Genomic DNA, 90,722 nt, shown 5'->3' with positions numbered 1-90,722 from the left:
GAGTCGCTGTCGGAGTCCGAATCGCTGTCCGAATCCGTATCACTATCGGAGTCCGAGTCACTATCAGCATCTGAGTCGCTTTCAGAGACCGAAGAGTGGTGGTCTTTGTTTGAGGTGCCGGCGAACATCGCCGCAATGCCCAGCAAAGCCGCGCCCGCCATGACCCAACCAGCAATACTTTGTCCTGCGCCACCGGTCGCGATGACTTCTGAAAGATCGCTAATCAGCGAGTAGTGTGCTCCATCGGTACCCGCGCCTTCCAACCACCATAATGCGCCGGTCTCATCATCCATAAGAACCAAATCACTGTGCTGCCCATGCTCATCCACAACGAAAAAGTTTTTAATTGTAACGGTGTCACCGTTATGGAGTTTTAGAACAAGATCATTACCTTGGCGGGTATACGAACTTATATCCTCACGTTTAACGTGCAGGAGAACCACTGACTGCGTATTGAGATTAATTTGATTACCATCAACGGTGTATTCAACACCTGTTTCTTTCACTGTCACATTTATATTTTTCATCAGGTTGCACCCTTGAGATGAAGACGCAGTCAGAGGTATGAGACAATTCTTAATTATGCACCTTATTAGATATACCAGTTCCCGGCGTCCCGCAAGGTTAAAGGCAAACAGATGATTTACATTCTGAAATAAATAAAAAACATTAAATTACAACCAGTTAAAATAATAAGCTTACATTTTAAAATGTTAATTAAGGCTATAATTAAAATCGTTACTCACGGTTATTACAATGAAGATAAAATTATGGATAATACATTTCCTATATCACCAAACCTGCTTTCAAGCGCTACCCGAAAAATATCTGTGATATTAGTCATATAAATGACATGAGAAAAAACAATTATTTTTTTAAACTTTAAAATATTTTACAAGGATTCCCCATGTATTTTCTATGGTTTATTTATAAAAAATAAATTATCTGTCGGAGAAGATTTTTCGTAATAAGGGAGATAAAGTCAGGAAGGTGTCCGTTAAACCCACAGAGATAATGTGATTTATTTTTAAATAAAGAAACGTTTCGATGTAGTTTTAATTAAAATTCTGCCCCTAAATAACTTAATTAATATTGATAAACCTAAAACCCCGTCAGGCGGGGTTTTAGGTTTATCGGGCTAGTCCCAATCGAGGGATCTCAATCGCCGGACAGCGATCCATCACCACGTTAAGTCCAGCATCCCGGGCGAGGACAGCCGCCTGTTCGTTGATTACCCCCAGCTGTAGCCACAGCGTTTTCGCACCGATAGCCACCGCCTCCTGGGCAACGCCCCAGGCCGCTTCCGAGTTACGGAAAACATCGACCATATCTACTTTTTCCGGCACGTCAGCAAGCGTGGCATATCCCTTTTGCCCCAGAAGAGTAGTACCTGCCACCTTAGGGGAAACGGGAATAACGTGATATCCCTGATCCAGAAGGTACTTCATCACCCGGTAGCTGGGGCGGTCAGGTTTGTCGCTTGCTCCCACCAGGGCGATAGTCCGCGTCGAGGTCAGAATACCTGCGATATCATTCTCTTTCATCATCATCCTCCTGCTATTTAGCCCAAGTGTATGCTAATCCGGATGAATCAGCATGAGTCCTGACCTACAGATGCGTCAAATTTTTTCATCCTGACGCTTGCAGCAACAATCACTTCCAGTAATCTGTCTACAGGCCAAAATGTGGAATGAAATGATGGAACTAACAACACGTACATTGCCAGCGCGCAAGCATATTGCACTGGTCGCTCACGATCACTGTAAAGATATGCTGATGAAATGGGTCGAGCGCCACCAGCAACTGCTGGCGCAGCACACGTTATCGGCAACAGGAACGACCGGAAATCTGGTGTCACGCGCAACCGGGCTGGAGGTGCAGGCGATGCTGAGTGGTCCCATGGGCGGCGACCAGCAGGTAGGAGCGCTGATTTCAGAAGGTAAAATCGATGTATTGATTTTTTTCTGGGATCCGCTGAATGCCGTGCCGCACGATCCGGATGTGAAAGCGTTATTACGTTTGGCAACGGTATGGAATATTCCCGTCGCCACCAACGTTTCGACCGCCGACTTTATTATCCAGTCCCCGCACTTCAACGACCCTGTTGATATCCTGATCCCTGATTATCAACGCTACCTTGCAGAGCGTCTGAAATAAAACCTGCTGGCGGCCATGCCGCCAGTCATTATGGTTTTCTTGCTACCGGGACACCCAGCGCCTCTAACATTTCAACAAACGGCGAAGGTTGTTCTTTATTAAACAATAACCATACGCGTAGACGTGCGCGGGTGATGGCGACATACAGTAAACGCCTCTCTTCGGCATCGGGAAAATCCTCCGGCTGTGGTAATAGCGCCTGCTCCATAATCGACTCGCGCGCCGGTGCGGGAAACGCGTCATCCCCCTCCTGAAGGCCAAGAATAATGACGTAATCTGCCTGTTGCCCTTTGCTGGCATGAATAGTCATAAAATCGAGATGCAGATGCGGCCAGCGCGTGGCGGCTTTCTCCAGCGCCGCCGGCTTCAAATGATGGTAGCGAGCTAACAACAAAATCCGCTGTTCTCGTTTGACATAACCGCTCATTTTATCAAGCAGATCGTCGAGTTTGTCCTGCGCTAGTAACGTCACCGCTTTTTTGTCCCCTGCGACCAGGCTGTTTAGCGGTTTCGTTAACTGATGCGGATTTTGTTGGATAAACCCGTTGGCGACCTCTCCTATCCGACTATTAAATCGGTACGTCGTATCCAGCGCGCAGCAATCTCCTTCGCCAAAATAGTGATTAAAGGCCGTTGTTAAAGAGAGCTGAGCACCGCTAAAACGGTAGATAGCCTGCCAGTCATCGCCAACGGCAAACAGCGTAGTCTGTGTGTTTTGCCGACGTAACGCGGCGAGTAGGGATGCCCGCTGCGGTGAGATATCCTGAAACTCATCCACCAGAATATGCTTCCACGGGCTGACAAAGCGCCCCTTATCCAGAACATTAATCGCCTGATGAATCAGGCCGGAAAAATCGACGGCATTTTCATCTTTTAACGCCGTTTTCCACGCTTTTAGCAAAGGGGCCATCAGCTTGACGCGCTTGCCAAAAAGATCACGTACCTCTTCAGGCGCTCCGGCAATCATTTCCGCCTGCGAGCCGCCATGCATACGCATCAGGCTAACCCAGCGATCAAGGCGACTGGCGATACGACGCTGCAGCGTTTTATCCTGCCAAAAATCCCCTTCTGGGATCTGCCAGTCCATTTCTTCTTCCAGCCACAGTCGCCAGCCTTTCGCCTGCGCTTTTTTCTCCTGGCACTGCTGCTGCCAGTTCTGAACTAAGAGTTTTTGCCGCGCGGCGCTGTCGTTCTCCAGCTTGCTGATCGTCGGAGCTTTTTTACTGCCCTGCTGAATAATATACAGAGCCAGGGAATGAAAAGTGCGCGTAGAGATCTCTTCAGTACCCAGGCGCTCGCGGATGCGCTCATCCATCTCCTGCGCGGCTTGTCGACCAAATGCCAGGAGCAGAATTTGCTCGGCCGCCGCTTCGCCACGAGTCAATAGCCAGCCAGCGCGCGCCACTAATACGGAAGTTTTACCGCTTCCGGCACCTGCCAGCACTAACAACGAACGCTCGCCGTTCACCACTGCGCGCGCCTGAGCCGGATTCAGTGGCGATGATTCTACCGCGGCAAAAAAGCCGCGGTATTGTTCCAGCATTGATTCAGTAAACGTTTGATTATGCTCGAGCCTGGCTTTTTCGGTATTACTCAACCAACTCTGACATTGCCGCCATAACTCGCGGCAGTTATCGAAAGCGTCAAGACGGGCTGTTGGCACAGGTAATCCGCCAAGCGCATGGCGTATTTTACGCTGGATATCGGTCACCTGCTGACGCGTCAACCACTTCCCCTCTGCGCTGGAACGCGCCACGTCAGCCAGTTGCTGGCGAAGGACATCAGCGGCGATATCGCTCATTTCCTCGCTCCACTGCTGCCAGAGCGTGTTCAAATGATGGTAAAAACGCTGGGTTTCATTCCATTCGGTGCCATGCAAACGCACAACTTTCTCGCCCGGCAGGATAAATTCCAGTTCCCCCCATACCAGACCACGCTTGCAATGAATTGATAATAACTGATTGAAAGGTATAAGATATTCATGACTGTCGCCGGAAACCTTTACTCCGGCATTAAGAAGTTGCACCCTATCATAAGGATGCTGAGCCATGCGCTTGCCCAATGTTGTCGCTCTAAGTTCCATATAATGTCGAATTTCAATCAGGTTGGATGTTTTTAAGTTTAACCGCCAGCGACCGGGTGCTCCAGCGTAAAAAACGCTACAATGGCCAGGCCTTATTATCCACGGAATTAAACAGAGGGTTTATGCGTACCGTTCTGAATATTTTAAACTTTATCCTTGGCGGATTCGCCACCACGCTCGGCTGGCTTCTGGCGACGTTGGTCAGCATCGTGCTGATCTTTACGCTACCTCTCACCCGCTCCTGCTGGGAGATAACAAAACTCTCTCTTCTACCCTATGGTAATGAAGCCGTTCATGTTGATGAACTCGATCCTCAGGGAAAGAATAGCCTGCTAAACGCGGGCGGGACACTATTGAATATTTTATGGTTTATTTTCTTTGGCTGGTGGCTGTGCCTGATGCACATCTTTTGTGGTATCGCACAATGCCTGACCATCATCGGCATTCCGGTTGGCATCGCCAATTTCAAAATCGCCGCTATTGCTTTATGGCCAGTAGGCCGTCGAGTCGTCTCCGTCGAGACCGCTCGTGCTGCGCGTGAAGCCAATGCGCGCCGCCGCTTTCAGTAACTGAATGGAACACAGAAATGCTCACCCCCCTGCTACGCCGCTATACCCGGAACAGCGCCTGGTTATATAACATCAGGATTTTTATCGCCCTCTGCGGCACGACCGCGTTTCCCTGGTGGCTTGGCGAAGTAAAACTCACGATTCCTTTAACGCTTGGGGTCGTGGCAGCGGCGCTGACCGACCTTGATGACCGCCTGACAGGACGTCTGCGTAATCTGGCCATTACCCTCGTGTGCTTTTTTATTGCCTCGGCCTCGGTGGAACTGCTCTTTCCCTGGCCGTGGTTATTCGCAGCAGGATTAACCGTTTCTACCATCGGCTTTATTTTGCTCGGCGGGCTGGGCCAGCGCTATGCCACAATCGCCTTTGGTGCCTTGTTAATCGCCATCTATACCATGCTGGGGGTAACGCTTTATAGCCACTGGTATCTCCAGCCGCTGTTTTTGCTGGCCGGGGCGGTGTGGTACAACTTACTCACCCTCGCAGGGCATCTTATTTTCCCCATCCGTCCCCTTCAGGATAACCTTGCACGCAGCTACGAGCAGTTGGCGCACTATCTTGAACTTAAATCGCGCCTGTTCGATCCGGATATTGAAGATGAAAGCCAGGCTCCTCTGTATGACCTGGCCATAGCCAACGGCCAGCTAGTGGCAACCCTGAATCAGACCAAAGTTTCCCTGCTGACGCGCCTGCGCGGGGATCGCGGGCAGCGCGGAACGCGTCGCACCCTGCAGTATTACTTCGTGGCGCAGGATATCCACGAACGCGCTAGCTCTTCGCATATTCAATACCAAACGCTGCGCGATCGCTTTCGTTACAGCGACGTGATGTTCCGCTTCCAGAGAATGCTGTCCATGCAGGCGCAGGCCTGCCAGAAACTGTCTCGTGCCATCCTGCTGCGCGAACCCTATCTTCACGATACTCACTTTGAGCGCGCTTTTATGCACCTTGACGCCGCGCTCGATCGCGTAAAAGCCAGCGGCGCGCCGGCAGAACAGATTAAGGCGTTAGGGTTTTTGCTTAATAACCTACGCGCAATTGACGCCCAGCTGGCGACAATTGAATCTGTCCAGACCACCGCGCAGTTCAGTAACAACACGGAAAACCTGCTGGCTGACGACCAGCCTGGCGGTTTTGGCGATGTCTGGCTGCGCTTACGCAGTAATATGTCCCCCGAGTCCGCCCTGTTTCGCCATGCGGTTCGTATGTCGTTGGTCCTGTGCGCTGGCTACGCTTTTATCCAGCTGACCGGGCTGAATCATGGTTACTGGATATTGCTGACCAGCCTGTTTGTTTGCCAGCCAAACTATAACGCGACTCGACACCGGCTGGCGTTAAGGATAATCGGTACTCTCATCGGCGTGGCGATAGGTCTCCCGGTGCTGCTTCTCGTTCCGTCCGTTGAAGGCCAGCTGTTTTTAATTGTTTTAACCGGCGTGCTGTTCTTCGCTTTCCGTAATGTGCAGTACGCCCATGCGACAATGTTCATTACCCTCCTGGTTTTACTTTGCTTCAACCTCCTGGGTGAAGGTTTTGAAGTCGCCCTACCGCGCATATTTGATACGCTGATCGGCTGCGCTATCGCCTGGGCCGCTGTCAGCTTTATTTGGCCTGACTGGAAATTCCGCAATCTGCCGCGAGTACTCGAACAAGCAATCAACGCTAACTGCCGGTATTTAGACGCCATACTTGAGCAATATCATCAGGGACGCGACAACCGCCTTGCCTATCGCATTGCGCGAAGAGCCGCGCACAACAGGGACGGTGAATTGGCATCAGTAGTCTCAAACTTATCAACTGAACCAAGAGCGGGCTCGCAAATTCGAGAAACCGCGTTTCGTTTGTTGTGCCTGAACCACACTTTTACCAGCTATATTTCAGCCCTGGGCGCCCATAGGGAAAAGCTGACAACGCCAGATATCCTGGCGCTGCTGGACGATGCCGTTTGTTATGTTGATGACGCGCTGCACCACTCGCCGGCCGATGAGCAGCGGGTACAGCAAGCTCTAGCAAACCTGCAGACCCGGATACAGCATCTCGACCCCCGTGCCGAGAGCAAGGAGCCGCTGGTGCTTCAACAAATCGGACTGCTTCTGGCGCTGCTGCCAGAGATTTGTCGGCTACAGCGACAGGTTGAGATTCAACCTGAATAGGCCTCCCTCTCCTGCATCTGTTCCGCCGCCCACTCCTCAAGCTCCTGACGCTGTTGCGTTGGGAGCGTGGCCGCATGTACGCCGGCAATGGCTCCCTGTAGGCAATAAAGAATATTAACCGTTAGCGCTTTATTCATTTTCCGTAACCTCAGCCAGGCTTCTTTTGCCCCAATCTTACGCAGCGTTAATTCATCGGTGATGCCTGAATTAATCAACTGTAGCTCCATGTGAAAACTGATATTTGGCAAATTTTTCAATCTCCCGGAATGCCGCTGCCGATGTTTTTCATAGCGAGCGCTCTGTAATGACAGCGCTGATAAATGAAAAAGCATATTGCTATCCTGCCAAAGCCCTTCATCAATATGATAATACTTCAGCGCGACCAGACGACCATTCTTCTGCATTTTCAAAAGCGGGTTTTTATGCGCCACGCGGTACTCCGCGCTCTGCTCACAAACCCGAAGATAGATTTCCCCCTCGGCCATCATGGCAAATACGGTGTTGTCTATCGCCAGGCTATAGCCACCAAATAAGGGCCGACAGCTTATTTTTCCTAATGGAGTCAAACATGCCCGAAACTGATGGAACCTAAAACATACAAGTTTCTTCATGATTATTCCTTTGTTAATCATGTAAATAAGACATAAATTTGCTAACGGATCCGTTAATAAAGAAAATAAGTGACTTCTCTTCATGCGGCAACATGAATTATCTCTTTATTTTAATCAGCTTGTTTTTTTGCGAGCGGCTTTCAGAAAATAGCCTGTTGATGAAGTCAAAAGCAGGAAAAGTAAAATGCTTAATTAATATTAATCACATTAGAGCACAAAGTGTCAGGTATCTCTGGTCACTCGTAGACGGTTAACGTCATCATTTGTGAGAAAAATTTATCCAGGTAAAAAGCGCGACAACGATGAATTCACATGATGTACGCGCTGACATCCGACGCTATCGGCGCTTACTTACCCCCTGAGATGTACAAATTTCATCCAGAAACAGAGAAAATAGAGTTGATCTTTCACCCTGTCGCATATACTGTATATGCATACAGTAACCCACAGGCGGGATAGACTATGTTTACATCAGCTCACGCAAATCGTTCACCACTGACTTCTACTTCAGTACGTCGTCGCTCTCATGACGCTGCCGAACAGCCAGCTAACGGGCTGATCAGTGAAATAGTCTATCGCGAAGATCAGCCTATGATGACGCAGCTACTATTGCTTCCTTTATTACAACAGCTTGGTCAGCAGTCCCGCTGGCAGCTCTGGCTGACTCCACAGCAGAAGCTAAGCCGTGAATGGGTGCAGTCATCCGGTTTACCGCTGTCCAAGGTTATGCAGATCAGCCAGCTCTCCCCCGCTAATACCCTGGAATCAATGGTTCGCTCACTGCGCACCGGAAATTATAGCGTCGTTATTGGCTGGCTATCAGAAGAACTGAGCATTGAAGAACATGAACGACTGGTTGCCGCTGCAGAAGAGGGTCACGCGATGGGCTTTATCATGCGCCCGGTAAGAAATACCGATCAGCCAGGCAGACAACTTTCCGGGCTAAAAATTCACTCAAATCTGTATCATTAACCGAGTTTAGGATTAATCCTGGAATTTTTTTTGCCCTGACGTGAGATGGGCTTTCTTGATGGGCATTTTTGTTAAAATGCTTGTCTGATGCGGCTTCGCGACTTTTTTTGCCCCAAACAAGTTCAACCGTATTTGTTAAACATAGCGTACACAACCCTTTTTTTTCATATGCCTGACGGAGTTCACACTTGTAAGTTTCGAACTAAGTTGTAGACTTTACATCGCCAGGGGTGATCGGCTTACGCTGCATGTATCAGCATAGTTAACAACAAGTCACGCCCCGGGTGAAGGATTTAACCGTGAGGTCTTCTGAACCTTCATGGCGAATTTTGGATGATAATGAGGCGCAAAAAATGAAAAAGACAGCTATCGCGATTGCAGTGGCACTGGCTGGCTTCGCTACCGTAGCGCAGGCCGCTCCGAAAGATAACACCTGGTACGCAGGTGCTAAACTGGGCTGGTCCCAGTATCACGATACCGGTTTCTACGGTAACGGTTTCAAAGGTAACAATGGTCCGGTTCGTAACGATCAGCTGGGTGCTGGTGCGTTCGGTGGTTACCAGGTTAACCCGTACCTCGGTTTTGAAATGGGCTACGACTGGCTGGGCCGTATGGCTTATAAAGGCAGCGTTGACAACGGCGCTTTCAAAGCTCAGGGCGTTCAGCTGACTGCTAAACTGGGTTACCCGATCACTGACGATCTGGATATCTATACCCGTCTGGGTGGTATGGTTTGGCGCGCAGACTCCAAAGGTAACTACGCTTCTACCGGCGTTTCCCGTAGCGAACACGACACTGGCGTATCCCCGGTATTCGCGGGCGGCTTAGAGTGGGCTGTTACTCGTGACATCGCAACCCGTCTGGAATACCAGTGGGTTAATAACATCGGCGACGCTGGCACCGTTGGTACCCGTCCTGATAACGGCATGCTGAGCCTGGGCGTTTCCTACCGTTTCGGTCAGGACGATGTTGCTCCGGTTGTAGCTCCGGCTCCGGCTCCGGCTCCAGAAGTGACTACCAAGCACTTCACCCTGAAGTCTGACGTTCTGTTCAACTTCAACAAATCTACTCTGAAACCAGAAGGCCAGCAGGCTCTGGATCAGCTGTACACCCAGCTGAGCAACATGGATCCGAAAGACGGTTCCGCAGTTGTTCTGGGCTACACCGACCGTATCGGTTCTGATGCCTACAACCAGCAGCTGTCTGAGAAACGTGCTCAGTCCGTTGTTGATTACCTGGTATCCAAAGGTATCCCGGCTAGCAAAATCTCCGCTCGCGGTATGGGTGAATCCAACCCGGTTACTGGCAACACCTGTGACAACGTGAAAGCTCGTGCAGCTCTGATTGACTGCCTGGGTCCGGATCGTCGCGTAGAGATCGAAGTTAAAGGCTACAAAGACGTTGTAACTCAGCCGCAGGCTTAAGTTATATCGTCAATAAAAAACCCCGCAATGCGGGGTTTTTTTTGGCTTAAATTCCGCGTTCAAAAAACAGCAGCGGAATCCCGGTGCCTGCATCGCTACTCTTTACCTAACAGCACCTGCAAATCATGCTTCAGGCTGGACATCTTGCTGGCATACTTCTCTTTATGCTCAGCATCCTCAATCAACTGCACGATAGTTTCCGACAGCGTTTTACCCCGTCTTTGCGCCAGACCTGCAAGGCGCTGCCAGACCACGAATTCAAGGTCGATAGACTTTTTACGCGTATGCTGATGCTCCGCGTTGAAGTGACGCTTACGTCGGGCGCGGATAGTCTGCTTCATGCGGTTCACTAGCTCTGGATTCATATGCTGCTCAATCCAGGTATTCACCAGCACGGGTTCATTTTCGAGCGTCAGTAATAAATCGACCGCGGCTTGCGCAGCGCTGGCTTCAATGTAGCGGGTAATAAGCTCACCTTCCCGATGCTTTTTTACCAGATAAGTCCATTTCCAGCCGCTTTCAAGGTTTTCCAGTTGTTGATATTTCATTGCGATCTCAATGTGACCGTGTAACTCATTTCAGGATATCAGTTTTTTCCTGATGTGCTGAGAATAAATCATCTTTCGTGATGTTGGTAGATTCGTTATCACCACGACAATCGCAATCCCCCGTGTGCTCAGACGCTGCATAATGTATAATCGCGCGTTTTACATCTGACTAAAAAACAGCGACTTTGACCATTACGAAACTTACCCGAAACGACCTTGCTCCTGATACGGAAAGTTATCAGGCGCTGTTTGCACAAGCCGACCTGGCTCACGCAGAGGAATCCCTCTCAGGCGAACTGCAACCCCGTCTCTTTTATGCCCTGGAGCAGCTACTGGTCACTCCAGCCATTTCGCCATTTATGCTGGTTAAAATTCCGGAAGAACCGGAGTACCTGCAATGGCTAGCTAATGAAACCCGAACTTTACATCAACCGGCAGCAACGCTCTGTGGCGTTCACTATCAGGTTGATGGCGGAAAAATCTCTCTTACGCCAGCGCAGACTGCTGAAGATAATTTCGCCAGCGTTGCTCCGGTCGAAGCCGCTGACTGGATCGAAGCAGAGCAGCTGTTTGGCTGCGTGCGCCAGTTTAATGGTGAGATCACCTTACAAGCCGGTCTGGTCCATCGCGCCAACGGCGGCGTATTGATTCTCTCCCTGCGCGCCTTACTGGCTCAGCCCCTACTGTGGATGCGGCTAAAAAATATGGTGGCCCGCCAGCGTTTTGACTGGCTGTCATTCGATGAATCTCGCCCTCTTCCGGTGAGCATCCCTTCTATGCCCCTGAGCCTGAAAGTGATCCTCGTCGGCGAGCGGGAATCCCTGGCTGATTTCCAGGAGATGGAACCCGAGCTTTCTGCGCAGGCTATCTACAGCGAATATGAAGATAACCTGCAAATTGCTGATGCAGAGACGCTGAAGCAATGGTGCCAGTGGGTCTGGCAAAATGCTCAACAGCTTGAACTTCCGGGACTGTCCGCTAACGCCTGGCCGCTGCTGATTCAGGAAGGCTCGCGTTATACCGGCGATCAGGAAACTTTGCCGCTGTGCGTTCTCTGGATTGCCCGCCAGCTTCGAGAAGCTGCCGCGTTCTGTGATGGTGAAGAGATTAGCGCCGAAGAGATACAAACCATGCTGGTGCGTCGTCTGTGGCGCGAGGGCTATCTTGCTGAGCGCATCCAGGATGAAATCCTGCAGGAGCAAATCCTGATCGAAACCGAAGGCGAATGCGTAGGACAAATCAACGCACTTTCTGTCATTGAGTTTCCGGGTCACCCTCGCGCGTTTGGCGAGCCTTCGCGTATCAGCTGCGTCGTGCATATTGGCGACGGCGAATTCATCGACGTTGAACGTAAGGCCGAGCTGGGCGGTAACATTCATGCAAAAGGTATGATGATCATGCAGGCGTTTCTGATGTCCGAGCTGGAGCTCGAACAACAGCTTCCCTTCACCGCCTCCCTGACCTTCGAGCAGTCCTACAGCGAAGTGGATGGCGATAGCGCCTCCATGGCCGAACTGTGCGCGCTGATCAGTTCGCTGGCCAATGTACCGATTAATCAGAGCATCGCCGTTACCGGCTCTGTCGATCAGTTTGGTCGCGTACAGCCGGTTGGCGGGCTCAACGAAAAAATTGAGGGCTTCTTCGCTATTTGCCAGCAGCGTGGGCTGACCGGTAAACAGGGCGTCATCATCCCCTCCGCCAACGTTCGTCATCTGAGCCTGGCGCAGGAACTGCAGCAGGCCGTTTCGGATGAACAGTTCTTTATTTGGGCAGTCGATGACGTGTCGGAAGCGCTGCCCATTCTGACCCAGCTGCTCTGGGACGGCGAAGGACAAACTTTACGGCAAACCATTCAGGAACGAATTGCGCAGGCGACACAGCAAGAGAGTCGTCATCGCTTTCCGTGGCCGCTACGCTGGTTAGGCGGTTCAGGTTCGAACTGATCGGACTTGTTCAGCGTACACGTGTTAGCTATCCTGCGTCCCGAACTCAAAATAAGGCTTACTGAAAACATGGTAGATAAACGCGAATCCTATACAAAAGAAGACCTTCTTGCCTCTGGTCGTGGTGAACTATTTGGTGCGAAAGGCCCACAGCTGCCGGCGCCAAGTATGCTGATGATGGACCGCGTCATCAAAATGAGCGAAACCGGTGGTAACTATGACAAGGGTTATGTTGAGGCAGAACTCGATATTAACCCGGACCTGTGGTTCTTCGGTTGCCATTTTATTGGTGACCCGGTAATGCCGGGCTGCCTGGGTCTGGATGCCATGTGGCAGCTGGTTGGCTTCTACCTGGGCTGGTTAGGCGGCGAAGGTAAAGGGCGTGCATTAGGCGTCGGTGAAGTTAAACTCACCGGCCAGATACTGCCAACGGCGAAGAAAGTGACCTACCGTATTCATTTCAAACGCGTGATAAACCGTCGTTTAATTATGGGCCTGGCGGATGGCGAAGTGCTGGTTGACGGGCGTCTGATTTACACCGCGACCGACCTGAAAGTGGGCCTGTTCCAGGACACTTCCGCATTCTGATAAGCAGTGACGCGTTAGAAAAGGCGAAGCCCCCGCGCAGCGGAGGCTTCTTTTTAAAGAGACAGTCAGGCAGTTTGTACCCTGTCCTCCATGGCTTCTCGCCAGCCTCCTAGCCAATAAGACCTTTGGTTTAAGGTCTGGTAAGGACACATTTCCTTCGACCTTCCGGTAATACCGGCCTGGTACCCACGCTGATGTGCCCGTTCCAGGCGATCTCGTTTTTGTCTCTTCATGCCTCGTTTCCCTCATTCTTTGATCTGGTGGAAAAGAAAACAATGGTCACTTAATACGCAACCACGGTTAACGAATACCGCGAATCAGGGATAGCGTCAATGCGCAAAATTCACGCCATTGTCATATTTGTGAGCTACAAGAAAGTTCGTTTGTACAAAAACTGTGAACCAGCACAAGTAACAATCTGATGAGACAAACAAAAAAGCCGCTGCGATTTTCGTTCTCGCAGCGGCTTTTTACTCTTATGAATTTTACTTATGGCAGGCGGTTTAGCTCGCTGGCAATTGCGGTTGCTTCCTGAGTCCAGGCCTGAGCTAAGGTTTTCACCATCGCGTCGTAGCCATCCTCTTGCTGCTTAAGCTCAATATGGAACGGCCGCTTGATCAGCTGCCCCTGATGCTTCAACAGCCACTCGCCGCTGACGATTACCCGGCCATCGTAACGACCGTGAAAACCACTAACGGAGACGTTCAGCGTATCCTGCTCGCTACCCAGCGGTTGAGAAGCGACAACCCATCCCGGTAGCTGGTTGCTAAGGTTCGCCACCAGCGTCGTTCTCAGCTGTTGATCGAGCGGGCTAGCCCACAGATTGTTGTTGGCAATCACATACTGGACATCGGTGGTCTGATAAACCACCCCGTTACCGGCCAGATAATCTGGAATGCTCACCTGCTCGACCCACAGCAAATTTTTGCTTTGGTGGGCGGCGCTTTGCGCGCCTCCCTGCGCCACCGGAAGCTGATAGTAAGTTTTACTGTCGCCGCCGCTGCTGCATGCCGTCAGCGCGCAAACCGCAGCCGCTATTAGCCATTTCTTCATTATTTCGCTCCCTTTGGCTGCGGATCTTTTTTATCCTTCGCCTCAAATACCAGCGCATTGCTCTTATCATTGAGCGTTTTCAGTACCGGCTGCAGTTCACGAAGAACCTGATCGAGACGCTGCATATCCGCAACCATCTTATTGTATGCCGCCGATCCCGGCTGGAAGCCCTGCATACTACGATTAAGTTCACGCAACGTATTCTGCATATCGCCCGGTAGCTGCTGCATCGACTGACTTGACGTTATCTTGTTCAGACTATCCAGCGTCGCCTGTACGTGCTGCATCGTTTTTTCACTTTGCGCCAGCGTACTGGTTGCCTGCTCCAGCAGCGGGTTAATGGGCAGATTATTAATCTTATCCAGCGCGTCCATCAGGCGCTGCTGAATCTGCGCCAGGCCACCGCTCACGGTTGGAATAATCGGATAACCGCCAAACTCCTGGAACTTGCCGCGCGCTGGCGCTTTCGGGTAGAAGTCGAGATCGATATACAGCGCCCCGGTGACCAGGTTACCGGTTTTAAGTGAACCACGCAGTCCACGGTTCATCAGATCATCGATATGCTTACGAATGTCAGGATCGGCGCCTAATTGATTGATCAGGCGTTCAGGCTCAATCCGCACTTCGACCGGAATACGATAGTCGTCGTTTAAGTTCTGCTTCAGGCCAGGGATAAAGAACGGTACTTTACCCACGGTCCCAAGGCGGATACCGCGGAACTCAACCGGCGCGCCGGGCTGCAGACCGCGAATCGAATCTTTAAAGAACATTACGTAGTCAATATGCTGAGTAAACACCGAATCCTGAATGCTGCGCTGATCGTCAAACAGATGATATTCGGTTTTATTCGCCACCGGCTCACCTAGCGGCAGCCCTTCGGGAATATCAAAGCTGACGCCGCCGCCAAACAGGGTCGACAGCGATCCCATTTCAACGCGCATACCCGCAGCGGTTAGATCTACCGCAATACCGCTATCCTTCCAGAAGCGTACGTTATTGGTTACCAGCCGATCGTTAGGCGCGCTGATAAACAGTTGATAAGTAATGTTCCGTTTTTGCGCATCGAAGGTGCTGGTTTCAACTGAACCTACGCGATAGCCGCGGAAAAGCACCGGATCGCCGGGAGAAAGCTGACCCGCTTTACTGCTTTCCAGCAGGATACGAATACCTTTTGCATCAGGGGATGCCAACGGCGGTGAATCCAACAGCGGGTACTGCGCCGGGACAGAACCTTTGGTACCCGGCTGCAGTTCGATATAGGCGCCGGATAGCAACGTCCCCAGACCGCTAATCCCTTCACGACCTACCTGCGGTTTAACCACCCAAAATACCGAATCCTGGTGCAGCAGTTTTTCCATGCCTGAATTCAACCGGGCTTTAACTTCCACGTGGGTCAGGTCATCCGTCAGCGTTGCGCTTTCAATCACGCCGACATCAACGCTGCGGCTTTTGATCCGGGTTTTCCCCCCTTCAATTCCCTCTGCGTTAGTCGTAATCAGGGTCACTTCCGGCCCCTGGTGACTATAGTGATAAAAAAGAATCCAGGCGCCAATGAGCGCCGTTACTATCGGGAAGATCCACACCGGTGACCAGTTTTTCACCTTTTGCACCTTCGCTTCTCCGCTCTTATTTTCCATGCTGCAGTCTTTCCTCACGGCTTGAATCTGGCTCACGATCCCACAATAAACGAGGGTCAAACGTCATGGCCGAAAACATTGTCATTACTACGACCAGCGCAAACATCACTGCTCCTATCGCCGGATAGATATTCATTAATCCACCAATGCGTACCAGAGCGGAGAGGACTGCGATAACAAACACATCAATCATTGACCAGCGGCCAACAAACTCGACGACTTCATAGATCAGATGCATGCGCTCCGAGTCGCGCTCTCCCTTGCCGCTGGCGTTCCAGCATAGCCAGCCAATGGCAATCATCTTTAACGTCGGCACCATAATACTGGCGATAAATATCACCATAGCGACCGGATACGATCCTTCACTCCACAGCAGGATCACCCCCGCCATAATAGTTGAGGGCATTTTATCGCCCAGCAGGTCGGTAATCATGATCGGCAAAATATTGGCGGGCATGTAGAGGATCAACGAAGTCACCAGCAGCGCCAGCGTCCACTGCAGGCTGTTTTTACGCCGGGCGGTTCCCCTGGTACGGCAGCGCGGACAAACGGCCTCATCCATAGGCAATACCGCCGTGCAGCATGAACACGAGCGTAGCCCCTGACGTAGACCGGAAACGCCGACTTTTAGCGGCTGTTTAATCGGCGGCATTGGCGCAATGTCATCCCATAACCAGCGGCGATCCACGCACTGGAACGTCCGCAGCTGTAACAGGCAGAACATACACCAGGGAATAAAACTCAGGCCAATGCCAATATCGCCGTAGGCCATCAGCTTAACGAAGCTGACCAGTACCCCGGCGAGGAAGATCTCCGCCATCCCCCAGGTTTTAAGGTGAAACAGGATCCGCGCCAGGAAGGCTTTCAGCCCGGAAGGCATGCCCACCCGGTTGACCAGCAGCAGTATCGTGACCAGGCAGAAAGCCGGCACCAGCTGTACGAACAGTAAAAAGAAAGTCCCGAGGCTGGCGTAATCCTCGGTAAACAGCACATTTGGAATTTCCAGTAGCTCAATTTCGCTGCTGATCCCCCCAACCTTCATATAGATGAAGGGGAAAAGATTGGCCAGCAGCAGCATGAACAACGCGACCAGCGCATAGGCTGTGGGACGCTGCCGGGGCGCGTCCCATGACGTTGTTAATGTCGTTCCGCAACGCGGACACGTAGCTTTCTGGCGATGCTCCAGCTGCGGCAAAGCCACCAGCAGATCACATTGTCGACACAGGATATGCCGCGCAGCATGATGATGATCGCACATGAAAACTCCTCAGCTTATGCGCCGTTTTTTAATCCTTCGAGATATTCCCAGCGTTCGAAGGCGGTTTCCAGCGCCTGCTCCGCTTCACTCAGCTGCGCAAGCACCTGCTGCGTATGGTCATGCGATTGCCCAAAGAAAGAAGGGTCGGCAACCTGCTCCTGCAACTTCTGCAGCTGGGCTTCCAGCTCTTCCAGTTTCTGCGGCAGCTGCTCCAGCTCGCGCTGCAGGTTATAGCTTAGTTTGCTGGCAGCGCGTTTGACACTTTCTGCTTTCGGTTGAGCAACTTCAACAGACTTTTTAGAAACCGACTGCTTTTTCGCCAGATACTGGGCCTGCTGACCGCGGGCGTCATGATAGCCGCCGACGTATTGACCAATTTGTCCCGCGCCTTCGAAGATCCAACACTCCGTAACCGTGTTATCAACAAACTGACGGTCGTGGCTCACCAGCATCACGGTTCCCTGATAGCCGTCAACCAGCTCTTCCAGCAGTTCCAGGGTTTCGACATCCAGATCGTTTGTCGGTTCATCGAGAATCAACAGGTTGCTGGGCTTAAGGAACAGACGCGCCAGCAGCAGACGGTTACGCTCACCGCCCGACAGCGCGCGCACCGGCGTCATCGCGCGTTTTGGATGGAACATAAAGTCCTGCAGATAGCCCAGGACGTGGCGCGGCTTGCCGTTCACCATAACTTCCTGTTTACCTTCCGCGAGGTTATCCATCACCGTTTTATCCGGATCAAGTTCCGCGCGGTGCTGGTCGAAGTAAGCGACCTCCAGCTTGGTACCCACGTGAATGCGTCCGCTATCCGCCTGCAGCTGACCAAGCATCAGCTTCAGCAGCGTGGTTTTCCCGCAGCCGTTGGGGCCAATCAACGCAATTTTGTCGCCGCGCTGGATTTGGGCAGTGAAATCTTTCACCAGCACCTTGCCATCAACCTGGTAGTTGACGTTCTCCATTTCGAACACGATCTTGCCCGAACGCGCGGCCTCTTCGACCTGCATCTTCGCGCTGCCCATCACTTCACGGCGCTCACCGCGCTCGCGACGCATGGCTTTTAACGCCCGTACGCGCCCTTCGTTACGGGTACGACGCGCTTTGATCCCCTGGCGGATCCACACTTCTTCCTGCGCCAGCTTGCGATCGAACTCCGCGTTCTGCAATTCTTCCACGCGCAGCGCTTCTTCTTTATCCAACAGATACTGATCGTAGTTACCTGGATAGGTCACCAGCTTGCCGCGATCGAGATCGACGATTCGCGTCGCCATATTGCGGATAAAGGAACGGTCGTGCGAAATAAAAATAATGGTGCCTTTGAACATCTTCAGGAAACCTTCCAGCCAGTCGATAGTTTCAATATCGAGGTGGTTGGTCGGTTCATCGAGCAGCAGCACGCGCGGCCCGCTGACCAGCGCGCGGCCAAGGGCCGCTTTACGCAGCCAGCCGCCGGAAAGCGAGGAGAGCTCGGCGTTAGGATCGAGATTGAGCTGTTCCAGCACTTCATTAATGCGACTATCGAGCTGCCACAGGCCTAAATTATCCAGCTGCTCCTGCAGACGCGCCAGTTCGTTCAGATTCTTATCACTCGGATCGGTCATCACCAGCTGCGAAACATCGTGATAACCCTTGAGGTAAGCCGCTTGTTCCGCAATCCCTTCGGCCACAAAGTCGTAAACGGTGCCGGTAACATTACGCGGCGGATCCTGCTGTAAACGTGCCACAACCAGATCCAGTTCATAGATAATGCGCCCGTCATCAAGACCCTGTTCACGATTGAGGATCTTCATCAGGGTCGATTTACCCGCACCGTTGCGTCCAACCAGGCAGACGCGTTCGTTATCTTCGATATGCAGTTCAGCATTATCCAGCAGCGGCGCATCGCTGAAAGAGAGCCAGGCGCCGTGCATACTAATTAAAGACATTCTTTATTCCTTTCAGGCTGCGGTAATCAGCCAGCAGTTGTGAATCTGACGGTTACGGGCAAAATCCTGAGACAGCGTTTTTTGCGTGATCTCCTGCGCCTTCAGGCCCAGCTGCGCCAGCCCGTCATGATCCATACGGAAACCGCGTTTGTTGTTCGAGAACATAATCGTGCCGCCTTTACGCAGCAGACGTTTTAAATCGGTCATCAGACGCAAATGGTCGCGCTGAACGTCAAACGCATCATCCATACGCTTGGAGTTGGAGAAGGTTGGCGGATCGATAAAGATCAGGTCGAACTGTTCGGTCGTCTCACGCAGCCAGCCCAGCACATCGGCCTGCATCAGGCGATGCGCGCGGCCGGTTAAGCCATTGAGGCGCAGGTTACGTTCAGCCCATTCAAGATAGGTACGGGACATATCGACCGTCGTCGTGGAGCGCGCGCCGCCAAGGCCGGCGTGAACGCTGGCGCTGCCGGTGTAGGAGAACAGGTTGAGGAAGTCTTTGCCTTTGCTCATCTGCCCCAGCATGCGGCGAGCGATACGGTGGTCGAGGAACAGGCCGGTATCCAGGTAATCGGTCAGGTTGACCCACAGACGCGCATTATACTCCTGCACCTCAATGAATTCGCCTTTCTCGCCCATTTTCTGATACTGGTTTTTACCTTTCTGCCGCTCGCGGGTTTTCAGCACCAGCTTGTTCGGCGCAATCCCCAGTACCGCAATGGTGGCGGCAATAATATCAAATAAGCGCTGGCGGGCTTTATGCGCGTCAACGGTTTTCGGCGGCGCGTACTCCTGCACCACCACCCAATCGGCGTAGCGGTCGATGGCGACGTTATACTCCGGGAGGTCGGCATCATACAGGCGATAGCATTCAATACCTTCCTGACGCGCCCACTTCTCGTATTTTTTCAGGTTCTTGCGCAGGCGGTTGGCGAAATCTTCCGCCAGCATCGCGGTTTTGCCGCCTTCGTTTTCTGCAAGATGGTAGTTCTTCTGGACGCAGTCGAGCGGGCCGTTTTTCGCTTTAAACTGTTTATCAGCACGAAGCTGCAGGCAGCTCAGCAGATCCGGCGAGGCGCTAAACAGCGACAGGTTCCAGCCGCCAAACTGGTTCTTCATAATCCGCCCCAGCAGGCTATGCAGGGCAATCAGCGCCGGTTCACTCTCCAGACGCTCGCCGTACGGCGGGTTGCTTATAACCGTGCCGTAAGGGCCCTTCGGCAGCGGATTGCTCAACTGGGCAACATCTTTCACTTCGAAGGTAATCAGTTCGCCAATACCGGCGCGGCGGGCGTTACGCTGCGCGCGTTCGATAACGCGGGCGTCAACGTCGGAACCGTAAAAGCGCGACTCATACGCCGCCAGTCCCTGACGGGCGCGGGTTTGCGCTTCGGCTTTCACTTCTTTCCAGATAGCATCGTCATGCTGCGCCCAGCCGCCAAAACCCCAATGACCGCGGTGTAAACCCGGCGCACGATCGGTGGCCAGCATCGCCGCTTCAATCAGCAGCGTACCGGATCCGCACATCGGATCGAGCAGCGGCGTACCCGTGGCCCAGCCGGAACGCATCACTATCGCCGCGGCCAGGTTTTCTTTGATTGGCGCCATGCCGGTCCCGTCGCGGTAGCCGCGCAGGTGCAGGCCCTCGCCGCTGAGATCCAGGGAAATATGCGCGGTCTCTTTATTTAGCCAGACGTTAATACGCAGATCGGGGTTTTCGCGATCGACGTTGGGACGCGGCAGGTTCTTACGCGTAAAGCTGTCGACGATGGCGTCTTTAACCTTCAACGCCCCGTACTGGCTGTTACGAATCTCTTCGTTCAGCCCGCTAAAGTGCACGGCAAAAGTGGCATCCTGGCTGAAAATCTCGGTCCATGGAATAGCCTGTACGCCAAGATACAGATCCAGGTCGCTGTAGACGCTGCACTGCCCCAGCGGCAGCATAATCCGCGAAGCCAGCCGGCTCCACATCAGGCTTTGATACAGCAACCGCGTATCTCCCTGAAAATGGACCCCGCCCTGGACCAACTGGCAGTCCATCGCGCCCAGTCCTTCCAGTTCAGTTTTTAACAGCTCTTCCAGCCCACGAGCCGTACTGGCAAACAGAGAATTCATATCGTCACTTTTACTAAAAGAAAATTGGTGCGCATTATAGCCAATATGCGCCCCATGTCATAAAGTTAAAGGCTTATTTTTAAAGCCAGGGGCAGCGTATGGTCACCCTTTCGCGTCTTTTTATTCATCCCGTCAAATCAATGCGGGGAATTGGCCTGAGCCACGCTTATGCAGACATCAGCGGGCTGGCCTTCGATCGTATATTTATGGTGACGGAAACCGATGGCACCTTCATCACCGCCCGTCAGTTTCCGCAAATGGTCAAGTTTATTCCGGCGCCGCTCCATGATGGTCTGCATCTGACCGCGCCGGACGGCAGCAGCGCGGTGGTCCGCTTCAGCGATTTCTCGACGCAGCAGGAGCCTACCGAAGTCTGGGGCAACCACTTTACCGCCCTGATTGCCCCGTCCGCGGTCAACCAGTGGCTAAGCGGGTTCTTTAACCGCAACGTTCAGCTCCGCTGGCTGGGGCCGCAGCTTAGCCGCAGGGTGCAACGCCACGATGCCGTTCCCCTCTCCTTCGCCGACGGTTTTCCCTATCTGCTGGCCAATGAGGCTTCACTACGCGATTTGCAAAAACGTTGTCCGGCCAGCGTAAGCATAGAACAGTTTCGCCCGAATCTTCTGGTAACTGGCGCAGCCGCCTGGGAGGAGGATACGTGGAAAGTGGTACGCATTGGCGAGGTCGTTTTTGATGTCGCTAAACCGTGCAGCCGCTGCGTATTGACCACCGTCAGCCCGGAGCGCGGGCAAAAGCATCCTGCCGGCGAGCCCTTAAGCACGCTGCAGCGTTTCCGCACGGCGCTGGACAACGGCGATGTCGATTTCGGCCAGAACCTGATCGCGCGAAACAGCGGCGTAATCCGCGTTGGCGATGAGTTAGAAGTACTGGCCCGCGGCCCGGCGAAGGCCTACGGCGCAGGCGATAGTGATGATACGCCGGCACCTGAAGCACAGCAGAACGCGACGGTGGAAATAGCGTGGCAGGGAGTGAGTTTTACCGGTAATAATCAGCAAATCCTGCTGGAGCAGCTGGAACAACAGGGAATTCGCATTCCTTACTCCTGTCGGGCAGGAATCTGCGGCAGCTGCCGCATCCGGCTGGAAGAAGGGGAAGTCAGCGCGCTGAAGAAAAACGCGGTAGCCGCCGATGGCACTATTCTGTGCTGTAGCTGCGTACCGAAAACCGCGGTGAGGCTGGCGCCTTAAACCGCCTGGCCCAGGCTGTAGCTGGCGACGCCTGGCGCTGGCTGCAGTCTGTCATTCATAATTTTAATCACGTCGCCCAGCTGCATCACGCGGCCGGCAAGCGTCAATCCGGGCTGCGCTAACAGGCATAGCGCGGCGTTTTCGCCGGGTTCAACCACCAGCAGATTGACCTGCTGGCCGGTATCGCTGAGCCATGCGCTGGCGGCATCGCCAACGCCGGGCTGCCAGCTTTCTTCATGAGTATTGAAGTGCCAGCTTTTCGGCATTTGCGGTTTGAGAAAACGAATGGCGACCAGCGCATTAAGTACTAATTCTGCGCGCTGTTCTTTTGTTAATTCGAGGTCGCGGCATTTTTCTTCAAATGAGAAATAGAGCGCAGCGTCATCAACGCAAAATCCGGAAGGCGCGAAGGCGTCGGGCGTCAACATCCGTCGGGCAAAACGCGACCTGAATAACATGCCATTGGCCAGATCGAGCATCATACGGTCATGCTCTTCATCGTAATACCAGCGCCAGTTATCGTCAGGTTTGATCCGCATTTCTACCCCCGTCCTCTTCCACTTCCATCTGTAATAAACAGGTAAACTGCTACAGAATATTTCCAAAATTAAGAAAAGACTAAAATGTTTAAATAAGCAACAATGAAGGAATATAAAACAACCAGGGCTATAAATAAAGCCCTGGTGAAGTATCAGAAGGGGAAAAGATTAGATATGGGTAACAATTTCTTTAATCAGCGGCGGACCTTTAAAAATAAATCCGGAATAAATCTGCACCAGCGTCGCTCCGGCGGCTATCTTTTCCCGGGCGGCAATCACCGAGTCAATACCGCCGACTCCGATAATGGGCAGACGGCCATTTAATTCCGCAGACAGCATACGGATAATTTCCGTACTCTTTAGCTGCAACGGACGTCCGCTAAGCCCACCGGTTTCATCACAATGTTTCATCCCCTGTACCAGCGATCGATCCAAAGTTGTATTGGTGGCAATCACGCCATCTATATTATGCCGGACTAAACTGTCCGCCACCTGGATCAATTCTTCGACGGAAAGATCCGGGGCGATCTTCACGGCCACAGGAACATATTTCTGATGCTTCTCTTGTAGCTCACGTTGCTTATTTTTAATACCAGAGAGCAAATCATCCAGCGCGTCTCCGTATTGTAAAGTACGCAAGCCTGGGGTATTCGGCGAAGAGATATTAATGGCGATATAGCCGGCATAAGCATAGATTTTTTCCATACAAATCAAATAATCATCTTTGCCTTGTTCTACCGGGGTATCTTTATTCTTGCCAATATTAATCCCCAGAATGCCGTCAAAATGCGCCTTTTTTACGTTCTCAACGAGGTTATCAACACCGTGGTTATTAAAGCCCATGCGGTTGATCAACCCTTCAGCATCGACCAGGCGGAAGATCCTTGGCTTATCGTTGCCCGGCTGCGGGCGTGGGGTCACGGTGCCAATTTCAATGGAACCAAAACCCATCGCGCCGAGCGCATCAATGCACTCGCCGTTTTTATCCAGCCCGGCGGCCAGGCCCAGCGGGTTCTTAAATGTGAGTCCCATACAGGTCACCGGTTTTGTCGGCACCTTCTGGCGAACCAACATTTCCAGTGGGGTACCCGAAACACGGCGTAATTGTTGAAAAGTGACTTCATGAGCGCGCTCAGGATCGAGCTGAAAAAGGGCTTTACGAACGAAGGGGTAGTACATGAACTCTCCTGGATTCCCGGTGTGCAAACCGGGGGCGTATTATGTGCGATCCACCCCGGAAAGGGAATTGACCTACGACAAAAAATCTTACCTCCGACGCAAACGTTTACTTTCGCCCCTTCCGTTATGCACTTTCTGACAATCCAACGCCGGATAAATCATTTAGGGAAATAAAAGCGCTCTGTCACACTGCAGCTAAATGTTATCAATTATAGATAAATGCGAATATTTAGTTATAAGGAGTGAGTATGCGAGTCATCACACTTGCGGGCAGCCCGCGTTACCCTTCCCGCTCCAGCGCGCTTCTGGAATACGCCAGAGAGACGCTCTCCGCGGCGGATATTGAAGTCTGTCACTGGCACCTGCAGAATTTTGCCCCGGAAGACCTGCTTTACGCTCGCTTTGATAACCCCGCCCTCCATGCGCTGAATGAACAGCTTGCCGGCGCCGATGGGCTGATCATCGCGACCCCCGTCTATAAAGCCTCTTTTTCCGGTGCGTTAAAGACGCTTCTGGACCTGCTGCCGGAACGCGCGCTGGAGGGAAAAATCGTTCTGCCGCTGGCTACCGGCGGAACCATCGCCCATATGCTGGCGGTGGATTACGCCTTAAAACCGGTACTCAACGCGCTGAAAGCCCAGGAGATCCTGCACGGCGTTTTTGCTGATGATAGTCAGGTCACGGATTATCAGCATAAACCGCAATTTACCCCGAATCTGCAGGGTCGCCTCGACCAGGCGCTGGAAACCTTCTGGCAAGCTCTGCATCGTCCCAGCAGCCGCGCGCCGGCGCTGAAAAATTTACAGCGGGTTGCGCATGTTTAAAAACCCGCGTTGATGCCCCTATCCAGGCAAAACGGTCAAGAATAAAGGAACACTTTATGGCGACGCTTTCGCAAAAATTCCTGATCCGCGTAGCCCCCTGGCTTTTGCCGGTCGGCAGCGTGATCGTCTGGCAATTCGCCTCCTCCGTCGGTTGGCTATCGACCCGTATTTTACCGTCGCCGGAAGGAGTGCTAAAAGCCTTCTGGACGCTCTCCGCCAGCGGCGAGCTCTGGCAGCATCTGGCTATCAGCTCATGGCGGGCGCTTATTGGTTTTAGCATCGGCGGTTCTATTGGCCTGGTTCTCGGGCTGATTAGCGGCCTGTCGCGCTGGGGCGAACGCCTGCTGGATACCTCCATTCAGATGCTGCGCAACGTGCCGCACCTCGCGCTGATTCCGCTGGTGATTTTATGGTTCGGCATCGATGAGAGCGCCAAAATCTTCCTCGTGGCGCTGGGAACCATGTTCCCGATTTATATCAACACCTGGCACGGTATTCGAAATATTGACCGGGGACTGGTCGAGATGGCCCGCAGCTACGGCTTATCGGGTTTTGCTCTCTTCCGCCACGTGATCCTGCCCGGCGCCCTGCCCTCCATTATGGTCGGCATCCGTTTTGCGCTCGGCCTGATGTGGTTAACGCTCATCGTGGCCGAAACCATCTCGGCTAACGCCGGTATCGGCTATCTGGCGATGAACGCCCGCGAATTTCTGCAGACCGATGTCGTGGTCGTCGCCATTATTCTTTACGCTATTCTCGGCAAACTGGCCGACTTCAGCGCCCAGCTGCTTGAACGCGTCTGGCTGCGCTGGAATCCGGCCTATCACCTTCAGGAGGCCAACGCATGACCACCGCGCGTCTTAATCCGGGGATCCCGCTGCTGCTTAACGGCGTAAGCAAACGTTACGGCAGCAAGACGATTCTGAATGAACTCGATCTTCATATTCCCACCGGGCAATTCGTCGCGGTGGTCGGGCGCAGCGGCGGCGGTAAAAGCACCCTGCTGCGTCTGCTGGCCGGGCTGGAAAAACCCAATGCCGGACAGCTGCTGGCGGGTTCGACCCCGCTGGCGCAAATCCAGGACGATACCCGGATGATGTTTCAGGATTCCCGCCTGCTGCCGTGGAAAACGGTGATCGATAATGTCGGCCTCGGGCTGAAAGGCCAGTGGCGCGAGGCCGCGCTCAGGGCGCTGGCGAGCGTCGGCCTTGAAGACCGCGCCGGTGAATGGCCCGCAGCGCTTTCCGGCGGGCAAAAGCAGCGCGTGGCGCTGGCTCGCGCGTTAATTCATCGCCCCGGATTATTACTGCTTGATGAACCGCTGGGCGCGCTGGACGCGCTCACTCGCCTCGAGATGCAGGATCTGATTGTCTCGCTGTGGCAGGAACATGGATTTACCGTCCTGCTGGTCACCCACGACGTCAGCGAGGCGGTGGCAATGGCCGATCGCGTTTTGCTGATTGAAGAGGGGAAGATAGGGCTGGATCTGCTGGTGGACATTCCACGTCCGCGGCGCACGGGTTCGGCGAAGCTGGGCGAACTGGAAGCGGAAGTTTTGAATCGGGTAATGCAGCGCGGCCAGAACGAGTCTGCGCCGCGCTTAGCCAGACACGGCTGAACCGCCGTCGTTTTTATAACATCCGGCCACAGCGCAGCTGCGCCGTGGCCGGAAATCACATCACTGTTACGCCAGCGCTTTGCTGATTTTCTCGAACAGATCCCCGGAAAGATTCTCCAGACCTTTCAGCTGCTCCAGCGCCCCGCGCATCAGCGCCTGACGCTTCTCGTCGTAGCGCTTCAGGCGAATCAGCGGTTCAATGAGACGCGAAGCAACCTGCGGGTTGCGGCTGTTCAGTTCAGTCAGCATCTCGACCAGGAACTGATAACCGCTACCGTCTTCGGCGTGGAACGCCGCCGGGTTGCTGCCGGCAAAGGCGCCGATCAGGGAACGGACGCGGTTCGGGTTACCCATGCTGAACGAGCGATGATTCAACAGGCCGCGAACCGTCTCCAGGGCGTTATCCGCCGGGCTGGTGGACTGCAGGATAAACCATTTATCCATGACCAGACCGTCCTGGTGCCATTTGTCGTCATACTCCTGCATCAGCGCATCACGGCACGGCAGCTGGGCCGCTACGGCCGCCGTCAGCGCCGCCAGCGAGTCGGTCATATTGTCCGCTTGATGATACTGCGCGCTAACCAGTTTATCCGCCAGTCCGGCATCGCCAAACGCCAGGTAGCGCAGGCAGGTGTTACGCAGAGAACGCTTGCCGATATCGGCATGCTCAACGCGGTAGCTGTCGAGCTTATTGGCGTTGTAAACCGCCAGGAACTCGTCCGCCAGCTCTTTCGCCAGCGTGCGGGTCAGCGCTTCGCGCACCGCGGCGATGGCGATCGGATCGATAATCGCAAACAGCTCCGCCATTTCATTTGCCGAAGGCAGGGTCAGGATCTCCGCCGCCAGCGCCGGATCGATCTTCTCATCCAGCAGAATCGCACGGAACGCATCGGCTACGTGGATCGGCAGCGACAGCGGCTGCCCCTGCTGGTGACGGTTGACGTTGAGTTTGATATAGGTCGCCAGCAGGCTCTGCGCCGCGTCCCAGCGGGAGAAATCATTCCGCGCGTGGCGCATCAGGAAGGTCAGCTGCTGATCGCTCCATTTGTACTCCAGCTTCACCGGCGCGGAAAACTCGCAAAGCAGCGCCGGGACCGGCTGGAAGTAGACGTTGTCGAAAACAAAAGTCTGCTCCGCCTGGGTCACGTTCAGTACGTGATGCACCGGATGGCCGCCCTTCTGCAGAGGGATCACTTTGCCTTCGTTATCGTACAGCTCGATATCGAATGGGATATGCAGCGGCAGCTTCTCCGCCTGTTCTGACGTCGGCGGCGTGCGCTGGCTGATGGTCAGGGTGTACTGCTCCGTTTCCGGATTGTAGTCGTCATGGACGGTGACAATCGGCGTACCGGACTGGCTATACCAGCGGCGGAAATGGGACAAATCGACGTTGGAAGCGTCTTCCATCGCCTGGACAAAATCATCGCAGGTCGCGGCGCTACCGTCGTGGCGTTCAAAATAGAGCTGCATTCCTTTCTGGAAATTCTCTTCGCCCAGCAGGGTATGCAGCATGCGGATCACTTCCGCGCCCTTCTCATACACCGTCAGGGTGTAGAAGTTGTTCATTTCAATCACGCTGTCCGGGCGAATCGGATGCGCCATCGGGCTGGCGTCTTCGGCGAACTGCAGGCCGCGCATGGTACGTACGTTATTGATGCGGTTGACCGCGCGAGAGCCGAGATCGGAGCTGAACTCCTGATCGCGGAAAACGGTCAGGCCCTCTTTCAGGCTAAGCTGGAACCAGTCGCGGCAGGTGACGCGGTTGCCGGTCCAGTTATGGAAATATTCGTGACCAATGACGCGTTCGATATCCAGATAGTCTTTATCGGTCGCGGTATCGGTACGCGCCAGCACGTATTTGGAGTTAAAGACGTTAAGCCCTTTGTTCTCCATGGCGCCCATATTGAAGAAGTCGACGGCGACAATCATATAAATGTCGAGGTCGTACTCGAGACCAAAGCGGGTTTCGTCCCACTTCATTGAATTTTGCAGCGAGGTCATCGCCCATGGCGCGCGGTCAAGATTGCCGCGGTCAACGTACAGCTCCAGCGCGACTTCACGCCCCGAACGCGTTTTGAAGGTATCGCGCAGGACGTCGAAATCGCCGGCCACCAGCGCAAACAGGTAGCACGGTTTCGGGAACGGATCCTGCCACTGGATCCAGTGGCGGCCGTTTTCCAGCTCGCCCTGGGCCACGCGGTTACCGTTGGAGAGCAGGAACGGGTATTTTGCTTTATCGGCGATGATTTTGGTGGTGAAGCGCGCCAGAACGTCCGGGCGGTCCAGATACCAGGTAATATGGCGGAAGCCTTCCGCTTCGCACTGGGTACACAGCGCTTCGCCGGACTGATACAGTCCTTCCAGCGCGGTATTCGCCGCGGGGCTGATTTCGTTGACGATGGTCAGGGTGAAATGTTCCGGTAAACCGCTAATGACCAGTTGGTTATTTTCTTCCTTGTAGTCGCTCCACGGTTGGCCGTTAACCTGCAGAGAGACCAGCGTCAGGTCTTCGCCATCCAGACGCAATGGCACATCAGACGTAGCCGCCTGGCGGGAGACCTTGCTCTCAGCCGTCACTACGGTTTTCGCGGCATCCAGGTCAAAGGTCAAATCGATATCGCTAATCAGATACTCCGGCGCACGATAGTCGTGGCGGTATTTGGCTTGGGGCTGTTGTGTCATAAAAAACCTTTAGCGTGTCCTGTAAAGTGTCGACTCAGTCTATTCCTGTTGCGCAAATCTCGCTATGCAGAATCTTCATCTTTTCAATGCTAAACATGAAAATTGCTACATTTTGATAACACAAGAGGCACGAAATGCGCTCGACCAGGCGCAAAGCTTGTGGTGTGATGCGTGTTCAATATATTAAACTAGGCCTCGCAAATGACCGTCAGCGTCGCCATCAGCCGTCGCCGCGGGACAGAGTCGGGTATTACAGGTATACTCCGCCTCCTTTTTACCGCTTTGGTTTTGATGGAAACGCTCCAGTGAGAGGATGCTACTGCGCACCATGACCCAATTCACTTCTCCTGTACTGCACTCGTTGCTTGATACGGATGCCTATAAGCTGCACATGCAGCAGGCTGTCTTCCACCGCTACAATGATGTACAGGTTGCGGCGGAGTTCCGCTGCCGTGGGGATGATTTGCTCGGCATCTACGCCGATGCGATTCGCGAGCAGGTTGAGACGATGCGCGACCTGAGGCTACAGGACGATGAATATCACTGGTTGTCGAGCCTGCCCTTCTTTGCGCCAGACTATCTTGAGTGGCTACGCGGCTTCCGCTACGACCCGCGCCAGGTTACCGTCATTAATGACAACGGCAAGCTGAATATCCGCCTTTCCGGGCCCTGGCTTGAAGTCATTATGTGGGAAGTCCCGCTGCTGGCGGTGATAAGCGAGTTGGTGCATCACTATCGCTCGCCGGAAATCAGCGTCAATCTCGCGCTGGACACGCTCGAGCATAAGCTAACTGACTTTAACCGCCTCACGGCTGATATCGATATGTCGGGCTTCCGCCTGATGGATTTCGGTACCCGCCGCCGCTTCTCGCGCGAGGTGCAGCAGGCCATTGTTCAGCGTCTTCAGCAGGAACCCTGGTTCACCGGCACCAGCAATTACGATCTGGCGCGTCGTCTGAATCTGACGCCGATGGGAACCCAGGCGCACGAATGGTTCCAGGCGCATCAACAGATCAGCCCGAACCTGGCAAGCAGCCAGCGCGCGGCCCTCGCGGCCTGGCTGGAAGAGTATCCCGATCGGTTGGGGATTGCCCTGACCGACTGCATTACGATGGATGCTTTCCTGCGCGATTTCGGACCGGAATTCGCAACCCGTTATCAGGGGCTGCGCCACGACTCCGGAGACCCGGTCGAATGGGGCGAGAAGGCTATCGCCCACTACAAAAAGCTGGGCATCGACCCGCTGAGCAAAGTGCTGGTATTTTCCGATAATCTCGACCTGACAAAAGCGCTTGATCTCTATCGCCACTTCTCCTCGCGGGTGAATCTGAGCTTCGGTATCGGTACGCGTTTAACCTGCGATATTCCCCAGGTGAAGCCGCTGAATATTGTTATCAAGCTGGTGGAGTGCAACGGTAAGCCTGTCGCCAAACTTTCTGACAGCCCGGGTAAAACAATTTGCCACGACAAAGCGTTCGTCCGCGCTCTGCGCAAAGCCTTCGATCTGCCGCCGGTTAAAAAAGCCAGCTAGGTCATGTCATATAAAGACAAAATGCGTCCGCCAAAACGGACGCATTTTTATTAGCCTCCACTTATCATCCCGAGACTTTATCAAGCGTTAAGAATCCCGTTCGCCCTGCATGGGATAATCACTATGAACGAATCCCTCTTAATATCAGGCTCTCCCTCAGCAAAGAAGGCGATCTCCTTATTTATTTCCTAAAAGCCCCCTTTCTTGTGCGAAATCTACTTGTCTGATGGAAGATGACAGGTAACATAGATATCCCCCTGCTGAAGGGGAATACAGATTTTTCTATTGGACTAACAAGAGAGACTATTATGAGCGTTGTGCCTGTAGCCGACGTACTCCAGGGCCGCGTTGCCGTTGACAGCGAAGTCACCGTGCGCGGATGGGTGCGTACCCGCCGAGATTCTAAAGCTGGCTTTTCTTTCCTCGCCGTCTATGACGGTTCCTGCTTTGATCCTGTACAGGCCGTTATTAGTAATTCTCTTCCCAATTACAATCAGGAAGTCCTGCGCCTGACTACCGGCTGCTCGGTCGTGGTAACCGGCAAAGTCGTGGCGTCTCAGGGACAGGGCCAGAGCTTTGAAATCCAGGCCAGCCATGTTGAAGTCAGCGGCTGGGTGGAAGATCCGGATACTTATCCGATGGCGGCTAAACGCCATAGCATTGAGTATCTGCGTGAAGTTGCCCACCTGCGTCCGCGCACCAACCTGATTGGCGCGGTGGCGCGCGTTCGCCATACGCTGGCGCAGGCGCTACACCGTTTCTTCGACGAGCAGGGTTTCTTCTGGGTTTCTACTCCGCTGATTACCGCTTCCGACACTGAAGGCGCCGGCGAGATGTTCCGCGTTTCAACGCTGGATCTGGAAAACCTGCCGCGCAACGACCAGGGCAAAGTCGATTTCGATAAAGACTTCTTCGGCAAAGAGTCGTTCCTGACCGTTTCCGGCCAGCTGAACGGCGAAACCTATGCCTGCGCGCTGTCTAAAATCTACACCTTTGGCCCGACCTTCCGCGCGGAAAACTCCAACACCAGCCGCCACCTGGCGGAGTTCTGGATGCTGGAGCCGGAAGTCGCCTTTGCTAACCTGAACGATGTGGCAGGTCTGGCGGAAGCGATGCTGAAGTACGTTTTCAAAGCCGTTCTCGAAGAGCGCGCTGATGACATGCAGTTCTTTGCCGAACGGGTTGATAAAGACGCCATCGACCGCCTGCAGCGTTTCGTTTCCGCTGATTTTGCCCAGGTTGATTACACTGACGCGGTCACCATTCTGGAAAATTGCGGTAAGCAGTTCGAAAACCCGGTGTACTGGGGCGTGGATCTCTCCTCCGAGCACGAACGCTATCTGGCGGAAGAGCACTTTAAAGCGCCGGTTGTCGTGAAAAACTATCCGAAAGATATTAAGGCGTTCTATATGCGCCTTAACGAAGACGGTAAAACCGTCGCCGCTATGGACGTCCTGGCGCCGGGCATCGGTGAAATCATCGGCGGCTCCCAGCGTGAAGAACGCCTGGACGTGCTTGACGCGCGTATGGCGGAAATGGGCCTTAATAAAGAAGACTACTGGTGGTATCGCGACCTGCGCCGTTACGGCACCGTGCCGCACTCCGGTTTCGGTCTGGGCTTTGAACGTCTGATCGCTTACGTGACCGGCGTGCAGAACGTTCGTGACGTCATTCCGTTCCCGCGGACCCCGCGTAACGCGACATTCTGATTTTTTTCTGCAATTTTTGTCAAAGGCCAGCGCAAGCTGGCCTTTTTTTATGTCAATTTACGTTAACGAATATCAGGAAACTTAAACATCAACCGTCATGGTTCACAATTATGTTACGCACTATTTCATTAGCGACCGCTAATTAAAACCGCACCTTTTGTTCATAAACTGGCAAACATGCTGATTATATTGCTCGTTTTTTAACCACACGCAGCACAACTTGCAACGACAAGATTTGAATAAAAATAAAGCAAAATGCAGATGCAAAATGCGCAAACCCTCTCTTATCTAAATTAATCATAATTAATTCATATAGATATATAAAGGAAGGTGATTTTTTCAGCAAATACGACCGGAATGTTGATTGAGTTCACAAAGTTCCCAAAAATACACATTTAGTTACATAGAATTTCCTTTTGTTACTCATATGAGATATTGGTAGCATTTTCAGGCTAGCGAAACGTTGTTCTGAATGGAAAGATGCCTCCAGACACCAAACTATCATCAATAGTTCCGTAAATTTTTATTGACGAAACTTATTGGCGGCAGTGGCAAGTGTTCATAAAAAAATATAAATGAGGGTAATAAATAATGATGAAGCGCAAAATTCTGGCAGCGGTAATTCCTGCCCTGCTGGTAGCCGGTGCAGCTAACGCTGCAGAAATCTATAACAAAAACGGCAACAAACTGGACTTCTACGGGAAAATGGTTGGCGAGCACGTTTGGACCACCAACGGCGACACCAGCAGCGATGATACCACTTACGCCCGTATCGGCCTGAAAGGCGAAACCCAGATCAACGATCAGCTGATCGGCTACGGTCAGTGGGAATACAACATGGATGCGTCCAATGTTGAAGGTAAACAGACCACCAAAACTCGTCTGGCTTTCGCAGGCTTAAAAGCCGGTGAATATGGTTCATTCGACTACGGTCGTAACTATGGCGCCATCTACGACGTCGAAGCGGCAACCGACATGCTGGTTGAATGGGGCGGCGACGGCTGGAGCTATACCGACAACTTCATGACCGCGCGTACCAACGGCGTTGCAACCTACCGTAACTCTGACTTCTTCGGTCTGGTTGACGGTCTGAGCTTCGCGCTGCAGTACCAGGGTAAAAACAAAGACCGCGACGTGAAGAAACAAAACGGCGACGGCTTCAGCACCGCGGCTACCTACGCGTTTGACAACGGCGTAGCGCTGTCCGCAGGCTATGCGAACTCCAGCCGTACTGGCGATCAGAAAGCTGATAAAAACGGCGAAAAAGCTGAAGCATGGGCAACCTCCGCTAAATATGACGCGAACAACGTCTACGCTGCGGTCATGTACTCCCAGACCTACAACATGACGCCGGAAAACGAAGGCAACTACTTCGCTAACAAAACTCAGAACTTCGAAGCCGTCGTTCAGTATCAGTTCGACTTCGGCCTGCGTCCGTCCATCGGCTACGTACAGACTAAAGGTAAAGACCTGCGCTCTCGCGCTGGCTTCTCCGGCGGCGATGCTGACCTGGTTAAATATGTCGAAGTGGGTACCTGGTACTACTTCAACAAAAACATGAACGTCTACGCTGCGTATAAATTCAACCAGCTGGACGACAACGATTACACCAAAGCCGCTGGCGTTGCGACCGACGACCAGGCCGCAGTGGGTATCGTTTACCAGTTCTAATCTGCAGTACACCCCTTCGTGATATGCCTAAAAAGCAGGACTTCGGTCCTGCTTTTCTGCTTTCCTGAGAGGAAGATCGTAACTTTCAAAAACCTTCTCGCTTTTTGTCGCAAACGGTTGGCAATTAACATAACTCCCGTTAACCTGATAGCGGATTTCCCTTCAGTAATCACAATGGAACCTCGTCATGTTTGAGAACATTACCGCCGCCCCTGCCGACCCAATTCTGGGCCTGGCCGATCTGTTTCGTGCCGATGACCGCCCAACAAAAATTAATCTTGGAATTGGTGTTTATAAAGATGAAACGGGTAAAACACCGGTCCTGACTAGCGTGAAAAAAGCAGAGCAGTATCTGCTGGAAAATGAAACCACCAAGAACTACCTGAGCATTGATGGTATCCCCGAATTTGGTCGCTGCACCCAGGAGCTTCTGTTTGGGAAAGGAAGCGCAATTATCAATGATAAACGCGCCCGCACCGCCCAAACGCCGGGCGGTACAGGCGGCCTGCGCGTCGCCGCCGATTTCCTGGCGAAGAACACCGATGCAAAACGTATTTGGGTGAGCAACCCATCCTGGCCGAACCATAAAAGCGTATTTAATTCAGCCGGCCTGGAAGTTCGCGAATATACCTATTACGACGCCGCTAACCACAAACTCGACTTCGACGGTCTGCTGGCCAGCCTGAACGAAGCCCAGGCCGGCGACGTGGTGCTGTTCCACGGCTGCTGCCACAACCCTACCGGTATCGATCCGACGCTTGAGCAGTGGCAACAGCTGGCGCAGCTGTCGGTAGAAAAAGGCTGGCTGCCGCTGTTTGACTTCGCCTATCAGGGCTTTGCCCGCGGTCTGGAAGAAGACGCGGAAGGCCTGCGCGCTTTCGCTGCGCTGCATAAAGAGCTGCTGGTTTCCAGCTCCTACTCGAAGAACTTTGGCCTGTACAACGAGCGCGTAGGCGCCTGTACGCTGGTTGCCGCGGACCAGGAAACGGTAGACCGCGCGTTCAGCCAGATGAAGTCCGTCATTCGCGCTAACTACTCTAACCCGCCGGCTCACGGCGCCTCGGTAGTGGCGACAATTCTCAGCAATGACGCGCTGCGCGCTATCTGGGAACAAGAGTTGACCGACATGCGTCAACGCATCCAGCGTATGCGCCTGCTGTTCGTGAATACCCTGCAGGAAAAAGGCGCCAGCCGCGATTTCTCTTTCATCATTCAGCAAAACGGGATGTTCTCGTTCAGCGGTCTGACCAAAGAGCAGGTATTGCGTCTGCGTGAAGAGTTCGGGATTTACGCGGTGGCGTCCGGACGTATAAACGTCGCCGGTATGACGCCTGACAACATGGCGCCGCTGTGCGAAGCGATTGTCGCCGTGCTGTAACCTCAAGCTCAGGACAAACAAAAGGCCGCATTTGCGGCCTTTTTTACATTCTGGCTCCGGTCACCAGACCGGCATTTCATCCTGCAGGAAAGGGTTATGCAGACGCTCATAGCCAAGCGTCGACATAGGGCCATGGCCAGGAATAAACGACACGTCATCGCCCAGCGGCAATAGTTTGCGTTTAATCGCATCGATCAGTTGATTATGGTCGCCGCGAGGGAAGTCGCTACGCCCTACTCCGCCTTTAAAAATCACATCGCCGGAAATCAGCAGTCGGCAAGCCGGATCAAAGAAGACTACGTGCCCCGGCGTATGGCCAGGACAGTGCAGCACCTGCAGGGAAATATTCCCCACGCTAACCGCATCGCCTTCGTTCAGCCAGCGATCGGGCTGCAGCGGCTGACAGTCTTCAAGACCAAACATCCGGCTCTGCGCCGGCAATCCTTCCAGCCAGAACTCATCTTCTTTTTCCGGACCAATAATCGGCACGCCATAATGCTGCGCCAGCTCCGCCGCCGCGCCAACATGATCGAGATGACCGTGCGTGAGCAGAATCTGCATCAGGCTAACGCCTGCCGCCGCGACTTCCTGTTTGATTCGCTCAGCGTCACCGCCGGGATCGACCAGCGCCGCCAGTTTGGTTTGTTCACACCAGATTAAAGAACAGTTCTGCGCGAACGCGGTAACCGGAATAATACGATAGTTCATGAGGCTCCTTTCGTTACCAGTGCCGTACCGGCCCGGTATCAATATGCACAAAGTTGCTACGTGGGTAGTATCCTACACCACCTGTGCGCATAGATAACGCCGCTTTGCGAACATTGCTTAACGAAATGCCTTCAATATGGAAATCCATCGCCTGGCCTTTAGTGTGGTAGCTGTGTTTCGCCACCCCTCGGCTGCGGGCGCGAAGCTCATTATTGGTATCAACAGAACGATAACCGGAAATAAGCTGGACAGGCTTGTTGGTGCCAAGTAATCCCTGCAAACGATAGAGTTGATCGAACAAACCGGGATCGATGGATTTAATCTTATTCGCGCGATAGTCGCGGAAAAAATGATTAAGTCTTGCTAATTCATCCTGAATATAGCCTCTGCCATCGAAAAACTCCGCCTTGAGTGATTCACCAGTATGCAGGTTGTTCAGCGTCAAAATACGCGGTCGGGGGGTCGAGAGGGTGGCAAATGCCGGCGCAGGCAGAATGGCAGCAGCACCGAGCGCGGCTCCACCTAACGCCAGCAGTTTGCGGCGATTAGCGTCAAATTTGTCCATGATAATCAGGTCTACAGGTAAATGAATCGTAATATACTTTTCCCGCAATCCGCCCGTTAGCCGCCAGCGCGCGCTCGCTCCCCTAAGGCTAATCAATATCAGCGATGGAGAATGGGCTGCTTACCGCCACAACGCCTTTGCAGGATTATATGTATATGCACTTCTGGCGCACGAAAGGCACCTTACCGGGCATTATTGCCAACGTCAAGGTAGCCTAACCCCAGTAAACTCGGGCCTTGCAGCATGCCAGGCCCGTTTTCACACACAGATAGGACAACCAAATCCGTTGAACTACTTCATTTATCTGATTAATTGTTCAGCTTTAGGCAATATTTGTGCGCTGGATCGCGCGGTGAGATCGTAATTGTAAATATCTGTTCGATATTGTGTACGTCCATCAGCGCCGACAAACGCGGTCAAATAATAGAGATTAACCGGGATATTCTGGCGAATATTAACGTAGCGGGTGTTTCCCTGTTTAAGCGCATCTGAAATACGCGCGTCATTCCAGCCAGCATCCTGCAGTAGCATATTCGCCAGCTCAGAGGCTTTATTGACGCGTACGCATCCGGAGCTCAACGCACGCCCATCCCGCTGGAACAGATTGTGATTTGGCGTATCGTGCAAATAGATAGCGTCCGAGCTTGGCATATTGAATTTATAGCGCCCCAGCGAATTGCGCGCGCCGGGAGCCTGCTGGAAGCGGAACGGCAGATTCGATGCGGTTATCGTTTCCCAATCGACCTGATAAGGGTCGATTGTCTCTTTGCTATTCCAGCCGCGCATCATCGTATAGCCGTGCTGCTCAAGGTAGCCTGGGTTATTGCGCACCTTCGGCAGAATATCGTTGCGCGCCAGCGTCGGCGGCACGTTCCACGGCGGGTTGACCACGACATTGTTCAGGGCGCTGCTCATCATCGGCGTTTTACGGTCCGGGCGACCAACAATAACCCGCGATGCCAGCACCTGGCTACCGTCCTGGTAATAGACCAGCGAAAAGGCGGGAATATTCACCATGATGCCGGTCGCCAGATTACCCGGCAGCAGGCGCAAACGCTGAATATTCAATGCCAGCACGCCGGCGCGCTGCGCGGGAGAAACGTTGAGCCAGTCGCGGGTCGCCTGACCAATCACACCGTCAGCGCCCAGCCCCTGCCAGGCCTGGAAGCGCTTAACGCCCTCGACTAACTGGCGATCGTAAACGCCGCGGCCGCTGCTTTTGGCCTTTTTCCCGGCAGATGGGCTCACCACCTCATCGCCCGGCAAAGCAATCTTTGCCGATTCATCCAGCATACCGGTGCGCTGTAAAATTTCGCGCAGCGCGCCGGCATCATTGCTCCATTCGCCCGGGCGCAGCGACGTCTTGCTGGTAAGCTGCGGCCATGGACGGGAATCGGCAACCTGCGCTAATAGCGCCTGATGCATTGCGGCATACTGCGGATGCTGCGGGGCGAGCCCGGCAATAAACTGCGGCAGCGAACCGTTATCCAGCGCCACCTGCCACTGGTTAATGACCGACAGAGGCGGCGTCGACATCGCATACGGTTTGGTGCCGTACAGCCAGCGGTTGCCCTGAGTCGGAATACCGCTAATAAAATGCAGATAGCCCATCATGGCGTCAGAAAGAACAACATCCCGCGCCAGACCGTTCACTGCCGGGTCGGTCAACAGCTCAACCCAGGTGGTGAACTGCGGCTGGAAACCGGCGATAGCCACTTCAGCCAGCTGCTGTTGAAACGCCTGCACCGCCTCGCGGTTATCCCACATCGGTTTCATATCCCTGACCGCATACAGCGATACCAGCGGATTCATAAATACGGGTTGATAACCGGTCGGCAGCACCGCCTGAATATCGGCACGGCTTTTTGCCGCCGCCTCGGCTGGAAGCGCCTGCTCGCCGGCCATTTTGGCGACCGCCGCAGATTGGTTTGCGCTTTGGCTCAGCGCAGAAGAAAGCTCGCTGATGGCGGTAGCGCTATCCGATGGTACCACTTCAGGCTCTTCGGCCTGGACATTGAACAGTGGAGCAAATGCAAAAGCCAGGCTCAGACTGAGCGCGGACAATTGACGACCATACCGTTTCTTTAGCAACATCCCTTGCCCCCTGTTAACACATTGCTGCCCGCTAAATTGGGGCTTACTTTCAGTATATGAAGACGAAAACGCTTTTGCCTTCCCAAATGTAAAGAAGTTAAAAGATTATACAATCCTAAAATACAGGAACGGATAACAAAAAGGGCGACATCGCGTCGCCCTTTGGCTGGTTATTATACCACCCTATGAAGCATTTGCCGTTCCCGGCAGCGTTTCGGGCAGCTGCGGCGCGAAGCCACGCAGACCGACGACGTGCACGTGCTCGTGATTATTCACGACCTTACGCACAAGCTTATAGGTGGTGCCTTTTTCCGGACTGATATTTTCCGGCGCCGCGATAATCAGCTGCATCTCCAGACGATCGCAGAGCTCGAACAGCGTCGCGATAGAGCGGGCATCCAGACGCGCCGCTTCATCAAGGAACAGCAGACGACACGGCGAAATGTCCTTACCGCGCAGGCGCGAAGATTCATCTTCCCAGCTCTGTACCACCATCACCAGGATCGACATCCCGGTACCGATAGCCTCACCGGTCGATAGCGCACCGGATTCCGCGCGCAGCCAGCCGTCGGAACCACGGTTAACTTCCACTTCCATCTCCAGATAGTTGCGGTAGTCCAGCAGCTCTTCGCCGATGGTCTGCGGCGTACGCTGCCCCATATCAATCTGCGGATTCAGGCGCTGATACAGCTTCGCCAGCGCTTCCGAGAAGGTCAGACGATTGCTGTTGAACAGATCCTGATGCTGTTCATGCTGTTCAGATAGCACGTCCAGCAGCATCGAGTGGGTTTCCCGCACGTTGACGTTCAGACGCACGCTGTTAACCTGGCCGAAGGAGACGCTCTGCAGCCCCTGGTTGAGCATGCGAATACGGTTTTGCTCGCGCTGGATAGTCTTGCGGATAATATTGGCCACGCTGCGGGAGCTGATGGCCAGCTTCTGCTCGCGGTTGGTAAGCTCTTCCGTCAGACGGCTGAGTTCGATCTCCATCTGTTCAATCGCTTCCACCGGATCGTCGGTGCGGATGATATCCTGGCGGATACGCTCGCGCAGATGCTGATACACGGCGACAAAGAACTGGATTTTGCGTTCCGGGCGTTTCGGATCTTCAGAAATACGCAGCACATCGCGCAGATGTTCGTTATCCGAGACCGCCAGACGCAGCGCGCCGAGCGCCTTATCCGACATGGAGCGCAGCTCATCTGCAGACAGGTAAGCCAGCTCGCGACGATGCAGGCGACGCTCCACGCCGTTGTCTTTCACCAGGCGCATGACCGCGCACCAGCCCGCTTTGGCGCTGACCACCTGTTCGCGCATTTCGCAGTAATCGCGCTCCAGCTTGCGCAGTCTGCGGGTCAGGTTATCCATTTCCGCTTCGCAGAAGGTCAACGCTTTCTCAAGTTGATTGCGGCGCGCGCGGTTGTTGCTGAGCTGAGCGTGGAGCTCATCGCGGCGCAGACGGGCGCGCTCTTCGGCGCCGGCGTCGGCGCGTACGCCAATATCCTTAAGCTCTTTATGCAGGTCGTTGAGCAGCTCTTTTTTGGTGTCATACGAACTTTTCAGCGATGCCAGCACCTGATGGTACTGATTGAGCTGCGCGGCGTGGGTACGCAGCGCGTCGCGGGTGCGGGCACGTTCCGCTTCCGCCTGCTCCAGGCGATGGCGCAGCTTCTCGTTCAGATCGCTATTACCGCTGAGCATCTCTGCGGAATCAGAGTAGCTAAAGTGGGCGCGACGCTGCACCACTTCGGTCAGCGCAAACGCCTGCTGACGCGCGTCGCGCTGGGTCTGCTGCGAATACGCATAGTCTTCTTTCAGCTGTTCAAACTGCTCCGGGTCGCTCTGAAGAACGGAAACGATCGGCTCCAGCTTTGCCAGCTGATTGCCGTGCTGCTGTACGAAGCGCGCGGCTTCCTGCGCTTCGTCAAGGCGTTCCTGGATTTCATCCACGCGATCGGCCAGCGAGTCGTCGGCCAGTAGATTCAGACGCGGCAGCAGGCGGTTGAGGGCGGATACCCCCTCTTTGGCCTGCTCATACTGCGCCCGGTTCTGCTGGTTATCGCTCTCATGGGCAGTCAGCGCCCGCTCCAGTTCGCCGCGACGCGTATTCAGTTTGCGGATTTCCTCTTCCGGGTCGTCCTCAAAGGCCACCGCCAGATGGTTGCCGATAAAGCGGCTGAACGCCTGATGCAGGCGCTGGGTTTTCTGCACATCAAACGACAGCGTCGCAAAACGCTCGGACAGGCTTTCGCGCTCGGCGTGCAGGGTTTCAACACGGCTTTCGCGGGCCGCGCGGCCAAACAGCGGCAGCGTCGGGAAGCGTGAATAGCGCCACTGGCGATCGGCAATCTTCACGACCACCGCTTTTTCCAGCTCATCGACGCTGAATACGCTGTCATCAAACGACTGCGGATCGCCTTCGATCAGGTAGAGATCTTCGGGACAATCTTCAAGACCTTCCAGCTGATCGGCAATCAGCGACAGATCCGGTACCACGATGGCGTGGCGGGAAGGACCGTAGAGCGCGGAGTAATAAGGCGCATCATCGAGACTCACGTCATCGTAGATTTCCGACAGCAGTACGCCGCCAAAACGTTCCGCCAGCGCGTTCAGGCGCTGATCTTCCGAACCGCCCGGCTGGCTAAGACGCTCAATTTCATCATCGATAGCGCGCTTGCGGGCGCCGACTTCATCGCGCTCCACGATAGCTTCGCGTTCACGCTCCAGCAGCTGCTGGAGATATTCGGTGACTTCCTGGCTGGACTCAAACTGCTCGCCGCTCTGCTCGCACAGCTGGTTAAGGCTGTTCTGCGCCGCCAGCCAGATGGGCGCGCGGCGCATCAGCGTTTGCGTCCGCGACTGCAGCTGTTCCAGCTCCTGGCGTAGGGTCATCCGCCGTTCGCTGGCGGAGGAGACGCTGTCGGAAAGCGACGCGATGCGGGCTTCCAGCTCCTGATGCAGAGCTTCCAGCTCATCGATATCGTAGCGTTTGCCCTGCCGCTTACAGAATTCATTGAGCTGGCGTTCGGCGTCCTGCTGTTCACGCAGGCGCTGTTCGAGCTCGGTCAGGCGGCTGCGCAGCCCGTGCGCCTGTTCAGCCTGATGGCGTTGATTAACGCCTTCGCGCAGCAGCTCGCGCGCTACGTTCCAGGCTTCATTACGCGCCAGCGGGCCGTTGATCTCCGCCACCAGCTGGTATGCCTGTTCAAACTGGCTGTGCGCGGTTTGCGCCACGCTCATTTTCTGTTCCAGGGACAGCATTTTTTCCGTCGCTTCCTGCTCTTTCGCCTGGAACGTTTCCAGCCACTCGTCGGCGCTTTCCGGGGTTAAGTCCGGCAGATGGCAGAGGGTTTTTGCCCGCTCCAGCGCCTGCAGCGCCTGGGTGTACTGAATCGCGCGGGTCTGCTGCACGTCCAGCGCCTGCTGGTAGTCGGCAAGCTGGTTTTTCAGCTCATCCACTTCCAGCTCGGCGGCTTCGGCGCGGGCTTCGTTCTCTTCCTGTAGATCAACCGCTTCCGCGACGACTTCATTTTGCTCTTCGAGGCGAATCTGCAGTTCATCAAGATCCGCTTCATAGCGCTCGATTTTTTCCTGCTGGCGCAGCGCGGTCTGTACCAGGTTCAGATGGTCGCTGGCGGCCTGGTAATCGGCTTCCAGATCGCCTTCCGCGCCGTTATGTTCCTGCAGTTCGCGGGCCATATCGACGTGCTTATACTGTTCCGCCGCGAGCTGAGCGCGGGAGGTGAACAGATCCCGGCGATATTCCAGCGCTTTATCGAGATGAATGCGCCGTTCATTGGCGTGACGCATATAGTCGGCGGCAACGTAGTTGGTGGCTTCGCTGATCAGATGCTTGAAGAGATCGCGGTCCGACTGCGTCACGCGGATAGCTTCCAGCGTCATGCGGTTTTCACGCAGCGCCGCTTCCATATCCTGGAACGCCTTACGCACGCCGCTGTTTTCCGGCAACAGGTAGTCGCGCAGCGAGCGGGTAATGGTGCTCGAAATACCGCCGTACAGCGAGGCTTCGATCAGGCGATAGTATTTGCTACGGTCCGAAGCCGAACGCAGGCGACGGGCCACCACGCCCAGGTCAAACATCAGCGAGTGATATTCGGTAATAGAGTTAAACTGCTTAAACTGCACCCCTTCCATCGCTTCGAGCTTATCTTTCAGCTCGTTGAGCGTCACCACGCGCGCCTGGCGCTCGTTAAGGGTTTCGGTCAGCAGCTGGGTTGGCTGGATGGAGGTTGGCAGGCCCTGGATCGCAAACGGCTTGATATCGACTTTACGATCGCGACCGGCCACCTGCTGTAGGCGAACGCCGACCACCACGCGCTGGTGGCGGGAGTTGATCACGTCCAGCACCGAGTAGCAGACGCCAGCGCGCAGCTTACCGTGCAGGCCTTTATCGCGCGAGCCGCTGGTGGCCCCCGCTTCCGTGGTGTTACGGAAGTGCAGCAGCGTCAGGTCCGGGATCAGCGCGGTGACGAAGGCGGCCATGGTCGTGGATTTACCGGCCCCGTTACCACCGGAAAGCGTGGTCACTAATTCATCAAGATCAAAAGTCCGGGCAAAAAAGCCGTTCCAGTTAACCAGCGTTAGCGAGCGAAATTTACCGCGTTCAATCATTACTCTTCCTCCCCGCTATCCGGCTGATTCTCTTCATTCTCATCATTAAGCTGCAGGCGATTTTCCAGCGCCATCGCTTCACCGTCGCGGATCATACGCAGCTGGGCTTCGCGCGGATCGTCACCGGCGCGCACATCGGCGCCGAAGCGAAATACCGATTCGGTGATGCGGAATTTGCTGCTGTCGTGGCCCATAAACCACACCATGCCGAGACGGCGCAGGCGGTTGAGCGAAGCGCGCATTTTTTCCTGCAGTTTCTGGCGATCAAGGTCGGAGCCGGTAGAACGGTTATTGACCAGCTTCAGCAGCTTGGCTTCATCCGCCAGAGTCAGCAGCTCGTCGTAAAGCTCCTGCTGGGTGAAGATGCCTTCATTCGCCAGGCGCTCCGGGCTGAGGTAGAGATAGCAGAGAATTTTGCCCACCATCATATCCAGCTCGGAGAGCACCGAGCGCGGGATCAGCGTGGTCGACCGCGGACGCAGATAGAAAAATCCTTCCGGGGCGCGAATCAGCTCGACGTTGTAGCGAGCATAAAATTCTTCCAGGTAATCCTGAAAATCCATTAAAAATGCGTGATTATCCAGCTCGTCGAGGCCGATATGGCGGCCCGCGCGCAGGGCGCTATCCAGCGCCGGAAATAACGGATTAGCCAACGCTTGCGCCAGTTTAACCGGCATCACTTGTTCAATATTTGTCGATGACATGCGCCTGTACCTTGGCTCCGTAATCATTAATCGGCTGCCATTTTGCCGGCAGTCCGGTGAAATCTGCTTGCGCTACGCCCAAACGTACCGCCTGGTCGACCACAATGCGCGCGACATCAAAGTGGCGTGCGCGCGGATACTGCGACAGATATTCGCGAACCACCAGGCCAAGATCCAGCGGCAGTCCCTTCTCTTTATAGACCACCAGCTGTCCTTCAATCAGCGCCGCCAGCTGTTCGCGAATTTCGTTAAACTCTTCGTACTCCAGATCCGCCGGAAGTTCCCCGGTGACCTCTTCATCATGCAGCGCCATCTCTTCATCGCGCATATCAAGCAGTCGATCGGCATTCGCGTGGGTGAGCGCCCACGGAGCGTCGAAGTAGGTTTGCACCGACTGACGCAGACGCTGCGCGAAGACGCGGTTTTTATCCATATCGATGGCGGTACGGATAAATTTATGCACGTGGCGATCGTAGCCGATCCACAGGTCAATCGCCTGCTGGCCCCAGCTGACGATGCGGTCCAGCTTGCTTTGCAGATCGAACACCAGACGATCGATAAAATTCAAATCGTCGCGCGCCATGGTCGAGTCCTGGATACGCAGTAGGTTTGCCTGCAGCTTATCGCCCGCCGCGTCCAGCGTATCCTGCAGTTCGCGCAGGGTGCCGGAGGTTTCCGACAGCAGCAGCTCACAGCTGGAGATCGCCGCTCGCCAGTCCTTGTTCAGCAGCTGGGCAATATCATCTTTCACCAACTGCTGCTGTTCATCCATGATCCGCTGAGTCAGGTCGATGCTGTCAAAAATTTCCGCTACCGAGTACTTCAGCGGGGCGAAAACGTTACGATGCCAGTGGAACTCATCGCCGCCCTCTTCTGCCGAGTCGGCGGCGCGCTTGAGTTCGCCGGCAACGATGGAGAGCTGCATCGACAGGCGCAAGGTGGAGAACTCACGCTGGCGAATATAGTAGTCGGTGATCCCGATGCCCAGCGGCGTCAGGCGATAAATAGCATTACCCTCGGTGATTTCGCTGGTAAAGCGGTTCAGCAGACGCTGGCGCACCATATCGTTAATGGCATTATTGGCGCGCTGGCTGATGGTTTCGCTGGTCTGCTCAAACGCATCACTCACGTGGCGGAACGCGTCCACCAGTTCTCCCTCGGTCATTTCCCCTTCCATCCGCTCGCCGTTCAGCGTGGCGATCGCCAGCAGAAAAGAGAGTCTGTCGACTGGCAGCGAAATAGAAAAATCATTTTTCCTGGCCCAGGCAACCAGTTCGGGGACTGTCTGGGAAAATTCACTCATAGTTTATCCTTGCATCTGCGGCTTAAGCGCGGTGACGTGAATATAACGGCCTAAGCTAATATACGGCTCCTGGCGACAGTAGCGCGTTTCCAGCTCCAGCAGCGCCGCAAATTTGTCGTGCTGTTGGTGTTTTTCACGCAGATAATCATGAAACACCCGTACGCCTGTCTTACCGGTAATCTGCCAGCCAATCTCTTTCAGCCAGCCGTAAACCTGCTGCGGATCGCGCGGATAGTCCGGCGACAGCGTGCGTTTTTTCTTTTTCGGCATGCCGATTTGCACATAGTCGAGATTTCCGGCGACCATATTGTGCATCAACAGACCGTTAGCATTGTAGAACATCAGCGACAACGCGCCGCCGGGACGCAGCATCGCCCACAGCGTACGCAACATCGCCTGAGGTTCGGCTACCCATTCCAGCACCGCATGAAACAGTATCAGATCGACCGGACTTTCCAAATGCTGCTCAATATCCTGAGCCGCGCATTGTACAAAATGCATGTTGTCGATCACACCTTTATCGGCAGCCGCCTGCCTGGCGCGAGCCACCATTTCACCGGAAAGATCGCATAACGTGACGTGATGGCCCATTTCCGCCACTTTGATCGCCGTCTGTCCCTCGCCGCCGCCCGCGTCAAGAACTCGCAATGGCCCAGGCCCCAGCTGGTTCAGCAGCGGTTGCAGATCCTGCCAGAGGATCGCCTGCCGCAGCTGGCCTTTGGTGGTGCCATATATATTGCGCGAAAACTTTTCAGCAATATCATCGAAATTACGATCCTGCACGGGTGACTCCACACGCCAACACAAAGCCGCTATTTTGTCATACCCGCGCGGAGAATGAAGCGATCTGTTGTAAGATCCGGGTATATCTTTAGTTAGATGGTTAAAAAAGGAACCGTACGGCATGCTTTTTACGCTGAAAAAGGTTTTAGGCGGCATGATGCTGCCGCTTCCCCTGCTGCTGTTGCTGATTGCGCTCGGGATCGCACTGCTGTGGTTTAGCCGTTTCCAGCGCACCGGCAAGCTCTGCGTCAGCCTCGGCTGGCTACTGTTACTGCTGTTGAGCCTGCAACCCGTAGCCGATAGCCTGCTAAAGCCGATTGAAGATAAATACCCGACGTGGAGAGATGAAAAGCGCGTGCAGTATGTCGTCGTGCTTGGCGGCGGCTACACCTGGAATCCGAACTGGGCCCCCAGCTCAAATCTCATCAACAACAGCCTGCCGCGGCTGACGGAGGGGATCCGCCTGTGGTATGAAAACCCGGGCTCGAAACTCATTTTTACCGGCGCCGCGGCAAAAACGAATCCAGTCAGCACGGCGGAAGCCGGGGCCAGAGTTGCCGAGAGTCTGGGGATACCGCGCAGCGAAATCATCGTTCTGGATAAACCCAAAGACACCGAAGAAGAAGCCGCTGCGGTGAAGGAGGCGATAGGCGATGCGCCGTTCCTGCTGGTTACCTCCGCCTCGCATCTGCCGCGGGCGATGATTTTCTTTCGCCGCGCCGGGCTAACCCCCCTGCCCGCGCCGGCCAACCAGTTGGCGATTGAGTCACCGCTCAACCCATGGGAGCGAGCAATTCCTTCGCCCGTTTGGCTCATGCATAGCGATCGGGTGGGTTACGAAACGCTAGGCCGCATCTGGCAATGGCTGAAAGGATCCTCAGGCGATCCAGGGCAGGATTGATTTAGCCGCCAGATCAAACCGGGTGCGGTCAAAGCGCCCGGTATTCACCAGATTATCCACTTCGTCCCACAGCAGATACAGCCAGCGCCGCCAGAGAAACGCTTCCGCCACCGGCGCCCGCCGGAGATAGTGCCACAGCAGCTCCTCCTCCTGACCGCTATCGGCCAGACGGAATAGCTCATATTCCCGCGGCGCCCAGAGCATCATACCCGGCCCGACCATCGCCAGCAGCTGATCGCTGCGCGGATCTTTAAGCATGCTGCGCAGCGTGAAGCTACCGTGTACCAGCACGCAGTTATCATTGAAATCTTTAAACAAATCCATAAGGCATTCGCGGGTGCGGAACAGAATGCGTTTATCCTGCATCGTCAGGCCGGTATCATGATAAAGATTCAGCGTGCTCCATAGCACCTCCACGCGCTGGCGATACCAGTACGGCCAGAGGTTTTCCTGAGTACTATCGACCATCCCGACGCAGCCGCCGCTGTCCTGGCGGTGCCAGGCCAGCAGCGCTTCAACGATCTGCTCCTGCAGCTGCTCCCAGCGCTCCGGCGTGCGGGCGGGGGCTTCAACCGAGACGCCGCGCAGCCGTTCGATCAGCAGAACATCGGGGCCGGGATGCTCTTCATGCGTCATTACGCCGTAGACAACCGGCATACGCACGGTGCCGCTTCGCGCGAGGGTCGATATTTTCCACGCCAGCTGGCGCGCCACCCCCGGCGTCGTAAAGCTGCGCGCCAGCAGCGGCATTGGGTTTCCCTGTGCATCATATAGCGACCACAGCGCCGACGAGGGTTTCTCGCTGACGCACTCCACGCGGCTTAGTTTTTCACCCAGCAGGTGGCTCAGCTCGGTACGCAACTGTTCCATTTCTGATTACCCCTATGAATACTACCGGATTCATAATGAGCGCCTGCGCCGGGGTTGTCATCGGGTGAGATCAAAATTGACGTAAAAAAGTATGGAATAACGGCCTGGGGATATCCCCTCCTGGCGGAGGGGACGGAGGGATTAACGCAGCTCCGCGCGAACGCGCTCCAGATCTTCCGGTGTATCGACACCCGTACCGGGAACCACTTCCGCCACCGCGACATGGATTTTCTCGCCGTACCACAGCACGCGCAGCTGCTCGAGCATCTCTATTTGCTCCAGCGGGCTCGGTGCCCAGCTAACATAGCGGCGGATAAATCCGGCGCGATAGCCATAAATCCCAATATGGCGCAGCAGCGAATCGCCAACAGCCTCGCGGGATTTGGCGAAACGATCGCGATCCCACGGAATGGTGGCGCGTGAGAAGTAGAGCGCATAGCCCTCAGCATCCATCACGACCTTCACCGCATTCGGATTAAACGCTTCTTCCGCATCGTGGATTGGCACCGCTAAGGTCGCCATACCGCTCGTGCTTGCCGCCAGATTTTCGGCCACCTGCCGCACGATGGCTGGCGGGATCATCGGCTCGTCGCCCTGAATGTTAACGATGATGGTGTCATCGCTGAAGGCGCATTTTTCGACCACTTCGGCAAGGCGTTCGGTACCAGATTGATGATCTTCACGCGTCATGCAGACTTCGCCACCGGCGGCTTCCACCGCATGGGCCACGTCCGGATGGTCGGTAGCAACGATGATACGCTCGGCACCGGATTCGCGCGCGCGTTCCAGAACGTGGACAATCATCGGCTTGCCGTTGATATCCTGGAGCGGTTTCCCTGGCAGGCGGGTAGAAGCAAAGCGCGCGGGGATGATAACCACGAAACTCATGACTGGCTCTCTTCTACAGGAAGCGGGCGCGCTTCGGTTTCCAGCAGTACGGGAATGCCTTCACGCAGCGGAAAAGCCAGGCGATCAAGTTTGCAGATCAGTTCTTGCTTATCCTGGCTGTAATACAGCTTACCGTTACAAACCGGACAGGCGATAATTTCAAGTAAACGGTGATCCATGATTCCTCCAGATGGACCGAATAGATTCTTCAGCAGCATATCACACGTGGGCTCAGGCGGCGTCAATTTCCCAACCCTGCTGCAGGCCGGCAAAAAGCGCCGGAGGTAGCCGTCCGCAGGTCACTCGCGCGGCGCCCTGCCAGAGGGCAAAATCATCAATGGCGCGTTTTAGCCCACTCTCCAGCCCGGACGTCACCTTTACCCCCTCTTCCAGCCACAGGGCGATAATTTCCAGCACGCCGGTTTTACGGTGCATTTTGCTGTCCATTCTGCCAACCAGTCTCCCCTGGTGCAGCAGCGGTAACACAAAATAGCCGTACTGCCGTTTCGGCGCGGGGGTGTAGCACTCCAGGCGGTAGGTAAAGCTAAACAGCTGTTCCGCTCGTTTGCGATCCCATACGACCGGATCGAAAGGCGAGAGCACGGCGCTGTGGCTGGCGGCGAGCCTGCCGCCGGGAGAGGACTCCAGCAGCGTCAGGGCATCACGGTGAAGCCACATTTCGCCCAGCGTCTCAACGTTAACCGGCACCACCAGCCCCTCATCCTGCCAACTCGCCAGCAGCAGCGGCAGCGGGGGCTGACGCAGACGATAATAATCCGCCAGCCACTGCGCGCGAAAAATCCCCAGGCTACGAGCGCTATTGCGTAACATAATGGCTTCAGCCTGCTCCTGAGAGAGCCCATCTCGCGCATCGTCCCAGTTCGGCATCACCCGATGGGTCAGGTCGTAAACGCGCTGAAAATTACGCCGCTCGATAACCATCACTTCACCGGCGGTAAATAAACCTTCAAGATGGCGCTTATGCGGTTTCCACTCCCACCAGCCGCTGGCGCCTTTGCGCGGATGCTCGAAGTCGGCCGAGCGCACCGGGCCATTTTCAGCAATATGGGCCAGCAGCTCCTGAATGCCTGCGGCGTGCTCGGTCATCCACGCTTTGTGATATTTCCAGCCCATGTTATCCGGCGCCAACATGCGGTGACGCACCAGCGAAAAGTCGCTGCGCGGTAAAAAACAGGCTTCGTGCGCCCAGTACTCCATCAGCTCGCCGGCGCGGAGCGCCTCGTTCAGCCAGCCCTGAGGATAGCGGCCAAGGCGGCTAAAAAGCACCAGGTAAGGACTGCGGGCAACCACGTTGATGGTATCGATTTGCAGCAGGGACATCTGCCTGATGGTCTGTAGAATGTCCTCGGGCCTGGCGCGACGACGGGGCTTTTTCAGCAGCCCCTGCGCGGCGAGGTGGAGATGGCGGGCATCTTTAAGCGAGAGGGACAATACCGGCATGCAGCTACTCCGTTAAGGGTTCAGGCGCAAGCGGTGATGGACAAAATCAGCGTTGCGCCAGCGTAATTAAGTCAGTGAGCAACCGCTGCGCGCGTTCATCAGTCATTATCGCGTCGACCGGGAGATACCACCAGTTTGCCTGCGCAAACTCGCGGCACTTCACCGCGTCTTTTTCGGTCATCAGCAGAGTTTGCCGCGCTGTCGCCAGGGCAGCGACAGCGCTCTGCGTCAATGCCTGATGATCGGCCAGGGCAACGGTTTTGACCGGCTGTACGCCGCAGCTTTCAAGAGTGGCGAAGAAACGCGGAGGGTGGCCGATTCCGGCCATCGCCACCACGTTGTCAAACGCCGCGACATCCCGGCGTTCACCGGTCCGCAGATTCACCGCCAGTCCGGGGCGAAGCTGCATCGGAATTTCTCCCGGGCGGGCGAGGCCCCCGTTAACAATAACCGCATCCACGCTGCGTAAACGCGAAGCGCGCTCACGCATAGGCCCGGCGGGCAGCCACCAGCCGTTGCCAAAACGGCGCACGCCGTCAATCACCACAATTTCTTTGTCGCGCGCCAGCTTATAGTGCTGCAGGCCATCATCAGTGACGATAAGCTGAAGATCCTTGGCGGCAAGCAGGGCCTGTACCGCATCGCTGCGTACCGGCGAGACGGCAACCGGCGCGCCGGTACGCTGGTAAATCAGTACCGGCTCATCCCCCGCTTCCCCGGTGCGGGTATCCGGATTAAGCAGCAGCGGATAGCTCGCTGCTTTACCGCCGTAGCCGCGTGAAACGACACCAACGCGAATACCGCGCTGCTGGAGCTGTTCCACCAGCCAGACGACAACCGGCGTTTTACCATTGCCGCCTGCGGTCAGGTTACCCACCACCACGACCGGCACCGGCGCTCGCCAGGCTTTTCGCCAGCCCAGTTTATAGCTAAGCCGTATCAACCCGCTCACCAGGCCATAGAGCCAGGAGAGCGGAAGCAGCAGCCGCCATAAGGGCGACTCACCGGACCAGATACGAGCAATCATGCGCCGAACTGCATCTTATGCAGCTGAGCGTAGACGCCCTTGTGCTCAAGCAGATCGGTATGGCTGCCGCGCTCAACGATCTGACCATCTTCCACCACCACGATCTCATCAGCCTGCTCAATCGTCGACAGACGGTGGGCAATAACCAGCGAGGTGCGGTTTTTCTGCAGTTCGTCCAGCGCGGCCTGAATCGCGCGTTCGGATTCGGTATCCAGCGCCGATGTGGCTTCGTCGAGGATCAGGATCGGGCTGTTACGCAGCAGGGCGCGAGCGATTGCGATACGCTGACGCTGGCCGCCGGAAAGCATCACGCCGTTTTCACCGATAATCGTATCCAGGCCATTGTCCATTTTGTTGATAAAATCCATGGCATAAGCCATACGCGCCGCTTCCTCAATCTGCTCGCGGCTGTACTCTTCGGTACGCGCATAGGCGATGTTATTCGCTACGGTATCGTTAAAGAGATGGACGTTTTGCGACACCAGCGCAACCTGATCGCGCAGGGAGCTCAGGGTGTATTCACGCAGGTCGTGGCCGTCCAGCAAGATCTGTCCATCATCAACATCGTAGAAACGCGTAATAAGGCTGGCGATGGTCGACTTACCCGAGCCCGAGCGCCCGACCAGCGCCACGGTTTTCCCTTCCGGAATATTCAGGTCGATATTGCGCAGGGCGGCGACTTCGCGTCCTGGGTATCTGAAGGTGACGTTTTTAAATTCGAGGTTGCCCTTCGCGCGTTCGATAACCCGCGTGCCTTCATCCTTCTCCTGCTCGGAATCAAGAATGGCGAAAAGGGTCTGACAGGCGGCCATCCCGCGCTGGAACTGCGCGTTGACGTTAGTCAGCGATTTCAGCGGGCGCATCAGCGCGATCATCGAGGAGAAAACAACGGTGATGGTCCCGGCCGTCAGCGTCTCCATCACGCTCGGGAAGCTGGCAGCATAGAGCACGAAAGCCAGAGCCAGAGAGGCGATCAGCTGGATAATCGGATCAGAAATTGACGACGCGGAGACCATTTTCATCCCCTGCAGACGCATCTTATTGCTGACTTTATCAAAACGTTTGGTTTCGACGGCCTGGCCGCCAAACATCAGCACTTCTTTGTGCCCTTTCAGCATCTGCTCTGCGCTGGTCGTCACCTGTCCCATGGTGTTCTGCATATTCTTGCTGATATTACGGAAACGCTTCGAGACCACGCGAATAGCAATAGACACGATCGGCGCCAGCACGATCAGAATCACTGACAGTTGCCAGCTGTAGTAGAACATCATAACGAACAGGCCAATAATCGATGCGCCTTCACGCACAACGGTAATCAGCGCGCTGGAGGAAGAGGACGCGACCTGCTCAGAATCATAGGTAATACGCGATAACAGCGTCCCGGTGGACTGTTTGTCAAAGAAGGCAACCGGCATCCCCATCATATGGCTGAATAAACGACGGCGCATCGTCATCACGACTTTGCCGGACACCCAGGAGATACAGTAGCTTGAAACGTAGCTGGTAATGCCGCGCAGAATCATTAACCCGATCACCACCAGCGGCATCCATATCAGCACGGAGCGATCCGTTTTACCAAAACCATCATCCAATAACGGTTTAAGAAGCGATAGCATGAAGGTATCACTAGCCGCGTTAAGCACTAACGCTACCGCTGCAACGATTAGCCCGGGTTTAAACGGCGCTATAATCGGCCAGAGTCGGCGGAAGGTCTGCCACGTGGAGAGATCTTTATCGTTCTGCATTCAATAAACCAGCTTGTGTTGAAATAGCCGCATATTCTACCCGTTCTACGCCTTCCCGCCAAACCACTGATGATACCAACGAGGTAAAACTTGATCCCGTAAGCCATGGATTTGCCAGCCGTCCGGGGAAAAAACGACCGTAATTTGCCCCTGATGCGGCGTATCGAACCATTGATAACGCTGATTCCGGTAGCGCTGAATCACTTTCGCTGATGGCATACGCCAGGCGTTATAGCGAGAAGCGGAAGCAAGCGCCGCCTTGCCGCCAACGCTCCGCAGTAGGGCTATCCCTGACGAGGTATTACTGCCGTGGTGCGGAACCTGGATAAGTGTAGACGCAAGATGCTGCCAGTAGTGGCTAATCATCGCCAGCTCCGCCGGCGTTTCAATATCCCCGGTCAGCAGAATACTGTACTGCCCATCGTCAATTCGCACCACGCAAGAGCGATTATTTCCCGCTTTTGTCGCTCCAGGCAGCGGCCAAAGCGCGCGAAAGGTTAAGCCTCGCCACTGCCAGGTTTCTCCGCGCCGGCACGCTAAATGACCAGCCCAGCCCAGCGGGCTGCGCACCGCTGTCTGCGGCCATGCTTTTAACACTGAGTTGAGCCCACCGCGGTGATCGAGATGCTCGTGGCTGAGAACGATCCCCTCCAGCTGCAAATGGTGCCAGCGTAGCCACGGGATAATAATCTGCTGGCCGCTGTCGCCATCAGGCCAGGCAAGCCCGGTGTCATAGAGAAACGCCGCGCCCTGACGTTCAATGACCACCGCCAGCCCCTGCCCTACGTCCAGCATAGTGGCTCGCCATTCGTCAACTGAGGCGCTTCGCCAGAACGGCCTGCTCAGCAGCACGAGGCAGGTCAAGCAAAATGCGGGCGCCGTCCGCCAGGCGTGAAAGCGCCAGACGATCAGCGCCAGCCACGGCACTATGCTTATCCCAAGCCAGCGAGCGTCAAGCCCCAGCCAGCCGGACGGCAGCTGGCGTAATAACCAGAATAAGATAGCCAGGATCCTGTCCGCTGATTGCCAGACCGCCATCTCAATGATAGACGGCGCGCAGAGGTGTAAAAACATGGCTGCCAGGATCAACGGGACGACGACAAAGGTCACCAGAGGCACGGCGATAAAGTTGGCGACCACGGACGTTAAGCTTATACCGTGAAACAGAGCGATCTGTAGAGGAGCGAGCAGGAACATCAATCCGATCTGCAGGTGGCATAACGCAAGGCTTTGACGCAGTAGCCAGTTCTTTTTGCCGGCCGGCATCGGCGCCAGTTGATACCAGAAAATAAGCGCCGCTACGGCGAACGCTGATAGCCACAGGCTTTCGGATAACATTGCCAGCGGATCGGCAAACAGTATTGCGCCAATGCAGCAGACCCATAGCTGCCATGGCGACCAGCGTTTTCCGGATAGCCTCAGCGCGCCCCCCGCAGCCAGCGCGACGCAGGTGCGCAGCGCCGGCGGCTGCATGCCGGTTAGCCCAGCGTAAAATATCGCGCTCGCCAGGCCCATAAGCAGCGGCGCCCGCCAGCCAAGCCAGCGGCACGGGAGAAAGAATTGCGCGCCCCTGAGCAGCAACCAGCCCAGAGAAGCCCCCAGCGCGATATGTAAGCCAGAAATCGCCATCAGGTGCGATATGCCGGTTTCCTGCATCAGGGATTTTATCTCGCGAGGTATCGCCAGACGCTCCCCCATGCCTAACCCTAGCATCACCGATTGCCACGGCAACGCGGCCAGCGTGTGATTCAGCGAAGCCAGATAACGCGCTCGCAAACTGCAGTTTCGCTCCCGGATTTCAGCCGTGATAAAGCGCCCGGTTAACGGACGATGCTGCGCTAATGCATAGCGTTGGCTATCGAAACCGCCATCGTTGAGCTGACCGTGGACTGGACGCGCCCGCAGCGTCATGGCCCAAACCTGGCCTGCGCAGGGCGTTTCTGGCAGATAGTTGCCGTAGAGGCTAATCCCCGGAGCAGGAAACAGCCGACGCCCATCCAGACGAATAATTTTGCCCTGATGCGTTGTCTGCCCGTCCGTTGCGGTCAGCTCAACTTCAACCCGCTGATTCTTGTCCGTTAACCTCTCTGTCGGCCATAGCGTCTGGCGAGCGCTGAGCACTCCCCAGACAAAAAACAGCGTTATCAATGCCGCGTATTGCGCAGGTCTGCGCCGACATTGCGCAATGAGTAGCGCCAGGACCATTAACCCCCAGGTAACCCACCGCCCGGGCAGAACGGGCAACCAGAGTAGCGGCAGGATACCGATAATCACGCAGCCCGCAAGTTGTGGTAAACGCATGAGCACCTCCCTGTCAGAGGGAGTGTTACGCTAAACAGGCAGGCTGTCTCTGAGGACGGAGAGAAACTGCATCGCGCTATCCAGAGAATTTACTTTTCTGGTGCAACAGAACCTGCGTTTTGCGAGGTAGCTTCAAAGAGAGATTAAAAGTCATAAAAAAAGCACCCGAGGGTGCTTTTTTAACGTTTAAGTATGTTGTCGCCGATCGGCGAAACTTACTCTTCGTAAATATTGGCGCGGTCGCGTAATTCTTTGCCCGGCTTAAAGTGCGGAACGTATTTACCTTCCAGTTCAACTTTATCGCCAGTTTTTGGGTTACGCCCGGTGCGGGGTGCTCGATAATGCAGAGAGAAGCTGCCGAAACCGCGGATTTCAATGCGCTCGCCTTGAGCAAGCGTTGAGGCCATATGCTCCAGCATTTCTTTAACAGCATCTTCCACTGCTTTCGCAGGAATGTGAGATTGCTGGCTGGCAAGTCTTTCTATCAATTCTGACTTGGTCATTATTCCTCCGGTTTCCTTCAAGGCAAAATTAGCTAACAGCTTAAACAAGGGCGGCCGTAGCCGCCCTTTGTGCTTGATTACAGGACGAATCCCGCAATCTGTCAAGTAAACTCGTCGTAATTCAGGTTGTTGTAACCCGAAAGACTAAGATTACTCGCCTTTAGCTGCTTTGAAAGCTTCAGCCATTGCGTTGTTAGAGAAGTTTGCATCTTCCTGTTTGTTAACAGTTGCGATTGCATCTTTCTCGTCAGCTTCGTCTTTCGCACGAACAGACAGGCTGATTGCACGGTTTTTACGATCAACGCCGGTGAATTTAGCTTCAACGTCGTCGCCAACGCTCAGAACCAGAGTTGCATCTTCAACGCGGTCACGGGAAGCTTCAGAAGCGCGCAGGTAACCTTCAACGCCGTCAGCCAGCTCTACGGTTGCGCCTTTAGCGTCAACTGCAGTCACTTTACCGTTTACGATTGCGCCTTTCTTGTTCAGTGCAACCCAGTTGTTGAACGGATCTTCTGCGAGCTGTTTAACGCCCAGAGAGATACGCTCACGCTCTGCGTCAACCTGCAGAACAACTGCTGCGATTTCGTCGCCTTTTTTGTATTCACGAACTGCTTCTTCGCCTGCAACGTTCCAAGAGATGTCAGACAGGTGAACCAGGCCGTCGATGCCGCCGTCCAGGCCGATGAAGATACCGAAGTCAGTGATAGACTTGATTTTACCTTCAACACGGTCACCCTTGTTGTGGGTTTCCGCGAACTGCTGCCATGGGTTGTTTTTGCACTGCTTCAGGCCCAGGGAGATACGACGACGTTCTTCGTCGATATCCAGAACCATAACTTCCACTACATCGCCAACGTTAACAACTTTGGACGGGTGGATGTTTTTGTTGGTCCAGTCCATTTCGGAAACGTGAACCAGGCCTTCAACGCCTTCTTCGATTTCAACGAAGCAGCCGTAGTCGGTCAGGTTGGTCACGCGACCGGTCAGTTTGGTACCTTCCGGATAACGTTTAGCGATAGCTACCCACGGATCTTCGCCCAGCTGTTTCAGGCCCAGAGATACACGAGTACGTTCGCGGTCGAACTTCAGCACTTTAACAGTGATTTCGTCGCCAACGTTTACGATTTCGCTCGGATGCTTAACGCGTTTCCATGCCATATCGGTAATGTGCAGCAGGCCGTCAACGCCGCCCAGATCAACGAATGCACCGTAGTCAGTGAGGTTCTTAACGATACCTTTAACTTCCATGCCTTCCTGCAGGTTTTCCAGCAGCTGATCGCGCTCTGCGCTGTTTTCGGATTCGATAACGGCACGACGAGAAACAACAACGTTGTTACGTTTCTGGTCCAGCTTGATGACTTTGAATTCAAGCTCTTTGCCTTCCAGGTGCAGCGTGTCGCGCACCGGACGAACGTCTACCAGGGAGCCCGGCAGGAACGCACGAATACCATTCAGCTCAACAGTGAAGCCACCTTTAACTTTGCCGTTGATAATACCGACTACAGTTTCAGCGTCTTCGTAAGCTTTTTCCAGCGTGATCCAAGCTTCGTGACGTTTAGCTTTCTCACGGGACAGCAGGGTTTCACCGAAGCCGTCTTCTACTGCATCCAGAGCAACGTCAACTTCGTCACCAACCTGGATTTCCAGCTCGCCCTGGGCGTTTTTGAACTGCTCTGCCGGAATGGCAGACTCAGATTTCAGACCGGCGTCAACCAGTACTACGTCTTTGTCGATAGCAACAACAACACCACGAACGATGGAACCCGGACGGGTTTCGATTGTTTTTAAGGATTCTTCAAATAGTTGAGCAAAAGATTCAGTCATGTTTAATCTTCAGGTTTCATATTTAACGTCCACCTGGCTCCATGCCGGATGGGGTTGTTTAACATACCCGCTAACACTCCATTGCTGCGGGGGTACTGCTAAAATTCGGAGGCTCTTGTGCTTTTTCGATAAGACAATTAAGCGGAAGCCAGTTTTTCGCGCGCATATTGTAGCGCTTTTTCAATCACTTGCTCAATGTTTAGTTCTGTTGAATCAAGAACTAAAGCATCGGCAGCCGGGATCAGCGGCGCGACTGTACGATTGCGATCGCGATCGTCGCGCTCTTTTATCTCGGATAAAAGGCGATCAAAGTTAACACTAAAGCCCTTTTCCTGCAACTGGAGCATGCGGCGATGAGCACGTTCTTCCGCGGAAGCGTCAAGGAAAATTTTCACCGGCGCATCAGGGAATACGACGGTGCCCATATCGCGTCCGTCGGCGATCAGGCCCGGCAATTCGCGAAAGGCTCGCTGGCGGCGGAGCAATGCTTCACGCACGCGAGGAAAAGCAGCCACTTTAGATGCCGTGTTGGCAACATCCTGAGTGCGAATTTCAGCGCTAACATCCTCCCCCTCCAGAACCACTTCCAGGCTACCGTCAGTAGAGACAAAACGCACATCCAGGTGCGCAGCCAGCGGCACCAGCGCCTCTTCGGATTCCACATCCACATGATGATGTAGGGCCGCGAGAGCAAGCACGCGATAAATCGCCCCAGAATCGAGCAGATGCCAGCCCAGCGTTTCTGCCATTGCCTTGCATAAGGTGCCTTTGCCCGCACCGCCAGGCCCATCAATGGTGATTACCGGAACTGTTGCCGTCATCTTTTTCTCCTTCAGCAGGGCGCATCAATATATAAACGCCGCGCATTATACGCATCTCTACGACAGAAAGTGAGCATTGCTTGTAAATTACGGATAACAGGAAATCTCCTGCGGAAGAATTGTGCAATTATAGCGGGCTGTCAGAGCAACAGCCCGGAAGATGATGTCGTTTTACTGTTTATCTGCGGCGATACGGTCGCGAATATGCTGCGCGCGTTCTGTTGAAGGTGGGTGTGAATCGAACAGAGATTTGCTACGCCCGGCGTCAAGACTGGCCAGTTTTTCGAAGCTTCCCACCAAGCCTTGGGTGCTGATTTTGCGCTTCTTCAGCAAATCGTAAGAGAAATCATCGGCGTCCGACTCCTGCGAACGAGAGAAGGCTGAGTTGATCATCCCCTCGCCAATGTCGCCCAACTGGGATTTTGACAGACTTGCAGCCGCTCCGCCGGTTGCCGAAATGGCATCACGCGCGGCGACGGTTGCATACGCGGTTTGCATCGCTTTACGCGAGTGGCCCAGCGCGACGTGACCCAGTTCATGGCCCAGTACAGCTTCAACTTCATTATCGGTCATCATGTCCATCAGGCCGCTATAGACGCGCACGCAGCCGTTGGCCATTGCCCAGGCATTGACATCTGACGTCATATAAACCTTATAGTTCACCGGGGTACCATTGATGTTATTTCCAAGCGCTTTGGCAATTTTATTCAGACGTTTGGTGTACTTACTTGAAGCGCCGGCCTGTTTATTTTCGCTATCCATTTGCTTACAAGCATCGTCGGAAAGCGCTTTGACTTCAGCGTCAGAAAGCGTTGCCGCTTTGTAGGCCGTCATCCCTGAACTTACGAGGGCGTTGGTGTCCATCCCCTGCATATTTTTACAACCTGCCAACAACGTGGCGGAAACCGCTAAAGCCAGCATTACTTTTGTATTTCTCATATCAATCATCCATTGATTTTCATATTAAATGCTTATAAATCCTGCATTTACAAGCAGCCAAGGCTAGCATTTAGTTTCCCGCCCGACAAGCAGACATAAAAAAACGCCGACACGATGGTCGGCGTTTTTACCTTAAACTCACGTCATTCAGGCCGGCGTACTGATTCGTGCCAGCTGCTCGAAGTAGTCCGGGAACGTTTTCGCCGTACATTTCGGGTCAAGGATGGTGACCGGCGTATCGGAAAGTGCCACCAGCGAGAAGCACATTGCCATACGGTGGTCGTTCCAGGTGCCGATCTCAGCAAACTGAAGCTTCGCAGGTGGAGTAATGCGGATGTAATCCTCCCCCTCTTCAACCTCTGCTCCCACTTTACGTAGCTCCGTGGCCATAGCAAACAGACGGTCGGTCTCTTTGACCCGCCAGTTATAGATGTTGCGCAGAGTCGTGGTGCCTTTCGCAAACAGGGCTGCCGTGGCGATCGTCATCGCCGCGTCCGGAATATGATTCATATCCATATCGATGGCGTTCAGTTCACCATGGGTGCAGGCAATAAAGTCATCGCCCCAGGTAACGGTTGCGCCCATTTTTTCCAGCACATCGGCAAAACGGATATCACCCTGTACGCTGTTGCGGCCAATACCGGTGACCTTCACCGTACCGCCTTTGATCGCGCCAGCGGCGAGGAAGTAGGATGCCGAGGAGGCATCGCCTTCCACCAGATAGTCGCCCGGCGCGAGGTAGTGTTGATTGCCGCGCACGATAAAGCGCTGATAAGACTGGTTTTCAACCTCAACGCCAAAGGTTTTCATCAGGTGCAGCGTGATATCGATATAAGGTTTGGAAACCAGATCGCCTTTAATCACGATCGCGGTATCCTGCGGCGCCAGCGGAGCCGCCATCAGCAGCGCGGTCAGAAACTGGCTGGAAACGCTGCCGTCCACTTCAACCTGGCCGCCGCTGAAACCGCCGCGCAGGCGCAGCGGCGGGTAGTTTTCCTGCTCCAGGTAATCAATCTGCGCTCCGCCCTGACGCAGCGCGTCAACCAGGTGGCCAATCGGCCGCTCTTTCATTCGCGGTTCGCCGGTCAGCACAATATCGTTACGGCCTAAACATAACGCAGCCGCCAGCGGACGCATCGCCGTTCCAGCATTACCGAGGTACAGTTCTAGTGCTTCAGCCGCCTGCAGAGGGCCGCCGTTGCCGGTGACTTCACAGCGAGTACGATCGGAAGACAGGGTATAATGAACTCCCAGCGCGCTCAGGGCATTCAGCATGTGGCGTACATCGTCGCTATCCAGCAGGTTGGTCAGCACCGTAGTGCCCCGGGCCAAAGCCGCCAGCAGCAAGGCACGGTTAGAAACACTCTTGGACCCGGGCAGGTTAATCGTGCCATCTACGCGTGCGATGGGTTGTAACGTCAGGGATTCCATTAAACTCAACTCTCAAACAAACAGAATAAAAACCCCGCAGAGCGGCTGCGGGGATGAAAAACACGACAGCGATTAACCGTGACGGCGTTCGAAGTCCTGCATAAAGTCGGTCAGCGCCTTCACGCCCGCCAGCGGCATGGCGTTATAGATGGAAGCACGCATGCCGCCCACGACACGGTGGCCCTTCAGCGCATGCAGACCGGCGGCAAAGGACTCTTCGAGGAACAGTTTATCAAGCGCGCTGTCCGCCAGCTGGAACGGCACGTTCATGCGCGAGCGGTTCGCCGCAGCGACATCGTTGCGATAGAAAGCGCTGTTATCGATGGTGCTATAGAGCAGGTCGGCTTTCTGCTGGTTGATTTTATCCATAGCGGCAACCCCGCCCTGCTCTTTCAGCCATTTAAACACCAGACCTGACAGGTACCAGGCAAATGTCGGCGGCGTGTTAAACATGGAGTCATTGGCGGACAGAATGGAGTAATCCAGAATCGATGGGCAGGCTACGCTGGCTTTACCCAGCAGATCTTCGCGCACAATAATCAGCGTCAGACCAGCAGGGCCGATGTTTTTCTGCGCGCCGGCGTAGATCACGCCATAGCGGCTAACGTCAATTTCACGGGATAAAATCGTCGATGACAAATCCGCCGTGACGACCACATCGTCGCCAAAGTTTGGCGCTTCTTCAATGGCAATACCGTCAATGGTTTCGTTCGGACAGTAGTGCAGGTAGGCAGCGCCCGGAGTCAGCTGCCATTCGCTCATCGGCTTAACCGCGCGCAGGCCGTCAACGGTAATTTTGGCGTCGATCACGTTCGGCGTGCAGTATTTATGCGCTTCTTTTACCGCGCTGGCCGCCCAGTAGCCGGCATCGACGTAGTCGGCAACGGTTTTATCGCCAAGCAGGTTCAGCGGGATACCGGCAAACTGTCCGCGACCGCCGCCGTGGCAGAATAAAACTTTATAATTGGAAGGAATATTGAGCAGGGAGCGAAAATCCTGTTCCGCCTCTTCAGCCACCTTAATGAACTCTTTGCCACGGTGGCTGATTTCCATCACCGACGTTCCCAAACCGTTCCAGTCGCACAGTTCCTTTTGCGCCAGTTTGAGTACTTCCGCCGGCAGCATTGCCGGGCCTGAACTGAAGTTATAGACCTGAGCCATTTCCCCTCACCACTTGCTATGTTATTTACCCGCGAACCGTCGCGGGCATAAGTTATTCCTGTGGCTATCGGTTTTATCATTCAGTGACACGCACCGCAATGGCTAAAACTGAGCGTCGGGGAAATGCGGCCTCGCTCACACAAAAGAATCTGCCAGCTTGACGTCATAAAACCGACATAATTGCTGTCAAGTGACTCTTTTTGCCCGGCTGACCTTCGACCATTCTGCATTTGCGCAGCGAGGGCATAATTGCTTATCCCCGGCGCGTAGCGTAAGGATTGCGCTACAGCGAACGCAGGCATAATGGTCGTCCCGGGGAATAGTGGTAAAACGATCGGTAAAGCGGGAAGGAAGAATGGAGAGTCCGGCTTTAACATCTTCATCCTCGTAGAAATAGAGGCTGATCTGGCCGTTAGTTTCCAGAATAGCCAGCCGCACCTGTCCCAGTTGTTCAACCCCGCTGATTCTCAGCTCCATAAAAAATTCAAATTCGGTCATGTTTTCCGCCTGCAGTTTCTCCCATGCCAGCTCGCCGTTTTCCACAACAATAATCGGCTTGCCTTCCAGCAGATCCTCAAGTTTTTCGCTATGCCCCATCAGCCACATAATCAATCGATACAGCAGCGCCAGCGTAATAAAAACCGCCAGTACCGGCAGCATAGGGACGTCATCGTAAAATGCGACGTCGCCCGCGGCCGAACCGAGAGTCAAAATGATGAGCACTTCGAACAGAGACATCTGACGAACGCCCCGCCGCCCGGTTATCTTGAGAAAAATAAATACCAGTACGAAGGTGTAGAGGCTCCGTAATGCCACCTCGGCCAGAAATTCCACGGGCACTTTATCCAGTGCCATACGATGCCAGTCAAATGTCTTCATGTTTTACGCCTGAACAGTTATTGAGTGACATAAGCATAGCCAGACGATGGAGATAGCACCCGTCATCTAAAACCCGTATCATTGCGCGCTTTACGTACGATAAAAGTGACCGCCATGACTCAAACATTTATACCCGGCAAAGATGCCGCCCTGGAAGATTCCATCGCTCGCTTCCAGCAGAAGTTGCTCGACCTCGGATTTGATATTGAAGAGGCCTCATGGCTCAACCCGGTACCGCACGTCTGGTCAGTGCATATCCGCGATAAAGAGTGCGCCCTGTGCTTCACCAACGGCAAAGGCGCCACCAAGAAAGCCGCGCTGGCCTCCGCGCTCGGAGAGTACTTTGAGCGCCTCTCGACTAACTATTTCTTTGCCGATTTCTGGCTGGGCGAGACCATCGCGAATGGCCCTTTCGTCCATTACCCTAATGAAAAATGGTTCCCGTTAACCGACGATGACGACGTGCCGGAAGGCCTGCTGGATGCCCGCCTGCGCGCGTTCTACGATCCTGACGAGCAGTTAACCGCCAGCATGCTGGTGGATCTGCAGTCTGGTAATGACGAGCGCGGCGTCTGCGGCCTGCCGTTCACCCGTCAGTCTGATGGTGAAACGATCTATATTCCGATGAATATCGTCGGCAACCTGTACGTTTCTAACGGGATGTCCGCGGGCAATACCCGCAACGAAGCCCGCGTTCAGGGGCTTTCGGAAGTGTTTGAACGCCATATTAAGAACCGCATTATCGCCGAGAGCATCAGCCTGCCGGAGATCCCTGCGGAGGTGATGGCGCGGTATCCGGGCGTAGTAGAATCGATCAATAAGCTGGAGGCCGAAGGCTTCCCGATTTTCGCATATGATGGTTCGCTCGGCGGCAAATATCCGGTTATCTGCGTCGTACTGTTTAACCCGGCTAACGGCACCTGTTTCGCCTCTTTCGGCGCACATCCCGATTTCGGCGTGGCGCTGGAACGTACCGTTACCGAACTGCTACAGGGCCGCAGCCTGAAAGATCTCGACGTTTTCACGCCGCCAACCTTCGATGATGAAGAAGTCGCCGAACATGCGAACCTTGAAACGCACTTTATCGACTCCAGCGGCCTGATCTCCTGGGATATGTTTAAGCAGGATGCCGACTATCCGTTCGTGGACTGGAGCTTCTCCGGGACCACGGATGAAGAGTTCGCCACTCTGATGGCTATCTTTAAACAAGAAGATAAAGAAGTTTACATCGCCGATTACGAACACCTGAGCGTCTACGCCTGCCGAATCATTGTCCCGGGCATGTCTGATATCTATCCGGCGGAAGACCTTTGGCTGGCGAATAACAGCATGGGCGCGCCTCTGCGGGAAACGATTCTTTCCCTGCCGGAAAGCGAGTGGGAAAAAGAAGATTATCTGGCGCTTATCGAACAAATGGACGATGAAGGCCTCGATGATTTCACCCGCGTGCGCGAACTGCTGGGTCTGGCGACCGGCAAAGACAACGGCTGGTATACCCTGCGCATTGGCGAGCTGAAAGCAATGCTGGCGCTGGCGGGCGGCGATCTCGAGCAGGCGTTGATCTGGACCGAGTGGACGATGGAGTTCAACGCCTCCATCTTTAGCGCCGAGCGCGCCAATTACTACCGCTGCCTGCAAACCCTGCTGCTACTGAGCCAGGAAGAAGAGCGTCAGCCGCTGCAGTATCTGAACGCTTTTGTGCGCATGTACGGCGCCGATGCCGTAGAAGCTGCCAGCGCCGCGCTCAGCGGAGAAGCACCGTTTTATGGGCTGCAGGCCGTTGACAGCGATTTGATGGCTTTCCCGGCTCATCAGTCGTTATTGAAGGCCTATGAAAAGCTACAGCGCGCGAAAGCCGCATTTTGGGCGAAATAAAGCGTTTCTTCCGTTAAAATGACGATAACAGGGGGTCGACTGCGACCCCTTTTTCCTGTTTTGCACTATTTCCGCCGATGTTGTAGCTATAAAGTTAATTAGTGGTGAGAAATAATAAAATACTGCCGCAAATATTGTTAATTTTAATAAAAATACCCCATTTTAATTAACCGAAAAACGGGGGCAAAATGAAAATAATCAACATTATTTGTAAATTTTAAAATTTATTTTTTTATTAAAAAACAAAAAGTTAACTCAATAAATAAGCAAATCCACACACTAAAGAGGCCTATAGTTCCGGTAGGATATGATCTACATCAAATTCCCTTCTATAATGCTTTGTTAGTATCTCACCGCCAACTTACATAAAGAGAGAGTTAGTGTGAAAGCTGACAACCCTTTTGATCTTTTACTCCCTGCTGCCATGGCGAAAGTCGCCGAAGAAGCGGGCGTCTATAAAGCGACAAAACATCCGATAAAGACGTTTTATCTGGCTATCACCGCAGGTGTCTTCATCTCTATCGCTTTTGTTTTCTATATTACCGCGACAACCGGCACGGCCGGGATGCCATTCGGGGTTGCCAAACTGATTGGGGGCATCTGCTTCTCACTGGGTTTGATTCTCTGCGTTATTTGCGGTGCCGACCTGTTTACCTCAACCGTTCTTATCGTTGTCGCGAAAGCCAGCGGAAGAATCACATGGGGTCAACTGGCGAAAAACTGGCTCAACGTCTATGTTGGTAACCTGATTGGTTGCTTACTGTTTGTATTGCTGATGTGGCTTTCAGGCGAATATATGACTGCCAACGGTCAATGGGGACTTAACGTTCTGCAAACCGCCGACCACAAAATGCACCATACTTTTGTTGAAGCCGTGTGCCTGGGTATCCTGGCAAACCTGATGGTCTGCCTTGCGGTATGGATGAGTTACTCCGGCCGTAGCCTGATGGATAAAGCCATGATTATGGTTTTACCGGTGGCAATGTTTGTTGCCAGCGGGTTTGAGCATAGTATCGCGAACATGTTTATGATCCCGCTGGGTATCGTTATCCGCGACTTTGCAAGCCCGGAATTCTGGACCGCAGTTGGTTCAACTCCGGAAAGTTTCTCTCACCTGACCGTCATGAACTTCATCACTGATAACCTGATTCCGGTAACTATCGGGAACATCATCGGCGGTGGTCTGCTGGTTGGGTTGACATACTGGGTCATTTACCTGCGTGGCGACGACCATCACTAAGGGTTGTTTCAGGCAGTAAATAAAAAATCCACTTAAGAAGGTAGGTGTTACATGTCCGAGCTTAATGAAAAGTTAGCCACAGCCTGGGAAGGTTTTGCGAAAGGTGACTGGCAGAACGAAGTCAACGTACGCGACTTCATCCAGAAAAACTATACCCCGTACGAAGGTGACGAGTCCTTCCTGGCTGGCGCAACTGACGCGACCACCAAGCTGTGGGACACCGTAATGGAAGGCGTTAAACAGGAAAACCGCACTCACGCGCCTGTTGATTTTGATACTTCCCTTGCGTCCACCATCACTTCTCATGACGCTGGCTACATCGAGAAAGGTCTCGAGAAAATCGTTGGCCTGCAGACTGAAGCGCCGCTGAAACGTGCGATTATCCCGTTCGGTGGTATCAAAATGGTAGAAGGTTCCTGCAAAGCGTACGATCGCGAGCTGGACCCGATGCTGAAGAAAATCTTCACCGAATACCGCAAAACTCATAACCAGGGCGTGTTTGACGTATACACCAAAGACATCCTGAACTGCCGTAAATCTGGCGTTCTGACTGGTCTGCCGGATGCCTATGGCCGTGGTCGTATCATCGGTGACTACCGTCGCGTTGCGCTGTACGGTATCGACTTCCTGATGAAAGACAAATACGCTCAGTTCGTTTCTCTGCAAGAGAAACTGGAAAACGGCGAAGATCTGGAAGCAACCATCCGTCTGCGTGAAGAAATCTCTGAACAGCACCGCGCGCTGGGTCAGATCAAAGAAATGGCGGCTAAATACGGCTGCGATATCTCTGGTCCTGCAACCACCGCTCAGGAAGCTATCCAGTGGACCTACTTCGGTTACCTGGCTGCCGTTAAATCTCAGAACGGCGCAGCAATGTCCTTCGGTCGTACCTCCAGCTTCCTGGACATCTTCATCGAACGTGACCTGAAAGCCGGTAAAATCACCGAGCAAGACGCACAGGAAATGATTGACCACCTGGTCATGAAACTGCGTATGGTTCGTTTCCTGCGTACTCCTGAATATGATGAACTGTTCTCTGGCGACCCGATTTGGGCAACCGAATCTATCGGCGGTATGGGCGTTGACGGCCGTACTCTGGTCACCAAAAACAGCTTCCGTTTCCTGAACACCCTGTACACCATGGGGCCGTCTCCGGAGCCGAACATCACCATTCTGTGGTCTGAAAAACTGCCGCTGAGCTTCAAAAAATACGCTGCGAAAGTGTCCATCGATACCTCTTCTCTGCAGTACGAGAACGATGATCTGATGCGTCCTGACTTCAACAACGATGACTACGCTATCGCTTGCTGCGTAAGCCCGATGGTTGTTGGTAAGCAAATGCAGTTCTTCGGTGCTCGCGCTAACCTGGCGAAAACCATGCTGTACGCAATCAACGGCGGCGTTGATGAAAAACTGAAAATGCAGGTTGGTCCTAAATCTGAACCGATCAAAGGCGACGTCCTGAACTTCGACGAAGTGATGGAGCGCATGGATCACTTCATGGACTGGCTGGCTAAACAGTACGTCACTGCGCTGAACATCATCCACTACATGCACGACAAGTACAGCTACGAAGCTTCACTGATGGCGCTGCACGACCGTGATGTTATCCGCACCATGGCATGCGGTATCGCAGGTCTGTCCGTTGCGGCTGACTCCCTGTCTGCAATCAAATATGCGAAAGTTAAACCGATTCGTGACGAAAACGGTCTGGCTGTCGACTTCGAAATCGAAGGCGAATACCCGCAGTTTGGTAACAACGACTCTCGCGTCGATGATATGGCCGTTGATCTGGTTGAACGTTTCATGAAGAAAATTCAGAAACTGCACACCTACCGCAACGCTATCCCGACTCAGTCCGTGCTGACCATCACCTCTAACGTTGTGTATGGTAAGAAAACCGGTAACACCCCTGACGGTCGTCGCGCTGGCGCTCCGTTCGGACCAGGTGCTAACCCGATGCACGGTCGTGACCAGAAAGGTGCTGTTGCCTCTCTGACCTCCGTTGCGAAACTGCCGTTTGCTTACGCGAAAGATGGTATTTCTTACACCTTCTCTATCGTGCCAAACGCGCTGGGCAAAGACGACGAAGTGCGTAAAACTAACCTTGCCGGCCTGATGGATGGTTACTTCCACCACGAAGCGTCCATCGAAGGCGGTCAGCATCTGAACGTCAACGTCATGAACCGCGAGATGCTGCTCGACGCGATGGAAAACCCGGAAAAATATCCGCAGCTGACCATCCGCGTATCCGGCTACGCAGTACGTTTTAACTCCCTGACTAAAGAACAGCAGCAGGACGTGATTACTCGTACCTTCACTCAGACCATGTAATGGTATTGACTGAAATCGTACAGTAATAAGCGTACAATAAAGGCTCCACGCAAGTGGGGCCTTTTTAGCAATATCATCCTGCCCCAGTCTCTTTTGTCTGCTGTCTATACTTTATGGATAACAGCCAAAACAGACTCGACATAGCCTTTGAGCTGTGCATCTACATAGGCCCCGGATGGGCCAAATTCGGAGATATCACCGCAATGTCAACAATTGGTCGCATTCACTCCTTTGAATCCTGTGGCACCGTCGATGGCCCGGGGATCCGCTTTATCACCTTCTTCCAGGGCTGCCTGATGCGCTGCCTCTATTGCCACAACCGCGACACCTGGGATACCCACGGCGGCAAAGAGATTACCGTTGAAGAGCTGATGAAAGAGGTGGTGACCTATCGCCACTTTATGAACGCTTCCGGCGGCGGCGTGACGGCATCCGGCGGCGAGGCTATCCTGCAGGCCGAATTTGTTCGCGACTGGTTCCGCGCCTGCAAGAAAGAAGGTATTCATACCTGTCTCGATACCAACGGCTTTGTGCGCCGCTACGACCCGGTTATTGATGAACTGCTGGAAGTCACCGATCTGGTGATGCTCGATCTCAAGCAAATGAATGATGAAATTCACCAGAATCTGGTTGGCGTCTCTAACCATCGGACGCTGGAGTTTGCCCGTTACCTGTCAAACAAAAACATCAACGTCTGGATCCGCTACGTTGTGGTCCCGGGCTGGTCCGACGACGACGATTCCGCGCATCGCCTGGGCGAGTTTACCCGTGACATGGGCAACGTCGAGAAGATTGAACTGCTGCCGTACCACGAGCTGGGCAAACACAAATGGGTAGCCATGGGCGAAGAGTACAAGCTGGATGGCGTCCATCCGCCGAAGAAAGAGACCATGGAACGCGTGAAGGGTATTCTCGAGCAGTACGGTCATAAGGTGATGTACTAAGGTTATCTCCCGGTAGACCTTGCGCTACCGGGTTTCTCCTCCAGCGATAAGCATCAGGACATAAAATATTCCGACAGCTTATTCGCCACGCTCTCAATTGAGAAAATCCGCTTCTGATGCGCTTTACGATATTCCGCATAGCGTTCATCCTGCTCTTCAAGCGCGCTCAGTATCCGGTCAGCCACCATCATTGCCCCGGCAATTTCCGCAAACCCCGATTCGCCTTCCCCTTGTAGGGCCACCGCCGCCTGAAGATTCCAGTCAGACAAACGGGCCAGCGGCGCAAACGTCCCGCGGGTCAGCGACAATATTTTAACACCCTGCTGCTTTGCCAGCGACAGGGCCTGCATCATATCCGCCGATGCCTGTTCGCTATGCACCACAATAATGCCGGTTTTCTGGTTATCAGAAAGCAACGGCATCGCCGCCGGGTAGGAGCGATCGACAAAGCTTGCCGCCTTACCCATATTGATGAGGTTCATCTGCAGGAATAACGCCACCGGCACCGCCGTGCCCACGGCATAGATAGCGATGCTGTTCAGGGCGTTAAGCCAGTCAGCCGCGGCTTTCAGCTCCTGGCTATCGACAATGGCATTACTGTCGCGAATGCTCGCCAGCACCGGCGCAATCTCTTCGCTCTCGTTGCTACCGCTATCTTCCAAACGCGCGGCGCCCTGCTCCATCGCCAGCGCGGTTCTGAAATCCGAGAAACCTTTAAAACCAAAGGCCCGACAAAAACGGGTGATGCTGCCCTCACTGGTATCAATGGAGTCGGCCAGTTCTGAAATCGTGTGACGCATCACAAAGTCAGGATTCTCCGTAATAAAACGGCCCACTTTCTCCAGTATTGGGCTTAGCCCTGAAGCTCCATTTCTTATGCTAATCAACAAGTTGTTGTCTATATAGCTCATTTTTCGCCCTATTTGCTCAAAATGCAAACACAGTCACATCTTTCGGCCTGCGGTAAAGATAATAATTATTATCTCATATAAACAAATAAAAATAATTATTTTTACACACAGGAGAACATCGAATGAAAGGTCTCATAGTCTGTCGTACCGGTATGGGCAGCTCCTTAATGCTCAAAATCAAAGCCCAAAAAATCATCGACAAACACGGCTGGGATATCGAACTGGAACACGACGTCCTCTCAGGCTTACGCACCTGGCGAGACATTGATTTTGTCATCACTATGCGCGATCTCACCGATGAAGTCGAAGCCGCCGGATTCAGAGCTGTCGGCATTACCGACCTGATGAACAGTGAAGAGATGGAGTCTGCGCTCACTGACATCGTTCAAAGCAACTAACCTCTCCTGGAGGCAATATGGATTTCCTCAGATTTATTGTATTCGACATTCTGGGCGTAACCCCACTTTTAGTTGGCTTTATTGCATTAATCGGCCTGTTAATCCAACGTAAGCCGATTGAAAAAGTGCTTTCCGGCACCTTCAAGACCATCGTCGGTTTTCTGGTTTTCGCCGGCGGCGCCGGTCTGGCGGTCACTTCCCTGGGTAATTTTCAGACCTTATTCAGCGATGGATTTGGCCTTAAGGGCGTAATGCCGCTGGCGGAAGCGCTAACCGGACTGGCGCAAACCAAATTCGCCATGTGCGTATCGCTAATCATGGTGATTGGCTTTGGCTGGAACCTGTTCTTTGCCCGCGTGACGCCGTTTAAATACATCTTTCTGACCGGGCAACATAACCTTTATCTCTCCGCGCTGCTTACCGTGACGCTGAAGGCGCTGGGCTACAGCGACATGACGACCATCATTGTCGGCTCCGTCCTGCTGGGTCTCGCCGCCTGCCTCTATCCGGCTATTGCGCAGCCGTGGATGCGAAAAATTACCGGTAACGATGAGATCGCGATGGGGCACTACGTCACCCTGGCCTACGCCGCATCCGGCTGGATCGGCTCAAAGGTCGGCGATCCTAAACAATCTACCGAAAAGCTGAATCTCCCCGGCTGGCTGGGGATCTTTAAAGACTACATCGTCTCGGTGTCGATCTCGGTGAGCATTTTCTATTACATCGCCGCGCTCGCTGCCGGGAAAGCCGCGCTCACCGCTGCGGCCGGCGGGATGCACTGGCTGGTTTACCCGCTCTTTCAGTCGCTGACCTTTACCGCCTCGCTGTACATCATTATTACCGGCGTACGCCTGCTGCTGTCAGAAATTGTTCCGGCCTTCCTTGGCATCTCGGAAAAGTTTATCCCTAACGCCAAACCCGCGCTTGATTGTCCGGTGGTCTTTCCCTACGCCCCGACCGCCACGGTGCTGGGGTTTATCTCTTCGTTTGTCGGCGGGCTGGTGGTGATGGGCTTTCTGGCGATCCTTGGCCAGACCGTGATTATCCCGGTAGCCATCCCCTACTTCTTCATCGGCGCGACCGCAGCGGTATTTGGTAATGCCTCCGGCGGCTGGAAAGGCGCGATTGCCGGGAGCTTCATCACCGGGATCCTGATCGGCATCGGCCCCGCGCTGATTTACCCGATTATGGAGTCCGTCGGTCTTTCAGGCACCAGCTTCCCGGAAACCGACTTCGTCGCGCTGGGTCTGGTCGTGTACTACATCGGCAAAATGCTGCCCTAAGAAGGAAAGAACATGAACATTGATGAACTGAAATCCCACGCGCTTGCCGCCCGCCGCGAGATCGTCACCCTGATTTACGAGTCCGGAATTGGCCATCCGGGCGGAGCATTATCGATAATCGACATTCTTACCTGGCTCTATTATCAAGAGGTCGATCTGGCCGCCTCTCCCCGCTCGCGCGTGGTGATGAGTAAAGGCCACGCCGTCGCCGCGCAGTACGCCATGCTGTACCAAAAAGGGAAGATCGATCGCAGCGAATTCTCTACGTTCCGACAGATCAACTCGCGTCTGCAGGGTCACCCGAGCATAAAGTCGCTACCCGAGGTTGATGCAACGACCGGCCTGCTGGGCCAGGGGCTGTCGATTGCTTTGGGTATGGCGGCCGCCAAAAAGCGGCGCAACGATCCGCACCGGGTGTTTGCCATCGTTGGCGATGGTGAAATGCATGAAGGCCAAATCTGGGAGACGCTACAGCAGGCCGGGCATATGAAAATGGATAACCTGGTCGCCATCATCGATTACAACGGCTTCTCTTCCCACGATCCGGTCAATGAAGTCGTTAACCTCGAGCCGCTGGCGGACAAAATCCGCAGCTTTGGCTGGCATGTACTGGAACTGCATAACGGCAATGATATGCATCAGGTTGCCGATACCCTGATGCTATCCCGCCACCTGAAAGGTAAACCTGTCGCTATCGTGGCGCACACCACCAAAGGCTCCGGCGTCAGCTATATGGAAAACAACGGCGACTGGCACTCAAAAACCCCGAGTAAAGAACAATTTCAGCAGGCAATGGAGGAGTTACAGTGATGAAAGCGCCCCGTGATGAGATCGGTAATGCCCTGATTGACCTTAAAGAAAAGGGCTATCCCGTCGTTGTTATCGACAGCGATTTAGCCAGCTCCACCCGTACTGACCAGTTTCAGGCCGTCTATCCAGAGGCTTTTTTCGAAATGGGCATTGCGGAAGGTTCCGCCATGAGCTTCGCGGTCGGCCAGGCGCTGGAGGGCTTTATGCCCTTCTACGTCAACTTTGCCATGTTCGTCACCGGCACCGCCTGGACCCAGCTGCGGCAGGCGTGCTATGCCAAAGCCAATATTAAACTCGTCGGTAGCCACCCCGGTATGGATGATGGTCCGGACGGCGCTTCGCATCATGCGCTGGAGGATTTAGCGCTGACCCGCGTCCTCCCGGGATTAACCATTCTGACCCCGGCAGATGCGGAGGAGATCGCCGAGGCCTTTGAGCAAGCGGCCAAAATAAAGGGCCCCGTCTATATTCGCGTGGCGCGCGAGCCGATTCCGGTTCGCGATAAAAGCGTCGTTCCGCGGGTCAGCGATATCGCCGCCATCGCCGATAGCGGCGCCGATTTCGCGATTCTGTTTGAAGGGACGGTGCTGGAGCAGGCTACCGATGGCTATGAAAAGCTGATCGCCAGCGGCAAAAAAGGCAAGCTTATTCACGTTGCAACCCTCAAGCCCTTTAACGAGCAGGCATTTTATCGGCTGGTTGAAGGCTGCCCGCTTATCGCTACGCTTGAAAATCACACGGTAAACGGCGGCCTCGGCGGACTGATCGCGGAAACCCTGGCGCAAAAGGCGCATCCGGCCCGCCTCACTCGGCTGGGAACGCCGGACACATTTACCGAATCGGGTAATAGCAGGCAGCTAAAAGCGAAATACGGCATCTCGGGAGAAGCGCTATTTAACGCTCTACGCTAACCACCAGGCGAGCCGGTCAGCTCGCGCGTAAAGGGAACATATATGGAAGAGACGCTATTTTCCGCCTGTCAGTTCACCAGCGACAGCCTGAACTGGCGCAGCGCCGTTCAGCTCGCCTGCCGCCCGCTTGAGCAGCAGGGAAAAATCACCGGAAGCTATGCCAGGGCTATTATCAGCGCCACGGAGCAGGATGGTCCCTGGTATATACTGAGCCCGGCGTTTGCGCTACCGCACGCGCGACCGGAAGCCGGAGTGCTGAGCAGAAACAGCGCGCTTTCGCTGCTTTGCTGTCGCAAGGCCGTTGATTTTCCGCAGCATCCCGGTATTCGGCTGATAGTCGTACTGGCGGCGGCCGATAGCGAACAGCATATTCAGACAATCCAGCGGTTAGTCAGTTGGCTGGATGAGGAGGACAGACTACGGCGATTCACCGAGGTTCACAATCAGGCCCAGCTTGAAGCGCTTCTCGCTTCGCATTAATCGATAGCCAGGGGCGTCTCTCCTGGCTATTTTCGACCACAATCAGGCGTGAGCAACCGGCGTAGGGTGATGCCCCGCTTTGCGCAGCAGCGTCAGCAGGTAGATGAAGGACACGCTGGCTATCATGATAAACAGCAGATTGTCAGAGAAATTCTGCATCAGCATCGCGGTCAGCGTTGGCCCAAGCAGGCTGCCCACGGTATAGCTCAGTAACAGCGCCTGGTTCATCGCCACCAGCTGATGACGCTCCACTTTTTCACAGGCCCAGGCCATAGCGACCGGATAGAGCGTGAAGCCGGAAGCGCCCAGCACGAACAGCGCAGGCGCCATTGCGGCCTGGCTTAACATCGCCAGACAGCCGAGAATCACCACAAACACCTGGACGCGTAGAACCAGCAGGCGACCGTAGCGATCGGCGAGCCGACCAATCGGCCACTGCCCAACGATGCCTGCGCTCACCATCACCGCCATCCAGAAGCCGATGCCGGAATCGCTGACGCCCTGGTGGTTAAGCCACAGCGGCATCAGGCCATACAGCGAGCCGAGCACGATACCGGAAATAATGCAGCCATTGACCCCGTGACGGGCCTGACGCAGCCTTAACATTGGCCAGATACGCGCCGGTTCGTGCGGCTCATCGCCCCGAGTCGCCACGCGAGCAAACAGCAGCGGCAGAATGGCCGCCAGAGCCAGCGCCGTCACCCACGGCAGGACGCTCATCAAATCCGTCGGCAGTTTGCTGACCATTAACTGGCCCAGCACCGTGCCAACGTAATAAATCATCATATACGCCGCCAGCAGGCGACCGCGGCTCCGCGAAGTGCCGCTACAGACCAGCGCGCTCTCCACCACCACCCAAATCATCGCGCAGCCGACGCCCGCGATAAAGCGCCAGCTGAACCAGCTCCAGAAGCCAAGCGTAATGCCGAGCCCAACGCAGCCCACGGCAAAAATAATGGATGCCAGATAATAGCTACGATTAAAACCCAGACGCTTAATCACCCATCCGGCGAGCAATGTCCCCACCAGATTACCGGTAAAGTAGGACGACCCTACCATGCCGACCTGCCAGGTCGGCATATTTTCATGGGCGAGCCAAAGCGGGACAAGCGTATTTAAAACCGCTATCGCCAGGGTCAACAGAAGCAGGCCACAGAGCAACATTTGCACTGGCCGGGTGTAGATGGTCATGGATATAAACCGTGATGGAGTTCAGATTTCGTGCGCATCATGCCACTGCTGCAAACATTGTCAATCCACCTGAAATCAGGCGTGACGCGGTTTGCGGGCGTACGATAGAAGTTTTTTATCCAGCGGATCGGCAACAGAATAGTTGTTTATATTATTCCATTGTTTTTATTAATTTATTAGGAAAATGAGGTGGGAGTATCGGTAGAAATATTTCATGAATCGACCGCACTTTTTATCGCGCCAGAAAGTAATATCCTGGCGCGATAAAGGGCGGTTAGCTGGCGATTGCCATCCCTACGGTCATATGCAGGCCGTAGAAGACGCCGCGGCCGATCATCTCGCCGACCAGCATTAGCACAAAAGCCAGCCCCAGCATCGGCAATGCGGGCTGATAGCCTTTGAGCTGCGGAGCGATCCAGCAGACCAGGGCCAACGCCAGCGCAACCAGACGCCAGGCCATTAGCGAGCCGTAGTCCGGCACCAGCGCGGAAGCTTGCTGGATGGAGCTATGGATTGTCGCCAGCTCGCTTCCCTGCATTAGCCCCACGATCGCGCTAATCACCAGCGCCAGCAGGGTCACCGCCGGCAGCAGGCGCATCGCCCAGCCGGTAACGTCCGCAACGCGCAGCAGCAGATATCCTAGCAGCGGACCGCCGATAAACATCGTCAGGAAGAAACTCAGCGGCGTCCAGACCGTATACCAGGTGGGTACCGTATCAATAGTGTTATAGACGCGGACCATCATCCAGACAAAGATAACCCCCAGCACCATGGTAATAATCAGCCAGAGATGACGCAGTCCCGCCGGTAGCTTATTGACCACCGCCAGCAGCCAGCCAATACCGCCGACAGCAAAGAAAAGCGCCCCGCTGGCGATTTCATTGCTGAGCGACGAGGCCCCTACGCGATTGAGCGAGTTAAACGCGCGCATGGGCGACCCAAGATGCAGGGTTGAGGCAATAAAGCCCACGCCCATCAGCACCCACAGGCCAAACATGCTCCACACCACGCGCTGCTGCTGTTCACGCGATAAGTCGCCTTTCATGAGCGCCAGAGCCAGTACAATAAAGCCGCCCACCACGCACTGACCAAAGACCGTGAAAATAATCAGCGGCCATTCATGCCATCCACTCCCCATCTCACACCTCCTTCGGGTTAGCCAGATAGCCGGTGGTATCTCCACACGGTCGGCTGTTGGCGTTAGGTTTAATCACAATACTTGGTTTAGTGAAGTGGGCCGAAGGCAGCGGCGCAACGGCAGCCAGCTGGCCGTGTTTTTTACGCAGCTCTTCAATCGGGCCAAAATCAAGCGCGCGGAGCGGACAGAACTCCACGCAAATCGGCTTTTTGCCCTCGGCGACGCGTTCGTGGCAGCCGTCGCATTTGGTCATATGCCCTTTTGCCGCATTGTACTGCGGCGCGCCGTACGGGCAGGCCATATGGCAATAGCGACAGCCGATACAGACATCCTCATCGACAACGACAAAGCCATCTTCACGTTTATGCATCGCCCCGCTCGGGCAAACTTTGGTGCAGGCCGGATCTTCACAATGGTTGCAGGCGATAGAGAGGTAATAGGCAAACACGTTCTGCTGCCAGACACCGTTATCTTCCTGCCAGTCGCCGCCCGCGTATTCGTAGATACGACGGAAACTCACCTCCGGCGTGAGGTTTTTGTAGTCTTTGCATGCCAGTTCGCAGGTTTTGCAACCGGTGCAACGGGCGGAATCAATAAAAAATCCATATTGAGTTGTCATCGGTCACTCCTTACAGCTTTTCAACCTGGACGAGGTTGGTATGCGATGGATTGCCTTTCGCCAGCGGCGATGGGCGTTGGGTGGTCAGCACGTTAATGCTGCCAGCCTGATCCACGCGACCGGCGTCCGGGTTATACCAGGCCCCCTCACCCAGCGCGACCACGCCCGGTATCATTCGCGGGGTCACTTTGGCTTCGATATGCACTTCACCGCGATCGTTAAAAATGCGGATCCGATCGCCATTGGCGATACCGCGCTTCTGCGCATCAAGTGGGTTGATCCACATCTCCTGACGGCACGCGGCTTTCAGTACGTCAACGTTGCCGTAGGTGGAGTGAGTGCGGGCTTTGTAGTGAAAGCCGGTCAGCTGCAGCGGATATTTTTTAGCCAGCGGATCGTCATAATTTTCAAACCCAGGGCTGTAGATCGGCAGCGGGTCGATAACATCCTCTTCTTTCAGCTCCCATGTCGCCGCGATTTCCGCCAGTTGCGCAGAGTAAATTTCAATTTTCCCTGACGGGGTCGTTAACGGATTGGCGGCAGGATCTTCACGGAAAGCCTTATAGGCAACGTGGTGGCCTTGCGGATCGCGCTGTTTGAAGATCCCCTGCTTGCGGAATTCATCAAACGGCGGCAGCGCCGGGATCGCTTTACGGGATTGCTCATAGAGGTGGCGCAGCCACTCTTCCTGAGTGCGGCCTTCGGTGAAGCGTTGCTCAACGCCCATGCGCTTCGCCAGCTCGGTAGTCATCTCATAGATGGTTTTGCACTCAAAACGCGGTTTGATGGCCTGGTCGGCAAAAATCACGTAAGACATGTTGCCGCAGGAAGCATCGAGGGCAAAATCCATCTGCTCCGAGGCGGTACAATCCGGCAGCAGAATATCGGCATATTTCGCAGACGAGGTCATATGGCAATCAATGACCACAATCATCTCGCACTTTTTGTCATCCTGGAGGATGTCATGGGTACGGTTGATTTCTGAATGCTGGTTGATCAAGCAGTTACCGGCATAGTTCCAGACCATTTTGATGGGGACGTCGAGCTTATCTTTACCACGCACGCCGTCGCGTAGTGCGGTCATTTCCGCTCCGCGCTCAATCGCATCGGTCCACATAAACATGGAAATACTTGTTTCAACCGGGTTATCCAGCGTCGGCATGCGCTCAAACGGCAGCGAGTAAGAGCCTTCACGCGCGCCGGTATTCCCGCCGTTGATTCCAACGTTGCCGGTTAAGATCGCCAGCATGGAAATCGCGCGGGAAACCAGCTCGCCGTTAGCATGGCGCTGCGGGCCCCATCCCTGAGAAATATAGGCAGGTTTTGCGCCGGCGATTTCACGCGCCAGCTGCACGATACGCGACTGAGGAATGCCGGTAATCGTCGACGCCCACTCTGGGGTCTTCGCGATACCGTCTTTGCCCTGACCGAGAATATAGGCCTTATAGTGACCATTGGCCGGCGCGCCTTCCGGCAGCGTTTTCTCGTCATAGCCTACGCAATACTTGTCGAGGAAAGGCTGGTCTACGAGATTCTCGTTAATCATCACCCACGCCAGCGCCGAGACCAGCGCGGCATCGGTTCCGGGGCGGATAGGGATCCACTCATCTTCGCGTCCGGCACCGGTGTCGGTATAGCGTGGATCGATAATAATCAGTCTGGCGTTGGATTTCTCCCGCGCTTGTTCCAGGTAGTAGGTCACCCCGCCGCCGCTCATCCGGGTTTCCCCCGGGTTATTGCCAAACAGCACCACCAGCTTGCTGTTTTCGATATCCGACGGGCTATTGCCATCGGCCCAGCCGCCGTAGGTGTAGTTCAGTCCCGCGGCGATTTGAGCGGTGGAGTAGTCACCGTAATGGTTGAGGTAACCGCCGCAGCAGTTCATCAGACGGGCAATCAGGGTTTTCCCCGGCGGCCATGAGCGAGTCAGGGTTCCGCCGAGGGTTCCCGTTCCGTAGTTCAGATAGATGGACTCATTACCGTACTCTTTTATCAGGCGCTGCATATTGCTGGCGATAGTATCGAACGCTTCTTCCCAGCTGATGCGTTCGAATTTGCCCTCTCCGCGTTTGCCCACCCGCTTCATCGGATATTTCAGGCGATCCGGGTTGTAGACGCGCCGACGCATCGAGCGACCGCGCAGACAGGCGCGAACCTGGTGCAGGCCATCGTAGTTATCGTCACCGGTATTGTCTGTTTCAACATATTTAATCTCACCATCAACCACATGCATCCGCAGCGGGCAGCGGCTTCCGCAGTTCACCGTACAGGCGCTCCAGGTGAGCGTTTCGCTGACAGGGTTGAGGTTGTCTGCGGCATGGGCAATGCGCGTGAAGGGTAAGGTAAAAGCGCTGCTGGCCATCGCCAGCCCGCCAATCGCCGTGGTTTTCATTAAACCACGCCGGCTCACCTCGGCAGCCAGTAAAGCATCGGGGGTTTTGATTTTCATAGATACTCGCTTCGGTTGCTCACAATGAACTTAAAGCCGTTGTATAGTTATTGATACAACGAAATTAGTCTTTATTAGTTTTTTATGCTGGATAATCCAAAGGGAGTATCTTCGTAATCGCGAAGTCGATTATTGCCCGGTATCAAGAAGGGGGTAAAAAAAAAGCGCCCGCAGGCGCTTTTGAGAAGAGTGTTGAAAAATCAGCCGATAAACTCAAGGCCGCGCATATACGGGCGCAGGACTTCTGGGATCGCAATGCGACCATCCGCCTGCTGATAGTTTTCCATCACCGCGACGAGCGTACGTCCAACCGCCAGGCCAGAACCGTTCAGCGTGTGTACGAGGCGAGTTTTCTTGTCAGACTTGCTGCGGCAGCGCGCCTGCATACGACGCGCCTGGAAATCCCAGACGTTAGAGCAGGAAGAGATCTCACGATAGGTATTCTGCGCCGGTACCCACACTTCCAGATCGTAGGTTTTGCATGCGCTAAAGCCCATATCGCCCGTGCACAGAGCCACTTTACGATACGGCAGACCCAGCAGCTGCAGCACTTTCTCGGCGTGGCCGGTCATCTCTTCCAGCGCCGCCATGGAATCTTCCGGACGTACAATCTGCACCATTTCGACTTTGTCGAACTGGTGCATACGGATCAAGCCGCGGGTATCGCGGCCATAGGATCCGGCTTCAGAACGGAAGCACGGCGTATGCGCGGTCATTTTGATCGGCAGATCGTCTTCGTCGATGATCTCATCGCGCACCAGGTTGGTCAGCGGGACTTCCGCCGTCGGGATCAGCGCGTAGTTGCTGCTGTCAGCTTCTTCTTCCAGCGGACGGGTATGGAACAGGTCGCCGGCGAATTTTGGCAACTGACCGGTACCGTACAGCGTGTCCTGGTTAACCAGATACGGGACGTAGTTTTCGCTGTAGCCGTGCTGTTCAGTATGCAGATCCAGCATAAACTGCGCCAGCGCGCGGTGCAGACGCGCCAGTTGGCCCTTCATGACCACAAAGCGAGAACCGGTCAGCTTCACGGCGGCGGCAAAATCCAGCCCCCCGTGCATTTCGCCCAGCGTCACGTGATCGCGAACGTCAAAATCAAACTCGCGCGGCGTACCCCAGCGGCTGACTTCAACGTTGTCATTTTCGTCGCGGCCGGCCGGAACGTCATCGTGCGGAATATTAGGGATGGTCAGCGCGATATCGCGGATTTCCGCCAGCAGCGCGTCCAGTTCGGTCTTAGCGGCATCAAGCTGCTCGCCGAGTTTGTTCACTTCCAGGCGTAATGGCTCAATATCTTCCCCGCGCGCTTTCGCCTGGCCAATGGATTTCGATCGGGAGTTGCGCTCCGCCTGCAGGTTTTCAGTTTGAACCTGCAGAACTTTACGACGCTCTTCCAGAGCGCGAAGTTTATCTACATCCAGCTTAAAGCCCCGGCGTGCCAGTTTTTCTGCGACTGCGTCTGGCTCGGTACGCAGCAGATTGGGATCGAGCATGCTTATCCTGTGCTTATCGAATTAATAAAGAAAAATGGCCGCAGAGCGCGACCACGGAAATAGTGTGACAACCTTACCGCAACGCCTCAATTATCGGTAGCGTTTTATCGGGCTATTTTGATCCTGTTCGGTTAACCAGGCGAGCTTTTCGCCTATTTTGCCCTCCAGCCCCCGGTTTGTCGGCTTATAATAGCGCGTTTGCGCCATTTCCTGCGGGAAGTACTGCTCTCCAGCGGCATAGGCATTTGGTTCATCATGAGCATAGCGATACTCCTGCCCGTAGCCCATCTCCTTCATTAGCTTCGTTGGGGCATTGCGTAAATGTACTGGTACGTCGTAATCGGGGCGTTCGCGGGCATCGGCCATCGCCGCTTTAAACGCGGTATAGACCGCGTTGCTTTTCGGCGCGCAGGCAAGATAAACAATGGCCTGGGCAATCGCCCGCTCGCCTTCCGCCGGTCCGACACGAGTAAAGCAATCCCAGGCGGAGATCGCAACCTGCATCGCGCGCGGATCGGCATTACCGACATCTTCCGACGCGATTGCCAGACAACGGCGCGCGACGTAGAGCGGATCGCCGCCGGCGGTAATAATCCGCGCGTACCAGTAGAGGGCGGCATCCGGTGCGCTACCGCGAACCGATTTATGCAGCGCGGAGATTAAATCGTAAAAACGATCGCCTTTGTTGTCGAAACGCGCGCTGCGCTCGCCGGCGATTTCGGTCAGCAGCTCAACTTTCAGCACGCGATTGCCGGAGGCGTCGGACTCGGCCATATCGGCCATCATTTCCAGGGTATTCAGCGCCCGCCGCGCGTCACCGTTGACCAGGTCGGCGATGGCCTTGCGCGTCTCGTCCGGCAGAACGATATTTTGCCCGCCGTAGCCGCGCGTTTTATCGCTCATCGCCTGGCTGAGCACCTGTTCGATGTCGTCGCTGGTCAGCGATTTCAGCAGATAGACGCGCGCGCGGGATAACAGTGCGGAATTGAGTTCAAAGGAGGGGTTTTCCGTCGTCGCGCCGATAAAGGTGATGGTTCCGTCTTCGATATGCGGCAGAAAGGCATCCTGCTGGCTTTTATTGAAACGGTGAACTTCATCGACAAACAGAATTGTGCGGCGACCCGCGTTGCGGTTTTGTCGCGCGCGTTCAATGGCCTCGCGGATCTCTTTCACCCCGGAGGTCACCGCTGAAATACGTTCAACGTCGGCGCTGGCATAGCGCGCAATCACCTCGGCCAACGTGGTTTTCCCCGTCCCCGGCGGCCCCCAAAGGATCATGGAGTGCAGATGACCGGCTTCAATCGCCCGTGGTAAGGGTTTACCCGGCGCCAGCAGATGCTGCTGGCCAATGTACTGCGCTAAATTTTCTGGCCGCATGCGTGCGGCCAGGGGTTGAAACGCGTTGTCGGAAAAATCGAGCGACAGATTGCTCACGTTCGCCTCTACTTACGTTGATCGTCCACCGTAACCCCTTGCGGCGGCGTAAAGGTGAACTTAGATGCGTCGACGGCGCCATTTTGTTGCGACTTCAGCTGATAGCTGCTGCGTTGATCGTCCTGTTCCACGGCGCTGAACTGATGAATCGTGCCGTCACGACCCACGTTAATGGTGAACTGCTTCAGATTACCGCTACCGTTTTTCGGGGTCAGAACAAAATCATCGCCGTTCTGCTTAATGTTGTAGTTCTGCCAGTCGCTGGCCTGGTTGCGGGCAATCAGCATAAACGGCGTGTTGCTGGTCGCATCTTTCAGCCAGGTGGCGGTAGCCTGCTCAACAAACGGGTTATAGAACCACAGCGTTTTGCCGTCGGAAACCAGCACGCTTTCATCCGGCTGGGTCATATGCCAGTTGAACAGATTTGGTCGTTTGACCCACAGGTCGCCCTGCCCGTCCTGCACGGCGTTGCCGCTGCCGTCCGTCACTTTCTGCGTAAAGCTGGAGTGGAAGCTGCTCACTTTATCAAGGCGGCTTTTTAAATCGCTGGCGGCGTCCGCCCATACCTGACTGACGACAAAACTGGACAGTAATGCACAGGTGATTGCGAGTTTTTTCATTGTTATTCCTTAATGTGCGTCACTCCCGACGCGGGAGCCTGATCTGCTGCTAATGTAGAACGGCCAACGGCGGTTAAACAGCAGAACAGGCTGATTTTCACTTATTTACCCAACTTTGCGGTTACTCAAAAGGCGGCGGAGCCAGCACCTCACGGTTACCGTTATGACCCTGCTCGCTCACGATACCCTGAGCTTCCATTTGCTCAATGATACGCGCGGCGCGGTTATAGCCAATACGGAACTGACGCTGCACCCCGGATATGGAAGCCTTGCGTTTCTCCGTCACAAAGTTGACGGCCTGATCGAACAGCGGATCGAGCTCTTCACCGCCCTCGTAGCCACCGCCGCCGCCTTCGCTTTCGCTATCGGAGGTGATGCCATCGACATACTGCGGACGCCCGCGCGCCTTCCAGTCCTGAACGACGGCGTGAACTTCCTCGTCGCGTACAAAAGCGCCGTGCACGCGCACCGGGATCGTGGAGTTAGGCGCGGAGTAGAGCATATCGCCCATTCCCAACAGAGACTCCGCACCGCCCTGGTCAAGGATGGTCCGCGAGTCAATTTTACTCGATACGGTAAAGGCGATACGCGTCGGGATGTTGGCTTTAATCAGGCCGGTGATAACGTCAACCGACGGTCGCTGGGTCGCCAGCACCAGGTGGATCCCCGCGGCGCGCGCTTTCTGCGCCAGACGCGCGATCAGCTCTTCCACTTTCTTGCCGACGGTCATCATCAGATCGGCAAATTCGTCGACCAGCACCACGATATAAGGCTCTTTTTTCAGTACCGGATGCGTCGCATCCATACTGTCGCCAGGCTTCCAGTAAGGATCCGGAATGGGTCGTCCCATACGCGCGGCTTCGGCAATCTTCTCGTTATAGCCTGCGAGATTACGTACGCCCAGCGCGGACATGAGTTTATACCGGCGCTCCATCTCGTTAACGCTCCAGCGCAAAGCGTTGGCCGCGTCTTTCATATCCGTCACGACTTCCGTCAACAGATGCGGTATTCCCTCATAGACCGACAGTTCGAGCATTTTCGGGTCAATCATGATGAATTTCACATCTTCCGGCTGCGCTTTGTAGAGCATGCTGAGGATCATGGCGTTGACCCCAACGGACTTACCGGAGCCGGTGGTACCCGCCACCAGCAGGTGCGGCATCTTCGCCAGATCGGCGGTCACAGGTTCGCCCGCGATGTCTTTACCGAGGACCACCGTGAGCGGTGAAGGATTGTCGCGGAATTTCGCATTATCCAGCACTTCGCGCAGGTAAACGGTCTGGCGCTTTTTGTTAGGCAACTCCAGGCCAACGTAAGGTTTACCCGGAATAACTTCCACCACACGAACCGCCGCCGTGGACAGTGAACGCGCCAGATCTCGCGACAGGTTGGAAATCCGCGCCGCTTTCACCCCTGGAGCCAGGTTTAGCTCAAAGCGGGTGATGACCGGGCCTGGTGAGTAGTTCACCACGTCGGCTTTAATGCGGAAATCGGCCAGACGAGCTTCAACCAAACGCGCCATCTGCTCGAGGGCAAAGGTATCGATCGGCTCAACCTCAGCCGGCGGCGGCGTGAGCAGATCAAGCGAAGGCAGCAGCGTCGTGGGTTTCTGCAACGGGCGACTGTCGCCATTGCGCATCAACAGCGGGTGAATCAGGCTTTCCTGCGGCTGCGGGATCGGTTGCTGCTGCTGCGAAGCCTGCTGCTGCGGATAACCGCCAGGAGCCTGCTGTGGCATCTGCGGATGTTGAACCGGCTGCTGCTGTACTGGCTGATAAGCCTGAGGCTGCGCACTTTGCGGCTGCTGATGCATCTGCTGGTGCGGCATCGGCTGCTGTACGGGCTGCGAATGCTGGGTCGGCTGCGGGGCGGGCTGCTGCACTTCCGGCATCGGCGTGAAGACAGGCTCGCTCGGCGTATCATCAACTAACGTTTTCATTGGCGAGAATTCATAATCAGCCGCAGAGAACGGATGCGATCCCGGCGGCTGCTCGCTGGCGTAACGCTGCTGCTGGGAAGCGGCAAACTGACGGGCAAGTTCGGCTTCAGCGGCGGAATCCTCGTCTACATTATCCTCTTCCGCAGCGTAGCTATCGCCATAGCGCTGATTTTGCGCAGCCGCGAACTGACGCGCCAGCTCGCCCTGCTCAAACTCTGCAACTTCCTCGTCCGTCAGCGCATCATCATCATAGTGCTGATGTTCTGCCTGACGCGCGCGTTCTTCAGCCAACCGCTGCGAAGGCAGCTTAATGCCATAGGATGCCAGCTCACGTCGCGTTGGAACACGAACGCGATTTGGACGAGGCAATTTCGGGCCTATGCCCTCTTTTACCTGCGCACGCGGGCCGCCAGACGCCGGGCTAAACAGCGGCGCGGCGCTGGATGCGACGGAGGCCGCCGCGGCGCTTGCCCCGGTGGCCTGATGGACGCCGGCCGCCAGCGCGCTCACCGCGGCAACATCAGCCGCCGGAGCAGGCGGAGGTGAGATCGGTTTTGTCGCAACTGGACTGACCGGTTCTGGGATTGGCTGATACCACGCGGCAAGCTGCTCGCGTTCACGCGCGCGTTTCTCTTCCACTTCTTCGAAGTAGTACATCGGCGGACGCTGTGGTTTCACCTCCTCTGCTGGCTCAGGCTCTACGGCAGAAGCAGGAACGTAAGGTTCAGGCTGCTGGATAGGGGCCTGCTGCGGCGGGTAAGCTGGTTCAGGCTGATAAGCGGGCTGCTGAACTGGAGCCTGCGCAGGCTGATAGGCCTGCTGCGGCGGGTAAGCCGGTTCAGGCTGATAAGCAGGCGGCTGAACAGGGGCCTGCGCCGGCTGATAGGCCTGCTGCGGCGGGTAGGCCGGTTCAGGCTGATAAGCAGGCGGCTGAACAGGGGCCTGCGCCGGCTGATAGACGTGCTGCGGCGGGTAGGCCGGTTCAGGCTGATAAGCAGGCGGCTGAACAGGAGCCTGCTCCGGCTGATAGGCATGCTGCGGCGGGTAAGCCGCTTCAGGCTGATAAGCAGGCGGCTGAACAGGGGCCTGCGCCGGTTGATAGGCCTGCTGCGGCGGGTAAGCTGGTTCAGGCTGATAAGCAGGCTGCTGAACAGGAGCCTGCTCCGGCTGAGACGCGTACTGCGGCGGGTAAGCCGGTTCAGGCTGATAAACTGGCTGAGCGTCATACCCAGGCAGCGGTTCAGACCATGCCTGCGGCGCCGCGGTATCCTGCGCGGCCAAAGCCACCGGATCGGCAATACTATGCCCGTTCAACAGAGGATCGTAGGGGTCAAAATCGCCGGGGCGCGCCGCGCTGGCTCCGGAGAACAGAACATCATCGGCGTTCGCCTGACGCGCTGCGCTAGAACCAGAAAAAAGCACATCGTCTGCGGCAACAGGCGCGCCGCTGGCGCTGTACTGAACCTCGCCCTCGGCGTCGTCCATCCGTTTACCGGAGAACAACGCGGCATCGGTCTTACGCCCCAGCGGATTGGCAAACTTCTCAGCCAGGCGCTGGCGGCGTGCTAAGGCGCTGCGTAGAATCCGCGCCCGACGAGAACCTTGCGGTTTAGTGGATTCATCGTCTTCATATTCTTCTTCATCTTCTTCATATTCCCCTTCATCGACCCAGGTGTCGTCACGACGGGTACGGTTGCTGGCGAAAGTGAGAACTGAAAGGATCGCGCCGCCGAGTTTTTCAGCAATGCTAACCCAGGACCAGCCGGTAAACAGCGTCAGTCCTGCCGCCCAGATGCAGAGCAGCGCGATTGTACCGCCGCTGCTGTGCAGCAGCGGTTGCAGGGTCGTGCTCAGTAGGCTGCCGATCACCCCGCCCGAAGCGAAGTACCAGATATCATCCGCGTTAATCGCCGCCAGACCGCAGGACGTGAGGATCAGCGCCAGCGCGCCAATCAAACGCAGCGAGACGGCGAAATAGTCGATGTACTCGTCGTTTTCCTGATGACGCCAGGCAAACCAGCAGCCGCCGATAATGATGACCGGAATGGTATAGGCCATTACGCCAAAAATAAAAAATAGCGTATCGGCGAGCCAGGCTCCCGGCGTCCCGCCTAAGTTGTGAATAGGCTCATGCCACGCCGTTTGTGACCAGCTAGGATCCGAGGGATTAAAGCTGAGTAAGGCCGCCATCAACCAGATGGCAAAAAGGGAGCAAAGAATGAGTAACGCCTCAAGGAGTCGGCGCCCGCTACTTAGCTTTGTGAATTTGACTTCTTTGTCTTCGGTGTATTCCTGGCTCAAGAAAGGCTCTCCAGGTATCAGGCTGTTTCCTGCCTTCGGCTAAAACGGACAACAGTGCCGGGTCTCCCCGGCACTGTTGCTGTATGGATTAACAGGAGTGTAATCAAACTACATCGATTTTGCACCTGTTCCGTGTTAGCGCGTCTTGATTACCAGACGATTACTTTGCTTGACTTCTTCCATTACCACATAGGTACGGGTGTCATTTACGCCCGGCAGGCGCAGCAAGGTCTCGCCCAGTAATTTACGATACGCTGACATATCCGGCACGCGAGTTTTCAACAGATAGTCGAAATCCCCGGAAACCAGATGACACTCTTGAATTTCTTCAAGTTTTTGCACAGCGGAGTTAAATTGCTCAAACACATCCGGCGCGCCACGATTCAGAGTAATCTCAACAAATACCAGAAGTGATGCATCCAGATAATGCGGGTTGAGCAGCGCTGTATAGCCCTGAATAAAACCCTGTCTTTCCAGTCGACGCACGCGCTCAAGGCAAGGCGTCGGAGAAAGTCCCACCCGTTTAGAAAGCTCGACGTTGGAAATACGCCCGTCTTTTTGCAATTCATTCAAAATATTACGATCAATGCGGTCGAGATCTTTGCCAGGGCGCTTCTTGCTATCTACCATTATTATTGTCTCTCTGTATTCCTTCCCTACTCCTGTTCCGACTCTGAGCCTTCACTGCCAGAGTCCATCCTGTTATCACCCGTACGACGTTGGGTAACCCAGGGGTACGTGAGAAGCCCGTTGCCTGACGGCAGCCACCGACATCACGCATGGCGTCTGTCCACACCATGCGTAGATTTCGCTAACCCGGATAAAAATGGCATTTGCGTGCATGAAAATTCGCCACACGCCAAACACTGCTTTTCTTCTTCCATGAATGTTTTCGCAAAAGCACAGGGGATTGTCAAAGCAAAACATCGATTTTTAGTACAAGATGCCAGATATTCATTATCCTCCCCGGTTGATTCTCATGTTTTCCTCTTATAATTGTCCCGCTAACAGTAGAATTAGTTATATTCTTCGTTCGTTAAATCGCCAATTAATCGGCATCTTCTATTGCACATATCGTTAACAAAACCGCCGCGCTCTTTTTTTACGTCAACAAATTCCCTACAATCCAGCTCATGTATGCCAATAAATTATGAGGATCTCATGGGCACGGCCAAACACAGTAAACTGCTTATTCTTGGTTCTGGACCTGCGGGATACACCGCTGCGGTCTACGCAGCGCGCGCAAATCTGCAGCCGGTACTGATTACCGGAATGGAAAAAGGCGGTCAGCTGACCACCACCACTGAAGTGGAAAACTGGCCAGGCGATCCTAACGATCTGACCGGACCGCTGCTGATGGAGCGCATGCACGAACATGCCACCAAGTTTGAAACCGAAATTATTTTCGATCATATCAACAGCGTCGATCTGCAAAACCGTCCGTTCCGCCTGGTTGGCGACAGCGGTGAGTACACTTGCGATGCCCTGATTATCGCTACCGGCGCATCAGCGCGCTATCTGGGTCTGCCATCGGAAGACGCGTTTAAAGGCCGCGGCGTTTCTGCCTGCGCGACCTGCGACGGTTTCTTCTATCGTAACCAGAAGGTCGCGGTGATCGGCGGCGGCAATACGGCTGTAGAAGAGGCGCTGTACCTGTCTAACATCGCTTCCGAAGTCCATTTGATCCACCGTCGTGATAGCTTCCGCGCGGAAAAGATCCTTATCAAACGCCTGATGGACAAAGTGGAGAGCGGTAACATCGTGCTGCACACCCACCGTACGCTGGAAGAAGTGACCGGCGACCAGATGGGTGTGAGCGGGTTGCGTCTGCGCGATACGCAAAATGCTGACAACGTGGAATCCCTCGAAGTTGCGGGGCTATTCGTGGCAATCGGCCACAGCCCGAACACGGCAATTTTCGCCGGTCAGCTGGAGCTGGAAAACGGCTACATTAAAGTTCAGTCCGGCATCCACGGCAACGCCACCCAGACCAGCGTTCCGGGCGTTTTCGCCGCCGGCGACGTGATGGATCATATCTATCGTCAGGCGATTACTTCTGCCGGTACAGGCTGCATGGCGGCGCTGGACGCAGAGCGTTATCTGGATGGTTTAGCCGACGCTTGCAAATAATCTTTACAAGTCAGTAACAAAGGTAAAGAAGGCGACGAAAAGTCGCCTTTATTTTTGCCCCGTTGTAACATTGCCGTGCCCAAAAAACTCATAACTACACCTGCTAAGCGCGCAATGAATAAAACCCGTCAACAAGAGTTAACCCGTTGGTTAAAAGATCAAAGCATTATCTCCCGTCGCTGGTTGATGATTTCCCGTGTATTGGGCGTCGTTAGCGGCCTGTTGATCGTTGCTCAGGCCTGGTTCCTGGCGAGGATCCTTCACCGCATGATTATGGAAAATATCCCCGCGACGGCGCTGCTGCTGCCCTTTACGTTACTGGTGCTGGTCTTCGTGCTTCGCGCCTGGGTGATCTGGCTGCGTGAAAGAGTGGGTTTTCAGGCAGGTCAACATATCCGCCTGGAGATCCGCCGTCAGGTTCTGGATCGCTTACAGCAGGCGGGGCCGGCCTGGATACAGGGGAAACCCGCCGGTAGCTGGGCCACGCTGATCCTTGAGCAGATCGACGATATGCATGATTACTATGCTCGCTATTTGCCGCAGATGACGCTGGCGGCCTCTATCCCTTTGCTGATTGTCATCACTATTTTCCCGGTCAACTGGGCTGCCGCGCTTATTTTGCTGGGCACCGCCCCGCTTATTCCGCTGTTTATGGCGCTGGTTGGGATGGGCGCGGCCGATGCCAACCGACGCAACTTTCTCGCTCTGGCGCGGTTAAGCGGCCATTTTCTCGATCGTCTGCGCGGTATGGAAACGCTGCGAATTTTTCATCGCGGTGAAGCAGAGACCGACAACATACGCGAAGCCTCGCAGGATTTCCGCCAGCGGACCATGGAAGTGCTGCGCCTGGCGTTTCTCTCCTCCGGGGTCCTGGAATTTTTCACCTCGCTCTCTATTGCGCTGGTCGCCGTTTACTTTGGCTTCTCCTATTTGGGAGAACTCAACTTTGGCCATTACGGCGCCGGGGTGACGTTGATGTCCGGTTTCCTCGCTCTAATTCTGGCCCCCGAGTTTTTCCAACCGCTGCGCGATTTAGGTACCTTTTATCATGCTAAAGCGCAGGCTATTGGCGCCGCTGATAGCCTGAAGACCTTTATGGAAACGCCGCTGGCGCAGGCAGAGCGTGGAGAAAAGGCATTAAGCGATAATGAAATGATAAGTATTGAAGCTCGCGACCTGCTAATTAAGTCTCCCGAAGGAAAAGTGCTGGCCGGGCCGCTGAGTTTTTCCTTACGCGCCGGGGAACGTGTGGTGCTGGTTGGGCAAAGCGGCTCGGGCAAGAGCTCGCTGCTGAATACGTTAACCGG

At 54.6% G+C, this 90,722-nt stretch carries 72 protein-coding genes (1 of these 72 cut by a window edge); 27 read left to right on the top strand and 45 right to left on the bottom strand.

The window, feature by feature from the left end:
- A partial coding sequence (locus KOSB73_RS12475) for a BapA/Bap/LapF family prefix-like domain-containing protein (RefSeq protein ID WP_133116569.1) occupies nt 1-527 on the bottom strand: 527 nt, incomplete at its 3' end.
- A 603-nt stretch (nt 528-1,130) separates the two neighbouring features.
- The gene (locus KOSB73_RS12470) at nt 1,131-1,544 is read right to left on the bottom strand and encodes a CoA-binding protein (RefSeq protein ID WP_004871554.1); all 414 of its coding nucleotides are present in this window, start codon (nt 1,542-1,544) and stop codon (nt 1,131-1,133) included.
- 154 nt (nt 1,545-1,698) lie between these two features.
- Here KOSB73_RS12470 and mgsA point away from each other — a divergent pair, with 154 nt between their 5' ends.
- Complete coding sequence (gene mgsA, locus KOSB73_RS12465; protein ID WP_024360052.1) at nt 1,699-2,157, top strand: methylglyoxal synthase; 459 nt, start codon at nt 1,699-1,701, stop codon at nt 2,155-2,157.
- A gap of 28 nt (nt 2,158-2,185) precedes the next feature.
- Here mgsA and helD read toward each other — a convergent pair whose 3' ends face one another.
- Nucleotides 2,186-4,240: a DNA helicase IV gene (helD, locus tag KOSB73_RS12460; protein WP_004871558.1), complete on the bottom strand. Its 2,055-nt coding sequence runs from the start codon at nt 4,238-4,240 to the stop codon at nt 2,186-2,188.
- A 122-nt stretch (nt 4,241-4,362) separates the two neighbouring features.
- Between helD and KOSB73_RS12455 the strand changes: the two genes are divergently transcribed.
- Nucleotides 4,363-4,809, top strand: a complete 447-nt coding sequence (locus KOSB73_RS12455) for a YccF domain-containing protein (protein ID WP_004871560.1) — start codon at nt 4,363-4,365, stop codon at nt 4,807-4,809.
- 17 nt (nt 4,810-4,826) lie between these two features.
- Entirely contained in the window at nt 4,827-6,962 is a 2,136-nt protein-coding gene (gene yccS / locus KOSB73_RS12450; protein ID WP_049087565.1) for a YccS family putative transporter, read from the top strand.
- Here yccS and KOSB73_RS12445 read toward each other — a convergent pair.
- Nucleotides 6,950-7,573 (bottom strand): TfoX/Sxy family DNA transformation protein, encoded by a 624-nt coding sequence (locus KOSB73_RS12445; protein WP_049087566.1) that lies wholly within the window; start codon nt 7,571-7,573, stop codon nt 6,950-6,952. The genes yccS and KOSB73_RS12445 overlap by 13 nt on opposite strands.
- Nucleotides 7,574-8,035: 462 nt before the next feature.
- Between KOSB73_RS12445 and sulA the strand changes: the two genes are divergently transcribed.
- Complete coding sequence (gene sulA / locus KOSB73_RS12440; RefSeq protein WP_025107493.1) at nt 8,036-8,545, top strand: SOS-induced cell division inhibitor SulA; 510 nt, start codon at nt 8,036-8,038, stop codon at nt 8,543-8,545.
- A 353-nt stretch (nt 8,546-8,898) separates the two neighbouring features.
- The gene (gene ompA / locus KOSB73_RS12435) at nt 8,899-9,969 is read left to right on the top strand and encodes a porin OmpA (RefSeq protein ID WP_004871566.1); all 1,071 of its coding nucleotides are present in this window, start codon (nt 8,899-8,901) and stop codon (nt 9,967-9,969) included.
- A 95-nt stretch (nt 9,970-10,064) separates the two neighbouring features.
- Here ompA and matP read toward each other — a convergent pair whose 3' ends face one another.
- Complete coding sequence (gene matP / locus KOSB73_RS12430; RefSeq protein WP_004871567.1) at nt 10,065-10,517, bottom strand: macrodomain Ter protein MatP; 453 nt, start codon at nt 10,515-10,517, stop codon at nt 10,065-10,067.
- Between the two features lie 185 nt (nt 10,518-10,702).
- On the opposite strand from matP, the gene KOSB73_RS12425 reads away from it, so the two are divergent.
- Both KOSB73_RS12425 and fabA read left to right on the top strand, forming a co-directional pair.
- Nucleotides 10,703-12,460, top strand: a complete 1,758-nt coding sequence (locus tag KOSB73_RS12425; RefSeq protein WP_049087567.1) for an AAA family ATPase — start codon at nt 10,703-10,705, stop codon at nt 12,458-12,460.
- Between the two features lie 69 nt (nt 12,461-12,529).
- Complete coding sequence (gene fabA, locus KOSB73_RS12420) at nt 12,530-13,048, top strand: bifunctional 3-hydroxydecanoyl-ACP dehydratase/trans-2-decenoyl-ACP isomerase (protein WP_004131011.1); 519 nt, start codon at nt 12,530-12,532, stop codon at nt 13,046-13,048.
- Between the two features lie 65 nt (nt 13,049-13,113).
- Here the strand turns inward: fabA and rmf are convergent, their stop codons facing one another.
- The 6 genes from rmf to rlmKL form a co-directional block, all read right to left on the bottom strand.
- Entirely contained in the window at nt 13,114-13,281 is a 168-nt protein-coding gene (rmf, locus tag KOSB73_RS12415; RefSeq protein WP_004871568.1) for a ribosome modulation factor, read from the bottom strand.
- Nucleotides 13,282-13,537: 256 nt separating this feature from the next.
- A complete protein-coding gene (gene pqiC / locus KOSB73_RS12410) occupies nt 13,538-14,101 on the bottom strand; it encodes a membrane integrity-associated transporter subunit PqiC (protein ID WP_004871569.1) in 564 nt (187 codons plus the stop codon).
- The gene (pqiB, locus tag KOSB73_RS12405) at nt 14,101-15,738 is read right to left on the bottom strand and encodes an intermembrane transport protein PqiB (RefSeq protein ID WP_004871571.1); all 1,638 of its coding nucleotides are present in this window, start codon (nt 15,736-15,738) and stop codon (nt 14,101-14,103) included. Before pqiB ends, pqiC begins: the two co-directional genes overlap by 1 nt.
- Nucleotides 15,728-16,996 carry a membrane integrity-associated transporter subunit PqiA gene (gene pqiA / locus KOSB73_RS12400; protein WP_004871573.1) on the bottom strand — a complete coding sequence of 423 codons (1,269 nt, stop codon included), beginning with the start codon at nt 16,994-16,996 and terminating at the stop codon, nt 15,728-15,730. The genes pqiB and pqiA overlap by 11 nt, the downstream gene beginning before the upstream one ends.
- 14 nt (nt 16,997-17,010) lie before the next feature.
- Complete coding sequence (locus tag KOSB73_RS12395; RefSeq protein WP_024360058.1) at nt 17,011-18,918, bottom strand: ABC transporter ATP-binding protein; 1,908 nt, start codon at nt 18,916-18,918, stop codon at nt 17,011-17,013.
- A gap of 12 nt (nt 18,919-18,930) precedes the next feature.
- Nucleotides 18,931-21,036, bottom strand: a complete 2,106-nt coding sequence (rlmKL, locus tag KOSB73_RS12390; protein ID WP_004871577.1) for a bifunctional 23S rRNA (guanine(2069)-N(7))-methyltransferase RlmK/23S rRNA (guanine(2445)-N(2))-methyltransferase RlmL — start codon at nt 21,034-21,036, stop codon at nt 18,931-18,933.
- 98 nt (nt 21,037-21,134) lie between these two features.
- On the opposite strand from rlmKL, the gene KOSB73_RS12385 reads away from it, so the two are divergent.
- Nucleotides 21,135-22,244 (top strand): YcbX family protein, encoded by a 1,110-nt coding sequence (locus KOSB73_RS12385; RefSeq protein ID WP_024360059.1) that lies wholly within the window; start codon nt 21,135-21,137, stop codon nt 22,242-22,244.
- Here KOSB73_RS12385 and zapC read toward each other — a convergent pair.
- Together zapC and pyrD are read right to left on the bottom strand one after the other, a co-directional pair.
- A complete protein-coding gene (zapC, locus tag KOSB73_RS12380) occupies nt 22,241-22,783 on the bottom strand; it encodes a cell division protein ZapC (protein ID WP_004130998.1) in 543 nt (180 codons plus the stop codon). The genes KOSB73_RS12385 and zapC overlap by 4 nt on opposite strands.
- Nucleotides 22,784-22,951: 168 nt before the next feature.
- Nucleotides 22,952-23,962 (bottom strand): quinone-dependent dihydroorotate dehydrogenase, encoded by a 1,011-nt coding sequence (gene pyrD, locus KOSB73_RS12375; protein WP_004130996.1) that lies wholly within the window; start codon nt 23,960-23,962, stop codon nt 22,952-22,954.
- A gap of 248 nt (nt 23,963-24,210) precedes the next feature.
- Between pyrD and ssuE the strand changes: the two genes are divergently transcribed.
- The 3 genes from ssuE to ssuB are packed head-to-tail and all read left to right on the top strand — an operon-like array spanning nt 24,211 to nt 26,404.
- Nucleotides 24,211-24,786, top strand: a complete 576-nt coding sequence (ssuE, locus tag KOSB73_RS12370; protein ID WP_049087512.1) for an NADPH-dependent FMN reductase — start codon at nt 24,211-24,213, stop codon at nt 24,784-24,786.
- Between the two features lie 56 nt (nt 24,787-24,842).
- The gene (ssuC, locus tag KOSB73_RS12365; RefSeq protein ID WP_004130990.1) at nt 24,843-25,634 is read left to right on the top strand and encodes an aliphatic sulfonate ABC transporter permease SsuC; all 792 of its coding nucleotides are present in this window, start codon (nt 24,843-24,845) and stop codon (nt 25,632-25,634) included.
- Nucleotides 25,631-26,404: an aliphatic sulfonates ABC transporter ATP-binding protein gene (gene ssuB, locus KOSB73_RS12360; RefSeq protein WP_049087513.1), complete on the top strand. Its 774-nt coding sequence runs from the start codon at nt 25,631-25,633 to the stop codon at nt 26,402-26,404. Before ssuC ends, ssuB begins: the two co-directional genes overlap by 4 nt.
- Nucleotides 26,405-26,470: 66 nt before the next feature.
- Here ssuB and pepN read toward each other — a convergent pair whose 3' ends face one another.
- Nucleotides 26,471-29,086, bottom strand: a complete 2,616-nt coding sequence (gene pepN, locus KOSB73_RS12355; RefSeq protein ID WP_024360062.1) for an aminopeptidase N — start codon at nt 29,084-29,086, stop codon at nt 26,471-26,473.
- Between the two features lie 328 nt (nt 29,087-29,414).
- Between pepN and pncB the strand changes: the two genes are divergently transcribed.
- From pncB to KOSB73_RS12335, 4 genes are all read left to right on the top strand, one after another.
- The gene (gene pncB, locus KOSB73_RS12350; RefSeq protein WP_004871590.1) at nt 29,415-30,617 is read left to right on the top strand and encodes a nicotinate phosphoribosyltransferase; all 1,203 of its coding nucleotides are present in this window, start codon (nt 29,415-29,417) and stop codon (nt 30,615-30,617) included.
- Nucleotides 30,618-30,925: 308 nt separating this feature from the next.
- The gene (gene asnS / locus KOSB73_RS12345) at nt 30,926-32,326 is read left to right on the top strand and encodes an asparagine--tRNA ligase (RefSeq protein WP_004130975.1); all 1,401 of its coding nucleotides are present in this window, start codon (nt 30,926-30,928) and stop codon (nt 32,324-32,326) included.
- 591 nt (nt 32,327-32,917) lie between these two features.
- Nucleotides 32,918-33,997, top strand: a complete 1,080-nt coding sequence (locus tag KOSB73_RS12340; protein WP_004137614.1) for a porin — start codon at nt 32,918-32,920, stop codon at nt 33,995-33,997.
- A 187-nt stretch (nt 33,998-34,184) separates the two neighbouring features.
- Nucleotides 34,185-35,375, top strand: coding sequence for an amino acid aminotransferase (locus KOSB73_RS12335; RefSeq protein WP_004137615.1), 1,191 nt, complete (start codon nt 34,185-34,187; stop codon nt 35,373-35,375).
- Nucleotides 35,376-35,435: 60 nt separating this feature from the next.
- On the opposite strand, the gene KOSB73_RS12330 is transcribed toward KOSB73_RS12335, so the two are convergent.
- The 7 genes from KOSB73_RS12330 to cmoM all read right to left on the bottom strand — a co-directional run bounded on the left by KOSB73_RS12330 (nt 35,436) and on the right by cmoM (nt 46,164).
- Nucleotides 35,436-36,083 carry an MBL fold metallo-hydrolase gene (locus KOSB73_RS12330; protein ID WP_004871622.1) on the bottom strand — a complete coding sequence of 216 codons (648 nt, stop codon included), beginning with the start codon at nt 36,081-36,083 and terminating at the stop codon, nt 35,436-35,438.
- Nucleotides 36,084-36,096: 13 nt separating this feature from the next.
- Nucleotides 36,097-36,648 (bottom strand): peptidoglycan L,D-endopeptidase MepK, encoded by a 552-nt coding sequence (gene mepK, locus KOSB73_RS12325; RefSeq protein WP_004130967.1) that lies wholly within the window; start codon nt 36,646-36,648, stop codon nt 36,097-36,099.
- Nucleotides 36,649-36,948: 300 nt separating this feature from the next.
- The gene (ldtD, locus tag KOSB73_RS12315) at nt 36,949-38,742 is read right to left on the bottom strand and encodes a L,D-transpeptidase (protein ID WP_098140540.1); all 1,794 of its coding nucleotides are present in this window, start codon (nt 38,740-38,742) and stop codon (nt 36,949-36,951) included.
- Nucleotides 38,743-38,925: 183 nt separating this feature from the next.
- Nucleotides 38,926-43,374 (bottom strand): chromosome partition protein MukB, encoded by a 4,449-nt coding sequence (mukB, locus tag KOSB73_RS12310; protein WP_024360065.1) that lies wholly within the window; start codon nt 43,372-43,374, stop codon nt 38,926-38,928.
- Complete coding sequence (gene mukE, locus KOSB73_RS12305; RefSeq protein WP_004100725.1) at nt 43,374-44,078, bottom strand: chromosome partition protein MukE; 705 nt, start codon at nt 44,076-44,078, stop codon at nt 43,374-43,376. The genes mukB and mukE overlap by 1 nt, the downstream gene beginning before the upstream one ends.
- On the bottom strand, nt 44,059-45,381 hold the full coding sequence (mukF, locus tag KOSB73_RS12300) for a chromosome partition protein MukF (RefSeq protein WP_024360066.1): 1,323 nt from the start codon (nt 45,379-45,381) through the stop codon (nt 44,059-44,061). Before mukF ends, mukE begins: the two co-directional genes overlap by 20 nt.
- 3 nt (nt 45,382-45,384) lie before the next feature.
- A complete protein-coding gene (gene cmoM / locus KOSB73_RS12295) occupies nt 45,385-46,164 on the bottom strand; it encodes a tRNA uridine 5-oxyacetic acid(34) methyltransferase CmoM (RefSeq protein ID WP_064410967.1) in 780 nt (259 codons plus the stop codon).
- Nucleotides 46,165-46,285: 121 nt separating this feature from the next.
- Between cmoM and elyC the strand changes: the two genes are divergently transcribed.
- Entirely contained in the window at nt 46,286-47,065 is a 780-nt protein-coding gene (gene elyC / locus KOSB73_RS12290) for an envelope biogenesis factor ElyC (RefSeq protein ID WP_004871635.1), read from the top strand.
- On the opposite strand, the gene KOSB73_RS12285 is transcribed toward elyC, so the two are convergent.
- The 14 genes from KOSB73_RS12285 to KOSB73_RS12215 form a co-directional block, all read right to left on the bottom strand.
- Nucleotides 47,042-47,935, bottom strand: a complete 894-nt coding sequence (locus KOSB73_RS12285; protein ID WP_024360069.1) for a YcbJ family phosphotransferase — start codon at nt 47,933-47,935, stop codon at nt 47,042-47,044. The genes elyC and KOSB73_RS12285 overlap by 24 nt on opposite strands.
- A 141-nt stretch (nt 47,936-48,076) precedes the next feature.
- Complete coding sequence (kdsB, locus tag KOSB73_RS12280; RefSeq protein ID WP_004871641.1) at nt 48,077-48,823, bottom strand: 3-deoxy-manno-octulosonate cytidylyltransferase; 747 nt, start codon at nt 48,821-48,823, stop codon at nt 48,077-48,079.
- The gene (gene ycaR, locus KOSB73_RS12275; RefSeq protein ID WP_004130952.1) at nt 48,820-49,002 is read right to left on the bottom strand and encodes a protein YcaR; all 183 of its coding nucleotides are present in this window, start codon (nt 49,000-49,002) and stop codon (nt 48,820-48,822) included. The genes kdsB and ycaR overlap by 4 nt, the downstream gene beginning before the upstream one ends.
- Before the next feature lie 52 nt (nt 49,003-49,054).
- Nucleotides 49,055-50,284 (bottom strand): winged helix-turn-helix domain-containing protein, encoded by a 1,230-nt coding sequence (locus KOSB73_RS12270; RefSeq protein WP_049087516.1) that lies wholly within the window; start codon nt 50,282-50,284, stop codon nt 49,055-49,057.
- Between the two features lie 46 nt (nt 50,285-50,330).
- Complete coding sequence (gene lpxK / locus KOSB73_RS12265) at nt 50,331-51,311, bottom strand: tetraacyldisaccharide 4'-kinase (RefSeq protein ID WP_049087517.1); 981 nt, start codon at nt 51,309-51,311, stop codon at nt 50,331-50,333.
- Nucleotides 51,308-53,056 carry a lipid A ABC transporter ATP-binding protein/permease MsbA gene (msbA, locus tag KOSB73_RS12260; RefSeq protein ID WP_024360073.1) on the bottom strand — a complete coding sequence of 583 codons (1,749 nt, stop codon included), beginning with the start codon at nt 53,054-53,056 and terminating at the stop codon, nt 51,308-51,310. The genes lpxK and msbA overlap by 4 nt, the downstream gene beginning before the upstream one ends.
- Before the next feature lie 45 nt (nt 53,057-53,101).
- Entirely contained in the window at nt 53,102-55,357 is a 2,256-nt protein-coding gene (locus KOSB73_RS12255; RefSeq protein ID WP_049090029.1) for a ComEC family protein, read from the bottom strand.
- A 215-nt stretch (nt 55,358-55,572) separates the two neighbouring features.
- Nucleotides 55,573-55,860: an integration host factor subunit beta gene (ihfB, locus tag KOSB73_RS12250; protein WP_004100704.1), complete on the bottom strand. Its 288-nt coding sequence runs from the start codon at nt 55,858-55,860 to the stop codon at nt 55,573-55,575.
- Nucleotides 55,861-56,010: 150 nt separating this feature from the next.
- Nucleotides 56,011-57,684, bottom strand: coding sequence for a 30S ribosomal protein S1 (rpsA, locus tag KOSB73_RS12245; RefSeq protein ID WP_004100702.1), 1,674 nt, complete (start codon nt 57,682-57,684; stop codon nt 56,011-56,013).
- Between the two features lie 137 nt (nt 57,685-57,821).
- Complete coding sequence (cmk, locus tag KOSB73_RS12240) at nt 57,822-58,505, bottom strand: (d)CMP kinase (protein ID WP_024360075.1); 684 nt, start codon at nt 58,503-58,505, stop codon at nt 57,822-57,824.
- Between the two features lie 171 nt (nt 58,506-58,676).
- Nucleotides 58,677-59,444, bottom strand: coding sequence for a metalloprotease LoiP (loiP, locus tag KOSB73_RS12230; RefSeq protein WP_024360076.1), 768 nt, complete (start codon nt 59,442-59,444; stop codon nt 58,677-58,679).
- Between the two features lie 147 nt (nt 59,445-59,591).
- Nucleotides 59,592-60,875, bottom strand: a complete 1,284-nt coding sequence (aroA, locus tag KOSB73_RS12225; protein WP_064371666.1) for a 3-phosphoshikimate 1-carboxyvinyltransferase — start codon at nt 60,873-60,875, stop codon at nt 59,592-59,594.
- 72 nt (nt 60,876-60,947) lie between these two features.
- Complete coding sequence (serC, locus tag KOSB73_RS12220; RefSeq protein ID WP_024360078.1) at nt 60,948-62,036, bottom strand: 3-phosphoserine/phosphohydroxythreonine transaminase; 1,089 nt, start codon at nt 62,034-62,036, stop codon at nt 60,948-60,950.
- Nucleotides 62,037-62,222: 186 nt separating this feature from the next.
- Nucleotides 62,223-62,915, bottom strand: coding sequence for a DUF421 domain-containing protein (locus KOSB73_RS12215; protein WP_024360079.1), 693 nt, complete (start codon nt 62,913-62,915; stop codon nt 62,223-62,225).
- 114 nt (nt 62,916-63,029) lie between these two features.
- Here KOSB73_RS12215 and ycaO point away from each other — a divergent pair, with 114 nt between their 5' ends.
- The 4 genes from ycaO to pflA all read left to right on the top strand — a co-directional run bounded on the left by ycaO (nt 63,030) and on the right by pflA (nt 69,308).
- Complete coding sequence (gene ycaO / locus KOSB73_RS12210) at nt 63,030-64,790, top strand: 30S ribosomal protein S12 methylthiotransferase accessory factor YcaO (RefSeq protein ID WP_004871670.1); 1,761 nt, start codon at nt 63,030-63,032, stop codon at nt 64,788-64,790.
- Between the two features lie 382 nt (nt 64,791-65,172).
- Nucleotides 65,173-66,030, top strand: coding sequence for a formate transporter FocA (gene focA, locus KOSB73_RS12205; protein ID WP_004849465.1), 858 nt, complete (start codon nt 65,173-65,175; stop codon nt 66,028-66,030).
- Between the two features lie 51 nt (nt 66,031-66,081).
- The gene (pflB, locus tag KOSB73_RS12200) at nt 66,082-68,364 is read left to right on the top strand and encodes a formate C-acetyltransferase (RefSeq protein ID WP_024360081.1); all 2,283 of its coding nucleotides are present in this window, start codon (nt 66,082-66,084) and stop codon (nt 68,362-68,364) included.
- Nucleotides 68,365-68,567: 203 nt separating this feature from the next.
- Nucleotides 68,568-69,308 (top strand): pyruvate formate lyase 1-activating protein, encoded by a 741-nt coding sequence (pflA, locus tag KOSB73_RS12195; protein ID WP_004871674.1) that lies wholly within the window; start codon nt 68,568-68,570, stop codon nt 69,306-69,308.
- Between the two features lie 53 nt (nt 69,309-69,361).
- Here the strand turns inward: pflA and KOSB73_RS12190 are convergent, their stop codons facing one another.
- Nucleotides 69,362-70,219, bottom strand: coding sequence for a MurR/RpiR family transcriptional regulator (locus KOSB73_RS12190; RefSeq protein WP_049087521.1), 858 nt, complete (start codon nt 70,217-70,219; stop codon nt 69,362-69,364).
- A 122-nt stretch (nt 70,220-70,341) separates the two neighbouring features.
- On the opposite strand from KOSB73_RS12190, the gene KOSB73_RS12185 reads away from it, so the two are divergent.
- Genes KOSB73_RS12185 through KOSB73_RS12165 form a run of 5 tightly spaced genes read left to right on the top strand, consistent with a single transcriptional unit; the run spans nt 70,342 to nt 74,101 of the window.
- The gene (locus tag KOSB73_RS12185) at nt 70,342-70,617 is read left to right on the top strand and encodes a PTS sugar transporter subunit IIB (protein WP_004100672.1); all 276 of its coding nucleotides are present in this window, start codon (nt 70,342-70,344) and stop codon (nt 70,615-70,617) included.
- A 17-nt stretch (nt 70,618-70,634) separates the two neighbouring features.
- Complete coding sequence (locus KOSB73_RS12180) at nt 70,635-71,900, top strand: PTS ascorbate transporter subunit IIC (protein WP_098140539.1); 1,266 nt, start codon at nt 70,635-70,637, stop codon at nt 71,898-71,900.
- A gap of 12 nt (nt 71,901-71,912) precedes the next feature.
- Complete coding sequence (locus KOSB73_RS12175) at nt 71,913-72,710, top strand: transketolase (protein ID WP_004871681.1); 798 nt, start codon at nt 71,913-71,915, stop codon at nt 72,708-72,710.
- A complete protein-coding gene (locus tag KOSB73_RS12170) occupies nt 72,710-73,621 on the top strand; it encodes a transketolase family protein (protein ID WP_098140538.1) in 912 nt (303 codons plus the stop codon). Before KOSB73_RS12175 ends, KOSB73_RS12170 begins: the two co-directional genes overlap by 1 nt.
- A gap of 42 nt (nt 73,622-73,663) precedes the next feature.
- Nucleotides 73,664-74,101 carry a PTS sugar transporter subunit IIA gene (locus tag KOSB73_RS12165; protein WP_004871686.1) on the top strand — a complete coding sequence of 146 codons (438 nt, stop codon included), beginning with the start codon at nt 73,664-73,666 and terminating at the stop codon, nt 74,099-74,101.
- Between the two features lie 42 nt (nt 74,102-74,143).
- Here the strand turns inward: KOSB73_RS12165 and KOSB73_RS12160 are convergent, their stop codons facing one another.
- The 9 genes from KOSB73_RS12160 to lrp form a co-directional block, all read right to left on the bottom strand.
- Entirely contained in the window at nt 74,144-75,292 is a 1,149-nt protein-coding gene (locus KOSB73_RS12160; protein WP_004871688.1) for an MFS transporter, read from the bottom strand.
- Between the two features lie 274 nt (nt 75,293-75,566).
- A complete protein-coding gene (locus KOSB73_RS12155) occupies nt 75,567-76,430 on the bottom strand; it encodes a dimethyl sulfoxide reductase anchor subunit family protein (protein ID WP_024360084.1) in 864 nt (287 codons plus the stop codon).
- Nucleotide 76,431: 1 nt separating this feature from the next.
- Nucleotides 76,432-77,049 (bottom strand): DMSO/selenate family reductase complex B subunit, encoded by a 618-nt coding sequence (locus KOSB73_RS12150; protein WP_098140537.1) that lies wholly within the window; start codon nt 77,047-77,049, stop codon nt 76,432-76,434.
- A 10-nt stretch (nt 77,050-77,059) separates the two neighbouring features.
- Nucleotides 77,060-79,498, bottom strand: coding sequence for a dimethylsulfoxide reductase subunit A (dmsA, locus tag KOSB73_RS12145; protein WP_098140536.1), 2,439 nt, complete (start codon nt 79,496-79,498; stop codon nt 77,060-77,062).
- 200 nt (nt 79,499-79,698) lie between these two features.
- A complete protein-coding gene (gene serS / locus KOSB73_RS12140) occupies nt 79,699-80,991 on the bottom strand; it encodes a serine--tRNA ligase (protein WP_004871699.1) in 1,293 nt (430 codons plus the stop codon).
- Between the two features lie 90 nt (nt 80,992-81,081).
- On the bottom strand, nt 81,082-82,425 hold the full coding sequence (gene rarA, locus KOSB73_RS12135; RefSeq protein WP_004871703.1) for a replication-associated recombination protein RarA: 1,344 nt from the start codon (nt 82,423-82,425) through the stop codon (nt 81,082-81,084).
- Nucleotides 82,426-82,433: 8 nt separating this feature from the next.
- Nucleotides 82,434-83,045 (bottom strand): outer membrane lipoprotein periplasmic chaperone LolA, encoded by a 612-nt coding sequence (gene lolA / locus KOSB73_RS12130; RefSeq protein WP_004130911.1) that lies wholly within the window; start codon nt 83,043-83,045, stop codon nt 82,434-82,436.
- Between the two features lie 121 nt (nt 83,046-83,166).
- A complete protein-coding gene (ftsK, locus tag KOSB73_RS12125) occupies nt 83,167-87,285 on the bottom strand; it encodes a DNA translocase FtsK (protein WP_098140535.1) in 4,119 nt (1,372 codons plus the stop codon).
- A gap of 135 nt (nt 87,286-87,420) precedes the next feature.
- Complete coding sequence (gene lrp / locus KOSB73_RS12120) at nt 87,421-87,915, bottom strand: leucine-responsive transcriptional regulator Lrp (RefSeq protein WP_002439523.1); 495 nt, start codon at nt 87,913-87,915, stop codon at nt 87,421-87,423.
- Between the two features lie 531 nt (nt 87,916-88,446).
- Between lrp and trxB the strand changes: the two genes are divergently transcribed.
- Complete coding sequence (gene trxB / locus KOSB73_RS12110; protein ID WP_004871710.1) at nt 88,447-89,415, top strand: thioredoxin-disulfide reductase; 969 nt, start codon at nt 88,447-88,449, stop codon at nt 89,413-89,415.
- 114 nt (nt 89,416-89,529) lie between these two features.
- Nucleotides 89,530-90,722, top strand: partial view of a heme ABC transporter permease/ATP-binding protein CydD gene (gene cydD, locus KOSB73_RS12105; RefSeq protein ID WP_064371664.1) — the 5' portion only. It continues 574 nt past the right edge of the window; the window shows 1,193 of its 1,767 coding nt (coding positions 1-1,193); it begins with the start codon at nt 89,530-89,532; the stop codon falls past the right edge of the window.

Source organism: Klebsiella grimontii (assembly GCF_900200035.1).
In the GTDB taxonomy this organism is placed as follows: Bacteria; Pseudomonadota; Gammaproteobacteria; order Enterobacterales; family Enterobacteriaceae; genus Klebsiella; species Klebsiella grimontii.
Note: the sequence above shows the minus strand (reverse complement) of the source record. Positions and strands in the feature narration are given on the sequence as shown.

Excerpts from the sequence above, each read along its gene's own strand:
- KOSB73_RS12470 (WP_004871554.1), bottom strand. The coding sequence starts at position 1,544 with ATGAAAGAGAATGATATCGCAGGTATTCTGACCTCGACGCGGACTATC.
- mgsA (WP_024360052.1), top strand. The coding sequence starts at position 1,699 with ATGGAACTAACAACACGTACATTGCCAGCGCGCAAGCATATTGCACTG.
- helD (WP_004871558.1), bottom strand. The coding sequence starts at position 4,240 with ATGGAACTTAGAGCGACAACATTGGGCAAGCGCATGGCTCAGCATCCT.
- KOSB73_RS12455 (WP_004871560.1), top strand. The coding sequence starts at position 4,363 with ATGCGTACCGTTCTGAATATTTTAAACTTTATCCTTGGCGGATTCGCC.
- yccS (WP_049087565.1), top strand. The coding sequence starts at position 4,827 with ATGCTCACCCCCCTGCTACGCCGCTATACCCGGAACAGCGCCTGGTTA.
- KOSB73_RS12445 (WP_049087566.1), bottom strand. The coding sequence starts at position 7,573 with ATGAAGAAACTTGTATGTTTTAGGTTCCATCAGTTTCGGGCATGTTTG.
- sulA (WP_025107493.1), top strand. The coding sequence starts at position 8,036 with ATGTTTACATCAGCTCACGCAAATCGTTCACCACTGACTTCTACTTCA.
- ompA (WP_004871566.1), top strand. The coding sequence starts at position 8,899 with ATGAAAAAGACAGCTATCGCGATTGCAGTGGCACTGGCTGGCTTCGCT.
- matP (WP_004871567.1), bottom strand. The coding sequence starts at position 10,517 with ATGAAATATCAACAACTGGAAAACCTTGAAAGCGGCTGGAAATGGACT.
- fabA (WP_004131011.1), top strand. The coding sequence starts at position 12,530 with ATGGTAGATAAACGCGAATCCTATACAAAAGAAGACCTTCTTGCCTCT.
- rmf (WP_004871568.1), bottom strand. The coding sequence starts at position 13,281 with ATGAAGAGACAAAAACGAGATCGCCTGGAACGGGCACATCAGCGTGGG.
- pqiC (WP_004871569.1), bottom strand. The coding sequence starts at position 14,101 with ATGAAGAAATGGCTAATAGCGGCTGCGGTTTGCGCGCTGACGGCATGC.
- pqiB (WP_004871571.1), bottom strand. The coding sequence starts at position 15,738 with ATGGAAAATAAGAGCGGAGAAGCGAAGGTGCAAAAGGTGAAAAACTGG.
- pqiA (WP_004871573.1), bottom strand. The coding sequence starts at position 16,996 with ATGTGCGATCATCATCATGCTGCGCGGCATATCCTGTGTCGACAATGT.
- KOSB73_RS12395 (WP_024360058.1), bottom strand. The coding sequence starts at position 18,918 with ATGTCTTTAATTAGTATGCACGGCGCCTGGCTCTCTTTCAGCGATGCG.
- rlmKL (WP_004871577.1), bottom strand. The coding sequence starts at position 21,036 with ATGAATTCTCTGTTTGCCAGTACGGCTCGTGGGCTGGAAGAGCTGTTA.
- KOSB73_RS12385 (WP_024360059.1), top strand. The coding sequence starts at position 21,135 with ATGGTCACCCTTTCGCGTCTTTTTATTCATCCCGTCAAATCAATGCGG.
- zapC (WP_004130998.1), bottom strand. The coding sequence starts at position 22,783 with ATGCGGATCAAACCTGACGATAACTGGCGCTGGTATTACGATGAAGAG.
- pyrD (WP_004130996.1), bottom strand. The coding sequence starts at position 23,962 with ATGTACTACCCCTTCGTTCGTAAAGCCCTTTTTCAGCTCGATCCTGAG.
- ssuE (WP_049087512.1), top strand. The coding sequence starts at position 24,211 with ATGCGAGTCATCACACTTGCGGGCAGCCCGCGTTACCCTTCCCGCTCC.
- ssuC (WP_004130990.1), top strand. The coding sequence starts at position 24,843 with ATGGCGACGCTTTCGCAAAAATTCCTGATCCGCGTAGCCCCCTGGCTT.
- ssuB (WP_049087513.1), top strand. The coding sequence starts at position 25,631 with ATGACCACCGCGCGTCTTAATCCGGGGATCCCGCTGCTGCTTAACGGC.
- pepN (WP_024360062.1), bottom strand. The coding sequence starts at position 29,086 with ATGACACAACAGCCCCAAGCCAAATACCGCCACGACTATCGTGCGCCG.
- pncB (WP_004871590.1), top strand. The coding sequence starts at position 29,415 with ATGACCCAATTCACTTCTCCTGTACTGCACTCGTTGCTTGATACGGAT.
- asnS (WP_004130975.1), top strand. The coding sequence starts at position 30,926 with ATGAGCGTTGTGCCTGTAGCCGACGTACTCCAGGGCCGCGTTGCCGTT.
- KOSB73_RS12340 (WP_004137614.1), top strand. The coding sequence starts at position 32,918 with ATGATGAAGCGCAAAATTCTGGCAGCGGTAATTCCTGCCCTGCTGGTA.
- KOSB73_RS12335 (WP_004137615.1), top strand. The coding sequence starts at position 34,185 with ATGTTTGAGAACATTACCGCCGCCCCTGCCGACCCAATTCTGGGCCTG.
- KOSB73_RS12330 (WP_004871622.1), bottom strand. The coding sequence starts at position 36,083 with ATGAACTATCGTATTATTCCGGTTACCGCGTTCGCGCAGAACTGTTCT.
- mepK (WP_004130967.1), bottom strand. The coding sequence starts at position 36,648 with ATGGACAAATTTGACGCTAATCGCCGCAAACTGCTGGCGTTAGGTGGA.
- ldtD (WP_098140540.1), bottom strand. The coding sequence starts at position 38,742 with ATGTTGCTAAAGAAACGGTATGGTCGTCAATTGTCCGCGCTCAGTCTG.
- mukB (WP_024360065.1), bottom strand. The coding sequence starts at position 43,374 with ATGATTGAACGCGGTAAATTTCGCTCGCTAACGCTGGTTAACTGGAAC.
- mukE (WP_004100725.1), bottom strand. The coding sequence starts at position 44,078 with ATGTCATCGACAAATATTGAACAAGTGATGCCGGTTAAACTGGCGCAA.
- mukF (WP_024360066.1), bottom strand. The coding sequence starts at position 45,381 with ATGAGTGAATTTTCCCAGACAGTCCCCGAACTGGTTGCCTGGGCCAGG.
- elyC (WP_004871635.1), top strand. The coding sequence starts at position 46,286 with ATGCTTTTTACGCTGAAAAAGGTTTTAGGCGGCATGATGCTGCCGCTT.
- KOSB73_RS12285 (WP_024360069.1), bottom strand. The coding sequence starts at position 47,935 with ATGGAACAGTTGCGTACCGAGCTGAGCCACCTGCTGGGTGAAAAACTA.
- kdsB (WP_004871641.1), bottom strand. The coding sequence starts at position 48,823 with ATGAGTTTCGTGGTTATCATCCCCGCGCGCTTTGCTTCTACCCGCCTG.
- ycaR (WP_004130952.1), bottom strand. The coding sequence starts at position 49,002 with ATGGATCACCGTTTACTTGAAATTATCGCCTGTCCGGTTTGTAACGGT.
- KOSB73_RS12270 (WP_049087516.1), bottom strand. The coding sequence starts at position 50,284 with ATGCCGGTATTGTCCCTCTCGCTTAAAGATGCCCGCCATCTCCACCTC.
- lpxK (WP_049087517.1), bottom strand. The coding sequence starts at position 51,311 with ATGATTGCTCGTATCTGGTCCGGTGAGTCGCCCTTATGGCGGCTGCTG.
- msbA (WP_024360073.1), bottom strand. The coding sequence starts at position 53,056 with ATGCAGAACGATAAAGATCTCTCCACGTGGCAGACCTTCCGCCGACTC.
- KOSB73_RS12255 (WP_049090029.1), bottom strand. The coding sequence starts at position 55,357 with ATGCGTTTACCACAACTTGCGGGCTGCGTGATTATCGGTATCCTGCCG.
- ihfB (WP_004100704.1), bottom strand. The coding sequence starts at position 55,860 with ATGACCAAGTCAGAATTGATAGAAAGACTTGCCAGCCAGCAATCTCAC.
- rpsA (WP_004100702.1), bottom strand. The coding sequence starts at position 57,684 with ATGACTGAATCTTTTGCTCAACTATTTGAAGAATCCTTAAAAACAATC.
- cmk (WP_024360075.1), bottom strand. The coding sequence starts at position 58,505 with ATGACGGCAACAGTTCCGGTAATCACCATTGATGGGCCTGGCGGTGCG.
- loiP (WP_024360076.1), bottom strand. The coding sequence starts at position 59,444 with ATGAGAAATACAAAAGTAATGCTGGCTTTAGCGGTTTCCGCCACGTTG.
- aroA (WP_064371666.1), bottom strand. The coding sequence starts at position 60,875 with ATGGAATCCCTGACGTTACAACCCATCGCACGCGTAGATGGCACGATT.
- serC (WP_024360078.1), bottom strand. The coding sequence starts at position 62,036 with ATGGCTCAGGTCTATAACTTCAGTTCAGGCCCGGCAATGCTGCCGGCG.
- KOSB73_RS12215 (WP_024360079.1), bottom strand. The coding sequence starts at position 62,915 with ATGAAGACATTTGACTGGCATCGTATGGCACTGGATAAAGTGCCCGTG.
- ycaO (WP_004871670.1), top strand. The coding sequence starts at position 63,030 with ATGACTCAAACATTTATACCCGGCAAAGATGCCGCCCTGGAAGATTCC.
- pflB (WP_024360081.1), top strand. The coding sequence starts at position 66,082 with ATGTCCGAGCTTAATGAAAAGTTAGCCACAGCCTGGGAAGGTTTTGCG.
- pflA (WP_004871674.1), top strand. The coding sequence starts at position 68,568 with ATGTCAACAATTGGTCGCATTCACTCCTTTGAATCCTGTGGCACCGTC.
- KOSB73_RS12190 (WP_049087521.1), bottom strand. The coding sequence starts at position 70,219 with ATGAGCTATATAGACAACAACTTGTTGATTAGCATAAGAAATGGAGCT.
- KOSB73_RS12185 (WP_004100672.1), top strand. The coding sequence starts at position 70,342 with ATGAAAGGTCTCATAGTCTGTCGTACCGGTATGGGCAGCTCCTTAATG.
- KOSB73_RS12180 (WP_098140539.1), top strand. The coding sequence starts at position 70,635 with ATGGATTTCCTCAGATTTATTGTATTCGACATTCTGGGCGTAACCCCA.
- KOSB73_RS12175 (WP_004871681.1), top strand. The coding sequence starts at position 71,913 with ATGAACATTGATGAACTGAAATCCCACGCGCTTGCCGCCCGCCGCGAG.
- KOSB73_RS12170 (WP_098140538.1), top strand. The coding sequence starts at position 72,710 with ATGAAAGCGCCCCGTGATGAGATCGGTAATGCCCTGATTGACCTTAAA.
- KOSB73_RS12165 (WP_004871686.1), top strand. The coding sequence starts at position 73,664 with ATGGAAGAGACGCTATTTTCCGCCTGTCAGTTCACCAGCGACAGCCTG.
- KOSB73_RS12160 (WP_004871688.1), bottom strand. The coding sequence starts at position 75,292 with ATGACCATCTACACCCGGCCAGTGCAAATGTTGCTCTGTGGCCTGCTT.
- KOSB73_RS12155 (WP_024360084.1), bottom strand. The coding sequence starts at position 76,430 with ATGGGGAGTGGATGGCATGAATGGCCGCTGATTATTTTCACGGTCTTT.
- KOSB73_RS12150 (WP_098140537.1), bottom strand. The coding sequence starts at position 77,049 with ATGACAACTCAATATGGATTTTTTATTGATTCCGCCCGTTGCACCGGT.
- dmsA (WP_098140536.1), bottom strand. The coding sequence starts at position 79,498 with ATGAAAATCAAAACCCCCGATGCTTTACTGGCTGCCGAGGTGAGCCGG.
- serS (WP_004871699.1), bottom strand. The coding sequence starts at position 80,991 with ATGCTCGATCCCAATCTGCTGCGTACCGAGCCAGACGCAGTCGCAGAA.
- lolA (WP_004130911.1), bottom strand. The coding sequence starts at position 83,045 with ATGAAAAAACTCGCAATCACCTGTGCATTACTGTCCAGTTTTGTCGTC.
- lrp (WP_002439523.1), bottom strand. The coding sequence starts at position 87,915 with ATGGTAGATAGCAAGAAGCGCCCTGGCAAAGATCTCGACCGCATTGAT.
- trxB (WP_004871710.1), top strand. The coding sequence starts at position 88,447 with ATGGGCACGGCCAAACACAGTAAACTGCTTATTCTTGGTTCTGGACCT.